The sequence below is a fragment of the Micromonospora sp. NPDC005710 genome (assembly GCF_040630995.1).
Lineage (GTDB): Bacteria > Actinomycetota > Actinomycetes > Mycobacteriales > Micromonosporaceae > Micromonospora.
In genome coordinates this window covers 1-112,253 of the sequence record NZ_JBEXYP010000006.1, presented here as the reverse complement: position 1 = coordinate 112,253, position 112,253 = coordinate 1, and the positions used below count along the sequence as shown (strand labels likewise).

General features: G+C 70.3%; 111 protein-coding genes, 2 tRNA genes and 3 pseudogenes. 69 read left to right on the top strand and 47 right to left on the bottom strand.

From position 1 onward, the window contains the following. The first annotated feature begins 123 nt into the window (after positions 1-123). From ABZ406_RS10465 to ABZ406_RS10455, 3 genes are all read left to right on the top strand, one after another. A complete protein-coding gene (locus ABZ406_RS10465; protein ID WP_357758468.1) occupies positions 124-339 on the top strand; it encodes a hypothetical protein in 216 nt (71 codons plus the stop codon). A gap of 25 nt (positions 340-364) precedes the next feature. Further along, the gene (locus ABZ406_RS10460; RefSeq protein WP_357758465.1) at positions 365-1,498 is read left to right on the top strand and encodes a trypsin-like peptidase domain-containing protein; all 1,134 of its coding nucleotides are present in this window, start codon (positions 365-367) and stop codon (positions 1,496-1,498) included. 76 nt (positions 1,499-1,574) lie between these two features. Next, on the top strand, positions 1,575-1,997 hold the full coding sequence (locus ABZ406_RS10455; RefSeq protein ID WP_357758462.1) for a preprotein translocase subunit TatB: 423 nt from the start codon (positions 1,575-1,577) through the stop codon (positions 1,995-1,997). Positions 1,998-2,385: 388 nt separating this feature from the next. Here ABZ406_RS10455 and ABZ406_RS10450 read toward each other — a convergent pair whose 3' ends face one another. The 3 genes from ABZ406_RS10450 to ABZ406_RS10440 all read right to left on the bottom strand — a co-directional run bounded on the left by ABZ406_RS10450 (position 2,386) and on the right by ABZ406_RS10440 (position 5,540). After that, complete coding sequence (locus ABZ406_RS10450) at positions 2,386-3,534, bottom strand: Mrp/NBP35 family ATP-binding protein (RefSeq protein WP_357758459.1); 1,149 nt, start codon at positions 3,532-3,534, stop codon at positions 2,386-2,388. A 76-nt stretch (positions 3,535-3,610) separates the two neighbouring features. Continuing rightward, entirely contained in the window at positions 3,611-4,261 is a 651-nt protein-coding gene (locus ABZ406_RS10445; RefSeq protein WP_357758456.1) for a DUF1003 domain-containing protein, read from the bottom strand. After that, positions 4,254-5,540 carry a CBS domain-containing protein gene (locus tag ABZ406_RS10440; protein ID WP_357758454.1) on the bottom strand — a complete coding sequence of 429 codons (1,287 nt, stop codon included), beginning with the start codon at positions 5,538-5,540 and terminating at the stop codon, positions 4,254-4,256. Before ABZ406_RS10440 ends, ABZ406_RS10445 begins: the two co-directional genes overlap by 8 nt. A gap of 33 nt (positions 5,541-5,573) precedes the next feature. On the opposite strand from ABZ406_RS10440, the gene ABZ406_RS10435 reads away from it, so the two are divergent. Continuing rightward, entirely contained in the window at positions 5,574-6,443 is an 870-nt protein-coding gene (locus tag ABZ406_RS10435; RefSeq protein WP_357758451.1) for a PhzF family phenazine biosynthesis protein, read from the top strand. Positions 6,444-6,455: 12 nt separating this feature from the next. Beyond that, positions 6,456-6,986 carry a hypothetical protein gene (locus tag ABZ406_RS10430; protein WP_357758448.1) on the top strand — a complete coding sequence of 177 codons (531 nt, stop codon included), beginning with the start codon at positions 6,456-6,458 and terminating at the stop codon, positions 6,984-6,986. A gap of 8 nt (positions 6,987-6,994) precedes the next feature. Here ABZ406_RS10430 and ABZ406_RS10425 read toward each other — a convergent pair whose 3' ends face one another. Continuing rightward, positions 6,995-7,708, bottom strand: a complete 714-nt coding sequence (locus tag ABZ406_RS10425) for an HAD family hydrolase (protein ID WP_357758445.1) — start codon at positions 7,706-7,708, stop codon at positions 6,995-6,997. A gap of 105 nt (positions 7,709-7,813) precedes the next feature. Here ABZ406_RS10425 and ABZ406_RS10420 point away from each other — a divergent pair, with 105 nt between their 5' ends. After that, a complete protein-coding gene (locus ABZ406_RS10420) occupies positions 7,814-8,770 on the top strand; it encodes a DMT family transporter (protein WP_357758443.1) in 957 nt (318 codons plus the stop codon). A 42-nt stretch (positions 8,771-8,812) separates the two neighbouring features. Here ABZ406_RS10420 and ABZ406_RS10415 read toward each other — a convergent pair whose 3' ends face one another. Next, positions 8,813-9,106 carry a hypothetical protein gene (locus tag ABZ406_RS10415; RefSeq protein ID WP_357758441.1) on the bottom strand — a complete coding sequence of 98 codons (294 nt, stop codon included), beginning with the start codon at positions 9,104-9,106 and terminating at the stop codon, positions 8,813-8,815. Next, positions 9,099-9,923 carry an SDR family NAD(P)-dependent oxidoreductase gene (locus ABZ406_RS10410; protein WP_357758995.1) on the bottom strand — a complete coding sequence of 275 codons (825 nt, stop codon included), beginning with the start codon at positions 9,921-9,923 and terminating at the stop codon, positions 9,099-9,101. Before ABZ406_RS10410 ends, ABZ406_RS10415 begins: the two co-directional genes overlap by 8 nt. 128 nt (positions 9,924-10,051) lie before the next feature. Between ABZ406_RS10410 and ABZ406_RS10405 the strand changes: the two genes are divergently transcribed. After that, the gene (locus tag ABZ406_RS10405; RefSeq protein WP_124819986.1) at positions 10,052-11,008 is read left to right on the top strand and encodes a CoA ester lyase; all 957 of its coding nucleotides are present in this window, start codon (positions 10,052-10,054) and stop codon (positions 11,006-11,008) included. A gap of 79 nt (positions 11,009-11,087) precedes the next feature. Here ABZ406_RS10405 and ABZ406_RS10400 read toward each other — a convergent pair whose 3' ends face one another. Then, positions 11,088-11,642, bottom strand: coding sequence for a DUF4190 domain-containing protein (locus tag ABZ406_RS10400; protein ID WP_357758437.1), 555 nt, complete (start codon positions 11,640-11,642; stop codon positions 11,088-11,090). 118 nt (positions 11,643-11,760) lie between these two features. On the opposite strand from ABZ406_RS10400, the gene ABZ406_RS10395 reads away from it, so the two are divergent. Then, entirely contained in the window at positions 11,761-12,666 is a 906-nt protein-coding gene (locus tag ABZ406_RS10395; RefSeq protein ID WP_357758434.1) for an SDR family NAD(P)-dependent oxidoreductase, read from the top strand. Positions 12,667-12,684: 18 nt separating this feature from the next. Here ABZ406_RS10395 and ABZ406_RS10390 read toward each other — a convergent pair whose 3' ends face one another. After that, complete coding sequence (locus tag ABZ406_RS10390) at positions 12,685-13,224, bottom strand: DUF4190 domain-containing protein (protein ID WP_357758431.1); 540 nt, start codon at positions 13,222-13,224, stop codon at positions 12,685-12,687. A gap of 177 nt (positions 13,225-13,401) precedes the next feature. On the opposite strand from ABZ406_RS10390, the gene ABZ406_RS10385 reads away from it, so the two are divergent. Continuing rightward, positions 13,402-14,598 (top strand): acyl-CoA dehydrogenase family protein, encoded by a 1,197-nt coding sequence (locus ABZ406_RS10385; protein WP_357758428.1) that lies wholly within the window; start codon positions 13,402-13,404, stop codon positions 14,596-14,598. A gap of 133 nt (positions 14,599-14,731) precedes the next feature. Here the strand turns inward: ABZ406_RS10385 and ABZ406_RS10380 are convergent, their stop codons facing one another. Both ABZ406_RS10380 and ABZ406_RS10375 read right to left on the bottom strand, forming a co-directional pair. Next, the gene (locus tag ABZ406_RS10380; RefSeq protein ID WP_357758425.1) at positions 14,732-15,139 is read right to left on the bottom strand and encodes a CoA-binding protein; all 408 of its coding nucleotides are present in this window, start codon (positions 15,137-15,139) and stop codon (positions 14,732-14,734) included. A gap of 19 nt (positions 15,140-15,158) precedes the next feature. Continuing rightward, entirely contained in the window at positions 15,159-17,222 is a 2,064-nt protein-coding gene (locus tag ABZ406_RS10375; protein WP_357758422.1) for an intein-containing Rv2578c family radical SAM protein, read from the bottom strand. Between the two features lie 93 nt (positions 17,223-17,315). Here ABZ406_RS10375 and ABZ406_RS10370 point away from each other — a divergent pair, with 93 nt between their 5' ends. After that, entirely contained in the window at positions 17,316-17,735 is a 420-nt protein-coding gene (locus ABZ406_RS10370) for a DUF393 domain-containing protein (protein WP_357758420.1), read from the top strand. Here ABZ406_RS10370 and ABZ406_RS10365 read toward each other — a convergent pair. From ABZ406_RS10365 to trxA, 3 genes are all read right to left on the bottom strand, one after another. After that, complete coding sequence (locus ABZ406_RS10365) at positions 17,699-18,643, bottom strand: HTTM domain-containing protein (protein WP_357758418.1); 945 nt, start codon at positions 18,641-18,643, stop codon at positions 17,699-17,701. The two genes, ABZ406_RS10370 and ABZ406_RS10365, sit on opposite strands and share 37 nt — an antisense overlap. After that, the gene (locus ABZ406_RS10360) at positions 18,640-19,080 is read right to left on the bottom strand and encodes a hypothetical protein (RefSeq protein ID WP_357758415.1); all 441 of its coding nucleotides are present in this window, start codon (positions 19,078-19,080) and stop codon (positions 18,640-18,642) included. The genes ABZ406_RS10365 and ABZ406_RS10360 overlap by 4 nt, the downstream gene beginning before the upstream one ends. A 153-nt stretch (positions 19,081-19,233) precedes the next feature. Next, positions 19,234-19,596 carry a thioredoxin gene (gene trxA, locus ABZ406_RS10355; RefSeq protein WP_357758411.1) on the bottom strand — a complete coding sequence of 121 codons (363 nt, stop codon included), beginning with the start codon at positions 19,594-19,596 and terminating at the stop codon, positions 19,234-19,236. A gap of 548 nt (positions 19,597-20,144) precedes the next feature. Here trxA and ABZ406_RS10350 point away from each other — a divergent pair. From ABZ406_RS10350 to ABZ406_RS10300, 11 genes are all read left to right on the top strand, one after another. After that, on the top strand, positions 20,145-20,660 hold the full coding sequence (locus ABZ406_RS10350; protein ID WP_357758408.1) for a MaoC family dehydratase: 516 nt from the start codon (positions 20,145-20,147) through the stop codon (positions 20,658-20,660). Between the two features lie 92 nt (positions 20,661-20,752). Continuing rightward, positions 20,753-21,289, top strand: coding sequence for a hypothetical protein (locus ABZ406_RS10345; RefSeq protein ID WP_357758405.1), 537 nt, complete (start codon positions 20,753-20,755; stop codon positions 21,287-21,289). 51 nt (positions 21,290-21,340) lie between these two features. Continuing rightward, the gene (locus ABZ406_RS10340; protein WP_357758402.1) at positions 21,341-21,964 is read left to right on the top strand and encodes an RNA methyltransferase; all 624 of its coding nucleotides are present in this window, start codon (positions 21,341-21,343) and stop codon (positions 21,962-21,964) included. A gap of 10 nt (positions 21,965-21,974) precedes the next feature. Continuing rightward, entirely contained in the window at positions 21,975-22,721 is a 747-nt protein-coding gene (locus ABZ406_RS10335; RefSeq protein ID WP_357758400.1) for a DUF6758 family protein, read from the top strand. A gap of 116 nt (positions 22,722-22,837) precedes the next feature. Further along, the gene (locus tag ABZ406_RS10330; RefSeq protein ID WP_007455302.1) at positions 22,838-22,996 is read left to right on the top strand and encodes a hypothetical protein; all 159 of its coding nucleotides are present in this window, start codon (positions 22,838-22,840) and stop codon (positions 22,994-22,996) included. Between the two features lie 6 nt (positions 22,997-23,002). Then, a complete protein-coding gene (locus ABZ406_RS10325) occupies positions 23,003-23,878 on the top strand; it encodes a PH domain-containing protein (RefSeq protein ID WP_357758397.1) in 876 nt (291 codons plus the stop codon). 103 nt (positions 23,879-23,981) lie between these two features. Beyond that, a complete protein-coding gene (locus ABZ406_RS10320; protein WP_357758393.1) occupies positions 23,982-24,755 on the top strand; it encodes a SigE family RNA polymerase sigma factor in 774 nt (257 codons plus the stop codon). After that, entirely contained in the window at positions 24,752-26,002 is a 1,251-nt protein-coding gene (locus tag ABZ406_RS10315) for a hypothetical protein (RefSeq protein ID WP_357758390.1), read from the top strand. The genes ABZ406_RS10320 and ABZ406_RS10315 overlap by 4 nt, the downstream gene beginning before the upstream one ends. Before the next feature lie 53 nt (positions 26,003-26,055). Then, complete coding sequence (locus ABZ406_RS10310) at positions 26,056-26,928, top strand: PHP domain-containing protein (protein ID WP_357758387.1); 873 nt, start codon at positions 26,056-26,058, stop codon at positions 26,926-26,928. A 41-nt stretch (positions 26,929-26,969) separates the two neighbouring features. Continuing rightward, entirely contained in the window at positions 26,970-27,584 is a 615-nt protein-coding gene (locus ABZ406_RS10305; RefSeq protein ID WP_357758384.1) for a MarC family protein, read from the top strand. A 41-nt stretch (positions 27,585-27,625) separates the two neighbouring features. Beyond that, positions 27,626-28,546 (top strand): PD-(D/E)XK nuclease family protein, encoded by a 921-nt coding sequence (locus ABZ406_RS10300; protein WP_357758381.1) that lies wholly within the window; start codon positions 27,626-27,628, stop codon positions 28,544-28,546. A gap of 21 nt (positions 28,547-28,567) precedes the next feature. Here the strand turns inward: ABZ406_RS10300 and ABZ406_RS10295 are convergent, their stop codons facing one another. Beyond that, positions 28,568-29,425, bottom strand: coding sequence for an oxygenase MpaB family protein (locus tag ABZ406_RS10295; RefSeq protein ID WP_357758378.1), 858 nt, complete (start codon positions 29,423-29,425; stop codon positions 28,568-28,570). 79 nt (positions 29,426-29,504) lie between these two features. Further along, positions 29,505-29,933, bottom strand: a complete 429-nt coding sequence (locus ABZ406_RS10290) for a Fur family transcriptional regulator (RefSeq protein ID WP_357758375.1) — start codon at positions 29,931-29,933, stop codon at positions 29,505-29,507. 201 nt (positions 29,934-30,134) lie between these two features. Between ABZ406_RS10290 and ABZ406_RS10285 the strand changes: the two genes are divergently transcribed. Further along, positions 30,135-30,617: a DUF2231 domain-containing protein gene (locus ABZ406_RS10285; RefSeq protein WP_357758992.1), complete on the top strand. Its 483-nt coding sequence runs from the start codon at positions 30,135-30,137 to the stop codon at positions 30,615-30,617. A 37-nt stretch (positions 30,618-30,654) separates the two neighbouring features. Here ABZ406_RS10285 and ABZ406_RS10280 read toward each other — a convergent pair whose 3' ends face one another. Beyond that, positions 30,655-31,257 carry a hypothetical protein gene (locus tag ABZ406_RS10280; protein ID WP_357758372.1) on the bottom strand — a complete coding sequence of 201 codons (603 nt, stop codon included), beginning with the start codon at positions 31,255-31,257 and terminating at the stop codon, positions 30,655-30,657. 281 nt (positions 31,258-31,538) lie between these two features. On the opposite strand from ABZ406_RS10280, the gene ABZ406_RS10275 reads away from it, so the two are divergent. Then, positions 31,539-31,721 carry a hypothetical protein gene (locus tag ABZ406_RS10275; protein WP_112735707.1) on the top strand — a complete coding sequence of 61 codons (183 nt, stop codon included), beginning with the start codon at positions 31,539-31,541 and terminating at the stop codon, positions 31,719-31,721. A 933-nt stretch (positions 31,722-32,654) separates the two neighbouring features. Continuing rightward, complete coding sequence (locus ABZ406_RS10270) at positions 32,655-32,894, top strand: hypothetical protein (protein WP_357759019.1); 240 nt, start codon at positions 32,655-32,657, stop codon at positions 32,892-32,894. A 14-nt stretch (positions 32,895-32,908) separates the two neighbouring features. Here ABZ406_RS10270 and ABZ406_RS10265 read toward each other — a convergent pair. Both ABZ406_RS10265 and ABZ406_RS10260 read right to left on the bottom strand, forming a co-directional pair. Further along, a pseudogene (locus tag ABZ406_RS10265) lies at positions 32,909-33,115 on the bottom strand (FmdB family zinc ribbon protein); the annotation flags it as partial. Next, complete coding sequence (locus ABZ406_RS10260) at positions 33,112-33,789, bottom strand: 5-formyltetrahydrofolate cyclo-ligase (protein ID WP_357758367.1); 678 nt, start codon at positions 33,787-33,789, stop codon at positions 33,112-33,114. The gene ABZ406_RS10260 and the pseudogene ABZ406_RS10265, both read right to left, overlap by 4 nt. A gap of 85 nt (positions 33,790-33,874) precedes the next feature. On the opposite strand from ABZ406_RS10260, the gene ABZ406_RS10255 reads away from it, so the two are divergent. The 6 genes from ABZ406_RS10255 (at position 33,875) to ABZ406_RS10230 (ending at position 40,573) form a co-directional block, all read left to right on the top strand. Beyond that, on the top strand, positions 33,875-36,229 hold the full coding sequence (locus ABZ406_RS10255) for a diguanylate cyclase (protein WP_357758364.1): 2,355 nt from the start codon (positions 33,875-33,877) through the stop codon (positions 36,227-36,229). Between the two features lie 9 nt (positions 36,230-36,238). Next, the gene (locus tag ABZ406_RS10250; RefSeq protein ID WP_357758361.1) at positions 36,239-37,204 is read left to right on the top strand and encodes a UTP--glucose-1-phosphate uridylyltransferase; all 966 of its coding nucleotides are present in this window, start codon (positions 36,239-36,241) and stop codon (positions 37,202-37,204) included. Then, a complete protein-coding gene (gene glp / locus ABZ406_RS10245; RefSeq protein WP_091394702.1) occupies positions 37,201-38,514 on the top strand; it encodes a gephyrin-like molybdotransferase Glp in 1,314 nt (437 codons plus the stop codon). The genes ABZ406_RS10250 and glp overlap by 4 nt, the downstream gene beginning before the upstream one ends. 111 nt (positions 38,515-38,625) lie before the next feature. Beyond that, a complete protein-coding gene (locus ABZ406_RS10240) occupies positions 38,626-39,276 on the top strand; it encodes a GNAT family protein (RefSeq protein WP_357758357.1) in 651 nt (216 codons plus the stop codon). Positions 39,277-39,483: 207 nt separating this feature from the next. Then, the gene (locus ABZ406_RS10235) at positions 39,484-40,260 is read left to right on the top strand and encodes a hypothetical protein (RefSeq protein ID WP_357758354.1); all 777 of its coding nucleotides are present in this window, start codon (positions 39,484-39,486) and stop codon (positions 40,258-40,260) included. Between the two features lie 236 nt (positions 40,261-40,496). Further along, positions 40,497-40,573, top strand: a tRNA-Ala gene (locus ABZ406_RS10230). Between the two features lie 62 nt (positions 40,574-40,635). Here the strand turns inward: ABZ406_RS10230 and ABZ406_RS10225 are convergent. The 13 genes and pseudogenes from ABZ406_RS10225 to ABZ406_RS10165 all read right to left on the bottom strand — a co-directional run bounded on the left by ABZ406_RS10225 (position 40,636) and on the right by ABZ406_RS10165 (position 49,780). After that, positions 40,636-41,892, bottom strand: a complete 1,257-nt coding sequence (locus ABZ406_RS10225) for a site-specific integrase (RefSeq protein ID WP_357758352.1) — start codon at positions 41,890-41,892, stop codon at positions 40,636-40,638. 1 nt (position 41,893) lies between these two features. Next, positions 41,894-42,082 (bottom strand): helix-turn-helix domain-containing protein, encoded by a 189-nt coding sequence (locus ABZ406_RS10220; protein WP_357758349.1) that lies wholly within the window; start codon positions 42,080-42,082, stop codon positions 41,894-41,896. Then, positions 42,079-42,282, bottom strand: a complete 204-nt coding sequence (locus ABZ406_RS10215; protein ID WP_357758347.1) for a hypothetical protein — start codon at positions 42,280-42,282, stop codon at positions 42,079-42,081. The genes ABZ406_RS10220 and ABZ406_RS10215 overlap by 4 nt, the downstream gene beginning before the upstream one ends. A gap of 92 nt (positions 42,283-42,374) precedes the next feature. Further along, positions 42,375-43,964, bottom strand: a complete 1,590-nt coding sequence (locus ABZ406_RS10210) for a replication initiator (RefSeq protein WP_357758344.1) — start codon at positions 43,962-43,964, stop codon at positions 42,375-42,377. Continuing rightward, a complete protein-coding gene (locus tag ABZ406_RS10205; protein ID WP_357758341.1) occupies positions 43,961-44,851 on the bottom strand; it encodes a hypothetical protein in 891 nt (296 codons plus the stop codon). The genes ABZ406_RS10210 and ABZ406_RS10205 overlap by 4 nt, the downstream gene beginning before the upstream one ends. Then, complete coding sequence (locus ABZ406_RS10200) at positions 44,848-45,063, bottom strand: hypothetical protein (protein ID WP_357758338.1); 216 nt, start codon at positions 45,061-45,063, stop codon at positions 44,848-44,850. The genes ABZ406_RS10205 and ABZ406_RS10200 overlap by 4 nt, the downstream gene beginning before the upstream one ends. A gap of 15 nt (positions 45,064-45,078) precedes the next feature. Then, a complete protein-coding gene (locus tag ABZ406_RS10195; RefSeq protein WP_357758989.1) occupies positions 45,079-45,411 on the bottom strand; it encodes an RRQRL motif-containing zinc-binding protein in 333 nt (110 codons plus the stop codon). A 776-nt stretch (positions 45,412-46,187) separates the two neighbouring features. Further along, positions 46,188-46,610 (bottom strand): hypothetical protein, encoded by a 423-nt coding sequence (locus tag ABZ406_RS10190; RefSeq protein WP_357758336.1) that lies wholly within the window; start codon positions 46,608-46,610, stop codon positions 46,188-46,190. Beyond that, a complete protein-coding gene (locus ABZ406_RS10185; protein ID WP_357758333.1) occupies positions 46,607-47,143 on the bottom strand; it encodes a hypothetical protein in 537 nt (178 codons plus the stop codon). The genes ABZ406_RS10190 and ABZ406_RS10185 overlap by 4 nt, the downstream gene beginning before the upstream one ends. A gap of 84 nt (positions 47,144-47,227) precedes the next feature. Continuing rightward, entirely contained in the window at positions 47,228-47,413 is a 186-nt protein-coding gene (locus ABZ406_RS10180) for a hypothetical protein (protein ID WP_357758330.1), read from the bottom strand. After that, positions 47,410-48,288, bottom strand: a pseudogene (locus ABZ406_RS10175) (FtsK/SpoIIIE domain-containing protein). The gene ABZ406_RS10180 and the pseudogene ABZ406_RS10175 overlap by 4 nt, the downstream one beginning before the upstream one ends. Before the next feature lie 110 nt (positions 48,289-48,398). Then, on the bottom strand, positions 48,399-49,331 hold the full coding sequence (locus ABZ406_RS10170) for a hypothetical protein (protein ID WP_357758328.1): 933 nt from the start codon (positions 49,329-49,331) through the stop codon (positions 48,399-48,401). Positions 49,332-49,447: 116 nt separating this feature from the next. Beyond that, the gene (locus tag ABZ406_RS10165) at positions 49,448-49,780 is read right to left on the bottom strand and encodes a hypothetical protein (RefSeq protein WP_130406273.1); all 333 of its coding nucleotides are present in this window, start codon (positions 49,778-49,780) and stop codon (positions 49,448-49,450) included. A gap of 195 nt (positions 49,781-49,975) precedes the next feature. Between ABZ406_RS10165 and ABZ406_RS10160 the strand changes: the two genes are divergently transcribed. Both ABZ406_RS10160 and ABZ406_RS10155 read left to right on the top strand, forming a co-directional pair. Continuing rightward, positions 49,976-50,725: a helix-turn-helix transcriptional regulator gene (locus ABZ406_RS10160; protein ID WP_357758325.1), complete on the top strand. Its 750-nt coding sequence runs from the start codon at positions 49,976-49,978 to the stop codon at positions 50,723-50,725. A gap of 26 nt (positions 50,726-50,751) precedes the next feature. Beyond that, the gene (locus tag ABZ406_RS10155; protein ID WP_357758322.1) at positions 50,752-51,222 is read left to right on the top strand and encodes an NUDIX domain-containing protein; all 471 of its coding nucleotides are present in this window, start codon (positions 50,752-50,754) and stop codon (positions 51,220-51,222) included. Here ABZ406_RS10155 and ABZ406_RS10150 read toward each other — a convergent pair. From ABZ406_RS10150 to ABZ406_RS10140, 3 genes are all read right to left on the bottom strand, one after another. Next, the gene (locus tag ABZ406_RS10150) at positions 51,219-51,764 is read right to left on the bottom strand and encodes an HD domain-containing protein (protein WP_357758319.1); all 546 of its coding nucleotides are present in this window, start codon (positions 51,762-51,764) and stop codon (positions 51,219-51,221) included. The two genes, ABZ406_RS10155 and ABZ406_RS10150, sit on opposite strands and share 4 nt — an antisense overlap. Before the next feature lie 178 nt (positions 51,765-51,942). Further along, positions 51,943-53,562: an LA2681 family HEPN domain-containing protein gene (locus tag ABZ406_RS10145; protein WP_357758317.1), complete on the bottom strand. Its 1,620-nt coding sequence runs from the start codon at positions 53,560-53,562 to the stop codon at positions 51,943-51,945. 633 nt (positions 53,563-54,195) lie between these two features. Then, a complete protein-coding gene (locus ABZ406_RS10140) occupies positions 54,196-55,386 on the bottom strand; it encodes a pentapeptide repeat-containing protein (RefSeq protein ID WP_357758314.1) in 1,191 nt (396 codons plus the stop codon). A 600-nt stretch (positions 55,387-55,986) separates the two neighbouring features. On the opposite strand from ABZ406_RS10140, the gene ABZ406_RS10135 reads away from it, so the two are divergent. Next, entirely contained in the window at positions 55,987-59,244 is a 3,258-nt protein-coding gene (locus ABZ406_RS10135; protein WP_357758311.1) for an RHS repeat-associated core domain-containing protein, read from the top strand. 128 nt (positions 59,245-59,372) lie between these two features. Further along, positions 59,373-60,458 carry a Gfo/Idh/MocA family oxidoreductase gene (locus ABZ406_RS10130; RefSeq protein ID WP_357758308.1) on the top strand — a complete coding sequence of 362 codons (1,086 nt, stop codon included), beginning with the start codon at positions 59,373-59,375 and terminating at the stop codon, positions 60,456-60,458. 9 nt (positions 60,459-60,467) lie between these two features. On the opposite strand, the gene ABZ406_RS10125 is transcribed toward ABZ406_RS10130, so the two are convergent. Together ABZ406_RS10125 and ABZ406_RS10120 are read right to left on the bottom strand one after the other, a co-directional pair. Next, on the bottom strand, positions 60,468-61,229 hold the full coding sequence (locus tag ABZ406_RS10125; RefSeq protein WP_357758305.1) for a hypothetical protein: 762 nt from the start codon (positions 61,227-61,229) through the stop codon (positions 60,468-60,470). Positions 61,230-61,432: 203 nt separating this feature from the next. Next, positions 61,433-62,089: a 4'-phosphopantetheinyl transferase superfamily protein gene (locus ABZ406_RS10120; RefSeq protein ID WP_357758986.1), complete on the bottom strand. Its 657-nt coding sequence runs from the start codon at positions 62,087-62,089 to the stop codon at positions 61,433-61,435. Positions 62,090-62,287: 198 nt separating this feature from the next. On the opposite strand from ABZ406_RS10120, the gene ABZ406_RS10115 reads away from it, so the two are divergent. Next, entirely contained in the window at positions 62,288-62,557 is a 270-nt protein-coding gene (locus tag ABZ406_RS10115; RefSeq protein ID WP_357207537.1) for a hypothetical protein, read from the top strand. A 47-nt stretch (positions 62,558-62,604) separates the two neighbouring features. Here the strand turns inward: ABZ406_RS10115 and ABZ406_RS10110 are convergent, their stop codons facing one another. The 3 genes from ABZ406_RS10110 to ABZ406_RS10100 all read right to left on the bottom strand — a co-directional run bounded on the left by ABZ406_RS10110 (position 62,605) and on the right by ABZ406_RS10100 (position 66,693). After that, positions 62,605-63,387 carry a peptidase gene (locus ABZ406_RS10110; RefSeq protein WP_357758301.1) on the bottom strand — a complete coding sequence of 261 codons (783 nt, stop codon included), beginning with the start codon at positions 63,385-63,387 and terminating at the stop codon, positions 62,605-62,607. Next, the gene (locus tag ABZ406_RS10105) at positions 63,387-64,667 is read right to left on the bottom strand and encodes a VWA domain-containing protein (protein WP_357758299.1); all 1,281 of its coding nucleotides are present in this window, start codon (positions 64,665-64,667) and stop codon (positions 63,387-63,389) included. Before ABZ406_RS10105 ends, ABZ406_RS10110 begins: the two co-directional genes overlap by 1 nt. Before the next feature lie 364 nt (positions 64,668-65,031). Then, on the bottom strand, positions 65,032-66,693 hold the full coding sequence (locus ABZ406_RS10100) for a phospholipid carrier-dependent glycosyltransferase (RefSeq protein WP_357758983.1): 1,662 nt from the start codon (positions 66,691-66,693) through the stop codon (positions 65,032-65,034). A gap of 132 nt (positions 66,694-66,825) precedes the next feature. On the opposite strand from ABZ406_RS10100, the gene rsmI reads away from it, so the two are divergent. Continuing rightward, positions 66,826-67,674, top strand: coding sequence for a 16S rRNA (cytidine(1402)-2'-O)-methyltransferase (gene rsmI, locus ABZ406_RS10095; RefSeq protein ID WP_357758296.1), 849 nt, complete (start codon positions 66,826-66,828; stop codon positions 67,672-67,674). A 31-nt stretch (positions 67,675-67,705) separates the two neighbouring features. Here the strand turns inward: rsmI and ABZ406_RS10090 are convergent, their stop codons facing one another. Next, positions 67,706-68,743, bottom strand: coding sequence for a hypothetical protein (locus ABZ406_RS10090; RefSeq protein ID WP_357758293.1), 1,038 nt, complete (start codon positions 68,741-68,743; stop codon positions 67,706-67,708). Between the two features lie 149 nt (positions 68,744-68,892). Between ABZ406_RS10090 and metG the strand changes: the two genes are divergently transcribed. Further along, positions 68,893-70,695 carry a methionine--tRNA ligase gene (gene metG, locus ABZ406_RS10085; RefSeq protein WP_357758290.1) on the top strand — a complete coding sequence of 601 codons (1,803 nt, stop codon included), beginning with the start codon at positions 68,893-68,895 and terminating at the stop codon, positions 70,693-70,695. Positions 70,696-70,738: 43 nt separating this feature from the next. Here metG and ABZ406_RS10080 read toward each other — a convergent pair whose 3' ends face one another. Further along, a complete protein-coding gene (locus tag ABZ406_RS10080; protein WP_357758287.1) occupies positions 70,739-71,986 on the bottom strand; it encodes a hypothetical protein in 1,248 nt (415 codons plus the stop codon). A gap of 133 nt (positions 71,987-72,119) precedes the next feature. Here ABZ406_RS10080 and ABZ406_RS10075 point away from each other — a divergent pair, with 133 nt between their 5' ends. The 6 genes from ABZ406_RS10075 to ABZ406_RS10050 all read left to right on the top strand — a co-directional run bounded on the left by ABZ406_RS10075 (position 72,120) and on the right by ABZ406_RS10050 (position 78,070). Continuing rightward, complete coding sequence (locus ABZ406_RS10075) at positions 72,120-73,019, top strand: TatD family hydrolase (RefSeq protein WP_357758285.1); 900 nt, start codon at positions 72,120-72,122, stop codon at positions 73,017-73,019. Then, positions 73,013-73,882, top strand: coding sequence for a 16S rRNA (adenine(1518)-N(6)/adenine(1519)-N(6))-dimethyltransferase RsmA (rsmA, locus tag ABZ406_RS10070; RefSeq protein ID WP_357758282.1), 870 nt, complete (start codon positions 73,013-73,015; stop codon positions 73,880-73,882). Before ABZ406_RS10075 ends, rsmA begins: the two co-directional genes overlap by 7 nt. 77 nt (positions 73,883-73,959) lie before the next feature. Continuing rightward, a complete protein-coding gene (locus ABZ406_RS10065; protein WP_357758279.1) occupies positions 73,960-74,907 on the top strand; it encodes a 4-(cytidine 5'-diphospho)-2-C-methyl-D-erythritol kinase in 948 nt (315 codons plus the stop codon). A gap of 120 nt (positions 74,908-75,027) precedes the next feature. Continuing rightward, complete coding sequence (locus tag ABZ406_RS10060) at positions 75,028-76,833, top strand: ABC-F family ATP-binding cassette domain-containing protein (RefSeq protein ID WP_357758276.1); 1,806 nt, start codon at positions 75,028-75,030, stop codon at positions 76,831-76,833. Between the two features lie 100 nt (positions 76,834-76,933). Beyond that, positions 76,934-77,389, top strand: a complete 456-nt coding sequence (locus tag ABZ406_RS10055) for a DUF4383 domain-containing protein (RefSeq protein WP_357758273.1) — start codon at positions 76,934-76,936, stop codon at positions 77,387-77,389. A gap of 204 nt (positions 77,390-77,593) precedes the next feature. Further along, a complete protein-coding gene (locus ABZ406_RS10050; protein ID WP_357758270.1) occupies positions 77,594-78,070 on the top strand; it encodes a DUF4383 domain-containing protein in 477 nt (158 codons plus the stop codon). A gap of 6 nt (positions 78,071-78,076) precedes the next feature. Here the strand turns inward: ABZ406_RS10050 and ABZ406_RS10045 are convergent, their stop codons facing one another. Together ABZ406_RS10045 and ABZ406_RS10040 are read right to left on the bottom strand one after the other, a co-directional pair. After that, entirely contained in the window at positions 78,077-78,775 is a 699-nt protein-coding gene (locus tag ABZ406_RS10045) for a TetR/AcrR family transcriptional regulator (RefSeq protein WP_357758267.1), read from the bottom strand. Positions 78,776-78,998: 223 nt separating this feature from the next. After that, positions 78,999-79,964 (bottom strand): acyl-CoA desaturase, encoded by a 966-nt coding sequence (locus ABZ406_RS10040; protein ID WP_357758264.1) that lies wholly within the window; start codon positions 79,962-79,964, stop codon positions 78,999-79,001. A 307-nt stretch (positions 79,965-80,271) separates the two neighbouring features. On the opposite strand from ABZ406_RS10040, the gene ABZ406_RS10035 reads away from it, so the two are divergent. The 8 genes from ABZ406_RS10035 to ABZ406_RS10000 all read left to right on the top strand — a co-directional run bounded on the left by ABZ406_RS10035 (position 80,272) and on the right by ABZ406_RS10000 (position 88,026). Further along, positions 80,272-80,343 (top strand) — tRNA-Gln (locus ABZ406_RS10035). 110 nt (positions 80,344-80,453) lie between these two features. After that, positions 80,454-82,013 carry a bifunctional UDP-N-acetylglucosamine diphosphorylase/glucosamine-1-phosphate N-acetyltransferase GlmU gene (gene glmU / locus ABZ406_RS10030; RefSeq protein WP_357758261.1) on the top strand — a complete coding sequence of 520 codons (1,560 nt, stop codon included), beginning with the start codon at positions 80,454-80,456 and terminating at the stop codon, positions 82,011-82,013. A 58-nt stretch (positions 82,014-82,071) separates the two neighbouring features. Then, positions 82,072-83,052 carry a ribose-phosphate diphosphokinase gene (locus ABZ406_RS10025; protein ID WP_357758258.1) on the top strand — a complete coding sequence of 327 codons (981 nt, stop codon included), beginning with the start codon at positions 82,072-82,074 and terminating at the stop codon, positions 83,050-83,052. A 334-nt stretch (positions 83,053-83,386) separates the two neighbouring features. Beyond that, on the top strand, positions 83,387-84,061 hold the full coding sequence (locus tag ABZ406_RS10020; protein ID WP_357758255.1) for a 50S ribosomal protein L25/general stress protein Ctc: 675 nt from the start codon (positions 83,387-83,389) through the stop codon (positions 84,059-84,061). 98 nt (positions 84,062-84,159) lie between these two features. Continuing rightward, entirely contained in the window at positions 84,160-84,750 is a 591-nt protein-coding gene (gene pth / locus ABZ406_RS10015; protein ID WP_357758252.1) for an aminoacyl-tRNA hydrolase, read from the top strand. Positions 84,751-84,882: 132 nt separating this feature from the next. Beyond that, complete coding sequence (locus tag ABZ406_RS10010; protein ID WP_357758249.1) at positions 84,883-85,713, top strand: inositol monophosphatase family protein; 831 nt, start codon at positions 84,883-84,885, stop codon at positions 85,711-85,713. A gap of 73 nt (positions 85,714-85,786) precedes the next feature. Next, positions 85,787-86,698 (top strand): sulfate adenylyltransferase subunit CysD, encoded by a 912-nt coding sequence (gene cysD / locus ABZ406_RS10005; RefSeq protein ID WP_357758246.1) that lies wholly within the window; start codon positions 85,787-85,789, stop codon positions 86,696-86,698. 14 nt (positions 86,699-86,712) lie between these two features. Then, positions 86,713-88,026: a GTP-binding protein gene (locus ABZ406_RS10000; protein WP_357758980.1), complete on the top strand. Its 1,314-nt coding sequence runs from the start codon at positions 86,713-86,715 to the stop codon at positions 88,024-88,026. Between the two features lie 166 nt (positions 88,027-88,192). Here ABZ406_RS10000 and galK read toward each other — a convergent pair whose 3' ends face one another. After that, complete coding sequence (galK, locus tag ABZ406_RS09995; protein ID WP_357758242.1) at positions 88,193-89,362, bottom strand: galactokinase; 1,170 nt, start codon at positions 89,360-89,362, stop codon at positions 88,193-88,195. A 114-nt stretch (positions 89,363-89,476) separates the two neighbouring features. Further along, entirely contained in the window at positions 89,477-90,460 is a 984-nt protein-coding gene (galE, locus tag ABZ406_RS09990) for a UDP-glucose 4-epimerase GalE (protein ID WP_357758238.1), read from the bottom strand. 196 nt (positions 90,461-90,656) lie between these two features. Here galE and ABZ406_RS09985 point away from each other — a divergent pair. The 6 genes and pseudogenes from ABZ406_RS09985 to ABZ406_RS09960 form a co-directional block, all read left to right on the top strand. Continuing rightward, positions 90,657-91,610, top strand: a pseudogene (locus tag ABZ406_RS09985) (hemolysin family protein); the annotation flags it as partial. Between the two features lie 249 nt (positions 91,611-91,859). Continuing rightward, the gene (trpS, locus tag ABZ406_RS09980; RefSeq protein ID WP_357758235.1) at positions 91,860-92,885 is read left to right on the top strand and encodes a tryptophan--tRNA ligase; all 1,026 of its coding nucleotides are present in this window, start codon (positions 91,860-91,862) and stop codon (positions 92,883-92,885) included. Positions 92,886-92,910: 25 nt separating this feature from the next. After that, entirely contained in the window at positions 92,911-93,480 is a 570-nt protein-coding gene (locus ABZ406_RS09975; protein WP_357758976.1) for a 2'-5' RNA ligase family protein, read from the top strand. Between the two features lie 109 nt (positions 93,481-93,589). After that, entirely contained in the window at positions 93,590-94,516 is a 927-nt protein-coding gene (locus tag ABZ406_RS09970) for a YhjD/YihY/BrkB family envelope integrity protein (protein WP_357758232.1), read from the top strand. Further along, on the top strand, positions 94,516-94,902 hold the full coding sequence (locus ABZ406_RS09965; RefSeq protein ID WP_124856404.1) for a GntR family transcriptional regulator: 387 nt from the start codon (positions 94,516-94,518) through the stop codon (positions 94,900-94,902). The genes ABZ406_RS09970 and ABZ406_RS09965 overlap by 1 nt, the downstream gene beginning before the upstream one ends. An 81-nt stretch (positions 94,903-94,983) precedes the next feature. Further along, positions 94,984-95,421 carry a hypothetical protein gene (locus ABZ406_RS09960; RefSeq protein WP_357758229.1) on the top strand — a complete coding sequence of 146 codons (438 nt, stop codon included), beginning with the start codon at positions 94,984-94,986 and terminating at the stop codon, positions 95,419-95,421. A 154-nt stretch (positions 95,422-95,575) separates the two neighbouring features. Here ABZ406_RS09960 and ABZ406_RS09955 read toward each other — a convergent pair whose 3' ends face one another. Next, on the bottom strand, positions 95,576-97,210 hold the full coding sequence (locus tag ABZ406_RS09955) for a glycoside hydrolase family 13 protein (RefSeq protein ID WP_357758225.1): 1,635 nt from the start codon (positions 97,208-97,210) through the stop codon (positions 95,576-95,578). Positions 97,211-97,242: 32 nt separating this feature from the next. Next, the gene (locus ABZ406_RS09950) at positions 97,243-98,289 is read right to left on the bottom strand and encodes a LacI family DNA-binding transcriptional regulator (protein WP_357758222.1); all 1,047 of its coding nucleotides are present in this window, start codon (positions 98,287-98,289) and stop codon (positions 97,243-97,245) included. A gap of 199 nt (positions 98,290-98,488) precedes the next feature. Here ABZ406_RS09950 and ABZ406_RS09945 point away from each other — a divergent pair, with 199 nt between their 5' ends. From ABZ406_RS09945 to ABZ406_RS09890, 12 genes are all read left to right on the top strand, one after another. After that, on the top strand, positions 98,489-99,736 hold the full coding sequence (locus tag ABZ406_RS09945) for a maltose ABC transporter substrate-binding protein (protein WP_357758219.1): 1,248 nt from the start codon (positions 98,489-98,491) through the stop codon (positions 99,734-99,736). Continuing rightward, positions 99,736-101,379, top strand: coding sequence for an ABC transporter permease subunit (locus tag ABZ406_RS09940; RefSeq protein ID WP_357758216.1), 1,644 nt, complete (start codon positions 99,736-99,738; stop codon positions 101,377-101,379). The genes ABZ406_RS09945 and ABZ406_RS09940 overlap by 1 nt, the downstream gene beginning before the upstream one ends. A gap of 108 nt (positions 101,380-101,487) precedes the next feature. Then, positions 101,488-102,393, top strand: coding sequence for an ABC transporter permease subunit (locus ABZ406_RS09935; protein WP_357758213.1), 906 nt, complete (start codon positions 101,488-101,490; stop codon positions 102,391-102,393). A 168-nt stretch (positions 102,394-102,561) separates the two neighbouring features. Beyond that, entirely contained in the window at positions 102,562-103,284 is a 723-nt protein-coding gene (locus ABZ406_RS09930) for a glycosyltransferase family 2 protein (protein WP_357758210.1), read from the top strand. After that, positions 103,281-103,691 carry a hypothetical protein gene (locus ABZ406_RS09925; protein WP_357758208.1) on the top strand — a complete coding sequence of 137 codons (411 nt, stop codon included), beginning with the start codon at positions 103,281-103,283 and terminating at the stop codon, positions 103,689-103,691. The genes ABZ406_RS09930 and ABZ406_RS09925 overlap by 4 nt, the downstream gene beginning before the upstream one ends. Positions 103,692-103,695: 4 nt before the next feature. Further along, positions 103,696-105,066 carry a hypothetical protein gene (locus ABZ406_RS09920; RefSeq protein ID WP_357758205.1) on the top strand — a complete coding sequence of 457 codons (1,371 nt, stop codon included), beginning with the start codon at positions 103,696-103,698 and terminating at the stop codon, positions 105,064-105,066. 69 nt (positions 105,067-105,135) lie between these two features. Beyond that, positions 105,136-105,477: a hypothetical protein gene (locus ABZ406_RS09915; protein WP_091397247.1), complete on the top strand. Its 342-nt coding sequence runs from the start codon at positions 105,136-105,138 to the stop codon at positions 105,475-105,477. A gap of 276 nt (positions 105,478-105,753) precedes the next feature. Further along, positions 105,754-106,821 carry a BMP family ABC transporter substrate-binding protein gene (locus ABZ406_RS09910; RefSeq protein ID WP_357758973.1) on the top strand — a complete coding sequence of 356 codons (1,068 nt, stop codon included), beginning with the start codon at positions 105,754-105,756 and terminating at the stop codon, positions 106,819-106,821. A gap of 190 nt (positions 106,822-107,011) precedes the next feature. After that, positions 107,012-108,688, top strand: a complete 1,677-nt coding sequence (locus ABZ406_RS09905; RefSeq protein ID WP_357758970.1) for an ABC transporter ATP-binding protein — start codon at positions 107,012-107,014, stop codon at positions 108,686-108,688. After that, complete coding sequence (locus ABZ406_RS09900) at positions 108,685-110,058, top strand: ABC transporter permease (RefSeq protein ID WP_357758202.1); 1,374 nt, start codon at positions 108,685-108,687, stop codon at positions 110,056-110,058. Before ABZ406_RS09905 ends, ABZ406_RS09900 begins: the two co-directional genes overlap by 4 nt. Before the next feature lie 3 nt (positions 110,059-110,061). Beyond that, positions 110,062-111,342, top strand: coding sequence for an ABC transporter permease (locus ABZ406_RS09895; RefSeq protein WP_357758199.1), 1,281 nt, complete (start codon positions 110,062-110,064; stop codon positions 111,340-111,342). 136 nt (positions 111,343-111,478) lie between these two features. Continuing rightward, positions 111,479-112,183, top strand: coding sequence for a cytidine deaminase (locus ABZ406_RS09890; protein ID WP_357758196.1), 705 nt, complete (start codon positions 111,479-111,481; stop codon positions 112,181-112,183). Positions 112,184-112,253: the final 70 nt, after the last annotated feature.

Sequence of the window (112,253 nt, the reverse complement as noted above, 5' to 3'; positions counted from 1 at the left end):
GGGCGGTGAGACTCCGGCTCCGGCGCAACCGCCCGGGGCAGGAGCCCCGTCGGTGGGGCCGCCGACCATGCCGGGGGCTGACCGGCCGCCCCTCGCCCCGCCAGGCGGCGCACCGGCACCGGGTTGGCCGCCGCCTTCGGGCGGACCGGCACCGGGTTGGCCGCCGCCTTCCGGGGCACCGGCACCGGGTTGGCCGGCACCTTCCGGGGCACCGGCTGGCGGTTGGCCGGCGCCTTCCGGTGGTGCGGCACCGGGCTGGCCGGCACCGGCTGCGGGTGGGTCCAACCCGGCCGAGGCGTCGCCCTGGTGGTCGGACGCGCTCGCCGACCCCTGGCGTGACCCGGCGGCACCCACCGCCGTGGTGGTGCCCGGGGTGGTGGCCCCCGGCACCGAGCCCGAGCCGGTCACCGACCCCGACGCGCCGGGTCGGCCCACACTGCGGCACCTGTTGCTCATCCCCGTGATCACCGCGCTGCTGGCCGGCACCCTCGGCGGTGCGCTGGGCTACGCGTTCGCGGTGCGCGGCGGCGCTGGTGCGGCGGCGGTCCTCGGTGGTGCGCCCGCTGAGGTGCCGGCGCTGGCGCAGCGCAAACCGGAGTCGTTGGCCGGGGTCGCCGAGCGGATCCTGCCCAGCGTCGTCACCGTGCGGGTGAGCAGCCTCGGCGGGACCAGCGAGGGCTCCGGGTTCATCGCCACCGCCGACGGCCACGTCATCACCAACGACCACGTGATGGCCGGCGGCACCGGCAAGGCCTCGGTGGTCTTCAACGACGGCAGCACCGCGCCCGCGACGATCGTCGGGCAGGACGCGGAGTCGGACATCGCGGTGATCAAGGTGAGCCGTCCCGGGCTGCGGCCGGTGGAGTTCGGCGACTCCGACGCGCTTGCGGTCGGCGATCCCGTGCTCGCCGTCGGCTCGCCGTTGTCGCTCGCCAACACGGTCACCGCGGGCATCGTGAGCGCTCTGGACCGGACCATGCAGGCCGGCGAGCCGGGCGGCCCCGTGCGCTACTACGCCGCCATCCAGACCGACGCGGCGGTCAACCACGGCAACTCGGGCGGCCCCCTCGTCGACGGCGCCGGCCGGGTGGTCGGGGTGAACTCGACGATCAAGTCCCTCGTCGCCGAGGGGCAGGAGGCGGGCAACATCGGGCTCGCCTTCGCCATCCCGATCAACCAGGCCAAGCGGGTGACCCAGGACATCATCGGCACCGGCAAGGCCCGGCGTACGGTGATCGGCGCCCGGCCGGACGACCAGACCGGGGTTGCCGGCGGTGGCCTGCGGCTGGCCGAGGTGGAGCCGTCCGGCCCCGCGGACGGCGCCGGCTTGAAGGTCGGCGACGTGATCCTCAAGATCAATGGACGGCCGATGACCGAGCCGACGGACCTCACCGCCTTGGTCCGCAAGTACGCGCCGGGCTCGGTCGTGACCGTGGAGTACCGGCGGGGTTCCGCGCGGCAGAACACGTCGGTAACTCTCGCTGCGGACGCAAAGTGAACAGCGGCGCACCCCTTGCCCGAAAGCCGTCCGGCGTGCGTAGTCTTGCTGCTGACGCCGAGAGGAGGCCCGCGGGATGCTCGACAACCTGAACTGGTGGGAGATCGGTGCGCTGCTGCTCCTGGCGCTGCTGATCTTCGGCGACCGGCTCCCCGCCGTGATCACCGACGGCCTGCGGCTGGTGCGCAACCTGCGCAACATGGCCCGCAACGCCACCGGCGACCTGAGCCGCGAGCTGGGCACCGACATTCAGCTGGAAGACCTGCACCCGAAGGCGTTCATCCGCAAGCACCTCCTCAGCGAGGAGGACGAGGCGGCGATCCGCAAGCCGTTGCAGGGTGTCTACGACAACCTGCGAGCGGACGTCAGCGGCGTGCACAACGACCTGAAGGACGTGGCCAACGCCGCCGACCTGCGGTCGAACGGGACCCGGCCCGGCACTGCCACCAGCACTCCCTCGGCCCCGGCCCCCCGGGCCAGCTACGACGACGCCACCTGACCGACCCGTACCCCCTGACCGGCTGGCCCCCGCGCCGCCCGGACCCGTCCGGATTGTCCCGGTCCGGGGCCCGGCACCTGTCCTGGGCCTCGCACCTGGTCTGCTCAACTCGGGTTCCCGGAAGGCGCGGTATCCCACGCCGGTTGAAGACCCGATTTCCTGAAACCCGAGTTGACCATGCCGGCAGTGCCGGCCGGCACCGGCCGGACCCACGCCCCGTTGGCATAAGCACTGCAAGCCAACGCCGGCCGTCGCCATGCCGCCAGGTCATGCCGGCGTGGCTGGGCCATCCGCGCGACCGACACCGCCGGGTCCGGCGAGGCCCCGCCCGACACGACTCAGCCCGCCGGCCACCAGGGCCGACGGGCTGGAACGGTGTTCGGGTTGGTCAGCGACCTGCAGGCTTGAGGCCGAGGGGCTTGCCGAGCAGTGACTCGCGGCGTAGGGCGAGCCGGTCGGCGATGGTGCCGAGTGCGTGCGCCGCCGGGGAGTCCGGTGCGGCCAGCACGATCGGGTTGCCGGCGTCGCCGGCCTCGCGGACGCGGGTGTCCAGCGGGATCTGACCGAGCAGTGGCACGTGGGCGCCGATGGTCCGGCTCAGCGACTCGGCGACGGCGGTGCCGCCACCGGCGCCGAAGATCTCCATCCGGGAACCGTCGGGCAGCTCCAGCCAGGACATGTTCTCGATGACGCCGACCACCCGCTGGTGGGTCTGGAGGGCGATCGCGCCGGCCCGTTCCGCCACCTCGGCGGCGGCGGTCTGCGGGGTGGTGACGATCAGGATCTCCGAGTTGGGCAGCAGTTGGGCCAGCGAGATGGCCACGTCACCCGTGCCCGGGGGCAGGTCGAGCAGGAGCACGTCGAGGTCGCCCCAGTAGACGTCGGCCAGGAACTGCTGCAGGGCCCGGTGCAGCATCGGGCCACGCCACACGACGGCGGCGTTGCCGGACGTGAACATGCCGATGGAGATGACCTTCACGCCGTGCGACTGCGGCGGCATGATCATGTCTTCGACCCGGGTGGGCCGGGCCTCCGTCCCGAGCATCCGGGGCACCGAGTGGCCGTAGATGTCCGCGTCGACCACCCCGACGGAGAGCCCACGGGCGGCGAGCGCCGCCGCCAGGTTGACAGTGACGCTCGATTTGCCGACGCCGCCCTTGCCGCTGGCCACCGCGTACACGCGGGTGCGCGAGCCGGGCTGGGCGAACGGGATGACCGGCTCCTCGGTGGCGCCGCCGCCGCGCAGCTGTGACTGCAACGACTGCCGCTGATCGGGGGTCATCACCCCGAAGTCGATCTCGACACCGGTGACACCGGGCACGGCGGCGACGGCAGCGGTGATGTCGTTACGCAGCTTGTCCTTCAGCGGGCAGCCGGCGACGGTGAGCAGCAACTCGACGCGGACGACACCGCTGGCACCGATCGTGGCGGAACGGACCATGCCCAGCTCGGTGATGGGCCGGCGGATCTCCGGGTCGTTGACGGTGGCCAGGGCGGCCTGGATCGCGTCCTCGACGGTGCTCACGGGTGCTGACATGCCCGCAATGCTACGTCGCGGGGCATCCGCCGCCGCCGCTGCCCGGGGCGGTGTGAGCCAATCGATGGCAGGTCGGTCAGCCCTCCGAGCGGCGCGGGTCGGCGCCGTCCGGCCGAGCCTTCCGGGTGAAGTCGCCGTCCAGGTCGTCGCGGGGTTCGTCCAGGCCGACAGCGTCGGGCGGCCGCTGACCCCGTCGCTCCTGCCAGTTGTCCTTCTCCTGCTGGCGGCGCTCCAGCCGTTGCCGGCGCTGCCCCACCTCGTCCAGTTCCTCGGCCAGCCGGGTCAGCTCGGAGCGGAGGAAGTCGCGGGTGGCGACCTCACCCAGCGCGATCCGCAGGGCCGCGATCTCCCGGGCCAGGTACTCGGTGTCCGCCTTCTGCGCGGTGGCCCGCCGCCGGTCCTCCTCCAGGGCCACCCGGTCCCGGTCGGCCTGCCGGTTTTGGGCCAGCAGGATCAGCGGGGCCGCGTAGCTGGCCTGCAACGACAACACCAGGGTCAGGAACGTGAAGGTGTACGGGTCGAAGCGCAGGTTCGCCGGGGCCACCGTGTTCCAGACGAACCAGATCGCGATCACCACGGTCATGACCACTATGAAGTTCGCGGTGCCCATGCCCCTGGCGATGCCCTCGGACCACCTGCCGAACGCCTCCGCGTCGAACCGGGGCAGCTTCACACCCCGGGGCTCGCGTGGCTGGTCGAGACGTTCCGTCCGCCGCTGCTCAGCCATCCGAGTCGTCCAACGCGGTGTCGCTGGTGCCCGAGGCGGTCAGGGCGTCGCGGTCCCGCCAGTCCCGGGGCAGCGAGTGGTCCAGCACGTCGTCCACCGTCACGGCGCCCACCAGCCGGTTGTTGCGGTCGATCACCGGCATGGCGACCAGGTCGTAGGTGGCCATCCGGCGGGTGATCTCGGGCAGCGGCGTGGTGGGGCGCAGCGGGTCGATGTCGTTGACCACCACCTTGCCCAGCAGGTCGGCAGGGGGTTCGCGCAGCAGCGCCTGGAAGTGCACCATGCCCAGGTAGCGGCCGGTCGGCGTGTTCTGCGGAGCCCGGGTCACGAAGACCTGCGCGGCGACGGCGGGGGAGAGCTGGGGCTCCCGGATGCGGGCCAGCGCCTCGGCGACGGTGGCGTCCGGCGGCAGGATGACCGGCTCCGAGGTCATCACGCTGCCGGCCGTGCCCGGGGTGTACTTCAGCAGCTGACGTACCGGGTCGGCCTCGTCCGGCTCCATCAGGTCCAGCAGCACGTCCTGCTCAGGTGGGGGTAGCTCGTTGAGCAGGTCCGCCGCGTCGTCCGGGTCCATCTCCTCCAGGACGTCGGCGGCCCGCTCCCGGTCGAGGCCGGCGAGGATCTCCACCTGGTCGTGCTCCGGCAGCTCACTGAGCACGTCGGCAAGCCGCTCGTCGTCGAGCGCGGCCGCCACCTCGTTGCGCCGTGCGTCGGGCAGATCCTGCAACGCGTTGGCCAGGTCGGCGGGGCGCATGTCCTCCAACACGGCGAGCAGGTTCGCCGTACCCCGGTTGTCGGCGATGCCGCTGAGCCCGCGCACCCGGTCCCACTCGACCTGGTGCAGGTGGCCGCGACGGCTGAGCCGACCGGTCTGCTCGCGTACGGCGACACGGGTCAGTGACCACTCGCCGCCCCGGGTGCACTCCATGGCGATGTCCACCACCGCGCCGGGCTGACCACCGGGGTCGAGTTGCACCCGCCGGTCGAGCAGTTCCTGAAGCACCAGCAGCTCGTTGGCGCGCTTCTCGAACCGGCGCAGGTTGAGGGTGCCGGAGCCGAGCACGACGGCGTCTGCGTCGATGGAGGTGATCCGGTTGATGGACAGGAAGATCCGACGACGCATCGGCATCTCGGCGACGAGTCCCACCACCTCGGGCGGACGCTTCGTCGCCCGGAGCCGGGCCACGGCATCACGAACCCGGCCCACCTGATCGCCGTTCGGGTCGAAGACGGCGACTCCGGCGAGCCGGGCGATGTAGATCCGGGTCGGCGTACTCACGGGCACCAGCCTAAGCGCCTAGTGTTTATCAACATGTCGACCTTGGCCTACGAGATCGTGGACGTCTTCACCGATCGCCCCTTTGCCGGTAACCCGCTGGCTGTGGTGTTCGGCGCGGAGGCGCTGGCCACCGAGCAGATGCAGGCACTCGCGCTGGAGTTCAACCTGTCCGAGACGGTGTTCGTGCTGCCGCCGACCCAGGTCGGTGTCACCTATCGGGCCAGGATCTTCACTCCGGTGGAGGAGTTGCCGTTCGCTGGGCACCCCAGTGTCGGCGCGGCGGTCACCGCGTACCGGCGGGGCATGTTCGGTGTGGGGCAGGTCACCCAGGAGTGCCGGGCCGGTGTGCTGCCGATCGAGGTGACCGCCACCGGGGCGACGCTCACCGGCGGCGCTCCGACGCTCGGCCCGGAGCTGGACCCGGAGCCGTTGCTGGAGATCGCCGGGTTGGTCGCCGACGACCACGTCGGGCCCGCCCCCCGCGTCGCCGGCTGTGGGCTGGAGTTCCCGTACCTGCCGGTGCGGCCGGAGTCGGTGGCCCGCGCCCGGGTGGACCCGGCGGCGGCGCAGCGGTACGGGGTGTCGCACGTGAGCGTCTTCTCCTGGGACGCCGCCGCGCAAACCGCGCACGCCCGGGTTTTCGTGCCGGGGATCGGCGTTCCGGAGGACCCGGCGACCGGTTCGGCGGCGCTCGGCCTGGGTGTCTGGCTGGTGGCGAGTGGTCTGTTGCCGGGCGAGGGGCGGTCGGAGTACGCGGTCCGTCAGGGTGTGGAGATGAACCGCCCGTCCGCGTTGGCCTGCACTGTCACCGCGGCGGACGGGGTGGCGGTCGGCGCGACGGTCGCCGGTCAGGTGATGCCGGTGGCCCGGGGCGAGATCGCCGTGCCACCGTTTGTGGGCTGAGCGGAGGTGCCGATGCGGGAGGATGCGGGTGTGACGGACGACGACGCTCCGGAGAGCACACCGCTTGTCGACGAGGCGATGAAGAAGGCCGCCGTGGCCTGGGTCAGTGTTGCCGAAGGGCCGGCGTTCGCACTCTGGTGTGCACCCCTGGAGGGCGCGCTCCTGGTGGTCAGCGGGCCGGGCGAGCAGGCCGCGCCGGGTCTGGCCGAGGCGACCGAGGCCCAGGTCACCCTGCGCGGCGACCACGGCGGTCGGATCGTCACCTGGCCGGCCCGGGTGACCCGGTTGCTTCCGGGCACCGAGGCGTGGGACACCACAGCGCCGCTGGTGGCGGCGAAGCGCCTCAACGCGCCCGGTCCGACCGCCGACCTGGTGGCCCGGTGGGCCGCCGACGGGTGCGCGGTGAACCGGCTCGCCCCGGCGGGTACGCCGCTGACCGGGGCGGAGTTGCCGGCTGACGCGCAGGCCGAGCCGCCCCGGCCGACTCCGGCGGTTCGGGCCACCCGCAAGCCGTTCCGGCTGCACCGGGTCCGCCGCCGCTGACCGGTCGGTCAGCCGAGCCGGCCGCCGACGGCTGCCACCTCGGCGTCGACGAGGGCGAGCACCTCGCCCAGGGTGGCGAGGGTCGGGCCGCGCCAGTCCTGTTCGGCGTTGAACACCAGGTGCGTGGCCAGATCCGGGGCGGCGAGGCGGACGGCGGTCATCCCGGCCCGCTCGGCGCCGGTCAACTCCTGGCTGCCGCCGTCACCGACGTAGAGGCAGTCGCCGGGCGTGAGCCCGAGCCGTTGGCAGGCTGTCAGGTAGAGCGTCGGATCGGGCTTGCACCGTCCGACCTGCACCGAGAAGACCCGTACGTCGAGCAGTGGGGCGATAGCGAGTTGCGGCAGGAAGGCCGGCAGCTCGTGCGTACAGTCGCTGATCAGGCCGGTGCGCAGGCCGCGTCGGCGCAGGGCCGCCAGCACCGGCACCGCGTCGGCCCGCAGCCAGGTGTCCGCGCGGACCGCCCGGTGCCGGGACGCCACCGCCGCCCGCAGTGCCTGGTCGCTCGGGTGTACGCCGGCCTGGGCGCACACCCAGCGCAGGGTTGTCTCGGCGTTGCCGAGAAGGCCGGTGGCCCGTTCGTAGTAGGTGCGGTCCAGCACCTCGTTCAGCGTGCCGGTGTGGCACCCGAGCAGCTCGGCGGTGTCGAGGTGCGCGGCGCCGCGTTGCACCGGACGGGTCAGGGTGCCGAAGAAGTCGAACAGCACCGCCTGGTAGCTGGGCATGGGGAACGCCTCCGGGCGGTCGAGGGTCGCCGGCGCGGAACCGCGTGATCGTAACGGAGTGATGACCCTCCGTGCTGACCGTCATACGTGTGAGGATTACGTCCCGTGCCCCCACCTTCACCTCGTCCGACACTGGATCCGCTGACCACCGGCGCGGTCGGGCTGGCCGTGGTCGCCGTGTCGTCGTCCGCGCCGCTCATCGCGTACGCCGCCGCTCCCGCGTTGGCCATCGCGTTCTGGCGCAACCTGCTCGCGGTGGCGGTGCTGAGCCCCTTCGCGCTGGCCCGACGTGTCGCCGAGTTCCGCAGGCTGACAGTGGGTACGGGCCGGCGGGAGGGACTGTTCTGCGTCCTGTCCGGGGTCGCCCTGGCCGGGCACTTCGCGACCTGGGTACCGAGCGCCCAGCTCACGTCGGTCGCCACGTCGACCGCCCTGGTCGCCACCCAACCGGTCTGGCAGGGGTTGATCGCCCGCGTCCAGGGGCGTCCGCTGCCCCGGGTGGTGTGGGCCGGCATCGCGGTCGCGGTCGGTGGCGCGGTGGTCGCCACCGGTGTGGACGTGGGGGTCTCCGGCCGGGCCGTCCTCGGTGACGTGCTGGCGTTGGTCGGAGCCCTGTTCGCCGCCGTCTACACCGCCTTCGGGGAACGGGCCCGGACCAGCATCAGCACCACCACCTACACCACCATCTGCTACGGGATCTGCGCGCTGATCCTGCTGGCCCTGTGCCTGGTGGGCGGCGTACGACTGACCGGGTTCGACGGGAGTACCTGGCTGGCCATCCTGGCCCTGGTGGCCGGTGCCCAACTGCTCGGGCACTCGATGTTCAACTACGCGCTGAAGAAGATCCCGGCGACCACTGTGAGCGTACTGATCCTGTTGGAGGCGCCCGGCGCGGCAGTGCTCGGGTGGGCCTGGCTGGGTCAGGTTCCGCGCCCGTACGCGCTGCTGGGTATGGCGTTGCTGCTGGTCGGGGTGGCGGTGGTGGTGCTGGGCAGCGGCCGGGCCGCTCGGCGGGCGGCACCCACCGCCCTCCCCACCGACCCGACGCCCCTGCACGACTGACCGCCCGACACGAGCGGATCGATGTTCCACCCGCCCAGCAAGCTAGCTCTCGTGCACCTCGATGACCCGGGTCGTCGGGGCGGCCTCGCCGAGGGCGGTACGCAGGGTCGCCCGGCCCGGGTCGGCGAGGAACGACTCGTAGCCAGCCCGGCCGTCGAACCGGATCACGTGCACCTCGGTCTGGCCGTCGGTCCCGCGCAGTCGCCGCTCCAACCGGCCGCCGTGCCGTTCGAGCAGGGCCAGTACGGCGTCCTCGTAGCGCTGCCCAGCCACCTCGGCCCCGACGGCGAACTCGACGACCGCGACGAGTGTCAGTGCGCCGGCCCGGTCAGTCATCGAGACCGACGGCCCTGGCGCTCGCCGTCCAGAGCCGGGAGGCGAGCTGCGGGTCGGCGGCCTTCCGAAGCGGTCGACGCGGCCGACGGTCGACGTGGTAACCCCCGTTGATCAGCCGGGAACGCTCCTGGTTGGCCAACCACACGAGGGTCTCCGCGCCCTTCTCCGGGCTGCGGAACGGCATGAACCGCATGCCGAACGCGACAATCCGGCTGTCGTTGGCGAACCGGGTCCGCACCACTCCCGGATGGAAGCTGTACGCGGACGTGTCCGGCCACCGCCGGGCGGCCTCGGCGGTGAACAGGATGTTCGCCTGCTTGCTGGTGCCGTAGGCGCCCATCGGCCGGTAGTTCCGCAGCGGCTTGTTCAGGTCGTCCGGGTCGAGGGCACCGAAGCGGTGCGCGCCGGAGGCGGTCACCACGACCCGACCCACCCGGTCGGCGAGCAGGTTGGTCAGCAGGAACGGGGCCAGGTGGTTGGCCTGGATCGACATCTCGAAACCGTCGACGGTGCGCAGTGGTTGCAACGCGATGGCGCCGGCGTTGTTGGCTAGCACGTCGATCCGGTCGTACGCGGCCCGAAGCTGCTCGGCCAGTCGGCGTACGTCGTCGAGGATCGCGAAGTCGGCCCGGAACAGCTCCGGACGTTCACCGGAATTCTCCCGGACCCGCTCGGCGGCGGCCTGGAGGCGGGCCGGGTCCCGCCCGACGAGCACCATTTGGTCGCCACGGCAGGCCAGCTGCACGGCGGCGGCCAGCCCGATGCCGGAGCTGGCCCCGGTCACCACCACCAGTCGACGCCCAGTGAGATCTTCCACAGGTCCATTCACCCCGGTCATGGCGCGAGGTTACCGTGGCGTCACAACGCCCTTTGGGATCGTTAAGGTTCCGGATCTGTCGTCAGGTGGCGTCGGCCTGCCCGCCGGACGCTGGAAGGAGCGCATCAATGGCCGCAGTCGGTCGCCCCCGCAGGTCCTGCCTCGCCGTGCCGGGTTCCAGCGTGAAGATGCTCGGCAAGGCCCAGGGGCTCGCGGCCGACCAGGTCTTCCTCGATCTGGAGGACGCCGTCGCCCCACTGGCCAAGCCGGACGCGCGCAAGAACATCGTGGCCGCCCTCAACGAGGGGGACTGGGCCGGCAAGACCCGGGTGGTCCGGGTCAACGACCTCACCACCCCGTGGACCTACCGGGACGTCATCGAGGTCGTCGAGGGCGCCGGCGCCAACCTGGACTGCATCATGCTGCCGAAGGTGCAGACCGCCGCCCAGGTGCAGTGGCTGGACCTGACGCTCACCCAGATCGAGAAGACGATCGGCCTGGAGGTGGGCCGGATCGGCATCGAGGCGCAGATCGAGAACGCCGCCGGTCTGGTGAACGTGGACGCGATCGCCGCCGCCTCGCCGCGGGTGGAGACCATCATCTTCGGCCCGGCCGACTTCATGGCGTCGATCAACATGAAGTCCATGGTGGTCGGCGGCCTGATCCCGGACTACCCGGGCGACCCGTACCACTACATCCTGATGCGCATCCTGATGGCCGCGCGGATGCACGACAAGCAGGCCATCGACGGCCCGTTCCTGCAGATCCGCGACGTCGACGCGTTCCGCGAGGTGGCCAAGCGTTCGGCAGCGCTGGGCTTCGACGGCAAGTGGGTGCTGCACCCGGGCCAGATCGACGCCGCCAACGAGGTCTACCAGCCCGCGCAGGCCGACTACGACCACGCCGAGCTGATCCTCGACGCGTACGAGCACTACACCTCGGAGGCCGGCGGCCGGCTGGGTGCCGTGATGCTCGGCGACGAGATGATCGACGAAGCGTCCCGCAAGATGGCGCTCGTGGTCGCCGCCAAGGGTCGGGCCGCCGGGATGAGCCGTACCTCGTCGTTCACCCCACCGGAGCAGTGACCGGCCGGGCCGGGACGACCGCCGCCGGCTGTCGATCCGGCCCGACAGTCGCCGGTACGCCCGCCCGCCCGCCCGCCGGTCAGTAGCTGCTGCTGTCGTTGTTGGTCGCGATGGCGTAGACGATCGCGGCAACGTAGAAGAGGATCACCAACACCAGGAACCCGGTGAGGATCCAGCCGACGATGATGGCGGCCTTCGCCATCCCCGCACCGCCCTCGCCGCTGAGCCGGATCTGCTTCTGCGCGACGTGCCCGAGGATCGCGCCGATCGGCGCGGTGATGCAGGACGTGAAACCGATCAGGGCCAGCACGAACGCCGCGATGGCCAGCCCGTTGGTCTTCGGCTGCTGCGGGTAGCCGTAGCCGGGGTACTGCGGCGGGTAGCCGGGCTGCGGGTAAGCGGCCGGGGCGTAGCTGGGCATCGCCTGGGTGGCCGGCGGCTGCGCGCCCGCGTACGGGTCCACCGGCGCGTACGGGTCGACCGGGGCGTACGGGTTGGGCGCGTATGGGTCGACCGGGCCGGGCTGCGGGGGTACCGGCTGCCCGGCCACCACTGTCGGGTCCGGTACGGGGCTCGACGGTTGGGCCGACCACGTCGGGTCGGTCCAGTTGCCGGGCGGCGGGGGATTGGTCATGCGAACTCTCCGTCAGGTCGGGGTGCGGAGACAGGGTAGCCAGCGCCGCCCAAACCCGACGCCCCCGCTTCCGGGTGCCGCGTTGCTCGGGCCGGTCGTAACGGGCAGGATCCCTGGCATGGCATTCGACGCGCGCGCCGCGGACCGTTCCGGCAGTCGACCCCGACGGGACGTCAGCCGTCCGGGCGCGGCCCGGCGCGCCCGGACGGCCGCACCGGCGGGCAGCCCCGGCCCCGACGAGCCGGTCGCGCTCGCCGACCCGGTCACCATGCGCCTCGACGGGCGGGTCGCCCTGGTCACCGGGGCGGGCAGCCCGGACGGCATCGGGTACGCCACCGCCCGTCGACTCGCCGACCTGGGCGCTCGGGTGGCAATCGTCTCCACCACCCGACGCATCCACGAGCGGGCGACCGAGCTGGGGGTGACCGGCTTCGTCGCGGACCTGACCGACGAGTCCGAGGTCGGTGCGCTCGCCGATGCGGTCGCCGAGCAGTTGGGCGACGTCGAGGTGCTCGTCAACAACGCCGGCCTGGCGAGTCGGGCCAGCCAGGGGGTGCTGCGACCGGTGGCGCAGCTGACCTACGACGAGTGGCGCGGTGAGATCGACCGCAACCTCTCCACCGCGTTCCTGTGCAGCAGGGCGTTCATCGGGGGGATGGCCGAGCGGGGTTGGGGACGGATCGTCAACCTGGCGGCCACGGCCGGCCCGGTCAACGCCCTACCCACCGAGGCCGCGTACGCCGCGGCGAAGGCCGGGGTCGTCGGGCTGACCAGGGCCCTCGCCATGGAGATGATCGCCGACGGCGTGACAGTCAACGCCGTCGCACCCGGCACCATCTACACCGCGGCGTCCACCATGGCCGAGATCAAGCAGGGGCTTGGCACACCGGTGGGGCGACCGGGCACACCGGACGAGGTCGCCGCGGCGATCAGCTTCCTCTGCTCGCCGGCCGCCTCGTACATCACCGGGCAGATGCTCGTGGTGGACGGCGGCAACAGCGTCCGCGAGGCCCGCTTCCGCTGACCGGCGTCGGCCCGTCAGTCAGTAACCGCTGCTGTCGCCGTTGCTGCCGAAGGCCACGAGCGCCAACCAGCCACAGCAGGCCAGCACGGTGAGCCCGGTGAAGACGTAGCCCAGGATCAGCCCCCAGGTGGCGAGCTGGTCGCCCTCCTCGCCGCTGGTGCGGATCTGCCGCTTGGCGACGTGGCCGAGGACGGCACCGGCCGGCGGAAAGACGAAGGCGAACACCAGCGACAGGATCGCCAGCACGTTGGTGCCCCGACCCGGCCCGGCCGGCGGTGGGCCGTACTGGCCGTAGGGGCCCTGCGGGGGATACGACGGCTGCTGGTTCCAGTGCGCCGACTGCTGCGGCCCCTGGTGGCCGTACGGCGACGGTTCGCCCGCCGGTGGCCCGTACGGTGACCGTTCCGACGGCAGCTCGTACGCCGGCTGGTCCGCCTGCGGCGGGTACGGCGGCTGGCCGGCCGGCGGTGGCGCGTACGGCGACTGGTCCCGGGGTGGCTCGTAGGGTGACGGCGGTGGTTCGTCCTCGGGCGGTCCCGACGGCGGCGGGTAGCTCACAGCTGTCCTCCTCCTGCCGGTGCCGGAAAAGTCCCTCTTGCCGGACGCTACCCGCAGCGGTGAACCTTTTCACAGCGGTTGTGTGGACTGGTCACCTTGGCCTCGCCAACCCGGGAGGTCGATACTTACCCAGCGTTCAGTTACCCACGAGTAGTGCGCGGATCCCCGGAGGCTGAGATGGCCAGACTCGCCCAGACGCCCGGCCTGACCGATGTGCAACAGTCGATCCTGGAGACCGTTCGGGACTTCGCCGACAAGGAGATCATCCCGCACGCGCAGCGACTGGAACACGCCGACGAGTACCCCACCGACATCCTCGACGGCATGCGCGAGATGGGGCTCTTCGGCCTCACCATCGACGAGGAGTACGGCGGGCTCGGCGAATCACTGCTCACCTACGCGCTGGTGGTGGAGCAGCTGTCCCGAGGCTGGATGTCGATCTCCGGCATCGTCAACACCCACTTCATCGTGGCGTACCTGATCTCCCAGCACGGCTCCGCCGAGCAGAAGACCCGGCTGCTGCCGAAGATGGCCACCGGCGAGGTGCGCGGCGCGTTCTCCATGTCCGAGCCCGAAACCGGCTCCGACGTCTCCGCCATCAAGTCCCGGGCCGTCCGCGACGGCGACCGCTACGTGCTCAACGGGCAGAAGATGTGGCTCACCAACGGGGCGTACTCCTCGGTGGTGGCCACCCTGGTCAAGACCGACACCGGCGCGGACTCCGTCTACGGCAACATGAGCACCTTCCTGCTGGAGAAGGAGCCGGGCTTCGGCGAGACCGCGCCCGGCCTCACCATCCCCGGCAAGATCGAGAAGATGGGTTACAAGGGCGTCGAGACCACCGAGATGGTGCTCGACGGCGTGACGGTGCCCGACTCCGCGATCCTCGGCGGCGCCGACCAGGTGGGCCGCGGCTTCTACCAGATGATGGACGGCATCGAGGTGGGCCGGGTCAACGTGGCCGCCCGTGCCTGCGGCATCTCCATCCGCGCCTTCGAGCTGGCGGTGAGCTACGCCCAGCAGCGCAAGACCTTCGGTCAGCCTCTCGCCAAGCACCAGGCCATCGCCTTCAAGCTCGCCGAGATGGGCACGAAGATCGAGGCCGCCCACGCCCTCATGGTCAACGCCGCCCGGCTCAAGGACGCCGGTCAGCGCAACGACGTGGAGGCCGGGATGGCCAAGCTGCTCGCCTCCGAATACTGCGCCGAGGTCGTCCAGGAGGCGTTCCGCATCCACGGCGGCTACGGCTACTCCAAGGAGTACGAGATCGAGCGGCTGATGCGGGAAGCCCCGTTCCTGCTCATCGGCGAGGGCACCTCGGAGATCCAGAAGACCATCATCTCCCGAGGTCTCCTCAAGGAATACAAGCTCTAACCCCCCGCCCCCCGACCCCGCCGATCTTGCACTTTCTGTTGTCCACTTGACCCTTATGTCGGTCTTGTCGGGACAGTAAGTGCAAGATCGGCGGCGGTGAGGGTGGGGGCGGGCGCGGGGCGGGGATTTTGGGTCAGGGTAGGCGGGACAGGTTGGCGGCGGCGCGTTCGACGATGAGGCAGCGGTCTTCGACGTAGTCGATGCCGGCCTCCTCGGCGATGCGCCGCGCCTCGGCCGAGACGATGCCCAGTTGCAGCCAGACGGCAGGAGCCCCGATCGCCACGGCGTCCCGGACGACCTGCACGGCGTCGGCCGCCGGTCGGAACACGTCCACCAGGTCGACGGGGTGCGGAACGTCGGCAAGGGTCTTGTACGCCCGTTCCCCGAACAGTTCGTCGACAGTCGGGTTGACCGGGATGATGCGCCAGCCGTACCGCTGCATCTGCAACGGCACGCCGTGCGCTGCCTTGAACGGGTCGCGGGACGCGCCCACGACGGCGATCACGGCGGAGTCGGCGAGGATCTGCTGAGCGGTACGCACCAGCCGACTGTAGCTCCGATCAGAGCAGTGTCAGCTGCTCGGCTGACGGTGGCGGCGGCTCGGGCAGGCTGCGGTTGTCGCCCCGCTCTCCGCGGTGCAGCCCGTGTCGCCGGGCGGCGATCCGCACCCGTGCGGTCAACTCCCGCTGGTACGTCTGCGGGGCGTACGCGCCGGCCCGGTACAGCTCGCGGTAGCGGGGCACGAGGTGCGGATGCTCGCGGGCGAGCCACTGCGCGTACCACTCCCGGGCGCCGGGACGCAGGTGCAGCGGCAGCGCGGTCACGCTCGTCGCCCCGGCGGCGGCGATCGCCGAGACGGTGGCCTCGATCGACTCGTCGCTGTCGCTGAGGCCGGGCAGGATCGGGGCCATCAGCACTCCGACGGGGATGCCGGCGTCGGTGAGCGCCCGGACGGCGTCCAGCCGGCGGCGAGGGTGTGGTGTGCCCGGCTCGACGGTGCGCCAGAGGTGTTCGTCGACGAACCCCACCGAGTAGGAGATGCCCACCGTGGTCACCTCGGCGGCCTGACGCAGCAGCGGCAGGTCACGCAGGATCAGCGTGCCCTTGGTGAGGATCGAGAACGGGTTGGCGAAGTCCCGCAGGGCGCCGATGATCTGCGGCATCAGCCGGTAGCGGCCCTCGGCGCGCTGGTAGCAGTCCACGTTGGTGCCCATCGCCACGTGCGCGCCCCGCCAGCGCGGCGCGGCCAGCTCCCGCCGGACCAGCTCGCCGGCGTTGACCTTGACGATCACCTTGCGGTCGAAGTCGGCACCGGCGTCGAGATCGAGATAGGTGTGTGTGTTTCGGGCAAAGCAGTTGTGGCTGACGACTCCGTTGGCGATGAAGTCCCCGGTGCCGGTGGTGATGTCCCAGAGCGGCAACTCCAGCCCGAGTGCCTCGATGCCGACAACCCGGAGGGCGCCCTGATGCTTCAGTGCGCCACCCTCGATCGACCGCTTCCGGGTGATGGCAGGGTCGGTCAGGTGAAAGAACCGGAGCCGGGCGGCGAGGCCCCCGGTCAGCCTGATCTCCCGCACACGGTTGGGTAGGCCGCGGTCCTCTCGCACGCAGGCGAAACCGAGATGGCGCAGTGCTGCCGTCGTCTGGTCGAGGATGGCGTCGTCGCTGTTGCTGATGCGCAGGACGCCTCTGCTGCAACTGCCCTCTGCGTCGAAGATGCCGGCCAGGAAGCCAAGCCGCCAGTCGTCACCGGGCTCGACCGGCCAGCGGATGAGGTCGGCGATCGTCCCGATATCCCGCTGCTTCGAGGTGCGGATGGCGGCCATTGCACGTCGCGTGGGACTGGCCGGGGTGAAATCGAAACGCTGCGTCTTGATCCCTTCGAGGGCGAGGTAGCGCTCACTGCGGCTCAATGCCTCGTCATCGGCCAACGCCAGCCGGAACCGGTGCACAGTCCCGTACGAGTACGAGAACGTGCCCAGGTGCGCGTCCCCGCGGATCATCCCGCAGAGGTATCCCCGGCGGTAGTCGAGTGACTCCTTGGGCCCGACGGCGAAACGACCGGTGCCGATCAGCCGGTTGTTGGTGGTCAGGTAGGGGCGTCGCGCGTTGCCTTGCATGGCACCGGTGACGTACTTCCAGCCACGTTCGGAGAGGAACCGATGGTCCCCGCTGGCGATGAGGGTAGTGCCGTCCTCCAGGGTGACCCGGTAGGCCGGCTTCACCGTGGACCACTTGTCGAGGACGGTGGTGATCACATATCGGCGGTACGCGCCCTGTCGCTCGGTCCCGTAGATGCGGTCGCCCGGCTCCAAATCGCTGATCGGCTTCGTGCGACCGTCCGCCATCAGGATCGGGGTGTCCGCGCCCAGGCAGTAAACACATGCATGAGTGCATCCCCGGTACGGGTTGATCGTCCACTCGAACGGGACGCGGGACTGCCCGGGCACCCGGTTGAGGATGGACTTGGCCTGCACCTCGTAGAAGGTCATTCCGGCGAACTCGGGGGTGTCGAAGGTGCGGGCGACGGCGCCGGGCAGCGCCAGCGGCAGGGGTGGCGTCGCTGGCGCTGCCCGCTCGGGGTCTCCCTCGACCGGGGGAGCGGTGAGGTTGTCCCAGCGCATGGGCACTATTCGAACACGTGTACGAGAAGATCGCAAGTGACCCGCCGTACACCGGTGGGTGTCCGGGTGGTCGGAGAGGGGAGGATGGACAGCATGGAGACGTCGACCTTCGTCTACGACGGGGACTGCGCGTTCTGCACGAGCTGTGCGGAGTTCATCGAGCGCCGCATTCCGACCGCGGCACGGGTGGTGCCCTGGCAGTTCGCCGACCTGGACGCGCTCGGCCTCACGGTGGCCGAGTGCGAGGAGGCCGTGCAGTGGGTCGGCGCGGACGGTTCGCGCGCCGCTGGCCCGGACGCCATCGCGAAACTGCTCACCGCGAGTGGTCCGCTCTGGCGGGTGGCCGGCGCCGGTCTGCGGTTCCCGCCGGCGCGCGCCGCGGCCTGGCCGTTGTACCGCTGGGTGGCACGCAACCGGCACCGGCTTCCCGGTGGCACCGCGGCCTGTTCCCTGCCGCAGGAGGCCCGGGAGCGGCTCTACGGCCCGACCGGTCGCCCGACCACCGGCGCCTGATCGTCGAGCGCCCGCTCCGCGCCGACGTCCACCAAGCCCTGGCCGTGCGGCACGGCGTCGGCGGGAGGAGCGTCGTCGGGAGTGTCGCGGCGGACGAGTCGGCGGGCCCAGACCAGCGGACGCACCCGCTCCAGCGGTAGGAAGCTGGTCATCGCGGCCAGGTGCGGCGCGAACGAGATCGTGATGGTCGCGATGGTGACCGCGTGGAACGAGTAGAAGAAGCCGACCATGGCGAGTCGCCAGCGGGGTGGCAGGAAGAAGACCACAGGGCTCAGCAACTCGAACGCCACGATGCCGAACTGGGCGACGATCAGCAGGTGCGGCACCTGGGCGATCAGGTCGGCCAGGTCGGTGCCGCGTCGGATGATCGCGCGGGCCAGGACGGAGCCGGTCAGCCAGTCCAGCCCGCCGAAGCGCAGCTTGGCGAACGCGGCCAGGAAGTACGTGCAGATCACCGCGATCTGGGTGACGCGGAGGGCCCAGCCGCCGGCCTCGGTGCGAGTGGTGTCGCCGTGTCGGGCGCGACCGGCGGTGGGCAGCACGGCGAGTGCGATGAGCAGCCCGAAGCGGTCGTGGTCGACCTTTCCGTAGCTCATCGCGATGATCATCCACTCCAGGTACAGCGCGCACACCGCCCAGCCGAGCAGCCGGGGCGCCCGTCCGGTGGCGGCGAGGAGGGCGAGCAGGAGCAACGCCCAGAAGATCACTGTCACCAGCGTCTCGGTTGGCGTCGGGAGGGAGAACAGGCGGCCGATCAGGAGCGGTCGGTACAGGTCACCGGGCACGCTGACCCGGGTGCGTACCCAGGGTGTGAAGATCACCAGATCGCCGGCGACGAACAGGTAGATCAGGGTGCGGAAGGCGGCCACCCGGCCCCGGGGCACAGCCTCGGTCAGCCAGCGGGTCATCGCGGGGCCTGCCAGCGGACGACGGTCTGGTCGGTGTGTTGGCCGGTCGGCCGGCCAGCGCGGATGCCGTGCCAGCGGATGACGATGCGGACCTCGACGAGCGCGGGGGCGTCCGGGTGCCGTTCGGCGTACGCGTCGGCGACCTCGGTGAGCAGCGTCGGGTCGGCGGCGTACCGGGCCTGTTGACCCTCGATCTCGGCGCGGCGGATGCCTGTCGCGTTCTGGTCGAGGTCGATCACCGCCCCGGAGCTGTTCACCCCCTCGACGCGGGTGTCGGGTGCTGGTGCGTTCGGCGGGTTGGAGGTGGAGTACATCCGGAACGGGCCGAACGGGAAGTCGTCGTCGCTGCCCCAGAAGGTGCCGCCGACGAGCAGGACGAGACCGAGTGCGGTCGCGCCCAGCCGGGTCACGCGCCCGCGGGTGGTCAGGTTCTCCATCGGGTCGTGACGATACGGGATGTACCGGCTGTGTCGCGTCCCTCCGACGGCCAGTCCGGCCTGGCCGGGAGGGTGATCATGCGAGGGCTGGTGGGGTACGACGAAGGCCGGGCCCGCATCGGGCCCGGCCTTGCCTGTCGTCGAGTGGACGACTCAGTGGTTGTGCTCGGCCAGCTGCTTGCGGACGTCGTCCATGTCCAGCGCCTCGACCTGCTCGATCAGGTTCTCGAGCGCGGACTCGGGGAGGGCGCCCGGCTGGGCGAAGACGATGACGCCGTCACGGATCGCCATGATCGTCGGGATCGAGCGAATGTCGAACTTGGCGCCCAGCTCCTGCTGAGCCTCCGTGTCGACCTTGCCGAAGACGATGTTCTGGTGCTTCTCCGAGGAGCGCTCGTAGACCGGGGCGAACCGCTTGCACGGACCACACCAGTCGGCCCAGAAGTCGACCAGGACGATGCCGTCGTCGCCGGTCACCTCGTCGAAGTTCGTCGAGGTCAGCTCAACGGTTGCCATTGCACTCTCCGATCACCGCGGTTTGTCTACGTCCCGTAGAACCAGGGCTGACCGTATCGAATTCCCGTGCGGTGGGGCACGAAACGTGCTCGGGGCTGCCGGGGGGCCTCCCAAGCCATCGAAACATGTCTGTTAACACCCGACCTGCGGAACGCAAATGCATGACGCACTTGCGTGACCGCCGGTGATGGGAGCGTTTCCAGGGAGATCCACGCGATTGCGCACTACGAATCGGTAACTTGGGCGTTCACAAGGAGCTATCCGGCCTGCGGAGATCGCTGATCAACCCACTGTGCGTCACGCTCAGTAGTGTTACAAAAAGATAAATGTGACCGCGGGCTCTGTTGAACCTGCGCCGTCGTAGGGCAGAATTCCTCACATCAGAGCGTGGGCGGCGGGTGCCGGGGAGGGCCCCGCCGCTCATTGCGTCTCCCCCCGTGCGAGTGACCGGTGTGACATTTCCGCCGCCGTCGCGCCCCGCCGGTCTCCTTAACCACCGGTAAGGCATGCTGTGCCGAACTCCATCGCCGCCCGTCGAAGGGACCAGCATGCAGTTCGGTCGCTACTACGAGGAGTTCGAGGTCGGCGCGGTCTACCGGCACTGGCCGGGCAAGACCGTCACCGAGTACGACGACCACCTCTTCTGCCTGCTCACCATGAACCACCACCCGCTGCACATGGACGCGCACTACGCCGCGACGGCCAGCCAGTTCACGCGCAACGTCGTGGTCGGCAACTACATCTACTCGTTGCTGCTCGGCATGTCGGTGCCCGACGTGAGTGGGAAGGCGATCGCCAACCTGGAGGTCGAGTCGCTGCGGCACGTCGCGCCGACCTTCCACGGCGACACCATCTACGGCGAGACCACCGTGCTGGACAAGCGTGAGTCCGGCTCCAAGCCGGACCGGGGCGTGGTGTCGGTGGAGACCCGCGGCTACAACCAGGACGGCACGATGGTCTGCGTCTTCCGGCGCAAGGTCATGGTCCCCAAGCGGGAGTACGCGGCCGCCGCGGTGCCCGCCGGAGTGGATCCGGAGCGGCCCAGCTTCCCCGAGCCGCGCTGACCGTCGCGGCGGGCCTCGACCCTCGACGAACACCGGGCTCCTTCCCACCGCGGGTCTGCGGGGGAAGGGGCCCCGTTCCGTTCTGGGGGCATATGCTGACGCCGGAGGTTCCGATGAGCCACTCCGTCGCCGGAGAGCCGCCCTCTGCCGGCCGCCGAGCCACACCCTTGACCACGGCTGTCTATTCCGCCGCCGAATGGGATCTGCTCACCAGCCTGCCCGGTCGGGTCCTCGTGGCAGCCGCGGCACCCGGTCCCGACCGGACGGAACGTGGGGTGGCGGCAAGCCTGGCCGGCCTGGATGCCGTGGCCGCGGGTCGAGCCTCCGACAGCGACCTGGTCCGCGCGGTGGTCGCCACGATCTACGCCCGCCACGACGGCGCCCCGCCACCCGCCGAGCGGCTCACCGACATGGTGGGCCTGCTGGCCGCCTGCCGGGCGGCGAGCCGGGTCCTCCGGCAGCGGGCCGACCCCGCCGACTCAGCCGCGTACCGCCAGTGGGTGCAGTCGGTCGCGGCGCGGATCTGTCGCGCGGTGCCCGGCGCCGGTGCACGCCTGGTGGACCCACCGGCCAGCCCGGCGGACCGTCGCTTCCTGGACCGGCTCGGTGTCGCCCTCGACCTGGGCTGAGCGGCAGGTCGTCGCGCCGGGCGCCGACACGGTCCGTACCCTCTGATGACCGTGAGCGACGACCAGCTTGAGGTGGGCGTGGGCCCCTGGCCGGGGGACCCACCGGACGACAGCCGTTACGACAGGGAGTTGCTGGCCGAGGGGGACCGGCGCAACGTCGTCGACAGGTACCGCTACTGGCGGCACGAGGCGATCGTCGCGGATCTGGACCGGCACCGGCACGGCTTCCACGTGGCGATCGAGAACTGGCAGCACGACTTCAACATCGGCACCGTGGTACGCAACGCCAACGCGTTCAACGCCGCCGAGGTGCACATCGTCGGACGGCGGCGGTGGAACCGGCGCGGAGCGATGGTGACTGATCGGTACCAGCACGTACGCCACCACGAGACGATCGAGGAGTTCGTCGCCTGGGCGGCCGGGCGGCACCTGCCGGTGTTCGGCATCGACAACCTGCCCGGGTCGCGTCCGTTGGAGACCGGCACCCTGCCGCGGGAGTGCGTGCTGCTCTTCGGCCAGGAGGGGCCGGGTCTCTCCGCGCCGGCCCGCGCCGCGTGCGACCAGCTCTACTCCATCGCCCAGTACGGCTCCACCAGGTCGATCAACGCGGGTGTGGCCAGCGGAATCGCGATGCACGCCTGGATCCGGGCGCACGCCGGGCCGCCTCCGGACTGACCCACGTACGGTGCCGAATCGGACGTTCCGGCTTGACGTGCCCGCGCTCCGGGGAGACGGTGGGGTTGTGAGTGTCGCGGTGAGTTGTCCGAGATGCGGGGGCCCGGTACGGGCGCCGGATCTGATGAACACCGACTCAAGGTGTACGCGGTGCGGCCCGGTGCCTCCGTTGCACGTGCCTGAGCACATCGGAGCGGAGATCGTGGCGAGCGTGGTGGAGCGGATCACCGCGAGCGGCGATCCGCCGGTGACGCCCCTGTGGTGCCCGTGGCCGTTGCCACCCGGTTGGACACTCACCGGCGTGGCGTACGCCGGCGACGAGCGGACGGGAGTGCGGGCGACAGCGGTGGCCTGCGCGGGTCCGGCGCCGCTCGGCGGTGGTCCGGCCGATCTGGTCTTCGTGGCCGAGGAACCCGGTGTGGGTCTCGGCACCCGACTCGCCGGACTGACCGGCCCGGATCCGGGGCCGGAGTTGGTCGACGCGCTGACCGACCCGGGGCCTGGTCACCCTGACCACGTCGGACAGGCGAAGATCAAGGTGGGTGGGCACCCCACTCCACTGTGGTTGGTGAATTCATCGACAGATCGAAGCGCGTACGCCGGCGAGGCTCGGGGAATGTGGCTCCATGCGATAGCCTGGCCGGCGAGTGCGGGTCACCTGCTCGCGGAAGATGTCGTGCTACACGACCTGACCGAGTGGACTCCGCCCGAGCTCGTGTACGGCGCACGGTCCCCGTATCTACCTGGTAGAGCTTGACAACTCTCCCGGTTTGACGGAGAACGGACGCAGATATTCACTGTACGACACCACACTGATACTCTGGGTGCCGCTGCGGTAATGGGACCCGGCGCCGTGCGAGAGGATGGCCCGCCATGGTCAAGAAGGTCCTCACCTGGGCCGGAATCGCATTCTTGATCTTCTTCGTCGCCTATCGGCCAAACTCGGCGGCGGATGTGTTCAAGTCGCTCGGCGGCGGGATCATGGATATCGCCCAGGGCTTTGGCGATTTCTTCACAAGCCTCGTCGCCTAGCCGCCGATGGGCAGCCCTTCCGGTCCACCCTTCGACCCGGACGACCCCGACCGGGAACGCCGCGAGCGTGACACCGAGCCGATCCCGCGGATCGGGCCTGATGACGGCCCGGGCTACGGGGCCGGTCCCGGCCTGTCCGACGGTCCGTCCCTTTCGGACGACGTCGGCTATGGCGACGGGCCCGGTTACGCCGGCCAGGGTCGCTCCGGTCGGGGGTGGGTCCGTGATCCGGAGGCCAGCTACCAGCCGCCGCAGATCTCCGAGGACGAGCTGGCCGGGTTGCGTGCCGACGCGACCGGCTCGACCCCTCGGCGGGTGCTGCCCCTGGAAGACGAGCCCAGTTCGCTCGTGGCGCGCTACCTCTTCCCCACCGAGCGCTACCGGGGCGAGTGGAAGCGACACTGGATCCACCTCACCAACCCGCTGTTGATCGGCGTCGCGGCGACCTTCGTGCTCGGCTACCTTTCCGGCTTCCTCGCCGGCCAGGACGTCGGCGCGCTCACCACGATCGCCGTGCTGCTCTGGTTCGCGGTGATGGGTTGGGTGGCGTGGAAGGTCGCCGACTGGTGGTATGACCGTTTCATCCTGACCAACAAGCGGGTCATGGTGGTCAACGGCATCGTCACCCGCAAGGTGGCGATGATGCCGCTGGTCCGGGTCACCGACATGAAGTACGAGCAGACCCCCACCGGCCGGGCGCTCAACTACGGCACCTTCGTGCTGGAGTCCGCAGGCCAGGAGCAGGCGCTCCGCGAGGTCAAGAACCTACCCAACCCGAACGAGCTGTACCTGCGCGTCGTCGAGGAGATGTACGAGCCGCAGGCGGTCGAGGCGCGCCTCGGCAAGGAGGCCGACGAGGCCAAGGCCGACGACGGGGCGTGAAGGTTTCTGACCGAACATCGGAGCAAGTGCGCACCTTTCGTCATGGACCAGAGCGCCCCTGACGTGGCACTCTGCCAGGACGGCAGGGGTGTGGAGGTGGGCGGTGGCGAGCAGGGACTCGTTGGAGGAGCAGTTCCGCGAGTTCGTCGCGGCCCGCTCCGCCGCGCTCCTGCGCACCGCCTACCTGCTCACCGGAGACTGGGCCACGGCCGAGGATCTGCTCCAGACGGCGCTGACCAAGACCTACCTCGCGTGGAAGCGGCTCGGCGGGATCGAGGCGGTCGAGCCGTACGCCCGGCGTGTGATGGTCAACACATCGACCAGTTGGTGGCGGCGGCGCTGGCACGGCGAACGCCCGACCGAGGTGCTGCCCGAGCGGGCCGGCGTCGACGAGATCGAGCAACAACTCGACCGTGACCTGCTCTGGCGGCATCTCCGCGAGTTGCCCAACCGGCAGCGGGCGGTGTTGGTGCTGCGCTACTACGAAGACATGTCGGAGGCGCAGACCGCCGCGATGCTGGACATCTCGCCAGGCACCGTGAAGAGCCAGACCTCCCGGGCACTCGCCACCCTGCGTCGGCGACTGGGTGCTGACGCACCGGACCTCGCCGCAGCGGCCGGCCGGTCATCCGCTGCCGCCGGTGGATCGGCCGCGACAGGTGCCGCCGGCCGGACGGCGGGCTCGGGTTCCCGGACCGTACGGGCCCCGGCCACCGGTGCCGCCGCCACACCCGGGACCGGGCGGGTGGCCGGCAGACCCGTACCCCGCCCGGCCGCTCCGCGTCCCGCCGTGCCGCGTTCGATCACCCCGCAGGTCGTGCTGCCCACCGCCCCGGCGGCCGTGCCCGTCGGCACGGGCTCCGGGGAGCCGCAGTGAGTGAGTTCATCGGCCGGCACGACAACCTGACCGATGGCCCACGGCGTTCCTACCAGGTGCGGCCTGACGAGCTAGAAGGTGCGGTGCGGGAGACCCTCTCGCAGCGGGTCGCCATCGCCCGCCCACTGGGCGCCGATCCGGCCGGGCAGGCCATCCGCCGCGCGAACCGGATCCGGCGTCGACGTACCGGGGCGGGCCTCGCCCTCGCAGCGGCCACCACCGTGCTGCTCAGCGCCGGCATGGCCCAACTCGGCTCCGAGACCAGGCGGGACGGGTCATCAGTCGTGGTGATCGGCGACCCGGACCCGAACAGCCGACCGCTACCCACGGCAAGCAGCCCCGGCCTCGCCCCCTCGCCCGCTCTCGTCGTCGGCGAGACGCTTGTCAACGCCGACGGGCGGCGGCTGGTGCTGCCCGACGTCGGGCCGGCCGAACGCGTCCAGCCCCTGCCCAACGGCGGCGGTTGGCTTGTCGTCGGCGCGCGGAGCACCGCGGGGCGCTTCCTGTGGGTGGTGCAGGACGACGGCCTGGTACAGGTGCTGCTGGCCGGGGCGGGCGCCATCGTCCTGGCCCCGGACAGCCTCCAGGTCGCCTGGCGCGACGGCGGTGATCTGCTGGTGGCGGGCGTCGTCGGCACCCAACTCATCGGGGCGGTGCGCACCCCGGTGCCCACGTTGGCGGAGCCCGTCCGGTTCGTCGGCGACAGCGTGCTGGTCCGACTCGACCCGGCCAGCGCCGGTCACACCCTCTGGCGGCCCGGTGCGGGGCCGTTGCCCGAGGCCCTCGACCAGAAGAGTCTCAACGTCTACGGGCGGCTGCCCGACGGGCGGCTCGTCGGGCAGGTGGCCACCACCGAGCCGGGCCGGACCTGCCTCGCCGTCCTCACCCCGACACGCCACCTGGACCCGGTCCGCACCGGCTGCGGTCCCGACCTGAGCCCGGACGGCATCGGCGGGGTCTCGCCGGACGGGCGGTGGCTGCTCGTCAACGGTGGGCCCGGCACTGTCGGCCGATCCCTCCTGGTCGACCTGCAGCGGCTCGGGCCGGGTGCGAGCGCCGTCGCGGCCGGGCCGCCGATCACCGGGGCGGTCGTGTGGAGTGACGAGACCACTGCCGCCTACCTCGACGGCACCGGGCAGCTGGTCCGGGTCGACGTCGTCCAGGCGCGAGCCGGAAAGCCAGCCGGCGCCGCCGCGGTGCCCGGCGTGGCAGCAGACGACCGGCCGATCCTGGTGACTGGCTTCTGACCCGGGGTGGCCCAGGTGAGCCGGGCTCGCGAATTTCTCGGTAACGTCGGGCGGTGACCTCGCGTACCGGCTCCGCCCCCCGGATCGACCTGCACGCCCACTCCACGGCCAGTGACGGCACCCTGACCCCGGCCGAGCTGGTCGGCGCGGCCTCAAACGCCGGGCTGGACGTGCTGGCGATCACCGACCACGACACCACTGCCGGCTGGGCGCCCGCCGTGGACGCGCTGCCACCGGGGCTACGTCTGATCCGGGGTGCCGAATTGTCGTGCCGCTGGTCGGGGGCGCAACCGGCGGTGCCGCTGCACCTGCTCGCGTACCTGTTCGACCCGGACCACCCGGAGCTGGTGGCCGAACTGGCCCGGGTCCGGGCCGCCCGGGAGGAGCGCGGCGAACGGATGGTCGACCTTCTGCGGGCCGACGGCATCGACGTGAGCTGGCCGGACATCCTGGCCGGTGCGGGTGGCGGCACCGTCGGACGCCCGCACCTCGCGCAGGCACTCATCCGCGCCGGCCTGGTCGGCAGCGTCCGGGAGGCGTTCGGCCCGAACTGGCTGGGGGAGCGGTACCGGCTGCCCAAGGAGGACATCGAGGTGTTCCGGGCCGTTCGACTGGTCCGGGCCGCCGGAGGGGTGCCGGTCTTCGCCCACCCTCGGGCCACCCGACGTGGCCGGGTGGTGCCCGACGAGCTGATCGTCGAGCTGGCCGCCGCCGGGCTCGCCGGGCTCGAGGTCGACCACGAGGACCACACCCCGGCCGAACGGGAACACGTACGGGCGCTCGCCGACAGGTTGGGCCTGCTCGTCACGGGCTCCTCGGATTTCCACGGCACCCACAAGACCGTTCAGCTCGGCGCGTTCAGCACGAGCGTCGAGGCGTACGAGCGGATCGTCGCCGACGGGGTGACCGAGGTCGCTTCGGTTTGATCCTGGTATTTCGCCCATCGGGGCGCGGCTAGGTTGATCACGTGGATCTGAAGTTGTTCGGCGAGGTTTTCGTGACCCTGCTGGTGATCACCGACCCGCCGGGCATGATGCCGATCTTCCTGGCGTTGACCGGCCCGCTGCCCGCCCGAGACCGCAACCGGGCGGCCTGGCAGGCCGTCGCGTTGGCGCTCGGCGTCATCGTGATCTTCGCCGTGGCCGGGCAGACCCTGCTCGACTATCTGCACGTGGACCTGCCGGCGTTGCAGGCGGCCGGCGGGCTGCTGCTCGTACTCGTCGCCCTGGAGTTGCTCACCGGCAAGACCGACGGCCCCAGCTCGGAGGCCACCTCGAACATCGCACTGGTGCCGCTGGGCACCCCACTGCTGGCCGGCCCGGGCGCCATCGTGGCCACCATGCTCTTCGTCCAGCAGGCCGACGGGATTGCGGACTTCACCGCCATCGCCCTGGCGATCCTCGCCGTGATGCTCGCCGTCTGGATCGTCCTGCGCTTCTCCGGCGGCATCGTCAAGATCCTTCGTCCCGGCGGCATCGAGGTCCTGACCAGGATCGCCGGTCTGCTACTGGCCGCTATCGCCGTGCAACTCATCGCCGACGCGGTGTTCGCCTTCGTCACGCAGTACGTCAACATGACCTGACGGCACGCGCGATGTCGGGGGTGGATGGCAGGATCGCAGGCGTGCGACGATCCTCATCAGCGGGGCGGCCGGCCGCCGGCGGCCGGGCCCCCAGGCAGCGCGCCGGTGACGCCGAGCAGCTCGGCTTCGAGGGCATGCCGGAGCGCCTGTTCGTCTGCACCCCGAGCAAGCTGGGCGCCTACGCCGACTGCCCGCGTCGTTACCGCTACTCCTACGTCGACCGGCCCGCCCCACCCAAGGGCCCGCCGTGGGCGCACAACTCGCTCGGCGCCAGCGTGCACACCGCCCTGAAGAACTGGTATGCGTTGCCCGCCGACCGGCGCCGCCCCGAGGTGTTGGCCACGCTGCTCAAGGGCACCTGGGTCCGCGAGGGCTACCGCGACGACGAGCAGGAGCGGGCCGCCTACCGGCGGGCGTTGGGCTGGCTGGAGGCGTACGTCGAGACGCTGGAGGCGGATTCCGACCCGCTCGGCGTGGAGCGGGTGGTGGCGGTCAAGACCGCGGTGTTGGCGTTCAACGGCCGCGCCGACCGGATCGACTCGCGGCCCGGGCCGGAGGGCCCGGAGCTGGTCATCGTCGACTACAAGACCGGTCGCACCGGGCTGGACACTGACGACGCCCGGGGCTCGCAGGCGCTGGCTCTCTACGCGTACGCCGCCGAGCGGGTGTTCCGTCGGCCGTGCCGCCGGGTGGAGCTGCACCACCTGCCGACCGGCACGGTCGCCGGCCACGACCACACAGTCGAGTCGCTGGCCCGACAACTGACCCGCGCCGAAGAGACGGCCCGCGACATCATGGCCGCCGAGCGCGCGGTCGCCGACGGCGCCGACGCGGACGAGGCCTTCCCGGTGGCACCCGGCCCGCGTTGCGGCTGGTGCGACTTCCGGCGGCACTGTCCGACGGGCGCACAGGCCCCGGGCAAGGAGCCGTGGGCGGCCATGGACCGGCACGCCGACGGCTGAGCTGCTCTGCCGCGCGTCGGGTCAGCCGGCCAGCGCCGCGTGCCGAGCGGCCCGCTCCTTCGCTGCCTGGATCAACGGCCCCTCCAGGTAGCGGCGGGGCACGGCTGCGAACGCGAGCCGCAACGCGCGCAGGCTCAGGTCCGCCGACAGCGCGGTGGTCGGCAGACCGAGACCCCCGTACATCCGGCGCGCCCACCCTGGCAGCAACGCGAACGCGGTGCCGGCGATCCCCAGGTACGCCCAGCGCGGTGGGCCGAGCGTGAGCCCCAACCGGACCGGCAGGCTGAGCTTCCACGGCAGCGGCGGAGCGGTGAGGAACACCGCCGTCTCGGCAGCCTCCCGGGTCATCCGCAACTGCGGCCGTACGGCCTCGTAGTAGTCGGCGACCTCGGCGGCGGTGCCCGGAACGGTGGCCGGGTCCAGGCCGACCAGGGCGGCGGCCCGGCGCTGCTCCGTGTAGTAGCCGTCCACCTCGTCGTCGCTCAGCGGCAGCCCGGCGCGTCGGGCCGTGGTCAGGAACGACTCGACCTCGGTCACGTGCACCCAGCGCAGCAGATCGGGTTCGTCGATCCGGAACCGCTCACCGGTGAGCGTGTCGGTGGCCCGCATCCGGTCGTGCAGGCGGCGCAGTCGCGCCCCGGCAGCCTCCGCCTCGGCGGTGGTCCCGTACACCGTGGTCGCCACATAGGTGGCGGTGCGGACCAGACGGCCCCAGGCATCGGTGCGGTAGTTGCTGTTCTGCGCGACCCCGGCCATGGCCCGAGGGTGCAACGCCTGGAGGTAGAGCGAGCGCAGGCCGGCGACGATCAGGATCGGCTCCTCGTGCACCTTCCACGTGACCGAACCCGGACCGAAAAGGCCGAGGTCATCGGGATCCACCGCTCAAGAGTGCCACGGTCGGGTCGACCTCGCCGCTCACGTGCCGCCGGTCCCGCGCTGATGCCCTGGTGCCGCCCGGTCAGACGTCTGCGGAGCGACGGGCCCGGCAGCCAGGGCAGAGACCCCAGAAGGTCACCTCGGCCTCGTCCACCTCGAACCCGTGGGCCGTGTTCGGCTCCAGGCAGGGGGCGCTGCCCACCGCGCAGTCGATGTCGGCGATCTCGCCGCAGCCCCGACAGACCACGTGGTGGTGGTTGTCGCCCACCCGCGCCTCATAGCGTGCGGGACTGCCCGCCGGCTCGATCCGACGCGACAGCCCGGCCCGGGACAATGCACCCAGCACGTCGTAGACAGCCTGGGTGGACACCGAGTCGAGGCGTTCGCGAACCCGCCTGGTGATCTCGTCGACCTCCAGGTGGCCGCCGTCGGCGAGCACGTCGAGCACCGCGAGGCGTGGCCGCGTGACCCGCAGGCCCTTCGACCGCAACAGCTCCTCGGCACCGGACATTGGCCAATGACAGCACGCCCGGCCAGCATCGACAACCGTCGCACGCCCCGGGTGGCCACCGACACAACCAGGCAAGATCAGGGGTACGGCCCGAAGGGTGAACCCCAGCGACGCGGCGCGCGTGTGTCCGGTCGAGAGCCTGGGGACGATCGGCGGAGCATAGGCTGACCACCCCTGACCATGATCCACCTGGAGGGTTCGATGTTCGAGGAGATCCTGGGTCTACCGCTGCACCCCCTGGTAATCCACGCGGTCGTCGTGTTCGTGCCGCTGCTGGCGGTGCTGACCATCGCGTACGTGGGACTACCGCGGTGGCGGCACCGGCTGGACTGGGCACTGGGCCTCCTCGCCGTCGCCGCGCCGGTGACCGCCTACGTCGCTGTCGAGTCAGGTGAGGCACTCACCGACGCGCTCGTAGCGCGAGGCTTCCAGGGGCCGATCCTCGATCAGATCTTCGATCACTCCCGCTACGGCGACATTCTGTTCCGCATCGTGGTGCCGCTCGGGATCGTGGCCATCCTGCTGCTCGTCGCGACGAGTGGGCACCCCCGGGTGCCGCAGCTGCCCGCGCTCGTCACCCCGGTGCTGTCGGTAGTGGCCGTGGGCCTCGCCATCGCTGCCCTGATCTACGTCTACCTCACCGGCCACTCCGGTGCCGAGACCGTCTGGGGCACCACCCTCTGACCTGCCCCTCTTCCGGGCTGCCACAGTGGGACGACGATCAGAAGATGACCCGCGAGCAGAGCAGGCAGAGCAGGACCAGCAGCACCACACCGGCCGCCGAGGCGAAACCATAGGTGACCCGCTGTGAACGCTGCTCGGCCGCGTCCAGGTCGGCCACGTCCTGCGGGGGCAGCTGTCGCGGCGGCGCCGGTTGCAGATGTACGGGTGGACGCCAACCCGCCGGCGGCGGCACGGTCGGCGGCGGGCCGGAGTATCCACTGGCGGGACGCCCGGTCAATGCCGGGCCGGCCTGCCCCGTTGGTGCTGGGCTGGCCTGCTCGGTTGGTGTCGGGCCGGCCTGCTCGGTTGGTGTCGGGCCCGCCTGCCCGGCCGGTGTCGGGCGGGTCTGTTCGCTGGAAGGGTGCTGCGTCGATGCCGGGCTGGCCTGCTCGCCCGGCGGTGGATTGGCCAGAGCGGTCGACGGTGGGTCGGTGGGTCCGCTCGGGGGTGAGCTGGTGGGCAGGCCTGGGGATGAGTTGGTGGGCCCGGTCGGAGGTGTTGCCGCGGGCGCGGCGGGAGAATGGTCCGCCCCGGCGTCGTCACCGGTGTCGGGCCGTCGCCAGTAGTCGTCCGGGGTGCTGCCACCGCTGGGGGTCGTCACGCCGTCCGACGCTACCAACGCCACCGGCGGCCCGGTCGCTTCTGGCCGGCGTGCCCACTGTCGGCCGGACGGACGTTGCTGGCGGCGTGCCCACTGTCGGTGGTCCGGCCGCAACCGGCCGGCGTGCCCGCCGTCCTGCCGGCCACCCCCGAGGGCTTCGATCGAAGACCGGCCGGCTGAGCAACTCGTGGTCCGGCCGCAACTGGCCGGCGAGCCGCCGGTCGGCGTGCCACGGTCGACGGCCCGGTCTGCCAGGGTCGGCTGCGCTAGTCTTGCCGCTCGTGAGCACCGAAGACCCCGGCACGCGTGGCGTACGTGGAGACGATGACCGCGCCGTCGACCTGAGCGAAGACTTCGTGGTGCTGCCCGAGCAGACCTCTGACGACACCGACCGTGGTTGGGGTGAGCGGTCCGGCGGCAACGACGACTGGCTGCTCGCCGAGCGCCCCCCGCACTGGGACTGATTCCCGCACCCCGTGCCGCCCGGGTAACTGAGCCGGTGCCGGGCCCGGTCCCGGACGACGGTCCGACCCGCGAGGCCGATCCGACCCGCCGATCTGACCCGCCATGTCGATCCGCGTCGCTGATCCTGCCCGCGTGGCCGACCCGGTTCAAGACGGCGAGCGAGGGCTTACGGAGGGACGGGCCGGGCTGACGGGGCCCGTCCGGGGCCTATGCGGTCAGGTTCTGCGGCCGACTCAAGCGGGTCGTTGCTGGATCTAGGGATGTCGGTGGAGTCTCTGGTGGATTCGGCCGGTCGACTCTCGTGAACCTGCCGGGCCGTGTCAGCGGGCGCCAGCGGCGCGTCGGAGGGCACAGCTGTCGGTGGGCACCCGGCCGGGGTGTGCAGGACTCCGGCGGCGAGGCCGAGCAGCGCGGCGACGAGACCGGCCCGAAGCAGGGTGCCCCCGCCGGGGAGTTTGAGGTGGCGCAGCGGGCGCAACGCCCGCGCGGAGTCCGGATCGAGCATCGCCTCTGCCGCCTCCCGTTTCCGAGCGCCGCAGCGGCACCCATGAACGGCAGGTTAGGCAGTTTCCCCGGCCCCGACCGACCCTCTGGTCGCCACCTGTGGACAACCGGGCGGCCTGTGGATAACGCCCATCAGCCGGTTCGATCTGCTACACGACCCGCCTTGATCGACTCGCGATCAAGGAATCCGGGTGGTCAGAGCAACGGGGACAGGCCGACTTCCGGGAACCCGAGTGGATCAAGAGGGGCCCGGTGTGGTGGGACGTGAGGCGGGCAGCCTGGACCAGTGAGACTGGTGCCGCCGGGGCGCGCAGCCGGTCCCGCCGGGAGGGTAGGTGGGCAGCCGGGGCCGCCGGCAGGGGCGACCTGTAGGAAGCCGAGGTGATCGAGGCCCGACCCGCACGGGTCGGGCCTTCCTCGATCAGGAGGTGGAGCTTGCCGTCGTCGCCTTGCCGCCGCCCGACCCACCCGAGGAGGACGACCCGGCCGACGACCCCGAGGAGGACGACGAGCCCGAGGACGACCCGGACGAGGACGAAGACCCCGACGAGGACGAAGACCCCGAGGACGACGAGCTGTCACCGGAGGACGACTCGGACTTCGCCGGCTTGGTGGCCGTGCCGCCGGCCGTCGTCTCGGAGCCGGACGCCCGGGAGTCGGTGCGATAGAAGCCCGAACCCTTGAAGACGATGCCTACCGAGTTGAAGACCTTGCGCAGCCGCCCCTGACACGCCGGGCACTCGGTCAGCGGCTCGTCAGAGAAGGACTGCACCGCCTCGAGCTGGTGACCGCACGTGGTGCAGGCGTACTGGTACGTGGGCACGTTCTCCTCCGGATCTGGGCTCAGCCAGTTGGCACTCGACGTATTCGAGTGCCAATGGTGCGTCATTCGCCCCGGGTTCGTCCAGCGGACGTGTGGGGCGCGACACCCCGCGCCGCATCCGGGCCGTCGTCAAGCGTACGCACCCCGTCGGTGGGAGTGACGACCGCGCGTACCCGCCTGTCGTGCGGCTCCGCCGGCAGCGCTTCGACCAGCTCACCGTCGTGCAGGGGCACCACAGTCAGTGCCGTGCGGGGCACCCGGGCGAGGGCGCGGTCGTACGAGCCGCCGCCGCGCCCGAGCCGCCGACCGTGCTCGTCGACCGCGAGGGCCGGCACTATCACCAGTTCGGCGTGCGCCACGGCGGTCAGCCCGAGGCGGGCACCGGCTGGTTCTCGCATACCCCGCCCCGCCGCGATCAAGGCATTCGGCCCGGTGTACGCCGCCCAGTCCAGATCCAGGTCCGGGAGGAGCACCGGCAGCAGCAACTCGCCGCCCGTCGGCAGTGCCGCCCGCAGGACCTCGGGCAGGTCCGCGCCGCCCGGTTCGGAGCCGACCGGCACGTACGCGGTCATCCGGTTCGGCCGCAGCCGGCGTACCAGGGCGACCAGCTCGGCCTGCACGCGCGCGGCGGCTGCCGCCCTCGTGGCGGCGGGCAGCGACCGGCGGCGGGCGAGCAGTTCGACGCGGGTGTCCCGCTTCGCCATCCGGGGCACTTCCGCTTCATCAGAAAATTCTGGCACGCAACACTCCTGACGCAACGCCTCTCCCACGGTTGCTCTGTGTCAGCATCGCAAGCAACGGAGGCGGAACTTCCGGGGGGACCGAGTGACGCTACGCGGGCGGTTGACGGCAGCCTTCCTCGTGGTGGTGCTCGGGCCGGTCCTGCTCGGCGCGCTGTTCGTCGCCTCCACCGTGGCGGCTGTCGACCGCAGCCGCTCGACCGAGCGGCTGGCGGTGGCGGCGTCCACGGTGCGTACCTCGGTCGACGCGCTCTGCCAGCAGCTACGCGCCACCGCCGACGCGGTGGCGCTCACAGCCGAGCCGGCCGCGGCCGCCGCGCAACTGGTCGGCCGGGGTCTGGCCGCCGCAGTGCTGATCACCGACGTGGCCGGCCAGGTCAGCTACGTCTCGCCCGGTGCGCCGTCCACCCCGTGGCAGCACTGCGCCGGCTCCACCGAGGGCACGATGGGGGACTCGAACGGCACCCCGACCAGCCCGGTCCGGGCGCTGGCCGCCCAGGTCGACCTGCACGATCGCGCCGGCACCCGGTTGGGCACTGTGACTGCCGCGCAACGTGTCGACCCGGCCTTCGTGGCCCGCCTGGCGGCGGTGACCGGGGTGGCGGTCACCCTGCTCGACAGTGGGGCGAGCGCCGCGCGGGTCACCCACACGACCGAGTCCCGGGACGTCCGCGACGCGGTGCTGGCCGCCGCCGTCGGCGTCCGGGGCGAGCAGGTCACCGAGACCAACGAGGGCCGGTACGTGCGGCGGCTCGGGCCGTCCGACGCGCAGCCGCTGCCGCTTGTGCTCTCCGTGCCGAGTGAACGGCCGCCGGGGCTGCACGCCACGTTGGTCGGCGCGGTCGTGCTGGCCGGACTGCTCGCGGTGCTGGCCGCGTGGCGGCTGGCCCGGGTGACCACCCGTCCGCTGGCGGAGCTGGCCGGCGCTGTCGACCGGGTGGCCCAGGGCGACCTTTCTGCCCGGGTGCCGGTCCGCAGTCGCGACGAGCTGGGGCGGTTGGCCGCCGCGTTCAACCGGATGACCCGGGAGACCGGCTCCTACGTCGCGGCGTTGACAAGTAACCGGGACCAGTTGCGGGGGCACCTGGCGGTGCTCGGCGACACCCTGGCCAGCACGCACGACCTGCAACGCATCCTGCGGGTGATCCTGCGCAGTGCCATCGGGGCCACCGGCGCGCGGGCCGGTGCCGTGCTGCTCGTGGAGACCGGCGGGGTGCTCGTCGCGCAGTGCACCGAGGGGTTGGACGGGCGCTGGCCGGCCGAGGAGGCGGACGGGTCGCCGACGCTCCGGGTGCCGGTCGGCGTCGGTGTGGTCGGTGAGGTCGCCGCCACCGGGGAACCGCAGCGGGGTCGCGCGGAGCCGACCGAGGCGCCGACGGGTGAGCCGCGCTGCCGCACGTACGTGGCGGTGCCGTTCGCCGCCCCGCCCGGCGGTGCCACGGCCGGCCTCGGCGGACCATCCGGGCCGGTCGACGAGGCGGGCGCGGCGGCCGCGCTCGGGGTGCTGGCCCTCTACGACCGGCTGGGCGCCGACGAGTTCGACGACGACGACCTTGCCACCCTGCGCACCTTCGCCGGCCACGCGGCGGTGGCGGTCGACAACGTCCGGGTGCACGAGGAGGCGCAGCGGCTCTCCCTCACCGACCCGCTCACCGGGCTGTGGAACTACCGCTACCTGCGCGAGTCGATCCGGCGGGAGGTGGAACGGGCCAGCCGCTTCGGGCGGATGCTCAGCGTCCTCGCGTTGGACCTGGACCGGTTCAAGGACGTCAACGACACCTATGGGCACGCCGCGGGGGACACCGTGCTGGCCGAGTTCGCCCGGCGGGTACGCGGGGAGATTCGTGAGGTCGACCTGGCCTTCCGCCAGGGTGGTGAGGAGTTCGTGCTGCTGCTGCCGGAGACCGACGCGCGGGGCGCGGCGATAGTGGCCGAACGGCTCGGCGCGGCGGTCCGCGACACGCCCATAGCCGTCGAGGCGTACGCCGGGCCGGTCCAGGTGACAGTCTCGGTGGGCATCGCTGTCTTCCCGGACCACGGCAGCACCGGGCGGGAGGTGCTGGAGGCCGCCGACGACGCTCTCTACGCGGCCAAGGCGGCGGGCCGCGACACGTACCGGATCGCCGAGGCGCGCTCGGATCTGCCGACCCGGGAGATTCCGGTGCTCGCCGGTGCGGTGACCCCACCCGACGGGCTGCCGCGCGCCGGCCAGCCGGTGCAGGCCGTCCGGGAGCCGGGCGGGCCCGCCCGGTCCGACCCGGCGGTGGGCGTACCGGAATCATCGCCGGCGGGTCCGTCGCAGGCCCGACCAGAACCGGACGAGGACCCATCTGACAGCGCGACGGGCGGGGCGCGCGCCGGCCCGGACGTGGCGCGGCCGGGGTCGGGTGGCGGCGCGTCTTCTGGGCCACACCCGCCGCGGCAGAGCCGTGGCCGATAGTCTCGCGGCATGTCGGAGCACTCAGCGAACCCCTCATCGACGGTCGCCGCCGCAACTGGCCGTCCCCTGGCGGTCAAGGCCGTCATCCCGGCCGCCGGACTGGCCACCCGGTTCCTGCCGGCCACGAAGGCGGTCCCCAAGGAACTGCTGCCGGTGGTGGACCGGCCGGTGTTGCAGTACATCGTCGAGGAGGCCACGCAGGCCGGCATCAGTGACGTGTTGCTGATCACCGGTCGGGGTAAGACGTCGATGGTGGACCACTTCGATCGTCGCCCGGACCTGGAGACCAGGTTGGAGGAGAAGGGCGACTCCGAGCGGTTGGCGGCGGTGCGTCGGCCCAGCGAACTGGCCAAGATCTACACAGTGCGGCAGCCCGAGCAGCTCGGGCTCGGCCACGCCGTCGGGTACGCCGAGTCGCACGTCGGCGACCAGCCCTTCGCGGTGCTGCTCGGCGACGAGTTCGTCAAGCCGTCCGAGCCGCTGCTGCCGGCGATGCTCGAGTTGCAGGCCCGCACCGGCGGTGTGGTCCTCGCGTTCTTCGAGGTCGACCCCGCCGAGACCAAGCGGTACGGGATCGCCTCCGTCGAGCCGGCCGAGTCGGAGCTGACCGACATCGGTGAGGTCGTCAAGGTGACCGGGATGGTGGAGAAGCCGCAGCCCGAGGATGCCCCGAGCAACCTCGCGGTGCTCGGCCGCTACGTGTTGCCGGGCCGGATCTTCGACGCCATCCAGCGGACCAAGCCGGGCAGCGGAGGCGAGATCCAGTTGACCGACGCGATGGAGTTGCTGCGCACCGAGGGTGTTCCGGTGCACGCGATCGTCTACCGGGGCACCCGCTACGACACCGGCATGCCGCTGGGTTACCTCCAGACGGTGGTGCAGATCGCCGCCGAGCGCGACGACCTGGGTGCCGAGTTCCGATCCTGGCTGGCCGAGTTCGTCAAGGCCGACGCGGCAGGCGGATCTGGTACATGACAGCGACGGCCGACGCCGAGGCGGCCGCGAACGAGTTGACGCCTCTCGCCGACTACCTGGGCAGCGTGCTGCGCAGGTTGCGCGCGCTGCCGCCACTCGACCTCGACCTCACCCAGGCGCACGGCAACGTCCTCGCCGAGGACGTCGTCGCGCCGCACGCCTTCCCGGCCTTCGACCAGGCGGCCGTGGACGGCTACGCCGCGCGCTGGGAGGACATTTCCGGAGGGGGTCGGGGGCCGAGCTACGTCCCCGCCCCCTCCGGCACGCCCGGTGGCCGCACCATTCGGCTGAACGTGGTCGGCGATCTCGGTGCCGCGAGCTGGCGGCCGGTCCGGCTCACCCCCGGCTCGTGCTTCTCGGTGGCCGCCGGGGCGCCGCTGCCGGTCGCCGCGGACGTCGTGGTCCCGGTCGAGTGGACCGACCAGGGCATGGCCGCGGTGGAGATCTTCCGCACCCCCAAACGGGGGTACGGGGTACGCCGAGCCGGTGAGGAGCTGCCCGCCGGCACACTGCTCGCCCGAGCCGGCACCTACGTGTCCCCGGCCCTGGTCGCGGTGTTCGCGGCGACGGGCATCGGGCACGTGGTGGTCCGGCCCAGTCCACGGGTGGTCATCGTGGCCACCGGGGACGAGCTCGTCGACGTGGGCCGGGGCAGTCAACCCGGCCAGGTGGTCGATGCGAACTCGCACGCGTTGACCGCCGCGGCGGCCGAGGTGGGCGCACTGGCGTACCGGGTGGGGATCTGCGACGACGACCCGGAGGGGCTGCGCGGGCTGCTGGAGGACCAGACACTGCGCGCCGATCTGATCATCACCACCGGTGGCACCGGCACCGGCCCCGGCGACATGGTGCGCCGGATCCTGTCCCGCCGCGAGGGCGGTCGCGCCGGGCCGGTCACCTTCACCGACGTGGCGCTCTATCCCGGGACTGCGCTCGGGTTCGGCACCGTCGGCGCCGAGGAGGTGCCGGTGGTCTGCCTGCCCGGCGACCCGGGTGCCGCGCTCATCGGCTTCGAGGTGCTGGCCCGTCCCGCCATCCAACTGCTCGCCGGTGCCGAGCCGGTGTTCCGACCCAGTGTGCGGGCGCACCTGCTGGAGACCGTGTCGTCGCCGACGGGGCTGCGCGAGTTCCGGCCGGCGCACGTCGCCGAACGACGCGGCGGCGGATACACGGTCCAGCCGCTCAGCGGCGGCCCGTTCACCCTCTCCGGCCTGGCCGAGGCCAACGGGCTGCTGGTGCTCGGCGAACGGGTCACCACGGCCGCCGCCGGCTCCACCGTGGACGTTCTGCTGCTGGACCGCCGCCGGTGACCTGCCCCGGCCGGTGCGCCCACGGCCCGCGCCGGACGGTCGGCGGAGGTCCGCTGTGACAGCGGCGGGGCCACTTGCGCGCGACACGGTCCCGCGCGGGAGACTGTGCCGGTGAGCCTCTTCGGACCCGCGCGGGCACCGGGCTGGCCGGTGGAGCTGGCCGACGGCCCGGTGCTGCTGCGGCCCTACCGCCGTTCCGACGCGGCGGCCTGGTCGGAGGTACGGCGGGCCAACCGTGCCTGGTTGGCGCCGTGGGAGTCGTCGCTGCCCGGCGGTTGGGACGAGATGAACTCGCCAGCCGCATTCCGTTGGGTCCACCGTGACCAGCGGCGCTCGGCCCGTGAGGGTGAGGGCATGCCGTTCGCTGTCTGCCTGCGTGAGGCCGACCGGGACCGGCTGGTCGGGCACATCAACGTCGGCAGCATCGTGCGGCGGGCGCTCTGCTCCGGCTACGTCGGCTACTGGGTGGACGCCCGGGTCGCCGGCCAGGGGGTGATCCCGACGGCCCTGGCGCTCGCCGTGGACCACGCGTTCGGCCCGGGCGGCCTGCACCGGGTGGAGGTCAACATCCGCCCGGAGAACCGGCCGTCCCGTCGGGTGGTGGAAAAGTTGGGCTTCCGCGAGGAGTCGTACCACGTGCGCTACATGCACATCGACGGCGCGTGGCGGGACCACATCGGGTACGCGATGACGAGTGAGGAGATCGTCCCCGAGGGTGGTCTGCTGGCCCGCTGGCATCGGGTACGCGCCACCGCGCGGTAGGAGGATTCAGCGACGTCCTCCCGGCTCGTCCCACGGACGGGATCGGCGCGGCGCGGTGGCATCCCGGTCGGTGCGCCGTAACCTCAAGTAACTGCAAGCTGCGGCAAGCGCTCCTCGGCCGGACGATCCACGCCTCCAGACGTGATCAGTGGAAGATCCTGCGGTCGGATGGCGGTTGCTTCGAATTCGGTGACGGGAGGGGTGAGGGTGCCGACCTCGGTGCTCCTCGCCGTCCTCGCCGCCGCCGGCCTGCTCGCCCTGGCCCCGGCGCTGGTTCGCCGGTACGACGCCACCGAGCGGCTGGTGGCGGAGCGGGCGCAGTCGACGGCGCGGGTGCTCCAGCGCCGTCGGCGGCGCCGTACTGTGCCGGGACGGCAACCCGTCCACCCTCCGCGCTCACTGATCGTCACCCTCAGCGAGGACGCGACTACCGGTGTGTTGAGCCCGCCGGTCTCCGCACCCCCGGCCGTCCGACGCTCCGGTCGGCTGCGCGCCGTGCCCGCCGCACCGAAGCGGTCCCGTCGCCGTCCGCCGCCGCGCCGACAGCACACCCCCGCCGTGTACCGGCGTCGCCGGGTGCTCGCCGCCCTGCTGCTCCTCAACGTCGTCGAGTTGATCGGCGTGCTCTTCGTCAGCCCCGGCTTCTGGGTCGGTTTCGGCGTCACCTTCCTGCTCCTGGCCCTGTACGTCGTCCACCTGCGGGGCCAGGCCCTCGCCGGGCGTCGCCGCCGCCGTGCCCGAGCCCGGGAAGCCGCCTGGCTGGCCGCCCGGCAGGCCGAGGTGCGCCGGGAACAGGCCCGCCGGGCCGCGGCCCGCCGGGAGGCGCAGCGCCGCCTGGCCGCCCAGCGCGAAGGAGTACGCCGAGCCGCGATGGGCCTGGACCGACCCGGAGACCTGCCGGCGGCGGTCAATGGTGGATCGGTCTCGTACCGGCGTGCCGGTGGCCTCCGTGGCCGCCCCTACGAGGCCGGCCGAGGCGCCTGACCCGGGCCGTGCCCTGGTCCGGGCCGTGCCCTGGGTCGCTTGATCGACTCGGGTTCCTGGAAGTTGGGGGGTCGCGGCGTCCGGGATGCCCCGACTTCCAGGAACCCGAGTGGATCTTAGGGCGGGGTGGAGCGCCGCACCGGGGGCGGATTCGCGGTGGGGACGAGCAACCTGTTAGCCTTGCTCCCGGCCCGCCCGGTGTAAGCCGGGTGGGACCGAAGCCGGTTCGCCGGTGGGGGGCTGTGGCGCAGACTGGTAGCGCACCTCGTTCGCATCGAGGGGGTCAGGGGTTCAAATCCCCTCAGCTCCACCAGCAACACGTACGACCTGGGAAAATTCCGCTAGCAAGATCAGCGGGCACAGATCCGGCACAGATCAGCGAGAATCCAGGGCCCTCGGGCCCTGTTTTCGTTTGGCGCTCGCGTCGCGCAGCGCGCCGCTGATGATGTTGCGGCGGCGGTCCTTCTTGGGCCACCAGTGCACGTAGGTTTCCAGCGTGATCCGCAGGCTGGAGTGCCGTAGCGCGTTCTGCACGTCGGTGGGGTCGGCACCCGAGGTGATCAGGCGGGTGGCGAAGTAGTGCCGCAGGGAGTGGAAAGTGCCCTCATCGGGCCAGCCAGCCGCCTCGCGCCAGAGCTGCCACATCTGCGACCACCGTTGGTCATGGATCGGCCGCCCCTGGTCGTCGGTGAACAGCAGCGGGACCATCCGGCGCTTGGGCTCTTTGCCCGGGTCGGGGGTGCCGGCGGTGATGTCGGGCAGCTCGACCAGGGCGGGCGGGTACGCGCGGACGTGCTGGGCGAAGATGGCCGCAACGTAGTCGTCCAGGTCCACATCCCCGACTGAGCCTGCCTTCGGCGGGGCGAGGTAGAAGCCACCGTAGGCGACCTTGTGAAACCGCAGTTGCTGAACCACATGCAGTTCCTGACGGTCCGGATCGATGCACCGGGAGCTGTTCTCCAGGCCGAGGACTTCCCCAAGTCGCATTCCCTCGCCCGCGCCGGCCCAGATCGCCGCCTGATACTCGTCGGGCACCACGTCGACCAGGGCGAGCACGTCGTCATCGGTCGGTACCCACTTCGGCGAGCGGGAGAAGCCTCGCAGGATCGCGAAAAGCCGGATCGACTTACAGGGGTTGTCGGGGATCACCTTGTCGGCGACGGCCGAATTCATGATGTTGTTCAGCAGGTCGAAGTACGTTTTCACCGAGGATTGCGCCACGTTGTTCTGGAGCAGTCGGGCGACCCACTCCAGGACGTCGGTGACGGTGATCGCGCGGATAGCCCGGTCGCCGAAGTGCGGGTAGTGGTGGTGGCGTAGCCGGGATTCGGTGTGGCGCTGGTAGTCGAGGGCCTGACTGATCTGGCGGGACAACCGCCATCGCTCGCCGTAGTCCTGGAACGTCAGCCGGCGCTCTCCCTGGTCGATCCGGGTTTCCTCGGCGATCCCAGCGCGGGCCTTGGCATCCCAGTCTTCCGCGTCAACCTTCCGGTCGAAGAGACGTTCCCGGGTTTCCCCGTTGCGGTCCACATACCGGCAGCGCCACCGTTTACCGCGCCCGTAGCGCTTGGACTTCAAGCGCTCCTTGTTGGGGCCGCGCTTGGTCAGGTACCAAAGGTCATCGATCGCCATATCAGGCCGCCTGGTCTTCCAGCCAGGCCCGGACGTCGGCTGGGTCGTAGCGCAGGTGTCGGCCGACCTTGAAGGCACGCGGGCCGGTCCGGCGGTGCCGCCATTGGTAGAGGGTGCCGACGGGGATGCGCAGGAACGCGGCTGTGTCGCTGATGGACCAGAGGTCCGGGAGTGGGGTGGGTGCGGTCATCGTGGCTCCTTCCGGGTGATGGTGATGTAGGTGCGGCTTTCGCCGCTGTAGCCGGCGGGCCGGGTGCTGGTGCGGCAGGTGACCCGGTCGCGGCCGTAGTAGGCGCTGAGTTGGGCCGCGATGGTGGCGGCGTGGGCGGTGACGGTGGCGGTCGGGCCGATGAGCCGGACCGCGACCAGGGGGCGGGTGCGTGTGGGCATGGCGCTCCTTCCGGATCGGGTGGGTGGGTGGGGGTGTTGCGTGCGCTGTGGAGTTTTCAAGGAACGGCTTCACGGGCGTTGACACGTACGTGTCAAGCGGCCAGGGGTTGGACCGCGCGGGCGGCGGTGAGTTCGTCGGCCAGGGCGTCGATGCCGGCCAGGTGTTGTGCGCGGGCCATAGCGGCGGCGGTGTTGGCGAGCAGGGCGTCTCCGGTGGTGATCCAGCCGGTGGCTTGGTAGCCGAGTTCGTAGATGACGCGTTCGGTTTGCTCGTCGTCCCAGGTGTGCGGGTGGCCTTCGGTGCGTCGCCAGATGGTGCGTTGGAGGCGGAGGAAGCCGAGGGTTACGGAGAAGGCGCGGCTCTTGGTGGCGATGTGTCCGCCGTAGCCGAACTGGTGCGCCCAGCGGCGAAGGCGGGCGTAGTCGGGGTGCTCGCCGATGTCCCAGCAGGCGCGGATGAGCCGGCCGAGGTGGGTGCCGGGGTCGCCGTGGATTTCGACGGAGAGGTCGTCGACGCGGCGCAGGCTCAGGCCGGTTACTTCGGTGCTCTTGGTGACGTACTTGGCGATGTAGCCGGTGATCTGGGCGAGGTTGACCTCGTGGCCGGGTGCGTTGACGTGCTTGAGGTCCAGGCCCTTGTCACCCCACGCGATGTACCAACCCTGCCCGCCGTTGTCGGGGTGGCCAGCGGAGGTGTAGGCGGTCTTCACGAACGCGGCTCGGACAGCAGCCTCGAACATGTCCCGGGTGACCACCGAGGGCGGAGGAACGATCGCCTCCGGGCAGTCGGGGTTGTAGCCGTCGAGACGGATCAAGGCGTGGTAGTGGATGACGCCGCGTACCTGGAATTCGTAGACCTTGATGTAGCGGCGGCGTAGGTCGACGTCGTGGGTGCGGCCGAGTCGGCGTAGTTCCCGGTCGGCTTGCTGGATGGTGCGGCGCCACAACTCGGGTGCTTCGTGGTTCCAGACGACCTGGCCGGTGTGGTCGTAGCAGTCCAGGCACAGCGGCTGCCCGAGGTGGGTGTCGGCGGCCTTGTGCCGCTGGCCGCAGCGCAGCTCCACGCCGTGGGGGCAGGTGCGGCCGAAGGGGTGGCAGACCGAGGCCCGGCAGGTGCAGCCGTCCTTCTTGCGGCAGTCCGCGGCGTGAACCTTGACGACCCGGTGGTGCACCGGTCCGAACGAGGGGGCGGTGGCGGTGAGGAAGATGGCGATGTGTTCGTTGAGCGGGGGTAGTCCCCATCGGTCGCCTTGCAGGCCGGCTTTGATGAGGTGGTAGGTGTCGCGGCGGTACAGCTCGGCGCAGGACGGGCAGACAGCGGCGCGGCGGTTGCCGCAGGGGGTGTAGATCGCCCCGTCGGGCATGTCGTCGGTGTCGACGGTGGCCATGCGGTTGCCGTCGGCGTCGTTGACGTGGATTTGCCCGGCGAGGCGGATCGGGTGCTTGCAGGCGGAGGCGGCGCGGACGTGGCCGAGCCATTCGGGGTAGTCGGGGTCTTGGGCGCGGGCGCGGCCGGAGGCGACGGTGCGGGGGTCGTGGCCGTGTACCCACCCGTCAGCGGCGGGGTTGCGGGTGCCGGTGGTGGGTGCAGCCCAGGGCCAGTAGTCGGCGGACTCAGCGGAGGCTCCCGTGCCCGAAACCGTGGTGGTTTCGGGCGCGAGAGGCAACGTCGAGGACGTCACGCGGTGGCTCCAACAGCGGTGCCGTTGTGGGTCTTGTCGTTGATCGTGGTCGGGTTGGTGAGGGCCGTCAGGATGTCGGCGGCCGTGTGGGTGGGGACGCGCAGTCGCACAGCGAGTTGGCCGGGGGTGATGGGTTCACCGTGGGCTCGCTCGTGAGCTGTGGCGACGATCCGGGCTCCGGAGAGCAGCGCGGGTGCGGGGCCGGCAGCTACCGCAGGCGCGGCGGGTGCCGGAGTCGGGTCCTTCTCGGTGCTGTCCGGGGTGGGCTCGACCGTCGTCGGGGGGTCGGTGTCCTCGCCAGAGGTGGGCGGGTTGATGGGTTCGTGGGCAGGTGGCGCGTTCTCGGGTGTGGGGTTGGTGGCCGGGGTCGCGGCGGCCGGGCGGACCGTCGGCGAGGCGGGGATGTCGGATGACGACGCCTCGGCGAGGGTGGCCGGCGCAGGTGCCGGGACGAGTTCAGTGGGCCGGGTGTTGGTGTGTTTGGTAGCGAGTAGGGCGGCGGTGGCCATGAGCATCAGGCCATCGACGGCGACGGGACCGAACCAGATGACGAGGGTTCCTTCGTCGTAGTGACGCAGGAGTCCGGACAGGTGTTGGTAGGACACGAACGCGGCGACCAGGGCGACGGGCGGCATTCCGACCCAGCGCAGGACGTCCCATCCCCAGCCCGAAGGCCACGGGGTGCGGGCAAGGATTTCGATGGCGATGAACAGGAACAGCGGCCAGACGATCGCGGAGACAACCGCGCCGGGTTCCGGGGTCCAGTTCTGCGGTGCGCCCTTGGGGGCGATGAAGGAGTGGGCGATGTTCGCGGCGACGGAGACGAGTCCGCCGAGGATGAGGCCGAGGTAGGCCCAGCGGGTGGGACGAAGATTGGTTGTGGTCATGACGCCGCCTGTGGGGCGGGCGCGGGGGTGGGGTCGGCGAAGAGGGAGAAGCCGAGGACGACGGCGTTGATGTAGCCCTGGCTGCGCAGGTCGTTCATGATTTTGGAGACGTCGGCCATGGAGCGGAGTTGCCGCTTGCAGGGCAGTTCGAAGGTCATGAAGCCGATGCCGGTGGGGGCTTCGTAGTTGAACGAGATCATGTAGCGGAACATGTCGGGTCCTTTCGGCTAGTCGCAGTCGAGGCAGGTGCCGGTTCGGCGGGGGATGTAGTAGGGCTTGACCTGGCCGCAGTCGGGGCAGGTGCGCCGCGCGGTGAGCGCTTTGTCGATGGCCGCTCGTTGGGCGGGGGTCGCTGTCCGCTTCGGGAGAGCGAGGTCGAGGCGGAACAGGTAGGCGACGCGCTTTCCGCGACGCCACATGATTTGCGCGGCGGGGTCTTGGCCGCCGGGGCGCAGGTCGCGGGTACGTAGTTGCCGGCGGGTCAGTAGCCCGTCGGGGGCGAATTTGAAGGGGTAGGTCGGCAGGCCGTAGCGCTCGCCGGTCGGGTCGTAAAAGACCATCGGGTCCTCCGCGTCGTCGTCGGCGTCGTCCTGGTCCTGGTCGTCGTCGCCGGCAGGAGTGCCGGTGGTGAAGGTGGGGTGTTCGTAGGTGTCGCGGTCGATGTCCTCGGGCAGGAACGCCGCCGAGCACAGGGCGCAGACGATCGGGCCTTCCTCGAAGGCGGCGGTGGAGATGCGCAGCTTGCGGGGGCACTCGCATTCGCACGAGACGCCGTTGTTGTTGTTCGTGCGGGTCTTGCCTTCCCCGGTCGGTTCCGGGTGGCGGTAGAAGCCCAGCGCCACGGCCAGGCCGGCGATAGCGGGCCGGTAGCGGGCGCGGGTGAGGTCGGTCAGGGTGCAGGGCGAGTAGCCGAGCTTGTCGTCCTTGGTGGTGGACAGGCCGAGTTCGGCGGCGAGGGTGGCGAACTTCTTGTTGTGCCAGCGGCCCTGCCGGGAGGTGTCCTGGACGCCGCGTACGTCGGCGAGGGCATGGGTTGCTTCGTGCAGGAGCGTGGTGAACACCGCTTCCGGTTCGCGGGACAGCCCTTCACCGGAGATGAGGATTTCGGGCAGTTGCTGCTCGCCGGCTTGCCAGCGCAGGGCGGCGAAGTGGCCCCACTTCATGCCCTGGCTCGCCTTGGTAGGGGAGCCGGAGCCAACCACCAGAACGGCGGCCGGAACTTCGGAGTGCTGGTCGCGGATCGCGGACCAGGCGGCTTCCAGCGCGCCGACGAGTGCGGCGGTGGAGACGGGGTTTTGACACGTACGTGTCACGTCGGTGATCTGGGCGGCGGTGCTCATGCGGCCCTCCGGATGGTGTGTCGGCGGTAGGCGATGGCGGCGGCACACAGCGCCTCGATGACGTCGGCCGGTTTGCGGCCGGGCAGGGTCTCCCAGTCGAAGACCGGGGCGTGCAGGCCGGCGTGGCCGACGGCGATGAGGTAGGTGTTGAACCACTCGACGGCGGCGCTGTAGGAGCGCTGGTCGGCGTCGGTGATGCCGGTCAGGTACCAGCGGGGGCGACCGAACACGGCGGCCCGAATCGCGCCAAGGATCGACGCCGGGTAGGTGCCGGTGCGGTGACAAGCGCACTTAGCCGGGCAGGCGTCGTGGGCGTCGTAGAGACTCGTGGGGGTCCAGCCGTAGCGGCCCAGATAGAGGGCAGCGCGGTCGAGGACGGCGTGAACGTTGCCGGTCGGCAACGCGGCGATGGTGCTCATCGGGTGGCCCGCCAGACGAGGAACCCGGCGCGGTTCGGCAGCCGCTCTTGGCTGTACTCGTGTTCGGCGTAGGTTTCGAGGTCGTCTTCGGTGGCGTGGGTCCAGTCGTAGTCATCGGCGCAGGCGCGCAGGATGTCCAGGACATCGGGCAGGGTTTGGGAGGCGTCGTCGTTCCAGTCCGACACGACCTCGCTGGTGGAGTACCAGGAGCCGCTGGTGGGGTCGAAGTCGGGCACGCGCCCGTCTTGCGAGAGGAAGTCAGCCAGGCAACGGACCGTGCTGTCCCGCAGGGTCGCGGGAGCGTCGTCGCCGCTTTGCTGGTCTTCGATGCTGGCGAGGTGGCCGTAGACGGCCATGGTGATGGCACCGAGGGTGCAGGCCGGCGGGAACGAGTCGTGCTCGCCCAGCTCGTAGGGGTCGCCCTGGGTCCAGCCTCGGATCTCCAGGTAGCGGGCGGCGCAGCGCAGGATGTCGGCCGGGGTCAGGTCGGCCAGCGCGCCGGGGGTGGTGGGCTGTTTTTGGGTAGGGTTCATGGCGGCCACGTCCTTTCGTGGGCGGTGGTTGGGTCGGCAGACCGGGCAGCTTTCTCAGGGCCTTGGCCGGTCTGTCGGCCGCTTCTATCGGTGGTGCAGGTGGAGCCGGAGAGTCACCCGTTGCCTGCCGTCACTGACAAGAGCGGGTGCGGAGCGGAAGACCAGGACGCCCGCGTGTCGGGCGATGGCGGTGAGTGCGGCGATGTCTTCGCCGTCACCGACGAGCACGAGGTCCAGGACCCGAGTCGGGGTAGCGGTCGTGGTGCTCATGCCGCTGTCCGCAGGTCGACAGCGGCGGCGAGGCCGGAGCGACGGCGGGTCCAGGTGGCGTAGTCGGCGACGCGGATGATGTCGGCGTCGGTCATGTAGGCGGCCTTCACGCGGTTGGGGATGCCGCCTTCGGCGATGAGGTAGCCCTCGCCCTGGTTGTTCGGGTCGATGCTGTTGGAGGAGAAGCCGCGGGCGTACCAGCCGTGCCCCAGCACGATGTCCGAGGACACGTCGTTGGTGCAGCGGCCAGCGAACCGCTACGCGAACAGGTCCCGCAGTGACGGCGGGATGATGTCCGAGGACGGGCGCTGGGTGGCGGCGGCGACGATGATGCCGACGGCGCGGCCCCGGGCGACGATGTCGCGCAGCAGCGCGGCGAACAGGTCCTGGTCTTTCTTGTCGCCGGCGGTGGCGGAGAAGTAGGCGATCTCGTCGCAGGCCACGAGGATCTGACCGAACAGGTCGTTCGGGCCGATCTTCCGGCGACGCCGGGCGAGCAGGAACGAGTACCGGTTGTCCATCACCGTCTGGACGCGGCGCAGGGTGCGGATGGCGTGGTCCATGTCGGGGCCGACGAACACGTCGGCGGCGTCCTTCCACAGACCCAGCTCGACCTGCTTGCCATCGAGCAGGCACAGCCGTACATCCGGGCACAGAGCCGCGTGACCGACGATGGTGTTCAACAGCGACGATTTGCCCGCGCCGGGTTCACCGCCGATGAGGATGTTGCGGTAGATCATCGGCAGGTAGGCGGGGTGGCCGAACTCGTCGATGCCGAGGAAGACCGGGTCGAAGATGGACAGGCCCGCGCCGACCGGCACCGTCTGCGGCACATCCGGGGGCGGGGGCAGTTCGATGGTGTCCGTGAGGTCCACAGCAGGCTCCCGGGGTCGGTTGACACGTACGTGTCAGAAGCGGGTGGGGGATGGGGTGGGGCGCGGACGCTTGACCCGTCAGGGGTGCCTGGTCCGCGCCGTCCCGGTGGTTAGGCGTAGTCGGAGGGGTCGAACCCGGTCGGGTTCGCGGTGGTGGTGGGGTTGCGCGGTTTGCGCTGGCGAGGGGTGTCGGCCGGTGCGATGACCGGCACGTCGGGGATGTCGGGCAGGTCCAGGCCGACAGGCGGCATGCCCGGAGAGGTGGGAGCGTTGGCCGGGATGTCCAGGGGGACGTAGTCCGGCAGCGGCGACACGATGGTGTGCGCCAGCGGTTCGCGGCGGGTGATGTCGATGCGCATCAACGCCGCGTACTTGCGGCCGGCGCGCATGACACGCACCTCGTTGGCCCAGCACGCCACCGCCAGCTTCTGCACCTGGCCGTCCTGCTCCAGATCCCGCAGAGACAGACCGGGTCGCAGCCAAACCCACACCCGCTCACCGGCCGGAGTCGGCTTGGCGAGCAGGATCAGCGGGAGTGAGCCGTGCCGGTTGGTGGCGATGAACGCCGCGAAGCACAACCGCAGCCGGTGCCGCACGATCAGGCACCACACCCAGGCCATCACCCGACGGCGAAGCGGGCTGATGGCGGCGGGGACGCCGACGACCAGGGCGACGACGAGCAGCGAACCCCACAACGGGGTCGACTGCATCAACGCGTTCCAGCCGTAGACGACGGCCAGGCCGAGCACGATCTCCAGCAGCCAGTGCCAGAAGACCCGCAGGACCGGCCACGCCACGATCAGCGCGAACACCACCACGCCGAGCACAGCGCCGACGACGACGCCGAGCAGACCACCCAGGATCGGGTGCATGTACTCAGAAGCCACCATGGCAGCCAGCAGGCCGACCACACCGAGGGTGACCCAGAACCCGATGATGGCCCGACGACGGTACGAGCGGGCAACCGGCGCTTCGATGACAGTGACGTTGTTGCCCCCACGGTTCGACCAGCCGAACGGGGACCTCTGGCTAGACTTGGACACGACAAGTCCTCCCTAGTAGGGACCTTGTTGGACAGGACGCGGGGTCGCAGACGACGCCAATCAACGGCGACCCCGTGTCCACCTCTCCTTGTGGAGCCGAACAGGAACACCGGCCGCTAGACGGCGGCGGTCTCCATCGCGGTCAGCGCCGACGCCCGGAACGCCACACCGGAGCGGACCTTCCCGTCGCGGTCGTTGACCCAGGGCAGCGCCTCCAGGTCCATCGGCACCACCGGCTGACGAACAGCCACCGCCGGCATCACCGGGCTGACCACCGTCACGTTGATGACCTCAGCGCTTCCCTCCGACAGGGCGTAGAGCTGCACCGCCCACATCGGCTGCTTCGTCTCCCGGTCGAACTTCTGCTGACCCGTCTGGTCCAGCTTCGGAACCGGGTTCACCGCGACCTCGTACGACACCCGCGAGGTGTCCAGCAGCAGACGTCCCATGACTGACTCCTTCAACTCGTGAGCTGAGCCCGAATCGCTGGGCTAAATACGTCCTTCTTGGACGGCAGCTCTTCTGGAATCAGAGTGCGTCGATCGGTAGTGACGACTTCACCACGAGGAATGGACGACTAGGGACGTCTTTGCTAAGGTAAGTCGTCCCTAGAGTCGTCCCGTTGTTCAAGAGCAGGAGCCTCCATGCCGAACGACCGTCTACGCAGCAGGATGCTGACGAAAGGGCTGACGCCTGGGGCACTCGCGGAGAGACTTGGTGTCGACCCGAAGACCGTCGAGCGGTGGATCACCCAGGACCGGAACCCATACCCGCGCTATCGCCACACGATCGCTGAGCTGCTGGACGAGAGCGAGTCCTACCTCTGGCCGGACGCTCTGCCGGCGCAGCGAGCGGCGCAGGTCAGCCAGTCCGAGGTGGTCCACATCTACCCTCGCCGCGGAGCCGTCCCGACTGACCTCTGGCAGCAACTCCTAGAGAAGGCCACCCGACAGATCGGCGTCCTGGTCTACGGCGGGCTGTTCCTGCCCGAGTTCAACCACCGATGGGTGCCAACGCTCCGTGAGAAGGCGCTCGCGGGCGCCCAGGTGGAGTTGCTCTTCGGCGATCCGGAGGGTAAGCACATCGCCGAACGGGGGGACGACGAGGGCATCGGCGCTGCCATGTCGAGCAAGATTCTGAACGCGCTTGCCTTCTATAAGGAACTACGAGACCTAGACACGGTCGGGATCTACTACCACGACACCATCCTCTACAACTCCATCTACCGCTTCGATGACGAGATGCTGGTCAACACCCATCTCTACGGCACACCGGCCGCCTACGCCCCGGTGTTGCATCTCCGGCGCATCGGCGGAGCGGAGCTGTTCGACAACTATGTCGCCAGCTTTAAGCAGGTACTCGGGAAGAAGCGGGCCGTCTGGCCGGAGCACTGAGCCGTCGGCGGTGAGAGGCTAGGGCCATGGCCCGTATCGAGCACTTCAACGACCCGGACGCCCCGAAGCCGAACAGCATCGTCGTTGCGGTCACCGTCTTCGTGCAGGACGAACGGGGTCGAGTGCTGCTCATCCAGCGGACCGACAACGGTCTCTGGGCACTGCCCGGGGGTGGCCAGGAGTTCGGCGAGTACATCGCCGATACCGCCGTCCGTGAGACACGCGAGGAAGCCGGGGTGGAGATCGAGGTGACCAGCGTGGTCGGGATCTACAGCAACCCGAATCACGTGGTCGAGTACAGCGACGGCGAGGTGCGGCAGCAATTCTCAATCTGCTTCCGAGGTCGCTACATCAGTGGCCGGCCGACACCGAGCGACGAGTCCTCGGAGGTCCGGTGGATCGAGCGAGAAGAGTTGGACGGCCTCGACATTCATCCGTCGATGCGGCTTCGGATCGACCACGGCTTCGAGAATCGGCAGCAGCCGTACATCGGCTAGGTCGTCAGTCGTTTTTGCGTTCGACGGATAGCCTCTAGCAACGGCGCTTCCGCCTTCACCCAGAAGCGCGTCACTAGGTCATCTGGGCCGTATCGCTCGCGGATCTCCGCCAACCGTTCATCCACGGTGAGGTCCTGGCCGTCAGGCCCGGTAGTCATGTCGGCGAACCAGAGGGCGTCAGACGTCGGTGACTGTTCGAGGGGAAACTCCGCCATGAGAGCGGGCTTCAACCCCCGTTCCTCAGCTTCATACGAAGCGCACGAGTGATGCGCGACTAGGCTTGCCAGACGTGGCTCGAAGCCCTGCCGGAGTAGCCACCTAGCGCCATCCAGAGCATGGAAGCCCGTATCAGCAATGTCCGGGGCGTAGCCGATGTCATGCAGCCATCCAGCAGCAGCAAGCACTTCCGCGTCGTCGCCGACGAGCCGGCCAAGGCTCTCGGCCTTCGCTCCCACTGCCTGTACATGCCTCCACCGACGAGGGAGTGCCGCAGCCAGGCATTGCTCGGAGAGCTGAGCGGCTCGATCAGCTAGAAGGTTCACCGTCTCAGGCTACGGCTCCGACCCTCACAGGTGTAGAGGCTGACCAGACCCTAATGCGAGACGACACGGGCGTCGCTACCCGAGCGCGGACGACGGTCAGGTGACGTCACGTGAGAATGTAATCCGACAACAGGTCGGGACATATGTCTGCCAACTGATGTGCGACAAGTTGAAGGCGCTAATCTGTAGCAGAGGTTCCGCCATCCTTCAGGTCAGGAAACTGCATGTATTCGAAAGATGGAAGCAACCGATAGTCGCCTTGATGGTCGTCCGGGTGGTTCCAGGTCGCAACCAAGTCAATGACGTAGAGAAAGGCCGACCGGGTCACTTGTAGCGCGAGGATAGTGGAATCAACCAAGTCGAAGAGTCCGACTCTGCTGCGGGAGTCGGGAGTGACGCCGGTTGCATTCATGAAGGCCGCATGTACGATCCTGTGTGTTCCTGCGTTGCGCAGATCCTGCGAGGCGGCGTAGAGACCATCTTTGTCCATGTCGAAAGCCAACTCCGATAGAGCGAATGCAGAAAGGGCTCTCGTCGGACGCTTGATCAGACTCTCCCGCACTGACCCGTCCTTGTTAGTCCAGAACTTTCGAAACGACACGCGGTCAGGGCGGTCGCCGACGTTGAGATACTCGTTCACGACCACGGCGGTCTTGTCTAGGACGTCCAGTGCGGATCGCTGGGCTAGCAGGAGTTTGGAATACTGGGTTCCATACAGGGAGTGGTCCAGCGTTTCGATGTAATATCCCGAGTCGTCGTCTTTCTGCTCCGGGCCTTCTGCGACTTGGACGATCCCGTCGAATGCCAGTCTTCGGGAAACAAGAAAGTCGGATTTCAAGACATTCATTTCGGCCAGTATTGGCGGAATCACATCTGGATCCGTGTTGCCATATAGGACCTCGATTACCGCCCCGTCCCAGTGCGGATCGTCCGTCCCGAGTCCCTCGACAGCGGGGGACAGGGCCAAGCGATGTGCGGCAACCCAATGTCGATAGTCGTCATCGCTATCGGCAAGTCCATGAGATAGGTGACCATCGCTTTCGGTCAGGTCGAGCGCGTCCCACCGGTCTGCTGTACCTTCGCCGGCGAAACTCAGCGTACCATCACGCAGCGATTTTGCCATCGTGACGTATTTGTCGTAAACAGCAGCCATGTGGCCTAGCTGGCCTGTTCCATTCTTAATCCGCGAGTGTAGCAACTGAGCTAGGTTGCCGGCTGCGTTGCCATTTTTTGGGTCCTCCTCTAAGGCCCGAAGGTAGAAGTCATAGGCCTCGGCCCAGCGGCCAGAGTGGTCGAGGCTGTTCGCCAGGTTGCAATACGCTGCCGATCGCGTATGCGGATCCGCTGATGGAGATGATGCGGCCTCGAAGTACAGACTCCGAGCTTCGCGGAGGTGGAGGCGATGAGCCAAGCGGTTCTCGATCAGGCTAGGAACCCAGGAATCGTGACCGGCCTGTTTAGGTAGTCCCTCGTCACACTCGGCGACGATTGCATTGGCGACGTTGTAGATGCATTGGAAGCGCAGTGGTTCATCTGGCCCTGTCTCGGTCAGCGCCTGTTCCGCAAGATCCCTTCCCTGCTTAAGCAGTGTAGTGTCGTGCAGATCGAATGCGGAATTCAGCAGGACCGAGGAGCACATGAAGCGGATTGCTGTCGCTTCCTCGGAAGTTAGATTTGCGGACTCGGCTTCCGCTGCAATCGACAGAATGGTGGTCGCTGCTTCGACAGCGGCGACCGAACGGTCGCCTGTCTGGAGGACCAACTTATACAGGCGCAGGTACTCCGCCGAGAATTCCATGCCCTCAGCCTAGAGGGAAGCATCGAAGGTGGCGAGCGCTTTTAGCCTCGTTACGGTAACAGCGGCCGGTTCAAGCGGTGCCCGAAGGTCAGGGTGTCCAGGAAGGAGCGATAGCCGTTCACGACAAACGGGCGCGAAGGCGGTTGAGCCGCGTACTGCATTTAGCTATGTCCCAGCGGCTCCGGGGAAACAGAGTTTGTGAGAACTTTCTGTACGGGATCAAGGCGGCCCGCTTCGCGGACCGCTCGCGCCGCCGAACCTGGGCCGGGCCGAGGGCCCGCCGATCGCGCCTTAGGCCTGCGGCCACGGCGCGATCGGTGATAGCCCGCCGGCGGCGCGACATACGAAGAAGCCCCGGGCCGCCATGATCGATGGCAGTTCCGGGGCTTCGGCTTGGTCGAGACACAGACAGTGCCTCTGGCGGGGCGCTCGGGCGCTCTGGGATGGTTGGTGCCATCCCGACAACCTTCGTCCGGGCGGAGCCGAGCAGGTGGGGCCTGCCCGGTCAAGGTCGTTCAGACGGTGGTGTGCTCCACCTTGACCGGGCAGGCCCCACCCACTCCACGGTGTGCGGACGAAGGCCGACGGGATGGCTAGGAGCCGCAGCCGGCGCTATTGGCCCTGCAATGCAATTCACTCGTGCGGGCATCGATCGTTGTCTGATGATTGGCCTTTTAGCAAATAGAGGGGGATTACGGTTTCCTCGCTGAAGGTTGCCGAAGCAAGCTGCTCTCTCGTCAACCCTGTTGCTTGGGATCTGATTATCTCACCTCCTTCCAGATGTAGATGTCCCCTGAGTGAAGCGCCGTTGAGGATGGCGCCTTTGAAGATTGCTCCATCTAATTCTGCGCCCATTAAATTGGCATTTGAAAGGTCCGCTCTAGCGAGGTTGGCCTCGCTCAGCTCTGCTCTCATAAGCGATGCGGACGCCAAGTTGACGTCGCGGAGTTCGGCCTTGCGTAATTTAGCCATGATTAAGTTTGCCGCCTTCAAATCAGCACTGTTGAGGATCGCACCATCCGCCTCCATGCCGAAGGCATGCACTTTCCGCAGCTTTGCCCTGCTCAGTCTCGCATTCTGTAGCTGTACGAACCCAAGGTTGGCCTCGTTTAATCGAGCGTTCAAGAGGTCGGCGTCCCGCAAACACGAACCGTTGAGCAGTGCCCGATCCAGCCTCGCGTTAGCCAGGTCGGCACCCCGAAGGTCCGTATGTCGGAGGTCTAGGGGGTTCGCTTCGCTAGCCTCGGGTCGGCGGCCCAGTACGTGTAGGGCGGCCTGCACATCGTGCGTGATTCTCGGTGCGGAGCGGCCGTGCCAGGCTTTTCCCTCTGAGTGTTCCAACGTGAGGCGTGGGTTTGATGAGTTGTCCGCGTCCGGGTTGAATGGCGCCGTGATGCGAATGAACGCCGCCAAAACCTCGACTATACTCTCGTGGTCACGTCCTGATTCCCGCATTAGATGCTCTAATGCGTAAATTCCGCCGAGTCGTTCGGTCAACTTCTCCGATGCTAGCTGCCCGATGGCTTTGGTGTAGCGATCAGTTATCTGGCCTCTGCGCGTTAGAGAGAAAGTCCGGGCTGTAAAAAGGAGGCCAGTTAAGGCTGCCAGGCCTGCCGCTGTTCCGAGAAGTGTCTGCCTAGTGCTATTGATGGCGGAAGCCCGATCCTTGTCGACCGGCGTCGCCGCATCTGCTAAAGGCCCTAGTAGCGCTACGAGAAATGCGATGCCGAGAATGGCGGCTACGACGAAGCTTGCCGAGATGGCTATCGCCCGGCGCTTTCTAGGGCTTATTGAGCCACCCAGGCTGAAGCGAAACTGTTTCACGATAATGCTCCCTCGTGGTAGCACCGAGCAACGAGCGTGTCATGGAGTGTCAAGACCGCTGCAAGGTGCGAGGGCGGGAGCGTCGGGAAGATCATCGGGCACAGATCCGGCACATCCGGGACCGACAAGCCGTGTCAAACGTCGAGAGGTGTTGGCGACGGTTGCACAGGTCAGCCCAGCGATCCGTCTGATGAAAGATGATCTATCAGAGCCGAAGGTGTAAGGGGTTCAAATCCCCTCAGCTCCACCAAAGAACACGTACGACCTGGGGAAACCCCGCTAGCAAGATCAGCGGGCACAGCTCAGCGAGAATTCGAGGTCCTCGGCTCGACGGACCAGGCAGGCTGTAGGACCGAGCGGGTCGGTAGAGGTGGGCGTCAGGAGCCGTCACGAGCCCTGGCTGCGATTCGTCCAGATGTCCGACGTCAGGACGAGTGTGTCACCGCCGTGTCGAACGCCTCCGAACTGGTCCGAACAGTCCCGAACAGCCTTTCTGCCGGAATTGGCGATCATCACTGCTCTACTCGATCTCGCGGCGGGTCGTCGCAGTCCTGACCGGATGGTCGGGGAGTGATTCGCGGATCGTCAAAGGGGAGTTGAATGCTCAGGTTCTTATCGAAGGCTGGTGGCCGAAGGCGGGCCACGGGAGTCGCGCTGGGTGTCCTGTTGGTGTCGACGTCCGGTGTGGTGGTCGTGCCGGCACACGCCGCGCCACAGCAGGCGGCGGCGAAGCCCGCCTCGGCTCCGCCGTCCCAGCCCGCGTCACCCGGCTCACCGGCGAAGCGAGCGCTCGGACCGTCGAACGCCCCGGTCAGCCAGCTCGCCGGACCGATCTCGGTCCCGATCGGCACCGGGCCGGTCCGCAACGGCCTGTTCAGCACCTTCCAGTTGACCGACCGGTTGACCGCACAGGTGAACACCGGCTCGGGGAACCTGCTCATCCGCAGCACTGATCTGGTCCTGCCGGGCATCGCGGACGACCTGGTGCTGGGTGCCTCGTACAACAGCCTTCTCACCGGGAGCGAGGTGCCGGCCGGCGCGTTGGGTCACAGCTGGCGTACCCGGGCCGGGGTGGACGTCAGGCTGATCAGGGCGGACGACAACTCCGTCACGTACGTCGCGGCCGACGGTGTCATCGGACGGTTCACCCCGAGCGGGTCGGGCTACACCGCCGCGAAGGAGTTCAAGGCGACGCTCACCACCGACGGCTCCGGATGGAAGCTCGTCGAGCATGACAGCGGCCGGAAGCTCTTCTTCACCTCCGCCGGGCTACTGGACCACAGCCAGGACCGCAACGACAGCGTCACCGACTACAGCTACGACGCCAACGGCCGGTTGACCACTGTCACCTCCAGCCGTGGTGCCACTGCCGTGCGCACTGCCACTGTGCTCTACGGCTCGAACGGCTACGTGTCGGCTGTCGAGCAGACCGTGGCGGGCGGTAGGTACCGCAGTGTCCGGTACAGCTACGACGGCACCGGCAACCTGATCCAGATCCGCTCCGCCACCGGGACCGACACCCGGTTCGAATACGACTCGTCCCGCCGTGTCACCAAGATCTCGGGCGGCATCCAGGGGTCGGCGCTCGGGAACGCCACCACGATCACCTACGACACGGCGCACCGGGTGACCTCGTTGACCCGGGCCTTCCAGCCGCAGAACCCGTCGGTGGGCGCCACCACCCGGTGGGCGTACCCGTCGGCCACGCAGACGCTCGTCGCCGACGCCAACACCAACCAGTCGCAGCCGGTCACCTCGGTGCCGCGCAGCACGTACACGGTCGACGCGGACAAGCGGGTTACCGGCCTGGTCGACCCCGACGGCAAGGCCCGCAGCATCTCCTACACGGCCAACCTCGACGTGGCCTCGACGCAGAGCGGCACCGGCGGCATCACCAGCATCTCGTACGACGCGAACGGTGGGCAGTCGCCGACTGCTGTCATCACGCCGACCGGTGCCCGGTCCTCCCTCGCCTACGCGAACGTGGCGACGCCGACCAACCCGACGGCGAACTTCCAGCCGTCGTCCGGCTCGGACACCCAGGGGAACGCGAACTCGTTCACGTACAACGGGGCGGGTAACCGGCTGTCCACGACGGACGCCCTGGCCGCCGAGGCGAAGGTGGAGTACAACACCGACGGCACTGTCGCCTCGTCGACCGACCCGGGCAACGGCGCGAACAGGACCACCTACCAGTACGACGCCGACAAGCAGCTGACCTCGATCACCCCGCCGACGGGGACGACGCTCGGGAATCGTCAGTTCAGCTACGACGAGTTCGGCCGGGTACGGACGACGACCGACGGCACCGGGCGGACCGTGCAGTACGAGTACGACCTCGGCGACCGCATCACCCGGATCAACTACCCGGACATTCCGGATGTCGTCTACGAGTACGACGGCGGCGGCAACGTCTACGCCCGCATCGACGGCAACGCCTACCAGAACTTCTTCTACGACCGGCTCAACCGGTTGACCGGGCGGCGCACCGGCAGCGTGGGCGGGCTGTGGTACGTCTACGACCCGGTCGGCAACCTCATCGAGCAGCAGGACGAGCGCGGCAGCTCGTACTACACCTACAACGCCCGCAACCTGCTCACCAAGCTGGTCGCCGCCAACGGCACCTACACCTTCGGCTACGACGACGAGGGCCGACGTACCTCGACGAGGCTGGCGGTCTCGTCGGTGACGGTGGCCGAGACCGTCAACACGCTCGACCAGTCCGGCCGGATCAGCCGCACCACCAGCAAGCGCTGGCAGGGCGGCACGGCCAGCACCGTCTTCGACGTGTCCTACTGCTACGCCAAGCGGGTCGGCACCGCCGCCTGCTCGACGACCAAGGCCGACGACACCGGCCTGCGGCAGTGGCAGACCGACCACCACCGCGGCGGAGCGGTCAGCCTCTACACCTACGACCAGGGCAACCGGCTCACCAAGGCCACCGACATCGACGGCAAGACCTACGACTACACGTACGACAGCAACGGCAACCGCACCTCGGAGAAGGTGGACGGAGTCACCAGGCAGACGCTGACGTACAACGCCGGGAACCAGATCACCAGCTCCGGCTACACACACGACGGGGCCGGCAACCAGCTCGGCGGTTCGGCGCTGCGCGACTTCGAGTACAACTCCGCAGGTCAGTTGATGCGCGGCTTCACCGCCGGGGGCGCGGAGCTGGGTTGGGCGTACAACGGGCCCGACCAGATCGAGCTGGGTTGGAAGGGCACGCCCCGGTTCGAGTACGAGTACTTCTTCGGGCGCAACGACCAGAACGGTCAGAGCGTGGTGCAGAGCTACACGGTGCCGGGCACCTACGGCCGGCACTACGTCGAGCGCGACCAGCTCGGCACGCCACTCGGCTTCCGGGGCAAGACCGGAAGCACCTTCCACCACTACTTCTACGTGTTCGACGGGCTGGGCTCGGTGGTCGCCCTGATCAAGTACGACGGCTCGCTGTCCGGCTCCTACACCTACGACCCGTACGGCAAGGTGGTCAAGACGGTCGGCAGCAACAACGAGATCATCGACAACGCCATCGGGTTCGCCAGCGGCATCCGCCACGACGACCTGACCAAGTTCGGTCGCCGCTGGTACGACCCGAACACCGGCCGCTTCACCCAGCAGGACAGCCTGAGCTTCCTGGCGGACCCGGCCATCGGTAACCGGTACGCGTACGCCGCCGACAACCCGGTGAACTACGTCGACCCCACCGGCCTCGCACCCAATTACACGAAGGGGTGTCTGAAGGGCGCTGCCACCGGGGCCATCTCCGGTGTGGTCGGCGGGGTGGCCGGGGTCGCTGTCGGGGCGGGGATCGGGTGTCTCACCGGTCTCGTCGACGAGGCGATCGGTTAGTCCCTCCGATTCAACCGAAGGCGGAGGGGCCGGCGAATGTTCACCGCCCCCTCCGCCTCACCCCGTCGGGGTGGGCGGGGTTGTTCCCGTAACGGGTTAGCATCCGGACCTCTACGTGAGGAGCCCAGATGGCATCGGTGGCGCAGACCCGGTTCGGCATCGTCGGCAGTGGCTGGCGAGGTGAGTTCTTCCTTCGCCTGGCCCGGCTGCTCCCCGAGCGGTTCCGGGTGACCGGGGTGGTGACGTGTACCGAATCGCGGGGGGCTGTCGTGGCGGCCGACTGGGGCGTGCCGACCTTCCGCACGACGGCGGAGTTGCTCGCCCACGAGCGGCCGGACTTCGTCATCGTGTCGGTGCCGTGGCCGGTGACACCGGAGGCGACCCGAGAGTTGGTCGCGGCTCGCGTACCGGTGCTCGCCGAGACGCCGCCCGCCCCCGACGTGGCGGGTCTGCGTTCGCTCTGGGCCGACGTCGGAGGCAGTGGTCTGGTGCAGGTCGCCGAGCAGTACCTGCTGATGCCCGGGCATGCGGCGCGCCTGGCGGTGGTCCGCGCCGGGGTGCTCGGCGAGGCGACATCGGTGCAGATCTCCTCGACCCACCTCTACCACGCGGTGTCGCTGATCCGGGGTCTGCTCGGCGTCGGTCACGAGAGCGCCGAGGTGAGAGCGAACGCTTTCGTCGCGCCGCTGGCGAATCCGCTCTCACCTGCTGGTTGGAGCGGCGACGACACTCCGCAGCAGCTTTCCACGACCCTCGCGACGATCGACTTCGGCGGGCGGATGGGTCTGTACGACTTCACCGACAACCAGTGGTGGAACCCGCTGCGTGGTCGCCGGTTGGTGGTGCGTGGCTCGCGCGGTGAGCTGGTGGACGACCGGGTCGTCCGCCTGGTCGACCCGACCACGCCGGTGGAGTCGCTCCTGACCCGGCGGCAGACCGGTCTCGACCTGAACCTCGAAGGGCTCGACCTGAAGCACATCAGCTTCGACGGCGACGTCGTCTACCGCAATCCGTTCGTCGGCAGTGGAATGTCCGACGACGACATCGCGGTGGCCGACATCGTCGCCCGCGCCGGGGCGTGGGCGCGGGAGGAGGGTCCGGCGCCGTATCCGCTCGCCGAGGCCTGCCAGGACCATCTGATCAGCCTCGCCATCGAAGAGTCGGTACGCACCGGCCGGCCGGTCGTCACCGACACCGAGGCCTGGGGCCGGTAACCCGGACGGTCACGGCTTCCAGGAACCGGCGGTCTGGAACTGGTCCTGGTATTCCAACGCGCCCGAGGTGTCGTGCACGTCGAACACCACGCTGCCGGTGCGTCTGGTGCCGGCGGTCAGGTCGTCGACGGCCGGCATCGGTTTGCCGCAGCCGGAGAAGGCCCCACCGATGGCGGTGGTCTTGGTGCCGTCGGCGGCGACCCACTGGAAGTACAGCGGGTTCGTCGACGCGGTGCCCCTGGTGACGGCGACCGTCACGTCGGCGATCACGTACACGCCCTCGCCGGGCTTCAACCCGTGGGACTTGCAGGGTTTGGTGGCGCTGCTGAACTTCGTCACGGTGATCTCGACGGTGCCCGCGTCGCCGTCGACGACAAGGGTCTCGCCGGGCGACAGGTCGCGGGTGCCGTCGTCCACCGACTGCGGCATCGACGGGGACGCGTGTGCCCGCGCCTCGCTCACCGTGGTCGAGGAGCCCTTGGTGCTGATGACGACCGCCACGATGCCACCGGCGCAGAGGAGCAGGGTGAGCACTGCCGCGCTGACCGCGACGACCACTACCGACCTCTTGGCGCGATCCGTCTGCACCGATGGTGGTGCGATGATCGGGTAGCCCGCGCCACCGGGTGCCCGGTGTCCGCCGTCAGCTTCCGCGTACCCGCCGGTTGCCGGGTACGCGGCCCCGGAGAACGGGGGCTGCGGTGTCGCCGCGAACTGACGGTTCGGCTGTCGGGGGTCGTGCGGCCTTACGGGGGGCTGGGGGTGGGTCACCGTACTCCTTGACGCTTCGGTACGTGCGGCGCGCGAACGCCCCGACGTTACCGTGGGTGGCGGAGTGCCCGATCGTCACGCCGGAAGGCGTCCCACTGTGGGTGCCGCCACAGCACACTGGCCAGCGTGGACGGTGGTCGTTCGATTACCGAGCGCCGATATGGATCGGTGTTTTATTGATTGCTGTGAGTAACCAGGCGAGGTCAGCGGAGCGGTAGTACGGCGGCGGTGCGGACCAGCCCGTCGGCGATCACGAAACGACCGGTGATCGAGGCCGGCGGGTCGTCGACCCCGGCCGCGTCCACCCGGGCCGGCGCGATCCGGGCGGTGAACGTGCCGGCGTCCGGATCAAGGTCGAGGTGGGCGTCGTGGAAGTCCAACCAACCGCGAACCACCGGGTACCACACCTTGTAGACGGTCTCCTTCGCACTGAACAGCACGACCGGCCAGTGGGTGCCTCCGGGGAGCCGTGCGCAGGCGGCCTCCTCCTCGGGCAGCAGCACGAGTCGGCGTACCCCCGGATTGATCTCCCGGTGTTGCTCGGCATCCATTCCGACGGACCTGATGTCGGTGGTGTGCGCCGCCGCGGCGGCGCAGTAGCCGGCGGTGTGGGTGATGCTGCCGACCACCCCGGGCGGCCAGGCGGGCGCCCGGTCGGCGGCGGCCGGCACGGCGGTGATCGGCAGGCCGAGGTCGCGCAGTGCCCTGCGGGCGCAATTCCTTCCCGCGGCAAAGTCCCGCCGGCGGGTCTGCACCGCCTGCACGCCGAGACATGCCTGCTCAGCGGGGAGCAACTCGCCGGTCCAGTCCTCGGGCCCGGCGACGGCAACGGCGACCGTCGATGGCAGCAGGTCACGCATTCCGGTCACCTACTCGTCGGTAGGAATGACGCATCGAGTTAACGGTCAAATTTCCGACTCCCACGACCGTCGAAGGTACCGCAAAGATGTAACACCGGAGGGACGCGCGGCGCCCTCCCTGATGGCTCCGGGGGGACCACCATCAATGCTGGCCGGCACGGCAGCCGCCAGTCCCGTGGACATCTGGAAGGACGTGCGATGACCGATGGCTTGGAACGGCCGGGGGTGCGGGCTGACGAACACGCTCCGAAGACCCCCTGCTGGAGCTGCGGCTCCTGCGGTGACGAGTGGCCGTGCGCGACGAAGCGCACCCGGCTGCTGGCGGAGTACGGGGGTGATCGCGCCATGCTCAGCGTCTATCTGGGCTCCTGCCTCGCCGCCGCCACCGAAGACCTGCGCGCTGCCCCGGTGATGTCGCTCCAGGACCGGTTCATCGGCTGGTTGCCGCGCGGCTCCCGACGTCGCTGAGCCTCCGGTGGCCCCGCCGCCGGGCGGGGCCACCGGAGGAGGCGTTTTCAGGGACGTCGCGGCCTCCGGGTCACCGCGAAACCGAACACGCCGGCCACCGCGGCGAGCACGCCGCCGATGCTGGTCCAGACCCAGCGCGAGCCGAGATCCGGCAACCAGTCCGTCAGCGGGTCGCTCTCGTCGTCGGCGTCCGCGTCCGCCGGGGGTACGGCGTTGAGCACAGTGCCGGCCCTGGTGTTCGGCACCAGCGGGGCGGCCAACTCGCCGTCGTCGGCCGAGGCGCCCCGGTCGGCGATGGTGCCGACCAGCAGGTCGACGTCGACCGGCGCACCCAGATCCGCCTCCGGCAGGTCGATCACGGAGAGCCGGACGACGTACGTGCCGGGCAGCGGATCGGCCGACCAGGGCTCCGCCCACTGCCGCACCTGGCGCAGCGTGCAGCCCAGCACCACGTTCGACGCCTTCGCATCCACCGCCGGGGTCTGTGCTCCCGCCGTGCACGCCTGGCGTCGGCGCAGCCCGTCGAAGACGTCCACGGTCCAGGTGGAGGCGCCGCTGCGTCCCTTCGGGAAGGTGACGGTGGCGGTGATCTCGTGTACCTGGCCGGCCGCCGCCGGGAACGACCAGTAGAGGTGGTCGCCGATCGAGGCGTCCACCCGGACCGGCTGCCCGGCGGTGATCGGGGTGGCGGTGAGGAACGACGTGCCGGCCCGGTTCACCGGCGTGGCACCGGGGGAGGGGGTCGGTGCGGCGACGGCCACGGCGGGGAGCAGCGCGGCCCCACCGGCGGCGAGCAGCGTCGCCATCGACCGGAACAGAGCGGTACGCATCAGTTCTCCCTCCAGGTGGCGACCCACCAGCGGGTGAGCAGGCCGGCGAGCAGACCGGTGATCAGCCCGGCGACGGTGAGCAGGGCGAGCAGCACCCAGCCCCGCCCGAGGTCCGGTCCGTCGGGTGCGGGTGCGGCGGCGACCACGTCGATGGTCAACTCCACGGGCATGCCGGGGGTCGCCGCGGTGCCGGGGCGCGGGGCGAACGAGTTGCTCACCACCAGGCAGACGGTGGTGGGCTCGACGACAGGTGCCGCGCTCTCCTCGGTCTCGGCGGCGTCCTCGTCGTCGTCGGCGGCGGCCGACCAGCGCAGCCCGGCGGAGAGCACGTCGGCCCGCCCGCTGCCGGCGTCCGCACCCCTGACGAGTTCCCGGCCGTCGGCCGCGGTGGCCCGCAGCAGCACCCCGTAGTCCCGGTTGACGGCACGGTCCAGCGCCATGCTCACCGAGGCCCGCAACTCCTGCCCGGGGCGGATCGGCACCCGGTAGTAGCGATGCTCGGAGAACGCCTCCCGGTCGGCGTAGACGCCGGGGGCGAGCAGTGGCGCCGAGTCGCACGCGTTCGTGCCGCCGACCACCGTCGGGGCCCGGGTGTGCGTGTCACCGGCCCGCTCGACGAGTTGCTTGATCCGGTCGGTCAGCTCCTCGGCGCTCTGCGCGGCGGTGTAGGTCCCGCCGGTGGCGCCGGCGATGCAGAGCAACTGCCGGCGGACCTTCTCGTCGGGGGCCAGGCCGAGGGTGTCGACGACCAGGCTGGTGCCCTGGGCGGCCAGTTCCCGGGCCACCTCGCACGGGTCCGGCGGTGCGCAGGTGTCCTCGCCGTCGGTGATCAGCACGATTCGCCGGGTGGTGGCCCCGGTGCCCAGGTCCTGCGCGGCGGAGCGCAGCGCCAGCCCGACCGGGGTGAACCCGGTCGGTCGAAGTGTCGCCACCGCCGCCTTGGCGGCGGACCGGTCCACCGGGCCGACCGGAACGATCTGCTGGGTGTCCTGGCAACCGACCTTCTTGTCCTTGCCGCGGTACGTCGCGCCGAGCACTCGGATGCCGAGCTGTGTCTCCTCGGGCAGCGCGTCCACCACCTCGTTGAAGGCCTGCTGGGCGACCGCGATCCGGGCGCGTCCGTCGATGTCGGCGGCGCGCATCGACCCGCTGACGTCGAGCACCAGCTCGACCCGGGGCGGCTCGGGCGCCGGCTCCTCGTCGGCCTGTGTCGGCCCGGCCAGCGCGGTGGTCGCCAGCAGCCCGAGGAGGACCGCCGTCGATCGTCTGAAGTTGATCACGACCCGCAGTGTAGTGAGATCCACTTTGGATGATCGTTTGGGTGGCAGGCCCGGAACTCACGCCACCGGCCGGGTCACCGGGCACCTCGGACCGACCCCGCCCGCGCTCTGGGTCCACGGCGGGTCACCCTCGGTCAACTGTGCGAGGGAAGGTGTCGACCCGGCCGGCAATCGTCGGAAATCTGACCCAAGTCGACCCGTTGTGCCACTGGTGCGCGGTGGTTAAGCTCTTCATGCGCGCCCCAATCGCCCGCTTCCCCCGTGGCAGGCGATCGGGGCGCGCGTCTTTGTCAAGAAGGGCCCGCACGCTTCGGCGTGCGGGCCCTTCTTCCGTCGCGCTGTGCGGCGCGTCGCCTGTCGATGCTTATATCCACCGACCGTCGAGCCACATTCGGGACAGCCAGTCCGAGTACGGAATCACCCGGCCGACGAAGATCGGATAGAAGTACGCGAAGCAGAGCGCCACCAGCAGCACGTACGCCCCCGCCGCGATGCTGCCCACCAGTCGGCGCTCGTAACTCGGGTCACCCGGCACCAGCGGGGCCACCACACCCACGTCACCCCCGGCGGGCGCGATCATCGCGCCCAACACGTACACCACGGCCAGCACCAGGAACGGCACCGCCGGCGCGGCGTAGAACGAGAACATCGTCCTACCGTCGAGGGCGAACCAGAACCACGGCAAGAACCCGGCGGCCACGGTGAGCAGGATCGCGCCGGCCCGCCAGTCCCGACGGGCCACACCCAGCCAGACCAGGGCCACCAGGGCGGGAAGGAACGACCACCAGAGCAGCGGGGTCCCGAGGAGCAGGATCTCCGAGGAGCAGGTCGCCGCGCCGCAGACCCCGGTGTTGGCGTAGTGGAACGCCACCGGCCGGCCCAGCAGCAACCACTGCCACGGCCACGACTGGTACTTGTGCGCGTCGTCCAACTGGGCGTGGAAGCCGTACGCCGCGCGATGGTATTCGAAGAGGTTGATCAGCGGACCGATCACCGGGCGGTCGCTGAGCGGGGCACTCGGGTAGGCCGACGCGAGCCGGTAGTAACCGTCGTCGGTGATCAGCCAGCCCGACCAGGTGGCGAGGTAGGTGCCCACCATGAGCACACCCGCAAGCACCAGCCAGGGAAGTTCGTCGACGAGCGTGTCCCGCCAGGGTCGACGGACCCCCGCCGAGCGGCGGACGCCGACCTCCCAGAAAAGCACCAGCAGCGCGAAGGCCGGCACGAAGTACAGGGCGCTCCACTTCACCGCGCAGGCGCAGCCGATCAGCACCCCGGCGGCCAGCCGCCACCACGGCCAGGTGCGCCAACCGGTCGGCGGGCGGCCGGCCCGGCCCGGCTGGCTCGGATCGAGCCCGTCGTCCAGAGCACGGGCCCAGCGCCGACGCCGTGCGTCACGATCGAGCACCAGCGCGCCGAACGCCGCCAGCACGAAGAAGAGAAGGAAGATGTCGAGCAGGGCGGCGCGCGACAGCACCAGGTGGAAGCCGTCCAGGGCGAGCAGCAGGCCGGCCGCGCAGCCGAGCACCGTCGAGCGGAACATCCGCCGACCGATGCGGATCAGCAGCAGCACCGACAGCGTGCCGATCACGGCCGCCGAGAACCGCCAGCCGAACTCCGGCGCGGTGGTCATCAGGTGCCCGGGGACGGAGACCTTGGAGTCGGCGTCCTGATAGCCGAAGGCCCACTCGCCGATGCCGATCAACCACTTGCCCAGCGGCGGGTGCACCACGTACGACGGGACGTTGTCCTTGTAGTTCCACTCGACACCACGGGAGATCAGCCCGTAGGCGTCCTTGGCGTAGTACGTCTCGTCGAAGATCTTGCCCTTCGGGCTGGACAGCCCGACGAAGCGCAGGATCGCCGCGATGGCCACCACCACCGCCGTGGCCAGCCAGGAGAACCGGTCCGCCTGGGTGTCGACGGTGGCGAACCGTCGCCGCAGCGTGGCGGCCACCCCGCCGCCCTCGGCGCTGGGTGCCGTCGGCTCCTGGGTGGCACCGGGCTCACCCGTCGCCTGGATCATCTTGTCCGGATCGGCGCTCGGGCTCTGCGCTGTCGACGCACTCGTCACCCGGCGATCGTAGGCTGCCAAGGTGACCGGTGGCGTCCGTCGTCCCTGATACCGGTATTCCCAGTCAATGAAGGAGACGAATCCGTGGGTGAAATGTCCGAAGTCGGGCGCCTGATTCTGCTCGGTGCTCCACTCGGCAACCCCGCCGACGCCTCGGCCCGACTGCGAGAGGTGCTGATCAGCGCCGACGTGGTCGCCGCCGAGGACACCCGCCGGCTCACCCGGCTGGCCCGCGACCTCGACCTCACCGTCGGCGGTCGAATCGTCTCCTACTTCGAGGGCAACGAGGAGCGGCGCACCCCCGAACTGGTCGAGGCCATCCTCGGCGGGTACGTGGTGGCGCTCGTCACCGACGGTGGGATGCCGAGCGTCTCCGACCCCGGATACCGGCTGGTCCGCGCCACGCTGGAGGTCGGGGCGCCGATCACCGTGGCCCCCGGCCCGAGCGCGGTCACCACGGCCCTCGCCGTCTCCGGGCTGCCCTGCGACCGGTTCTGCTTCGAAGGCTTCCTGCCCCGTACCCCCGGTGGCCGCCGATCCCGGCTGCGCGCGCTCGCCGCCGAGGAGCGCACCCTGGTCTTCTTCGAGGCCCCGCACCGGATCGGGGCGGCCCTCACCGACCTGGCCGACGCGTTCGGAGCGGACCGGCCGGCCGCGCTCTGCCGCGAACTCACCAAGACCTACGAGGAGGTGCTCCGCCGTCCCCTCGGCGAGCTGGCCCGGTGGGCCAGCGAGGGAGACCCGCGTGGCGAGATCACCCTGGTGGTGGCCGGAGCGCCGGTGACCGCCGCCGAACGGCCCGACGATGACACCCTGCGCGCCGCCGTCGCCGAGCGGGAGGCCGCCGGCCGGTCCCGCCGGGACGCCATCACCGACGTCGCCACCGAGTACACACTGCGCCGCAGGGACGTCTACACGATCGTGCACAGCTGACCGGTGTGGTCGGGCCCCTCCGACGACCAGCTCACCACGCGGTGGCGAGGAATCCGACGGTGATCAGGGTGGGGCCGGCGATGGCGGCGGCGATCGCCCAGCGGCGGTGCCGTCGGCCGGGGAGCCGGGACGAACCGGTCCACCTGACGATGCCGGCCGTGCAGCCGATCACCACCAGCAGACCGGGCAGCCAGCGCAGGTGGCGGCCCACGCCGACGTCCGCGTACGCGGTGCCGCTGTCCGGGCCGGTCATCCGTGCCGGCAGCGGGGTGCCGGGAACGCTTCCCTCGGCGGGCACGCCGCTGACCCGGACGCCATGGGCGACGAACCGCCCGTCGTCGGCCGTGAAGATGCCCCGGCACCGTTGGGTGAGCCCGCCGCCGGAGCAGTGGTCGATCACCACGGTGCCCGTCCGGCCATGCCCGACCGCGAGCCAGAACGGGCCGGCGCTGACCCAGGCGAAGAAGGCCACGACCAGGCTCAGCCCGACGAGCGCGGCGAGCCCGGGCAGCGGGTCAGGCGGTGGCGGCGTACGGCTGGGTGCCCGACGCCACGCCGGTCGGAGCCCGCGCGACCGCGCCGGGTCCTTGCGGACCGGGGTGCCGTCCCAGTGCACCTGCTCGATCGGTGCCCAGAAAGCGCCGTCGTCGTCCGGCGGGTCGCCGTCCGGGCGGTGGTCGCGCTGCTGGCGTCCCTGCTGCCGGACCGGCACCCGACGCGGCACCGCGTCCACCGGCGCGCCGGTGGTCGGCTCCACCTCGACGGACTCCGCGTCGGCCGGCCGACCCGACGAGCCGGGCCGGACCGGGCTGGGTACGGGTGCCGCCGGGGTCGGACGGGTCGGGGTCGGCGACGGCCCCGCCGGCGTGGGGCGGGCCGCTGCGGCGGATCTCCCCGCCGGGGTGGGCCGCTGCGCACCCGGGTCGGCGCCGGGCACCGGCCGGGGCTGCGGCGCGACTCCGGCGACCCGGGGCGCGGCGGGTTCGGGCGCGAGGTCGTCGCCGACCGCCGACCCGGTGGGACGGTCCTCGTGGTCCCGCGCCGCTCCTCTGCCCGTCACGACGTTCATTGCACACCGCCTCAGGAGGTGAAACGGGCAGTTGAGCCGCGTGTCGGCGACAAATCGGACCAACGGTCGGGGTGGTCGGCCCGGTCCGCCGGGCGGGCACCCCCTATTGGTTCGCGAACGCCCCGGACGGGTCACTAGGCTCACTGCTCATGAGTCACGTTCTCGCGGCAGTGGCCTGGCCCTACGCCAACGGCCCCCGCCACATCGGCCACGTCTCCGGTTTCGGCGTTCCCTCCGACGTCTTCGCCCGGTACATGCGGATGGCCGGCCACGACGTGCTCATGGTCTCCGGCACCGACGAGCACGGCACGCCGATCCAGGTGCAGGCCGATGCCGACGGGGTGACCCCGCGCGAACTGGCCGACCGGTACAACAGGGTGATCGTCGAGGACCTGCACGGCCTCGGCCTCTCCTACGACCTGTTCACCCGCACCACCACCCGCAACCACTACGCGGTGGTGCAGGAGTTGTTCGAGGGGATGTACCGCAACGGCTACATCGTGCCGAAGACCACCATGGGCGCGATCTCCCCGTCCACCGGGCGCACCCTGCCCGACCGCTACATCGAGGGCACCTGCCCGATCTGCGGGTACGACAGCGCGCGCGGTGACCAGTGCGACAACTGCGGCAACCAGCTCGACCCGATCGACCTGATCGACCCGAAGTCGCGGATCAACGGGGAGGCTCCGAAGTTCGTCGAGACCGAGCACTTCTTCCTGGACCTGCCGGCCCTGGCCGAGGTGCTGCGGCAGTGGCTGGACACCCGCGAGGGGTGGCGGCCCAACGTGCTGCGGTTCTCCCGCAACCTGCTCGACGACCTCCAGCCCCGGGCGATCACCAGGGACCTGGAATGGGGCGTACCGATCCCGCTCGACGGGTGGCGGGACCGGTCGGACAAGCGGATCTACGTGTGGTTCGACGCGGTGATCGGCTACCTGTCCGCCTCGATCGAGTGGGCCCGCCGCTCCGGCGACCCCGACGCGTGGCGCAGGTGGTGGTCCACCGACGGTGCCGGCAAGGACAGCCAGTCCTACTACTTCATGGGCAAGGACAACATCGTCTTCCACTCGGTGATCTGGCCGGCGCTGCTCTCCGGCTACTCGGGCGAGGGCTCCCGCGACGGTGAGCCGGGCGAGCTGGGCCGGCTCAACCTGCCCACCGAGGTGGTCTCCAGCGAGTACCTGACCATGGAGGGGCGCAAGTTCTCCTCGTCCCGCAAGGTGGTCATCTACGTTCGCGACTTCCTGGAGCGCTACGACGCCGACGCGCTGCGCTACTTCATCGCCGCCGCCGGCCCGGAGAGCAACGACACCGACTTCACCTGGGCCGAGTTCCTGCGCCGCAACAACGACGAGCTGGTCGCCGGCTGGGGCAACCTGGTCAACCGGTGCGTCTCGATGGCCGCGAAGAACTTCGGGGCGATCCCTCCGGTCGACCCGGCCGGGCTCACCGAGGCCGACGAGGCGCTGCTCGCCGTCGCCCGGGCCGGCTTCACCGGAGTCGGCGACCTGATCGGCCGGCACCGGCAGAAGCAGGCGATCGGGGAGGCCATGAAGGTGGTCGCCGAGGCCAACCGGTACCTCTCCGAGCAGGCACCCTGGAAGCTCAAGGACGAGGCGGACAGGCCCCGGATGGGCACCATCCTGCACGTCGCCCTCCAGGTGATCAGCGACGCCAACACGCTGCTCACCCCGTTCCTGCCGCACTCGGCGCAGCAGGTGCACGAGCTGCTCGGCGGCATCGGCGTACACGCGCCGATGCCCGTCATCGAGCAGGTCGACGATCTGGACGGTGGCCCGGCGTACCCGGTGCTCACCGGCGACTACACGGTCGGCGCGCGCTGGGAGTCGGTGTCGATCGAGGCGGGCCGTCCGCTGTCCACGCCGAAGCCGGTGTTCCGCAAGCTCGACCCGTCGATCGTCGACGAGGAGTTGGCCCGGCTGGCCGAGTGAACGCGCGCCGCGCGGCGGCCGGATGACCGACCGCCGCGCGCCGTCACATCGCGTACCTGGTGTCCATCACCTGGTCGTCGGTCACCTCGGCGCCCGGCGCCCACGCCTCGTAGACGCCCCGTTCCTGACACTGCGCACCGGTGGTGATCACGGTGTCCGGGTTCGGGTAGCGCAACCGTACCCGCAGCCAGCCGGCCTCCTCCCGCAGCACCAGGCACGGCACTCCCCGCCAGTGGGCGAACCGGACCCGGCGGGCCACCGCGTCCACCGGGTAACGGGCCGCCCGGGTCATCGCCAGCACGCGGAACCCGCCGGGCAGGTCCGCCACCGCCTCGTACTCGGTGTCGCCGTACATGCCGACGAGTTGGGTGGAGCGGGGCGCCTCCGCGTTCGGCACGTACTCCTGATCCGGGGAGATGCCGGGCACCGCCGCCAGCAGGTGTCGCCACTGCGGGCCCACCATCCGTAGCCAGCCGCGCTGCTCGGCCTGGTAGGTGTACAGCACCACCTCCACCCCCTCCGGCGGGTAGGCGACGAGGGTGGCGTTCGCCGGCATCGGCAGGTCGGCGAAGTCCCGGGTGATGAACTCCGGGATGAGCTGACCGTTGCTGGGCACGAAGCCCGTGCCGAGCACCGGGGCGCCGAGCCGGTCCCGCGAGGGCAGCGCGGTCAGGCCACGGTGAGCGGGGCCCACCGGCACGTCGTAGTCGCCCGGGTCGGACGCGCGCCAGCGCAGCGCGTACGCCACGTCCGGGCCCTCCCGGCCGGCGTCGCCGTCGGTCCGCAGCACAGTGGTCGTCGCCGGCGTCCGCAGGTGCGCCACGTCGTGCTCCCGGTAGCAGAAGCCGTGCGGCAACCAACCCCGGACGTAGCCGGCGACCTGCTGGGCGGAGAGCACCTTCATCATCCGGGTGCCCCGCCGGACCACCGCCGACGCGCGTGCCATCGTCAGCATCGGGTCGCCCGCCGCCGCCGGCTGCTGGCTGAGCTGGTGCAGGTCGGCCCAACCCCGCTCGCGGTGGGCGGGCATCAGGAGCGGTGTCTCCGGCTCGTCGGCCGGTTCGGTGGCCCCGTGCACAGCAGTCACCTCGGTGACGTGCACGAACCTTCGCCACGGCAGGGCGCTGCCGGGGCGGGGCGCCCACTCGAAGCCGGCCACCTCGTCGGCGCTGAACAACTCGTACGCGGCACCCCGGGCGATCTCCTCGGCCGGGTACACGCCGCCGCCGAACGCCACGTGCAGGCCGGTGCGTTCGCCAGCGGTGCCGTCGGTCCGGGGGGTGACGCTCATGCCGTCACCTCCCTCTGTCCGGTGAGACGGGTGCCGTCGCGCCGCCCGCGTCGGCCCGTTGGCGACGGTAGAGTCGCGCGGCGTAGTCGGGGTGAACGTCGGGTGGCGGGCAGATGGACAGGCCCGGTGTGTGATGCTGTCGCTGATGAGCGAGCCCACTGAATCCCGCCGCGAGCGTGCCGCCCGGCGGGCCGGAGAGTTTCCGCCAGCCCCGGAGCCGCTGCCCCGGGCGGTACTGGACAGCCACACCCACCTGGACATCACGGTCAGCGAGGCCGGTGTGCCCGGCGGCGGGCCGGCCGACGACCCGGTGGCCGTTGCCATCGCGCTGGCCACGAAGGTCGGCGTGGACCGGCTGGTCCAGGTGGGCGTGGACGTGGCCTCCTCGCGGTGGGGCGCGGACACCGCCGACAGGTACCCGGCCGTGCTGGCCACCGTGGCGCTGCACCCCAACGAGGCGCCCCGGCTCAGCGACCTCGACGAGGCGTTGCGGGAGATCGAGTCACTCGCCGCCCGCGACCGGGTCCGGGGGATCGGCGAGACCGGGATGGACTTCTTCCGGACCGGTGACGAGGGGCGTGCCGCGCAGGAGCAGAGCTTCCGGGCGCACATCGCCATCGCCAAGCGGTACGGCAAGACGCTTGTCATCCACGACCGCGACGCGCACGCCGACGTGTTGCGGATCCTCGACGACGAGGGTGCCCCCGACCGGGTGGTGCTGCACTGCTTCTCCGGCGACGCCGACTTCGCCAGCGAGTGCGTCCGCCGCGGTTTCCTGCTGAGCTTCGCCGGCACCGTCACCTTCGGCAGCGCGACGGCGCTGCGCGAGGCCGCCGCGCTCACCCCGGTGGATCAGCTGCTCGTGGAGACCGACGCCCCCTACCTCACCCCGATGCCGTACCGCGGCCGGCCGAACGCGTCGTACCTGATCCCGCTCACCGTCCGTGCGCTCGCCGCGACCACCGGCCGCGACCTGGACGAGTTGTGCGCGGCCATCTCCGCCACCGGCGACCGGGCCTTCGGCCCGTGGTGAGCCTGCTCGGCCCGGCGGAGATCCGGGAACTCGCCGCCCGGCTGGGCGTCGCGCCCACCAAGAAGCTGGGCCAGAACTTCGTGCACGACCCGAACACGGTGCGTCGGATCGTCACCGCCGCCGGCCTGACCCCCGACGACGTGGCCCTGGAGGTGGGGCCCGGGCTCGGCTCGCTGACCCTGGGGCTGCTGCCGGTGGCCGGGCACGTGCACGCCGTGGAGATCGACCCGGTGCTCGCCGGGGCGCTGCCGGAGACCGTCGCGCGGCACGCCGGAGCCGACGCCGCCCGGCTCACCGTGCACCGCGCGGACGCGCTGCGCATCGCCGCCGCCGAACTGGCCGACCCGCCACCGACGGCGCTGGTGGCGAACCTGCCCTACAACGTCGCCGTGCCGGTGGTGCTCCAACTGCTCGCCGTGCTGCCCACTCTGCGCCACGGCCTGGTGATGGTGCAGAAGGAGGTCGCCGATCGGCTCGTCGCCGGTCCCGGCTCCAAGGTGTACGGCATCCCGTCGGTGAAGCTCGCCTGGTACGCCGAGGCCCGGGGCGCCGGCAAGGTGCCGCCGAACGTGTTCTGGCCGGTGCCCAACGTCGACTCCGGCCTGGTCGCCTTCACCTGCCGCCAGCCGCCCCGCACCGACGTACCCCGCGAACGGGTCTTCGCCGTGGTGGACGCGGCGTTCGCGCAGCGCCGCAAGACCCTCCGCGCCGCGCTGGCCGGCTGGGCCGGCGGCGCGGACCGGGCGGCCGCGGCGCTCACCGCCGCCGGCGTCGACCCCGGTGCCCGTGGGGAGTCACTGACCGTCGAGCAGTTCGCCGCCATCGCCGCGTCGGCTCCGGCCGGTACGCCGGCCGGGAAGTAGGCTGACGCCGTGCCTGCCGAGGAGCTGATCGTGGCCAAGCCGTTCGACATCCGTCTGCACCTGCGGGACACCACCCCGTGACCGAGGCCTGGCGACCGGACGACGACGAGCGACGCGGGGCCATCGGCCCGGTGCGGGTGCGGGTGCCCGCGAAGGTCAACCTGCACCTCGGGGTGGGCCCCCTGCGCCGGGACGGCTACCACGAGCTGAACACGATCTACCACGCCATCTCGATCTACGACGAGCTGACCGCCCGCCGGGGCGACACCCTCGCCCTGACCATGGAGGGCGAGGGCACCGGCGAGTTGGCGCTGGACGACACCAATCTGGTGATCCGCGCTGCGCACGCCCTCGCCGGGTACGCGGGGGTGCTGCCGCACGCCCGACTGCACCTGCGCAAGCAGATCCCGCTCGCCGGTGGGCTGGCCGGTGGCAGTGCCGACGCTGCCGCCGCGCTGGTGGCGTGCGACGCGCTGTGGGGCACCGGGCTGTCCCGCGACGAGTTGGCGGGCATCGCCGCCGACCTCGGGTCCGACGTGCCGTTCCTGATCTACGGCGGCACCGCGCTGGGCACCGGCCGGGGCGAGGCGATCAGCCCCGTGCTGGCCCGCCCCACCTCCTGGCACTGGGTGGTGGCGATCGCCGACGACGGCCTGTCCACGCCTGCCGCGTACCGGGAGTTGGACCGGCTCCGCGACTCCGGCGCCGCCGGCACCCCGCTGGGCAGCACCGACGCCCTGCTGGGCGCTTTGCGCCAGCGTGACCCCCGGGTGCTCGCCAGTACGCTCGGCAACGACCTCCAGGCCGCCGCGCTGGCCATGCGCCCGGCGCTCGCCGACACGTTGAAGGCCGGCGAGGCGGCCGGTGCGCTCACCGGAATCGTCTCCGGCTCCGGGCCGACCTGCGTGTTCCTCGCCGCCGACGCGGCCGACGCGGAGCGGATCGCCGCCGAGCTGACCGCCGCCGGCGTCTGCCGGGAGGCGCGGGTCGCGCGCGGTCCGGTAGCCGGCGCCCGCGTCGGCTGAGAACGCCTCCGACCGGGCCGGCCGGCACGCGGCGCGGGCGTTCGGGGCGTCCGCGTACCCTTGGGACAGGCGTCCAGGTGCCCGCCGGCACCCGGACGCCTTGATCATGAAGGGTGGAACGTGGCGAACATCGTCAATCTGGACCGGGTGTCCAAGGGGTACGGCGCCGCCGGGCGGCTGCTCACGGACGTCTCGCTCGGCCTGGACGACGCCGACCGGATCGGTGTGGTCGGCCTCAACGGCGCCGGCAAGTCCACCCTGCTGCGGCTGCTCACCAAGCAGGAGGACCCCGACGACGGCCGGGTGACCCACCGCCGTGACCTGCGCGTGCTCTGGCTGCCGCAGCAGCTCGCGTTGGCCCCCGAGGCGACCGTCCGGGACGTGGTGCTCGGCACCGCCTGGCTCGCCGAGGGCATGGGCGCCGAGCACGAGTGGGCCGGCGACTCCGGGGTGCGGGCCATCCTCGACGGCCTCGGCATGCCGCACCTCGGCCTCGACCAGCCGGTCGGCCCGATGTCCGGTGGCGAACGCCGCCGGGTGGCCCTCGCCGCGCTGCTCGTCCGCGACGCCGACCTGCTCATCCTCGACGAGCCCACCAACCACCTGGACGTCGGCGGTGTCGACTGGCTGGCCCGGCACCTGGTTGGGCGCAAGGGCGCCCTGGTCGTGGTCACCCACGACCGGTGGTTCCTGGACGCGGTCTGCACCACCACCTGGGAGGTCGCCGACCAGGCCGTCCGCGCCTACGAGGGCGGCTTCGCCGCCTGGATCCTCGCCCGCGCCGAGCGCGAGCGGATCGCGGCCGCCACCGAGGCCCGCCGGCAGAACCTGCTCCGCAAGGAGATCGCCTGGCTGCGCCGTGGCCCGCCCGCCCGGACCTCCAAGCCGCAGTTCCGCATCGACGCCGCGAACGCGTTGATCGCCGACGTGCCGCCGGCTCGCGACACCATGTCGTTGCAGCGGATGGCCACCTCCCGGCTCGGCAAGCAGGTGTACGACCTGGAGAACGTCGAGCTGCACGCCGGCCCGAAGGAGATCCTGCGGGACGTCACCTGGCAGGTCGGCCCCGGCGACCGGATCGCCATCCTCGGCGCCAACGGTGCCGGCAAGACCACCCTGCTGCGAATGCTCGCCGGCATCACCCGCCCCGACGGTGGTCGCCTCGGCACCGGCTCCACCGTGCGGCCCGCGTTCCTCTCCCAGGAGCTCACCGAGCTGCCCGGGCACCTGCGGGTGCTGGAGGCGGTGGAGGACGTCGCCCGCCGGGTGCAGCTCGGGGACCGGGAGGTCTCCGCCTCGCAGCTCGCCGAGGTGTTCGGGTTCGACGACCGCCGGCTCTGGACCCCGGTCAGTGACCTGTCCGGTGGGGAACGCCGCCGGTTGCAGATGCTGCGGTTGCTGGCCGGCGAGCCAAACGTGCTGCTCTTCGACGAGCCCACTAACGACCTGGACACGGACACCCTCGCCTCGCTGGAGGACCTGCTCGACTCGTGGCCCGGCACGATCATCGTGGCCAGCCACGACCGCTACCTGATCGAGCGGGTCACCGACACGGCGTACGGGATGTTCGGCGACGGTCGGCTGGTGCACCTTCCGGGCGGCGTGGACGAATACCTCGCGCGGACCGCCGAGCGGGCCGGCTCTCCTCGGCCGGGCGTCACGTCGACCTCCGCGCCCGCCGCCCCCTCGGGAGGTGGCAGATCGGCCGCCGAGGTGCGGCAGGCCCGTAAGGAGCTGACCCGGCTGGAGCGGCAGCTCGGCAAGCTGGACCAGCGCGAGACAGTGCTGCTCGACCAGCTCGCGACGGACGCCACCGACTACGCCCGGGTCGCCGAGTTGGACACCCAACTCAAGGATCTGCGCGCCGAACGGGAGCGGATCGAGGAGACCTGGATGACCCTCGCCGAGGACCTGCCCGAGACCTGACCGGCCGGGCGCGCCGGCCCGGGCCCCGTGTGCGGCGTCACACCACCACATGCGAGACAATCGTCGGCGACACCTACCCCACGGCGTTGGAGACACAGACATGGCACACACCCCCGTCAACCACCCCGCGCGGCCGATCTACCGGGCGATCGGCGGGCTGACCGGTCTGTACCTGGTCGTCTTCGGTGTGCTCGGCATCATCACGAGCACCGGCAACGAGATCCTCGCCCAGGACGACACCCGGGTGCTCGGTCAGGGCACCAACCTGGGCTTCTCGCTGCTCTGCGTGCTGCTCGGGATCGTCGTGCTGGTCGGCACCGGGCTCGGCCGCAACATCGACGTGGTGATCAACCAGTGGCTGGCGTACAGCCTCATGGTGGTCAGCCTGGCGGGTCTCGCGTTCATCCGGACCGACGCCAACATCTTCAACTTCAGCATCGCCACCGTGATCGTCGTGATGACTGCCGCGCTGGTGCTGCTCATGGTCGGCATGTACGGCAAGGTCGGCTCGGAGGACGAGGCGGAGGCGTTCCACAAGGCTCGCCTGGTTCTCTGATCTTTTGCGGTTGCGGCAGTGGGTTTTCGCCGGAGCCCGAGCTGCTCCCGGCGGTCAGGCTTGATCCCTGCGCAGCTCGGGCTCCGGCGAAAACCTGACCTGGTCCTGCCTGTCGGCGGACCTCGTCGGCTTTGTGGTTCTTCGGACACTTGGCGCGAACCTGGGCGACAATTCCCCTGAAACGGTCATATCAGGGGGTCTGGCATGCCGCACTTTCCGGTCAACCATCCGGCACGGCCGCTCTACCGGATCCTCTCCGGGCTCGTCGGGCTCTACATTCTGGTCTTCGGCGTCTGGGGCGTGGCCGAGACGATCGGTGACCCGCTCTTCGCCCGCAACAGCACCTGGGCCCTCGGGCTCCGGACCAACCTGGCCTTCTCGCTGGCCTCGGTGATCTTCGGGGTCGTCCTGATCATCGGGGCCTCGCGGCGCACCAACCTCGGCCACTACATGAACCTCACAGCGGGCGTGGTGTTCCTGGTGACGAGCATCCTGACGATGTCGGTGCTGCAGACCGGAGCGAACGTCCTCAACTTCTCGATGTCGACAGTCATCGTGTCGATGCTGTTCGGCCTGATCCTGCTCGGCACCGGCCTCTACGACAAGGTCGGCCCGCCGGAATCCGCCGAGGCGGAACTCGAGCACCGCAAGCACCCGGTGGCCGACGTGCACCGCCGCTGACCGAGGTCAGGTACGCCGTGCGGTGATCAGGGTCGGCTTCGCCTCCAGGTGCGACAACCCGTTCCAGGCGAGGTTCACCAGGTGCGCCGCCACCGTCTCCTTGCGCGGCTTGCGCACCTCCAGCCACCAGCGGCCGGTCAGCGCCACCATGCCGACGAGCGCCTGCGAGTACAGCTCGGCGAGCTTCGGGTCGTACCCCCGGCTCTTGTACTCGGCGCCCAGGATGTGCTCGACCTGGTGGGCCACGTCGTTCATGACACTGCTGAAGTTGGCCGTGCCGGACATCAGCGGCGACTCGCGGACCAGCACCCGGAAACCGCTCGTCTCCTCCTCGATGTAGGTCAGCAGGGCCAACGCCGCCTGCTCCAGCAACTCCCGCGGATGCCCGGCGGTCAACGCCGTGGTGATCCGGTCCAGCAGGGCTCGGACCTCCCGGTCCACCACCACCGCGTAGAGCCCTTCCTTGCCACCGAAGTGCTCGTAGACGACCGGCTTGGAGACCTTGGCGCGGGCCGCCACCTCCTCGATGGAGGTGGCGTCGAAACCACGCTCGGCGAAGAGTTGCCGGCCCGTCGCGATCAGCTGCTCCCGCCGCTGGGCCGCCGACATGCGGACCCGGGAGGGCGCCTTGGCTTTGGGTGCTGCCGTCGGCAACACCCGTCGGCCACCGACAGCTGCTCCCGCCTCGTCACTGGCCTCGGGCATGTCGCCGCCTTGCTGGCGCTCGGTGACGCCCTGCCGTGGAATGGTGCCTCCGCTGTGCCCGTTCACGTCGTCGCCTCACTGTCGGGCGGTTCGACCACCGGGCCGCGCCGTTCGACCGTACCCGGATTGGGCCCGGCGCCCCGTCCGCCGAGCCGCCTGGTTGCCCGCATGGCTCGGTCCTCCAGCCATCCTGCCAGGCGGCATCCCCGTGCACCGCCCGGTTTCAGCGGGGGGCGACGGGCTTCACGAGCTTGGCGGCGAGGCGCTCCGGCTTTGGCCAGCGCACCTGCGTTGCCGCGCCGACCTTCTCGAACAACCAGATCACCCGGGCGGAGATGTCCACCTGACCGCGCAGCACGCCGTGCCGGGCGCTGGTCGGGTCGGCGTGGTGCAGGTTGTGCCAACTCTCGCCGAACGACAGGATCGCCAGCGGCCAGAAGTTCGACGCGCGGTCGCCCTGACGCATCGCGAACGGACGTTCGCCGTAGACGTGGCACACCGAGTTGATCGCCCAGGTGACGTGGTGCAGAAGGCCGATCCGGACCAGCCCGGCCCAGAAGAACGCGGTGAGCGCACCCTGCCAGGACCAGGTGACCAGGCCGCCGATCAGCGCCGGGCCGAGCAGCGAGACGACCACCAGCACGGGGAAGAGCCGATCGACCCGGCTGATGTCCCGGTCGGCGATGAGATCCGGCGCGAAACGCTCGCGGTTGGACAGCTCCCGGCGGAACAGCCAGCCCACGTGTGCGTGGAACAGGCCCCGGGTCAACGCCCAGAAGCTGGTGCCGAAGCGCCACGGCGAGTGCGGGTCACCCTCCAGATCGGAGAAGGCGTGGTGGCGTCGGTGGTCGGCGACCCACTGGATGATCTCGCCCTGCACCGCCAGCGAACCCGCTACCGCCAGGGTCACCCGCAGCCACCGCTTGGCCTTGAACGAGCCGTGCGTGAAGTAGCGGTGGAAACCGACCGTGATGCCGAGCCCGGAGACGACGTACCAGACCAGGCCGATGATCACGTCGGTCCAGCCCAGCCAGCCGCCCCACGCCACCGGTACGGCGACCAGCAGGGCGACGAAGGGGATCACCACGAAAGCCCAGAGGGCGGCCAGGATGCCGGGCGACTGGCTGCCATCGGTGAGGGGTTTCGGGCCGGGGCCGGCGGTGTTGGGATCGAGCACAGCAGTCGACATGGGACCTCGCAGGGGGATGGTTTTGGATCACGAAGCTACGCCTACGTTACCGTAACTTACGGCACCGTAGATCGCACGGCGAAGTTTAGAACGGTCTTCGCGTAACCGCTCGAAATGGCTGGTCAGTAGGCCCGATGGCGGGAATCTGACGGCTCTGGTCGGGGCATTGGCCGCTGCCCATCGCGGGTCGACTCCGTCGATCGCTCCCGATGCGGCGGGATGAGCGATGGCGCCCGGCGGTCGGGGCGCTAAGGTGTAGCGGCGGGATGTCGCCACATCCCTCTTGCGACATGTGCGGTGTCGCTGATCGGCCGTGGTGTAATTGGCAACACCCGGGTCTTTGGTACCCGTATTTCAGGTTCGAACCCTGGCGGCCGAGCTGCCCACCTACGTCCGATTTGGGCTCCGGTGGGGGTAAGAGGGGAACGTGCCGGGCCCCGCGGCTAGCATGGCCGCGAGAGTGTCCGCCGTCCCGACGGGAGCCACGTCGTGCCCCAGCCCCACCTTCGTACCGTCGTCGTACTCGCCGCCGGTGAGGGCAAGCGGATGAAGTCGACACTGCCCAAGGTGCTGCACCCCCTGCTCGGTCGGACGCTCCTCGGCCACGTGCTGAGCGCCGCCACCCCGCTGGGCGCGGACCGCACAGTCGTCGTGGTGGGGCACGGTGCCGACCAGGTCCGGGCACACCTGTCCGAGATCGCCCCGGACGCCACACCGGTCCTCCAGGCCGAGCAGCTCGGCACCGGGCACGCCGTGCGGATCGCGCTCGACGCCGTACCGGACGGCGCCGGCACCGTCGTGGTGATCAACGGAGACGTGCCCCTGCTGCGACCCGAGACGGTCGGCGCGCTGGTGACCGCCCACGAGGAAGCCGCCGCGGCGGCCACCGTTCTGGCCGCCGAGGTGCCCGATCCGGCCGGCCTCGGCCGGATCGTCCGGGACGCCGACGGCCGCCTGGAGCAGATCGTCGAGGAACGCGACGCCGACGCCACGCAGCGCGCGATTCGGGAGATCAACGCCGGTATCTACGCGTTCGACGCGGTACGGCTGCGCGAGGCGCTGGGCAAGCTCTCCACCGACAACGACCAGGGCGAGGAGTACCTGACCGACGTCTTCGGTTTGCTCCGCTCGGCAGGTGAGCCGGTTGCGGTGCACGTCGCCGTCGACCACGTCGAGACGCTCGGCTGCAACGACCGGGTGGAGCTGGCGACGCTGCGCGGTCTGCTGCGCGACCGGGTCAACGAAGCCTGGATGCGCACCGGGGTCAGCCTGCTCGACCCCGCCACCACCTGGATCGACGTGACCGTGGCCCTGGACCGGGACGCCGTGGTCGACCAGAACACCCAGCTGCGGGGCGGCACCGTCATCGGCGCGGGCGCGCTGATCGGGCCGGACGTCACCCTGATCGACACCGTCGTCGGCCCCGCCGCGTCGGTGATCCGCAGCCACGCCGTCGGCGCCGAGGTGGGCGCCGGCGCCACCGTCGGGCCGTACGCGTACCTGCGGCCCGCCGCCCAGTTGGCCGAGAAGGCAAAGGTCGGCACGTTCGTCGAGGTGAAGAACTCGCAGATCGGCGCCGGCGCGAAGGTGCCGCACCTGACGTACGTCGGCGACGCGACGATCGGCGAGCAGACGAACATCGGTGCCGCGTCGGTCTTCGTGAACTACGACGGGGTCAACAAGCACCGGACGGTGATCGGCAGCCACGCGCGGACCGGTGCGGACAACATGTTCGTGGCACCCGTCGAGGTGGGTGACGGGGCGTACACGGCGGCCGGTTCGGTGATCATCGACGACGTACCGGCCGGGGCGATGGGTGTCGCCCGGGCGCGCCAGCGCAACATCGAGGGCTGGGTGGTCAAGCGGCGGGCCGGCACCGCCGCCGCGGAGGCGGCGCAGCGGGCCCACGACGCCACTGATGCGCGGCCGGCCAGCGACGCGAACGGTGCGTCCGGTCCGACTGGTGCCGCAAGCCACAGTGAGGCAATCCACGGGGGGACCGAGACGGTGGGCGGCGCATCCGGCGCGGGAGATACTGCAACCGAATAGTCCCCGACCCACCACCACCGGGTCGGGTACCGCCGACAAAACGGGAGCAGACGGGCCCATGGGCAGCATCGTCGCCGAAAACCGCAAAAGCCTGATGCTCTTTTCCGGACGTGGCTTTCCGGAGTTGGCCAAGGAGATCGGCGAGGTGCTCGGCGTCGCGCCGACCCCGACCGACGCGTACGAGTTCGCCAACGGCGAGATCTTCGTACGGTTCAAGGACTCGGTACGTGGTTCGGACGCCTTCGTGGTGCAGTCCGTGACGCACGGGGTGAACACCTGGGTCATGGAGACCCTGATCATGGTGGACGCGCTGAAGCGGGGGTCGGCCAAGCGGATCACCGTGGTGCTGCCGTTCTACCCGTACGCGCGCCAGGACAAGAAGCACCGCGGTCGGGAGCCGATCTCGGCCCGCCTGGTGGCGGATCTGCTGAAGACCGCCGGTGCGAACCGCATCCTCACCGTCGACCTGCACACCGCGCAGATCCAGGGGTTCTTCGACGGCCCGGTGGACCACCTCTTCGCGATGGACATCCTGGCCGAGTACGTGGAGCACAAGTACGCTGGCCGGCCGATGACGGTGGTGGCACCGGACTCGGGTCGGGTACGGGTTGCCGAGCGGTGGACCGACCGGCTGGGCGGCTGCCCGCTGGCGTTCATCCACAAGACCCGTGACCCGATGAAGCCCAACCAGGTCGTGGCGAACCGGGTGGTCGGTGAGGTGGAGGGTCGGGTCTGCCTGATCGTCGACGACATGATCGACACGGGTGGGACGATCGCCAAGGCCGCCGACATCCTCAAGGAGTCCGGTGCGGCGGAGATCGTGGTCGCGTCCACCCACGCCCTGCTCTCCGACCCGGCCACCGAGCGGCTGAAGAACAGCTCGATCAGCGAGATCGTGGTGACGAACACGCTGCCGCTCCCGCCCGAGAAGCAGCTGGACAAGCTCACCGTGTTGTCGATCGCGCCGCTGCTGGCGCGGGCGATCCGGGAGGTCTTCGACGACGGCTCGGTGACCACCCTCTTCGGTGGCCTGAGCTGAGCACGTAGCCCCGATTCCGCCGCTCGACACGCTGGCGGACGCGGGGTCGGCAAATTGACCGAAACGGGGCCGGCGCGCCGGTGGGAGCACCACCGGCGGGTCGGCCCCGAGCAGTGTTCGGGGACTGCCGGAAACCCTGGAAACAGCTCGGGTAGACTGGTGCGGTTGCCACGGCGAGGGTGCCCGGCGGGCCGCTGAAAAGCGCCGCACGGAGGTGCCGTCATCGACGCGGTGCTCCGGGCAGTCGTTCATGACGCATGAGCCCCAGCGAGCCCCTCGCCCCAGCACCGTTAGACGACAAGCCGCCGCAGCGAAAAGCATCAGGAGTTTCCCCGTGTCCGAGGTAAAGATCAGCGCCGAGCCCCGTACCGAGTTCGGCAAGGGTGGTGCCCGCCGTACCCGCCGGGCCGGCAAGGTGCCAGCCGTGCTGTACGGCCACGGCGAGAAGCCCAAGCACATCGCGCTGCCGTCGCGGGAGTTCGCCGCCGCGATCCGCAAGGGCGGTGCCAACCAGCTCTTCGCGATCGACATCACCGACGGCACCCAGGTGCTGGCGCTGCCGAAGGCGATCCAGCGTGACCCGATCCGCGACACCTTCGAGCACGTCGACCTCATCCTGGTCCGCCGGGGCGAGAAGGTCACCGTCGAGGTCCCGGTCCAGCTGACCGGCGAGGCCGCCCGGGACACCCTGATCGTGCACGACCACGACACCCTCTCGGTGACCGCTGACGCCACCAAGGTCCCGGACCACCTCGAGGCGTCGATCGAGGGCATGGAGGCGGGCACCCAGGTGACCGCCGGCGACGTCGAGCTGCCGACCGGTGTCGAGCTGGCCGCCGACTCGGAGCTGACCGTCGCGTCGGTGACCGCCGCCCCGACCGCCGAGCAGCTCGAGGCGACGCTGCCCGAGGTCGAGGTTGCCACCGACGAGGACGAGGCCGAGGTCGGCGAGACCACCGAGGGCTCCGAGGGTGCCGACGAGACGACCGAGGCGCGCACCGAGGCCTGATCGGTTCGTTCGTACTGTGCGACAGGCGTCCCCGGATGTTCGGGGGCGCCTGTCGGCATATCGGGAGTCGGTGGCATGGGCGTCGGAAGGGACGGGTCGTGACGGACGAGGCGGGGCCGTGGCTGGTGGTCGGCCTGGGCAACCCGGGCCGGGAGTACGCCGGAAACCGGCACAACGTCGGGTTCATGGTGGCTGAGTTGCTGGCCGGGCGGGTGAGTGCGCGTTTCGGCAGGCACAAGCGGGCGGTGGCCGAGGTGGCCGAGGCGCGGCTCGGGTTCGGTGGGCCGAAGCTGGTGCTGGTGAAGCCTCTGACGTACATGAACCTTTCCGGCGGGCCGGTCGCGGCGCTGGCGCAGTTCTACAAGGTGCCGACGACGCAGGTGATCGCGGTTCACGACGAGTTGGACATCGGGTTCGGCCAGGTGCGGGTCAAGTTCGGCGGTGGCGAGGGCGGGCACAACGGCCTGCGCTCGATGTCGAAGTCGTTGGGCACCAAGGACTACACCCGGGTGCGGTTCGGGGTCGGCCGGCCGCCGGGGCGGCAGGATCCGGCGGACTACGTGCTGTCGGATTTTGGCGCGGCCGAGCGCAAGGAGCTGGATTTCCTCGTGGACCGGGCCGCTGACGTGGTGGAGTCGGTGATCACCAAGGGCGTGGAGCCGACCCAGAACCTCTACCACGGCGGCTGAGCCGGGCGGGGCGTACCCGAATCGGAAACTCCGGGCCGGTAGTCTGCGCCTTTCGGCGTGCCGCGACCGGCGACGCGAGTCGCGGCGGATCGGCCCGTTCGGGCAGCGCGGCGAGGCGACGGGAGCGGGCAGATGAGCAGTCCTCCGATGATCGATGGCGCGTTCGCCCGATGGTTGGCGTCCCGGGCCGGTCAGGCGCTGCTCGACCTGCGCACGGAGATGGGTTTCGCCGACGGCGGCGCACTCAAGTCGGCCGGGGACAAGGTGTCGCACGACCTGATCCGCACGGAGCTGGCGAAGTGGCGTCCGGGCGACGCGGTGCTCTCCGAGGAGGACGAGGGGTCGCGGTTGGCCTGGGCCGCGGAGGTGAACACCGGAGCGGTGTCGCGGTTGAACGCGGACCGGGTGTGGATCATCGACCCGTTGGACGGCACCCGGGAGTTCTCCGAGGAGGGCCGCTCGGACTGGGCGGTGCACGTGGCGCTCTGGGCACGCAACGCGCCGAGTCCGCACGGGCTCGTCGCCGGGGCGGTGGGGCTGCCGGCCCAGGACCGGGTGCTGGGCACCGACTACCCGCCGGCGTACCCGCCGATGACCGTCGAGGCGGCGACGGCCGGTGAGCGGAAGATCCGCCTGGCCGCGAGCCGGAGCCGGCCGCCGGTCTTCCTGACCGACCTCGCCGAGGACGTCGGGGCGCACCTGGTGCCGATGGGGTCGGCCGGAGCGAAGATCGCGGCAGTGGTCACCGGCGAGGTGGACGCGTACATCCACGCGGGTGGGCAGTACGAGTGGGACTCGGCGGCCCCGGTCGCTGTGGCGACGGCCACCGGACTGCACGCTTCCCGGATCGACGGTTCTGCGCTGAGATACAACGAGGCGGATCCGCGCCTGCCGGACCTTCTGGTCTGCCGCGAGGATCTCGCCACCCGGTTGCTTGCAGCGCTGCACAGACATTCCGGGTAGCCTGAGCGTCTTCTTGACATGCCCGACCGGAAAGGTCTGGAATTCGGATGAGCGAGCCAATCGAGCTGGTGTCATGACCACCCCGGCGGCGTACCAGGTCTCCCACCTGGACGCCCTGGAGGCCGAGAGCATCTTCGTGATGCGCGAGGTGGTCGCCGAGATGGAACGCCCGGTGATGCTCTTCTCCGGCGGCAAGGACTCGATCGTCATGCTGCGGCTCGCGCAGAAGGCGTTCGCCCCCGCCAACATCCCCTTCCCGGTCATGCACGTCGACACCGGGCACAACTTCCCCGAGGTCCTCGAATACCGCGACCAACGGGTCGCCGAGCTGGGGTTGCACCTCGTGGTGGCGAGCGTGCCGGAGGCCCTGGCCAGCGGCATGGTCCGCGAGTCCGGCGACGGCATGCGCAACCGGATCCAGACACCGGTGCTGCTGGACGCGGTGGAGAAGCACCGCTTCGACGCGCTGTTCGGTGGCGCCCGCCGGGACGAGGAGAAGGCCCGGGCCAAGGAGCGGGTGTTCAGCTTCCGCGACGAGTTCGGCCAGTGGGACCCGAAGAACCAGCGGCCGGAGCTGTGGTCGCTGTACAACGGCCGGCACCACCCGGGCGAGTCGATCCGGGTTTTCCCGCTGTCCAACTGGACCGAACTGGACGTCTGGCACTACATCGCCCGGGAACGCATACCGCTGCCGTCGATCTACTACGCGCACCAGCGCGAGGTGATCGAACGCGACGGCATGTTCTACGCCGTCAACGAGTTCTTCCGCCCCCGCGCGGGTGAGGAACGGTTCAAGGCGCAGGTGCGCTACCGCACCGTCGGCGACGCCTCCTGCACCGCAGCGGTCCGATCCGACGCGGACACCGTGGAGAAGGTCATCGAGGAGGTGGCGGCCACCCGGATCACCGAGCGCGGCGCCACCCGTGGTGACGACCGGGTCAGTGAGGCCGCCATGGAGGACCGCAAGCGGGAGGGCTACTTCTGATGAGCACCGAGATCATGGCGTCCGAGAACGCGGAGGCCCGGGCTGTCACCTCGGCAAGTCCGGAGGCCCGGCCGATGGACCTGCTGCGGTTCGCCACCGCCGGCAGCGTGGACGACGGGAAGTCGACCCTGATCGGGCGGCTGCTCTACGACACCAAGTCGCTCTTCACCGACCAGTTGGCCGCTGTGGAAGCGGTGAGCGCGGCCCGCGGCGACGAGTACACGAACCTGGCCCTGCTCACCGACGGCCTGCGGGCCGAGCGGGAACAGGGCATCACCATCGACGTGGCGTACCGGTACTTCGCCACCCCCCGGCGCAAGTTCATCATCGCCGACACCCCCGGCCACATCCAGTACACCCGCAACATGGTCACCGGGGCATCGACAGCGGACCTCGCGTTGATCCTGGTGGACGCCCGCAAGGGCCTCGTCGAGCAGTCCCGTCGACACGCGTTCCTCTGCTCCCTGCTGCGGGTGCCGCACCTGGTCCTCTGTGTCAACAAGATGGACCTGGTCGACTGGTCGCAGGAGGTCTACGAGCGGATCGCCGACGAGTTCACCGCGTTCGCGGCGAAGCTCGACGTACCGGACCTGACAGTGGTGCCGGTGTCCGCGTTGCGCGGCGACAACATCGTCACCCGGTCGGACAACATGCAGTGGTACGAGGGCCCGTCGCTGCTGCACCACCTGGAGCGGGTGCACATCGCCAGCGACCGCAACCTGGTCGACGTCCGGTTCCCGGTGCAGTACGTGATCCGTCCGCAGTCCACCACTGTCACCGACTACCGCGGCTATGCCGGCCAGGTCGCCTCCGGCGTGCTGAAGCCGGGCGATGAGGTGATGGTGCTGCCCTCCGGCTTCACCAGCCGGATCGCCGCCGTGGAGACCGCCGACGGGCCGGTCCCGGAGGCGTTCCCGCCGATGTCGGTGACGGTACGACTGGCCGACGAGATCGACATCTCCCGCGGTGACCTGATCTGCCGGCCGAACAACGCGCCAGCGGTCGCCCAGGACATCGAGGCGATGGTCTGCTGGATGGACGAGACGGCGCCGCTGCGGGTCGGCGGCAAGTACGCCATCAAGCACACCACCCGCTCCGCCCGGGCGATCGTGCGAGGGCTGCACTACCGGCTGGACATCAACTCGCTGCACCGCGACGAGTCGGCAGACGAACTGCGGCTCAACGAGATCGGCCGGGTACGCCTCCGCACCACGGTGCCGCTGCTGGCCGACGAGTACCGCCGCAACCGCACCACCGGCGGCTTCGTCATCATCGACGAGGCCACCAACCGCACGGTAGGCGCCGCCATGATCGTCGAAGCCAGCTAACCCACCCGCCCCCCAGCCCCGCACCCCCGCCCTCGCCCCTCCCCGCCCTCCCCGGTGATCAAGGGGTTTGCGTCAGGATTCGGGCTCGAATTGACGCAAACCTCTTGATCAACCGGGGGGTGGCGGGGGTGGGCGGGGGTGGGGGTCCGGGCAGCGGGTGGCGGGGTTAGGGGAGGCGGGTGGCGCCGGGGGAGGGGAGGACCGTCACGGTGCCGGGGGCGGTGAAGCCGTGTTCGGCGTACGCGTCGGTCACTGCGGCGGCTGTCGCATCGGCCCGGTCGGCCTCGATCAGCGCGAGCACGCACCCGCCGAAGCCGCCGCCGGTCATCCGGGCGCCCAGCGCACCGGCTGCCAACGCCGCCTCGACCGCGGTGTCGACCTCGGGCACGGTGATCTCGAAGTCGTCCCGCATCGAGACGTGGGAGGCGGTCAGCAGCGGGCCGATGTCGCGGACCCGGGCGGCGCGGAGCAGCGCCACAGTGTCCAGTACGCGCTGGTCCTCGGTCACCACGTGCCTGACCCGTCGCCGGGTCTCCTCGTCGTCGAGCTTCGCCAACGCGGCGTCGAGCTCGTCGACGCCCACGTCGCGTAGGGCGGCAACACCGAGGGCCCTGGCCCCGACCTCGCAGGAGCGCCGGCGGGCCGCGTACTCCCCGTCGGCGTGGCGGTGCGGCGCCCGGCTGTCGATGACCAACACCGCCAGCCCGGCGGCGTCCAGGTCGAAGGGGATGTGCTCGACGGACTCGTCGCGGCAGTCGAGGAAGAGGGCGTGCCCGGCACGGCACCGGATCGCGGCGGACTGGTCCATGATGCCGGTCGGCGCGCCCACGTAGACGTTTTCCGCCCGCTGCGCCAGCCGGGGTTGCAGATCCGGGGCGAGTGCCAGCTCGCCGAGGTCGAGCAGGGCCGCGAGCACTGCCGACTCCAGCGCGGCCGAGGAGGAGAGCCCGGCACCGAGCGGCACGTCGGAGGCGATCGCCATCCGGGCGCCCGGCACCTGGTGACCTGCGTCGCGCAGCGCCCAGACCACCCCGGCGACGTACGCGCCCCAGCCGGTGACCCGACCCGGCTCGGCGACGTCGTCCGCGCCGAAGGTGATCGCCTCGCCGGACAGCTCGGACCAGACCGTCCAGTGCTCCCCGTCCTGCCGGTCGGCCGCGACGACGGTACGCATCGGCAGCGCGAACGGCAGCACGAAGCCGTCGTTGTAGTCGGTGTGTTCACCGATCAGGTTGACCCGGCCGGGGGCGGCCCAGCGGCCGGCAGCCTGGCCGCCGAACTGCGCGGCGAAGCCAGCGGCGGCCCGCTCGGCGACATAATCGGTCGGGTGGGTCACCGTGCCATCTCCGTTCGCGACTGCGGGGCTCGCAAACCCGGCTCACTCCTCGCGCTCACCGTGCCATCTCCGTTCGCGACTGCGGGGCTCGCAAACCCGGCTCACTCCTCGCGCTCACCGTTGCCCCAGGATGTGCGCGCGGTAGAAGGCCCAGGCGTCCCCGACCATGTCGTGCAGGGTCGGCTTCTGCGGCACCCAGCCCAACTCCTCGCGGGCCAGCGCGGACGACGCGACCAGTTCCGCCGGGTCACCCTCGCGGCGTGGGGCGACCTCGACGGGCAGTTGGTGCCCGGTGACCTCGCGGACCACGTCGACGACCTGGCGGTTGGTGAAGCCGTTGCCGTTGCCCAGGTTGTAGATCCGGTGCTGGCCGCCGGTTGCGGCGTCCAGCGCCAGCAGGTGCGCGCGGGCCAGGTCGGCGACGTGGATGTAGTCGCGGACGCAGGTGCCATCCACTGTGGGGTAGTCGTCCCCGAAGAGCTGGAGCTTCTCCCGCCGGCCGGCGGCGACGTCCAGCGCGATCGGGATCAGGTGCGTCTCCGGGTCGTGTCGCTCGCCGAGCGTGATGTCGCCGTCGAGGTGGGCGCCGGCCACGTTGAAGTAGCGCAGCGACACGGCGGCCAGCCCGTGCGCGATCGCCTCGGAGGTGAGTGCCATGTCGACGGCGAGTTTGGTGGCGCCGTACGTGTTGGTGGGTGCCTTCACCGCGTTCTCGGTGATGGGCAGTTCGGTGGGGTTGCCGTAGACGGCGGCGGTGGATGAGAAGACCATCCGGGGCACCCCGGCGGCCCGGACCGCGTCGATCAGGGCGAGCGTGCCGATGGTGTTGTTCTGCCAGTACAGCTCCGGCTTGACCATCGACTCTCCGGCGGCGATCAGGGCGGCGAAGTGCAGCACCCCGTCGAACCTGGCGTCCGCGGTGATGACCCGGGCGGCGTCGTGGATGGACGCCTCCACGTGGGTGGCGTCCGGGGCGAGAGCCGCACGGTGGCCGGTGCGCAGGTCGTCGAGGATGACCACCTGGTGACCCGCGTCGAGCAGCATCCGGGTCACCACGCTTCCGATGAAGCCGGCGCCCCCGGTGACGAGCAGTTTCACGTCGTTGCCTCCTGCCTGGCCCGCCCCGGAACGTGGCCCTTCGGTGATCACACTAGGGCGGTGGTCGGCGCCCTCGCCGACACCACCGTCAACCCCATTCCATCATAATCTCTCACGTTTAAACAGAGCCGAACATTCAGGCAGTGCTCCGCGTGATCCCCGGTGCGGCGGGCACCCGGTGTCTACCATCTCTGTCATGCGGGAAGTGGCCCGTGCCGGGCTCCGGCGACGCGTGCGGGTGAACCCCCGCCGCGACCCTGGTCCGTTCGCCCGGGCCGTCGCCCGGGTGCTGGTCCGTGCCGCGGACGGCACCACCCGGATCGTCACCGATCTGCTCGGGACCGGTCCGACGGCCGGCCGGGAGCGCATCTCCGAGGCCGACCTTCGGGACCTCGTCGCGGCGAACACGGTGCTCGACCCGGACGAGCGGCGGATCATCGACGAGGTCCTGGTGGCCGGTGCCAGTCTGATCCGCGAGGTGATGATGCCGCGTACCGAGGTGGTCTTCCTCCCGGCGCGGCTGACCATCGTCGAGGCCGCGCGACTGGTCCGCGCCGAAACGCACACCCGCTACCCGGTCACCGACGGCACCCATGACGACGTGGTGGGCTTCGTGCACCTCCGTGACGTCCTGTTGCGCCCGGACGTCGACCCGTGTGTCACAGTCGGCGAACTGGCCCGCGAGGTGACGCGGTTCCCGGGCAGCAAACGGGTGCTCGCCGCCCTGACCGAGATGCGCCGGGAGGGCCAGCACCTCGCGGTGGTGGTCGACGAGTACGGCGGCACGGCCGGGATCGTCACCCTGGAGGATCTCATCGAGGAGTTGGTCGGTGAGATGCACGACGAGTACGACACCGCCCCGGACCCGGTGCACGACGGCCTGCCCGCCGTGGTGGACGGTCGCCTCAACCTCGCCGACTTCGCCGAGCGGACCGGGGTGACACTTCCCTCCGGACCGTACGAGACGGTGGGCGGATTCGTCATGGCCGCGCTGGGTCGGCTTCCGGTCAGCGGTGACGAGGTGCCGGTGCCCGGTGAGCCCACCGAGGTCGGCGGGCCCGATCCGGCCGAGATTCCGGCCGGCTGGCTGCTGCGGGTGCTCACGTTGGACGGCCGACGGGTGGCCCGACTCGCCGTCTCCGCCAACCGTGCCACCGAGCAGCACCGCGAGCAGAGCAAAGAGCAGCACCGCGAGGACGACGCCGGGCCGGCCTCGGCGGGCAGTCCCGAGCGGGCCCGGGAGACGGTGGCGGGGCAGCACCGCCGGGTCGCGGTCGGGCCGACGCGCCGGGTCGGCGCTGGCGAACCACGCGAGGTCAGCACCCCGGCACCGGCGGGCCGGAGCCGACCCGCCGGCCCGTCATGACGGACCGGGTTGCTTGCTGACAGAATTATCGCCATGTCCGACGTTCCCGCCCGGCCCCGCGTCTTCTCCGGCATCCAGCCGACAGCCGACTCGTTCCACCTCGGCAACTATCTGGGTGCGGTCCGGCACTGGGTGGCGCTACAGGACACTCACGACGCGTTCTACTGCGTGGTCGACCTGCACGCCATCACCGCGGGGCACGACCCGGCGGTGCTGCGCCAGCGGACGAGGGTGGCCGCGGCCCAGCTCTTCGCGGTCGGGCTGGACCCGGAACGCAGCACTCTGTTCGTCCAGTCGCAGGTGCCCGAGCACCCCCAGTTGGCCTGGGTGCTCGGCTGCATCACCGGCTTCGGCGAGGCGAGCCGGATGACCCAGTTCAAGGACAAGTCGCAGAAGCAGGGCAACGAGCGGGCCAGCGTCGGGCTGTTCACCTATCCGGTCCTCCAGGCCGCCGACATCCTGCTCTACCAGGCGAACGCGGTGCCCGTCGGCGAGGACCAGCGCCAGCACCTGGAGCTCTCCCGGGATCTGGCCCAGCGGTTCAACTCGCTGTTCGGTGCGACGTTCACGGTGCCCGCCCCGCACATCGTGAAGGACACTGCCAAGATCACCGACTTGCAGGACCCGACGGCGAAGATGTCGAAGTCGTCGTCCTCGCCGGCCGGGATCATCGATCTGCTCGAAGATCCGGCCCGCTCCGCGAAGAAGATCCGTTCGGCGGTGACGGACACCGGCCGGGAGATCGTCTTCGACGCCGAGACCAAGCCGGGTGTGTCCAACCTGTTGACCATCTATTCGGCGCTCAGTGGTCGCAGCATCGACGAACTGGTGGCCGCGTACGCGGGCCGCGGTTACGGCGATCTGAAGAAGGAGCTGGCCGAGGTGGTGACGGACTTCGTCCGCCCGATCCAGGAGCGCACCCGCGCCTATCTCGACGATCCGGCGCAGCTGGACAAGCTGCTCGCGGCCGGCGCGGAGAAGGCCCGTGCGGTGGCCGCGACGACCCTGCGATCCGCGTACGAGCGGGTCGGGTTCTTCCCGCCCGTACGTGGCGAGTAGCGCCGCGATACCTGTGGACGGGTCGGTGCTCGGAGGGGCGGCGCGCAGCGTGGATCGCAGTGGCGGGGTGCCGCCGACCGGCGACACCATCCAGATCGGCATCGCGGTGGACATCCCCGAGCCGTGGGGTGTCCAGCTCACCCGGCGGCGGATCGAGGCCGGCGACCCGCTGGCGGTGCCCGCGCACGTGACGTTGCTCGGCCCCACCGAGATCCAGACGGCGAACCTGCCCGCTGTCGAGCGGCACCTGGCCGCCGTGGCCGCCGCGCACCTGCCGTTCACGCTGCACCTGAGGGGCACCGGCACGTTCCGTCCGGTCACCCAGGTGGTGTTCGTCGCGGTGGCCGCCGGGATCAGCGAGTGTGAATTGCTGGCCGCGGCCATCGCCGCGGCGCCGGGCCTGCACCGTGAGCTGCGCTTCCCGTACCATCCGCACGTCACGGTGGCTCAGGACGTGGCACCGGATGCCCTGGACCGGGTGTACGAGGATCTGGCCGACTTCTCCGCGATGTTCGAGGTGGACGCGTTCACCCTCTTCTCGCACAGCGGTGAGGCCAGATGGCAGCCTCGTCGCGACTTCTGCCTCGGCGACTGAGGCGCCGGCAGTCGGGCCGCCGGCAACCGATCCGTCGGCGACGCGCCGGCTGGCGAGCATCGCAAGCCTGTTGCCCCTACAGCGGTGGGAGATCGGCGAGGATGATCGCGTGAACGTGATCGGCCAGATCGAGGCGGGCATCGACCGCTGGGTGAGCGCCGCGCGCCAGCGGTCGGGGCTCTTCGATCATGTGTGGCGGGCCGGCGTGCTGTACGGCGAGGTGCTGGCCGGCCGCCTGGCCGCCGCCATCGCCTACTACGGGTTCTTCGCGGTGTTCGCCCTCGCCCTCGTGGCGTTCTCCATCTTCGGCGCGATCCTCGAGGACAACGACGAGGTCAGCGCGGCGGCAGCCGGTTTCCTCAAGGAGAATCTGCCGTTCCTGGACGCCCAGCAGATCGCCAATTCCAGCGGCACTGTCGGTGTGGTCGGCCTGGTCATCCTGGTCTTCACCGGGATCGGATGGGTGGAGGCCATCCGGTCCTCCCAGCGGCTGATGTACCAGCTCAACCAGCAGCCGGGCAATCTGGTGGTGCGGCGGCTCGTCGACCTGGGCGTGATGATCGGTGTCTTCGTGCTGCTCGGCGTCTCGGTCGCGGCGGTGGACGCGTTGGAGTCGCTGCTGCGTTTCCTGCTGCGCAGCACCGGGTCGGTCGGTCTGACCACGATCAGCGCGGTGCTCAGCGTGCTCGTCAACACGGTGCTCGCCACCGCGTTGCTGCTCGCCGTGCCCCGGCTGCGGATGAGCCGGTCCCGGCTCCGCCCGGTGGTGCTGGTGGTGGCGGTCGGAATCACGCTGCTGAACACCGTGGGGCGGTACTACGTGGTGCGGACCGAGCGGAACCCTGCGTACACCGTGGTGGCCGGCGCGGTCGGTCTGCTGCTCTACCTGTATCTGCTCAACCAGCTGGTGCTGTTCGGCGCGGCACTTCTGGCGACGAGCACCAGTGGGCGGGTGGTGGACCTGGCGGAGGCCCCCGCCCCACCGGACGATGTCGACGAGGGCATCGATCCCGGTACGCCGGGCGGTGCGGGCTGATGACGGAAGGCGTACAGGTGCTGATCTCGGTCGATCCGGATTCGTCGGTGCCCCCGTACGAGCAGGTGCGTGTGCAGCTCGCCGAGCTGATCGGCGACGGCCGGTTGCCGGTGGGCAGCCGACTGCCCACGGTCCGGCAGCTCGCCGCCGACCTGCGGTTGGCCGCGAACACTGTCGCCCGCGCCTACCGCGAGTTGGAGGCGGCCGGGCTGCTGGAGACCCGGGGGCGCAACGGCACCTTCGTCGCCCCCGGGCGGGACGACGCCGTCGACCGGCTGCAGCGGGCGGCGGCCGGCTACGCGGCGGAGGCGGCCCGGCTCGGCGTGCCGCCGGCCACCGCGCTCGCCCTGGTGCGCGCCGCCCTGGACGCTGTCCGCCCTGGCTGACCGGGTGCCGATCGACAGTCGGACGGGCGAAAACTGAGAAGAACGGCGTCGGCGCTCGCGTTCGCGGACCATGATGAGCCGGTGGGCGCACTCATGACACTGGACCTGCCGGCGGACTCACCGCTCCTCGGCCTGCCGTGGATCATCACTTTCGGTCCGCTCGGTGACATCGACGAGTGGGAGCCGGTGGTCTGCGGGCCGTACGAGCGACCGCACGCGTTGGCCCTGGCCGAGGCGGTGGTGGCCGAGGAACAGTTGATGGCAGTGGTGGAGCCGTTGCTGCCGGCGCTGTCCGCCGACGAGATCCGCAGCGAGATCGCCGCCGCCCAGGTCGCCGCCGAGGACGAGGCCCGCCAGGTGGAGGGGGCCGACCTGTACGGGGACTTCGAGGACGTGATCGACGAGGAGTTGGACGCGGCAGCCGACGAGGCCGGCCACGGTGAGCCCGTCGTGCCGCCGGACGAGGCCGAGGTACGGGACGGATTCACCCGGATCGCGGCGTTGCTCACCGCGAAGTGACGACCTGGGTGGGTGGGAACGGACACCGGCGCCACACGGAGCGGACTCCGCGTGGCGCCGGTGGCACCTCACCCCCCACCACAAGGGGCCGGTAGCCCAGTCGCCCGTCGGCGCGGGGCACAACGAACGACCAGGTCGTGAACGAGTTACCCGTTCAGCGCTGTTCCAACCAGACTGCGGCGTCAATTGGCAGCAGCTGGCCGGAGCCCTGTTCGGTGAGCTGGTCGCTGGCGACGAGTGGCCGGCCGTACCCGTCGATCAGGACCGGCGCGCCGCTGAGGTTGACCACGCAGGTGAGCACTGCCGAGCCGGAGGTGCGGGAGAAGGCCAGCACGCCCGGCTCGCTGTCCCGCCAGGTGACCCCGTCGGCGTCGAGGGCGAGTGCGGGGTGGTCGTGTCGGATCCGCAGCGCGGCCCGGTACAGCTCCAGGGTGGAAGTGGGCACTCCGGTCTGCGCCGTGACTGACAGCGCCTGCCAGACCGCCGGGGCGGGGAGCCAGCTCAGCTCGCTGCTGGCCGGCCCGAAGCCGTACGGGGCCAACTGGCCGCTCCACGGGATGGGCACCCGGCAGCCGTCGCGGCTCTCCCCGGTGCGCAGGAACGCCGGGTCCTGGCGCAGTTCGTCGGGGAGGTCGAGGACCTCCGGTAGGCCCAGCTCCTCGCCCTGGTAGAGGTAGGCGCAGCCCGGCAGGGCGAGCATCAGCAGGCTGGCGGCCCGGGCCCGGCGCAGCCCTTCGGCACCGTCGCCGTACCGGGTGACGTGCCGTTGCTTGTCGTGGTTGGAGAGCACCCAGGTGGTCGGTGCCCCGACCACCGTCGCCTCGGCCAACGCGGTGTCGATCACCTTGCGGAACGAGTCGGCCGACCAGGTGGCGTCGAGGAAGTCGAAGCTGAATGCCTGGTGCAACTCGTCCGGGCCGATGTAGCGGGCCAGGCGCTGCGGCGTCTCGGCCCACGCCTCGGCGACAGCCATCCGGCCGCCCGGGTAGCTGTCCAGGATGGGCCGCCATGCCCGGTAGATGTCGTGCACCTCGTCCTGGTCGAAGTAGGGCAGCCGGCCCTTGCCGAGCAGTTCGACCTGGCGCTGGCCGGTGGTCATCGAACTGAAGCCGACGTCCGGCAGCCCTTCGGCCTTGATCATGCCGTGGGCCACGTCGACGCGGAATCCGTCGACGCCCCGGTCCAGCCAGAACCGCAGCACGTCCTCGAACTCGGCGCGGACCTCCGGGTGGCGCCAGTTCAGGTCGGGCTGCGAGCTGTCGAACAGGTGCAGATACCACTGGCCGTCCGCGATCCGGGTCCAGGCGGGGCCGCCGAAGATGCTCTCCCAGTCGTTCGGGGGTAACTCGCCGTGGGCGCCCTGGCCGTCGGCGAAGAGGTAGCGGGCCCGCTGCGGTGAGCCGGGGCCGGCGGCGAGCGCCGCAGTGAACCAGTGGTGCGCGTTCGAGGTGTGGTTGGGGACCAGGTCGACGATGACGCGCAGACCGTGAGCGTGCGCGTCGGTGATCATCGCGTCGAAGTCGTCGAGGGTGCCGAACATCGGGTCGACGTCCCGGTAGTCGGCCACGTCGTACCCGCCGTCGATCATCGGCGAGGTGTAGAAGGGGGTGAGCCAGAGCGCGTCCACCCCGAGGTCGCGCAGGTAGGGCAGGCGCTGCCGGATGCCCTGGAGGTCGCCGGTGCCGTCGCCGTCGCTGTCGGCGAAGCTGCGGACGTACACCTGGTAGACGACCGCGGAGCGCCACCAGTCGTCGTCGGTGGCGTGGTGCGGGGTGGCGGTGCTGATCATCCGAGCAATATGCCGGCCGGTTGTTGCAAGAGTCAAGCAGTTCTTGCGTAAGAAAGGCGCGCGGAAGTCGGCGCGACAGCTGTGGAACCGCGCACCACCAGCTCCGGGCGGAACAGGTACTCCGAGTGCGGGGCGCCGTGCCCGTTGATCTCGTCCACCAGGGCGCGGACGGCGGCCACCGCCATCGCGGTGACCGGCTGCCGCATCGTGGTCAGTGGCGGGTCGGTGAAGGCCATCAGCGGGGAGTCGTCGTAGCCGACCACCGAGAGGTCGTCGGGCACTGTGAGGCCGCGTTGACGGGCGGCCCGGACCGCGCCGAGCGCCATCAGGTCGGAGCCGCAGACCACGCCTGTGACGCCACGGTCCAGTAGGCGGCCGGCTGCCGCCTCGCCACCCTCCACTCCGAACAGTGACAGCTCGGCCAGTGGGCCCAGGTCGGCTTCGGCGACGCCGGCCAGCCGGGTCATCGCGGAGCGCCAGCCGGCTGCCTTGCGCCGCACCGGGACGAACCGGTCCGGGCCGGTGATCAGGCCGATCCGCCGGTGCCCGAGCGCGACCAGGTGGGCGACTGCCAGCTCGGCCGCCTCCCGGTCGTCGCAGGAGACGAAGGGCGCGCCGATGCTCGGCACGTACCCGTTGATCATCACGACCGGCAACGGCCGGGCGAGCAGCGCCCGGTAGCGATCGTGATTGGCCGCGGTGTCGGCGTGCAGGCCGGAGACGAAGACGATCCCGGAGACCTGCCGGTCCAGCAGCATCTCCACATACTCGTCCTCGGTCACGCCGCCGGCGGTCTGGGTGCAGAGCACCGGGGTGAACCCGCTCTGCGCCAGGGTCGACTCGATGACCTGGGCGAAGGCGGGAAAGATCGGGTTGTCCAGCTCCGGCACCACCAGGCCGACCAGCCCGGCGCTGCGCTTACGCAGCCGGGCCGGGCGCTCGTACCCGAGCACGTCGAGGGCGGTGAGGACGGCCTGCCGGGTCTCCGGGGCCACGCCGGGGCGGTCGTTGAGCACCCGCGACACCGTGGCCTCGCTGACTTCGGCCTGCTGGGCGATGTCGGACAGTCGAGCGCGCATGGCGGCACTTTAGCCCACCGGCAACTTCTTGCGGGGTGCTCTGCAAGCCCTTCCATTACTTGCAACGTCTTGCTAACGTCCCCGCAACATGCGACAGCAGCGGCGCGGCATCGATGCGCCGGTTGGCACGAACTTCCAGAGGTTTCCCCTGACGGGCCGCCCTTCCCCCGGCGGACCCGCCATGACGACAGGAGTACCGATGCGCATCCGTACCGCGGGTGTGGTCGCCCTCTTCGCCCTGGCGCTCGCCGCCTCAGGCTGCGGTGGCGACAGCGACGAGCCGGCCGCGAAGGACACCCCCAAGGCAGCCGGCGGCAAACTGGTGATCTGGGCGGACGACAAGCGGACCGCCGCCCTCAAGCCGTTCGCCGAGAAGTTCGGCCAGGAGAACGGCGTCAGCGTCGAGGTCCAGGCCGTCAGCAAGGACCTGCAGACCAACTTCGTCACCGCGTCCCAGCAGGGCAGCGGCCCGGACGTGGTGGTCGGCGCGCACGACTGGATCGGCAACCTGGTGCAGAACGGCGCCATCGACCCGGTGCAGCTCGCGGCCGAGCAGAAGAGCGCGTTCAACGCGACGGCCATCAAGGCGGTCACCTTCAACGGTCAGCTCTACGGCGTGCCGTACGCGCAGGAGAACCTGGCGCTGATCCGCAACACCGCGCTGGCCCCGGAAGCGCCGAAGACCATTGAGGACCTCGTCGCCACCGGTCGGACGCTCAAGGCGTCGAAGAAGGCCACCGAGACGCTCTGCCTCCAGGTCGGCCAGAACGGCGACGCGTACCACATCTACCCGCTGTACACCTCGGCCGGCGGATACCTCTTCGGGACCGGCGCCAACGGGGACTACGACCCGAAGGACCTGGGCGTCGGCAAGCCCGAGTCCATCGAAGCCTTCAAGAAGATCGGCGCGCTCGGCGAGAAGGGCGCGGGGGTGCTCAAGCGCTCCATCGCGGACACCAACTCGATCGCCACCTTCACCGCCAAGAAGTGCGCGTACCTGGTCTCCGGACCGTGGGCCGTGGCCGACGTCAAGAAGGCCGGCATCACGTACGACATCTCGGCGATCCCCGGCTTCGCCGGCGGTAAGGAGGCCCAGCCGTTCGTGGGCGTGCAGGCGTTCTACGTCGCCGCCAAGGGCAAGAACAAGGCGTTGGCCCAGGAGTTCGTGGCCAACTACACCACCACACCCGAGCTGGCCGTCGCGCTGTACAACGCCGAGCCCCGGCCGCCGGCGCTGACCGCCGCCCTCGACCAGGTCAAGGGCACCGACCCGGACCTGGCCAAGTTCCAGGAGGCGGGCCGGAACGGGCAGGTGCTCCCGGCCATCCCGGCGATGGCCGCGATCTGGGACCCGTTCGGCAAGGCCGAGGCCGCCGTCATCGGTGGGGCCGACCCGACCAGCACCATCACCGCGGCCGGCAAGACCATCTCCGGCCAGATCAAGTAATGAGTACGCCGCTGTCCGGCCCGGGGTCTGCCACGCAGACGCCGGGCCGGGAGCCCACCGGCTCCCGCCCCGCGCGCCGGCGTCCGTCGCACACCCGCGACGACGCCGCGATCACAGTGACCGGGCTCGCCGGCAAGGTGCTCCTGCTCGGCCTGACCGCCGGTGTCGCGGTCTGGGCGGCGTTCCCGCTCATCGCCGCCGGGATGTGGGCCGGCCTGGCCCTGCTGGCGGCGTCCACCGCCGGGCTCTTCTACCTGTACCTCACCCGTCGCCACGTCCCGGCCAAGTACCTGGTCCCGGGCACCCTGTTCCTGATCGCCTTCCAGGTCTTCCCGGTGCTGTACACCGCCAGCACCGCCTTCACCAACTTCGGGGACGGGCACCGGGGCAGCAAGGACGACGCGGTCGTCGCCATCCAGTCCTCATCGGTCACCCAGGTGCCCGGGTCCGCCGAGTACGCCCTGTCGATCGCCACGACCGGCGACCCGGCAACGGGCGCGCTGGTCTTCCTGGTCACCGACCCGGGCACCGGCACGGTCTCCGTCGGCGACACCGACGGGCTGCGTCGACTCGACCCCGCCGACGTCACTGTCGCCACCGGTGGCCGGGTCACCGCCGCCGACGGGTACACGGTGCTGACCGTCGGCCAGGCCAGCTCCCGCAGCAAGGAGATCACCGACCTGGTGGTGCCCACGCCCGGGGGCGCGCTGCGCTCCAGCGGTCTGTCCCGCGCGTACGAGGGCAAGGCGGTGCGGGCCTACGACGCTGGCTGCGACTGTGTCCGGGACACCGCTACCGGGCGGACCTGGACCGCCGACGACGAGGCGGGCGCCTTCGCCGCCGACGACGGTGAGCGGTTGGCCCAGGGTTGGAAGGTGAACGTCGGCCTGACCAACTTCACCCGGGTGCTCACCGACGAGAACATCTCCGGCCCGTTCCTGAGCAGTCTCATCTGGAACTTCGCCTTCGCCATCGGCTCCACCGGCGGAACGTTCCTGCTCGGCATGCTGATCGCCCTGGCCCTGCACTCGCCCCGGATGCGCGGCACCAACCTGTACCGGGTGGTGCTCGTCCTCCCGTACGCCATGCCCTCGTTCGCGATGCTGCTGGCCTGGCGGGACATGTTCAACACCGACTTCGGGCTGATCAACAACCTGTTGGGGACCAATGTGGACTGGTTCGGGCAGGCGTGGACCGCCCGTTTCGCAGTCATCCTGGTGCAGCTCTGGCTCGGCTACCCGTACATGTTCCTGGTCGCCACCGGCGCCCTGCAGGCCATTCCGCGCGAGCTGACCGAGGCGACCTCCGTCGACGGGGCCTCGCCCTGGCAGTCCTTCCGGGCCGTCACCCTGCCGCTGCTGCTGGTCGCGCTGTCCCCGTTGCTGATCTCGTCGTTCGCCTTCAACTTCAACAACTTCAACGCGATCTACCTGACCACCGAGGGTGCGCCCTTCCCCGCCGACAACCCGGCCAACGGCGCCACCGACCTGCTCATCACGTACACCTATCGGCTGGCCTTCGGCGGGCAGGGCGCCCAGTTCGGTTTCGCCGCCGCGATCTCACTGTTCATCTTCGCCATCGTCGCGGTGGTGTCCGCCGTCAGCTTCCGGCGGACCCGCAAACAGGAAGAGGTGTACGCGTGAGCGCGAGGAGTGAGCTTGCGAGCCCCGCAGTCGCGAACGAAAGGTGGCTGGTGTGAGCGCGAGGAGTGAGCTTGCGAGCCCCGCAGTCGCGAACGAAAGGTGGCTGGTGTGAGCGCGAGGAGTGAGCTTGCGAGCCCCGCCGGTGCCCGCGACCGCCGGCGGCGTAACCGCTGGTTCGCCCAGGTCGGCTGGCGGCACCTGGTGGCCCTGCTCGGCGTGCTGTTCAGCCTGTTCCCGATCGTGTTCGTGCTCTCCGCCGCGCTGAACCCGCTCGGTACGTTGAACACCACCGAGTTGGTGCCGACCGGCGGGGTGTCGGTCGGCAACTTCGGTGGGCTGTTCGAGCGGACCGACTTCGGGCGATGGTTCCTCAACTCGCTGCTGATCGCCGGGGTGGCGTCGTTCGCGTCGGTGTTCCTCTCGGCGCTCGCCGCGTACGCCTTCTCCCGGATGCGGTTCCGCGGCCGCCGGGTGGGGCTGCTCTCGCTGCTCCTGATCCAGATGTTCCCGCAGTTCCTGGCGATCGTGGCGATCTACCTGATCTTCGGCACGATCACCGACCTGTGGCCGTCGATCGGCTTCAACACGCCCTGGGGTCTGCTGCTGCTCTACCTGGGTGGTGCGCTCGGGGTGAACACCTGGTTGATGAAGGGTTTCTTCGACACACTGCCCCGGGAGTTGGACGAGTCGGCGACCATGGACGGCGCCTCGCACGCCCAGGTGTTCTTCCGGATCATGCTGCCGCTGGTGGCGCCGATCCTGGCCGTCGCCGGGCTTCTGGCCTTCATCGGGACCATCAACGAGTTCCTGATGGCGAACGTCTTCCTCACCAGCACCGACTCCAAGACCCTGGCGGTGGGGATGTACGGCCTGTTGGAGGGCAACGAGCGCAACAACAACTTCGGCATCTTCGCGGCCGGCACGTTGTTGACGGCGATCCCGACGGTGCTGGTCTTCCAGTTCCTCCAGCGGTACATCGTGTCCGGGTTGACCTCGGGCGCCGTGAAGGGTTGAGACCCGGGGGCGGTCGATGTTCGACGGTGCGCGGTAGGGTGCTTCGGCGTCGCGTCGACGCTGTTCCGCGAGAGCGGGTCAGCGAACGCGCGGCACGCCTGCTTCACTAGCCGCTGGCGGTCGGCCGCCCTTCATCCGCCGTCCGGTGCTGTTCCCGGGGAGACTTTCGTGCAACTGTCGATCTTGATGCCGGTCTACAACGAAGCGGAACGCGTCGCGGAGGCCCTCAAGCAGGCCCTCGCGGTGCCGTACCCGTGTGAGATCGAGATCGTGGTGGTGAACGACGGCAGTACGGACGGGACCGCCGCGATCCTCGCCGGGATGGACGACAGTCGGTTGCGGGTCGTGACGCACGAGCGCAACGCCGGCAAGGGCGCGGCGATCAGGACGGCGGTGGACAGCGCCCGGGGCGAGTACATGGTGATCCTGGACGCCGACCTGGAGTACGACCCGCAGGACATTCCGAAGCTGCTGGCACCGGTCCTGGAGGGGCACGCGACTGTCGTCTACGGCAACCGCACCTTCGGCAGCCACAGCGCCTACAGCTTCTGGTACGTGGTCGGAAACCGGGGGGTCACCACCGCGGCGAACGTGTTGTTCAACTCCTACATCGGCGACCTGGAGACGTGCTTCAAACTGATGCCCGTGGAGTTGTACCGATCGCTGGGCATCAGGTCCCGTGGGTTCGGCATGGAGGCCGAGGTGACAGGCAAGCTGCTGCGGAGGCGGATCCGCCCCTACGACGTGCCGATCGCCTACCGGGCGCGGGGCCGGGCCGAGGGCAAGAAGATCACCTGGCGGGACGGGGTGGAGGCGTTGTGGATCCTGGGCCGGGAACGAGCCCGGCGTCGTCCCGCCGTCGCCCCCGCCAAGACGCTCGCTGACCGATGACCATGACGAAGCGCCGGGACCCGACCCTTGTCGCCCGGGTCGTCGTCGCGCTGGTCGGGGTGGGCTGCCTGCTCCTGGCCGTTCAGGGCGCCGTGCAGGCCACCGGCCAGGGCGTTGCCCTGATGAGCAATCGGGATCACGACCTGCACGCACTCCAACGCCATGTGGACGTGGAGACGCTGTGGCGCCAGTTCGCCGAGCAGGTGCCGACCGGCAGCCGGGTCTCGCTCATCCCGACCCGGACCAACAAGGACCTGTGGCAGCAGCGGCTGAGTGAGTTCGCCGCGCTGCACGGCTGTGTGGTCGTCCAGGGACCGTCGCAGGACTACTCCGTGGGCGTCGCCTCGGTGCAGCGGAAACGGCCCGACGGTGTCGGCATGCGGCTTGTCGTACGAAAGGTCGCCTGACGACATGGATGTCTCCGCGATCCTCGCCGTACTCGCCCTCGTCGTCGCCGGTTTCCCGCTGTCCTTCGCGATACTGCGGAGTCCCTTCCTCGCCCTGCTCCTCGCGCCCCTCATGGCGGCGCTGCTGAGCACTGTCGCGGTGGTCCTGATGCTTGTCGTCGGCGGCCCGCTGCTGCTCTGGATCGTCCTGGTGCTGGCCGCCGGGGCAGCCTGCGCCTGGTGGCTGTTGCGCCGCCCCGGCGAGCCGGTGCCGTACGGCGGCTGGTCGCACGCGCTGCTGATCGCGCTACCGCTGCTCCCGCCGTCCCTCATGATCTTCGAGCCCGCCTCCCGGTGGGACGCGCACTCCATCTGGTGGCTGCACGCCGGTTACTTCGCCAACGGGGGCGAGTACGCGCGGGCGGCGATCGGCAGCCCCGCCTTCGTCTTCTCGCACACTGACTACCCACCACTGGCGTCGGCGCCCGTCGCCGCCGTGTGGAGCGTCGTCGAGCCGGACTTCCGGACCGCCCAACTCGTCAGCACGCTCGTCACCGTCTCCGCTGTCGCGATACTCGTCTACCTGGTCCGGCGGGCCCTGAGTCGGGTGTCCGCGCGGGTGGCCTGGGCGCTGGCCATCGCGCTGGGCCTGGCGACCTGGTCGGGCGTCACGTACGGGGTGACCGGTGGGCTCGCCGACGCGCTCTGGTCTGCCGCCTTCGTCGGCGCGGCGGTGGCCCTGCTGCTCGGTCCGGATCCGCTGCGCCGGCCCCTGTTGCCGCTGTTGCTGCTGACGGTTGCGACGCTCAGCAAGAACGAGGGGCTGATCGCCGCCGTAGGCCTCGCGTTACTTGTCACGGTGCGGGCCCGCGCCGACCTGCGGCGAGCCGCACTGGTCTGGCTGCCGGTGCTGATCGGCGGTGCCTGGGCGGTGCTGGCCCGCCTGCTGCACGCCCAGTCGGACATCACGAACGGCAGCTCGGTCGACCCGGGTGTGCCGGCGGTGGATCGGTTCGACTTCACCGTCGCGGCGTTGTGGGACGTGGTGGGGCCCCTGGTGGTGGGTGCCGCGGTGGTGGCGCTGCTCGGCGCCCTGTTCCTACGTGGGCACCGGCAGGCCACCGGGTTGGCGGCGGACGGCTGGGTGTGGGCGGCCAACGGCTACTACCTGGCTGTTCTGATCGGGACCTACGTCTCCGGCCCGAACGACATCGAGTGGTGGTTGGAGACCTCGGTGCAACGGGTGACGTTGCCGGTGACGCTCCTGTCCGCGGTGAGCCTCGCCGGCTGGGTGGCCGTCGCGTTCGGCGGTGACGGTCGGGCGGAGTCGGGGCAGATGCTCGACCAGCCCCGCGAGCCGGCCCTGTCGGGTGCCACCCCGACCACGAACGGTTGAGCGACTGATCCGCGCCCGTCGGCGGTTCCCACTACTACGATCCGTCGTTCATAGGGAAGTATGGCGACCGTGGAAGCTCTCAGACTCATCCTTCTCTACGTCCATCTGATCGGGTTCGCCCTGCTGCTCGGTGGCTCGATCGCCCAGTACGCCAGCGGCCGGCTGCGGATCAACCCGGCCATGCTGTGGGGCGCGGTGATCCAACTGCTGACCGGGCTGGGCCTGTCCGCGCCGCTGCGCGACGGCGACGAGCCGGCGCCGGCGAAACTTGTGACGAAGCTGGTGATCGCGCTGCTGATCTTCGTCATGGTCTTCTTCTCCCGTAAGCGGGACGTGGTCAACCGCGGTCATTTCCTCGCGATTGTCGGTCTGACCCTGGTCAACGCGGCGGTGGCGGTCTTTTGGCGGTAACGTCCGAGGAGGAAAACGCCTCCAGAAAACGGACGTTGCGGACACTGCGACGCTCGCTTACCAGCACGAAGAGTGACGTGCCCCACGCAAGGGTTACACCCGGGTAACAGGCGCTCAACAGTCGTGCACGATTGTCGGCCGGTGGGTGGGCGCGGGCGTACGCTCCCGTCCGTAACGTGGGACAGCCGGCGGCATACCGCAGGTCGGCTGATGGGCTGCCACCGCATTAGGCGCGGTGTGCAATGGGAAGGAGACGTCTTGCGTTCGGTGCGTGGGATGCGGATCGCCTCGATCTTCGCGGTGGGTGGGCTCGCGCTCACCGCCGCCGCTTGTGGCGAGGCCCCCAAGGATGACAACAACGCCGGCAGTGGCGCCAAGAAGTTCAGCGCCTGCATGGTGACCGACGTCGGCGGCATCGACGACAAGTCGTTCAACACCTCGGCCTGGCAGGGTCTGAAGGACGCCAAGGCTGCCAACGACAACATCGACATCAAGTTCGTCGCGTCGAAGGCCGAGGCCGACTACGAGCCGAACCTGACGCAGTACGTCAACCAGAAGTGCGACTTCATCCTGGCGGTCGGCGGCCTGATGGCCAACGCCACCTCGAAGATCGCCAAGGCGAACCCGAACCAGGAGTTCGGCATCGTCGACGCGAACCCTGGTGACGCGAACGTCTACCCGATGCAGTTCGACACCGCCCAGGCGGCGTTCCAGGCCGGTTACCTGGCCGCGGGGATGAGCAAGACCGGCAAGGTGGGCACCTACGGTGGTCTGCCGATCCCGCCGGTCACCATCTTCATGGACGGCTTCGTCGACGGTGTGAAGTACTTCAACACCACCAAGAAGAAGAACGTCCAGGCGCTGGGTTGGAACAAGGAGACCCAGAAGGGTTCCTTCACCAACGACTTCGCCAAGCAGGACGAGGGCAAGAAGGTCTCCGACGCGCTGGTCGCCCAGGGTGCGGACGTCATCATGCCGGTCGCCGGCGGCTCCGGCCTCGGCACCACCGCCGCGGCCAAGGCCTCGGGTGGCAAGTACAGCACCATCTGGGTGGACGTCGACGGCTGCCAGAGCACCCCGGACTGCTCGGCGATCATCACCACGGTCGTCAAGAACATCCCGGAAGCCGTCAAGGAGGCGGTGGTCAAGGCCGCCGCCGGTGACAAGCTGCCGGCCAACCCGGGCTTCGTCGGCACCCTGGCCAACAACGGTGTCTCGATCGCCCCGTACCACGACTTCGACAGCAAGGTTCCGGCCGAGCTGAAGGCCGAGGTCGACAAGATCAAGGCGGACATCGCCGCTGGCACCATCACCGTCACCTCGAAGGCCCAGCCGACCAAGTGACAACCGGCCGGCCCCTCCGGTGAGATCATCGGGAGGATCGGCGGGGGACAGGTTCGACCGATCGGCCGCTCCGGCTCCGCGGGTCACCCGCGGGGTTGGAGCGGCCGATCGCGCACCACGGCGGCCGGCCCGGTCCGGCCGGTTCCACGGCAGCTAGGCTGCACCATCGCTCGCACTCCAGGAGGTTGCGCTGAGACTCGAACTGCGCGGCATCACCAAGCGGTTCGGTGATCTGGTCGCCAACGATCACATCGACCTGACGGTGGAGCCTGGAGAGATTCACGCCCTCCTCGGCGAGAACGGCGCCGGCAAGTCGACCCTGATGAACGTGCTCTACGGGCTCTACCAGCCCGACGAGGGCGAGATTCTCGTCGACGGCAAGCCGCTGAAGCTGAAGGGCCCTTCCGACGCGATCGGGGCCGGGATCGGCATGGTGCACCAGCACTTCATGCTGGTGCCGGTCTTCACCGTCGCCGAAAACATCATGCTCGGCGCCGAGCAGGTCCGGGGCGGCATCGCTGGCTTCCTGGACCGGCGGCGGGCCCGGCGCGAGGTCACCGAGGTGTCCGAGCGCTACAACCTGCGGGTCGACCCGGACGCGGTGATCGAGGACCTGCCGGTCGGCATCCAGCAACGCGTCGAAATCGTCAAGGCGCTCACCCGCGACGTCGACCTGCTCATCCTGGACGAGCCGACCGCCGTGCTCACGCCCCAGGAGACCGAGGAACTGCTGACCGTCATGCGGTCGCTCAAGGCGGCCGGCAAGTCGATCGTCTTCATCACCCACAAGCTCGGCGAGGTCAAAGCCATCGCCGACCGGATCACCGTGATCCGACGCGGAAAAACCGTCGGCACCGCCTCCCCGGAGGCCAGCCGGGACGAGCTGGCCGCGTTGATGGTCGGGCGCAACGTCCGGCTCACAGTGGACAAGTCCCCGGCCACACCGGGCGAACCGGTGTTGGAGGTGGCTGGGCTCGTCGTCGACGACGACCGGCAGATCCGCGCTGTCGACGGCGTGGACCTGACCGTCCGCGCGGGCGAGGTGCTCGGCGTGGCGGGCGTACAGGGCAACGGTCAGACCGAGCTGATCGAGGCGGTCATGGGCCTGCGCCCGGTGCTGGCCGGCACGATCAGCCTGGCCGGCGACCGAATCGACGGCTGGAAGCCCAAGAAGGTCCTCCGGGCGGGCGTCGGCTACGTGCCCGAGGACCGCAGCGTGGACGGCCTGGTCAAGGAGTTCAGCGTCGCGGAGAACCTCGTGCTGGACATCTACGACCGGCCGCCGTTCGGTGCCGGGCTCGCGCTGAAGCCGGACGCCATCGCCGCCTCGGCGAAGGAGCGGATCGAGCAGTTCGACGTCCGTACCTCATCGGCCGACGCGGCGGTGGGCACTCTCTCCGGCGGCAACCAGCAGAAGGTGATCGTGGCCCGGGAGCTGTCCCGGCCGCTGAAGCTCCTCATCGCCGCCCAGCCGACCCGTGGTGTCGACGTCGGGTCGATCGAGTTCATCCACAGTCAGATCATTCGCGAACGGGACATCGGCACCGCCGTCATGGTGGTCTCCAGCGAACTCGACGAGGTGATCGGGCTGGCCGACCGGATCGCTGTCATGTACCGCGGTCGGATCATCGGCATCGTCGGCCCGGACACCCCGCGTGAGGAGATAGGTCTGCTGATGGCCGGCATCAGCCCGGACGAGGCCCACGACGCCGTCGCCGAGAAGCCCGACGCGGCACCCGCCGCCGAGAAGCCCGACGCGGCCACCACCGCCGAGAAGCCCGGCGCGGCACCCGCCACCGACAAGCCCGGCGCGGCAGACGGGAGCCCGGCGCGCGACGCGGGCTCCGCGAGCGAGGACAAGGCATGACCAACACCAGTCCGCAGTCCGGCTCCCCGGACAAGGAGCCGGCGAGCGAGGCGCAGGCCGCGCAGAACGCGCTCGGCAACACCGAACGGGCCGAGGTGGCGACGGAGCCGGACCGTTCGGTCCCGAAGCCGGACCCGGACCCGGAGCCGAAGCCGAGCCTGGGCCGGTTGTTCCTGGACAACCTCTGGGCGGCGAACACCTTCACGGTGACCCTGCTGTCGCTGGTGCTGGCGATCGTTGTCGGCGCGGTGCTGATGATCATTTCTGATCCGCAGGTGCTCTCCACCTACTCGTACATCACCTCCCGCCCGTCTGACGCGATCAACTCCAGTTGGACGCTCGTCAGTGAGGCGTACGCGAACCTGTTCAAGGGTTCGGTCTTCGACCCGGAGGCGTTCACCGGCTGGTTGGACGGCGCCAACGGCTGGCAGGCAGTGCTCGCGCCGATCTCGGAGACGCTGACCTACGCGGCGCCGCTCGTCTTCACCGGTCTGTCGGTGGCGCTCGCCTTCCGGGGCGGCCTGTTCAACATCGGCGCCCAGGGCCAGGCCACCATCGGTGTGATCATGGCGGCGCTGGCCGGCTTCCTGCTGCCGCTGCCACCCGGTCTGCACCTGCTGGTCGCGGTGCTGGCCGGCGCCCTGGGCGGAGCGATCTGGGGCTTCATCCCCGGCATCCTCAAGGCCCGTGCCGGCGCGCACGAGGTGATCAACACGATCATGCTCAACTACGTCGCCACGTACTTCCTGACCTGGCTGATCGTGCAGAACGGCGTGCAGGACCCGACCCGTACGGACGCGATCAGCAGGTCGGTGGACAGCTCCGCCCAACTGCCCCGCCTGCTCGGTGACAACCTGCGGGTGCACGCCGGCATCCTGCTCGCCGTGGTGGCCACCTGGGCGGTCGCCTGGCTGCTCAACCGCTCGACGCTCGGCTTCGAGCTGCGCGCGGTCGGCGCCAACCCGGACGCCGCCCGGACCGCCGGCATCAGCGTCACCCGGACGTACATCCTGATCATGGTCTTCGCCGGCATCCTGGCCGGCCTCGGCGGCTCGAACATGGTGCTCGGCTCCACCGCCAGCGCGTTGACCCCGCTGGTGGTCGCGCAGATCGGCTTCGACGGCATCCTGGTCGCGCTGCTGGGGCGGGTGAAGCCCTGGGGGGTGCTGCTCGCCGCGCTGCTGTTCGGGGCGCTGCAGGCCGGTGGTAACCGGATGCAGTCGTACTCCGGGATCTCGCTGGAGCTGGTGACAGTGCTCCAGGCGTTGATCGTCATCTTCATCGCCGCACCGGCCCTGGTGAAGGCGATCTTCCAGCTCCGGGCCGCACGTGCCGCCCGGTTGCAGACAAGCCTGGCGAAGGGCTGGTAACCGATGTCCACCATGGCTGTCCCCGACATCGCCGTCGCCCCTGTCGACGAGGGCTTCTGGACCCGCAGCCGCAAGGTCGGCCTCACGTTGCTGGGGCTCGGCCTGCTGTCCGCTGTGCTCTTCGGCGCGCTCGCCACCGACCAGCAGGCCCGGTTCACGCTCAGCGACGACGCGGCCGGTGCCGCGCTGGAGATCAACGGCACGATCGGGGCGATCCTGTTCGGGATCATCACGATCGCCGCCGGCGCGGCCCTGCTTGCCGGGGTGCCGAAGCGGTGGTTCCTTCCCGTGCTCGGCGTCGGGCTCGTCGGCTTCGTGCTGTCGTTCCTCTGCTGGCAGGTCTCCGCCGCGCCGGCCGGGCAGAACTTCATGCCGCTGGTCAACATCATCCGGGGCACGTTCATCCTGGCCCTGCCGCTTATCTTCGGCGCGCTCGCCGGTGTGCTCTGCGAACGCTCCGGCGTGGTCAACGTGGCCATCGAGGGCCAGTTGCTGATGGGCGCGTTCAGCGGTGCGCTGTTCGGCAGCATCTCCGGCAGCGTCTGGGTGGGCCTGGTCGCCGCCGCGATCGGCGGCGCGTTCATCTCGCTGCTGCTCGCCGTCTTCGCGATCCGGTACCTGGTCGACCAGGTCGTCATGGGGATCGTGCTGAACCTGCTGGCGGTCGGCGTCACCGGCTTCCTCTACGAGCGGCTGATGCAGACCGACGCGGCGAAGTACAACAGCGCGCCCCGCTTCAGCAACTGGGAGATCCCGCTGCTGAAGGACATCCCGGTGCTCGGGCCGGCGTTGTTCCGGGGCAACATCTTCCTCTACCTCGGGCTGCTCCTGGTGCTCGTGATCCACATCGGGTTGTTCCGTACCCGGTGGGGGCTGCGGACCCGCTCGGTAGGTGAGCACCCGATCGCCGCCGACACGCTCGGCGTCAAGGTGCTGCGGGTCCGCTACCGCAACGTGCTGCTGGCCGGAGTGGTCGCCGGCATCGGCGGGGCGTCCTACACGCTGGCGCTCTACTCGTTCACCAAGAACATGATCGGCGGCAAGGGCTTCATCGCCCTGGCCGCACTGATCTTCGGCCGGTGGAACCCGACCGGTGCGCTGCTCGCCGCGCTCTTCTTCGGTTTCGCCGACCAGCTCGCCACCTACCTGGGCGCGATCAGCAGCTCGATCCCGAGCCAGTTCCTGGCCATGCTGCCCTACCTGGCGACCATCCTGGCGGTGGCCGGGCTGGTCGGCCGGGTCCGGGCACCGGCCGCCGACGGCAAGCCGTACATCAAGGGCTGACCCCCACCACTCCGTTGATCAAGAGGTTTCGGTCAGGATGGGCGTTGTTCGTGACGCAAACCTCTTGATCGACAGGGCGGGCGTGGTTCACCGCCCTGCCCGCTTCTGACCTGGGCTACTTCGGCAGAATGATGGCATGAGCGACATTGACTGGGCGCAGTTGCGCGCCGCCGCCACCGAGGCGATGCGGCACGCGTACGCGCCGTACTCGACGTTCCCGGTCGGCGCTGCCGCGCTTGTCGACGACGGCCGCGTGGTGGTCGGCTGCAACGTGGAGAACGCCGCGTACGGGGTGACGCTCTGCGCCGAGTGCGGGGTGGTGTCCAGCCTGCACGCCACCGGTGGCGGTCGGCTGGTCGCGCTCTCCTGCGTCGACGCCACCGGTGAGCCGTTGATGCCGTGCGGTCGCTGCCGGCAGCTGCTCTGGGAGCACGGCGGGCCGGAGTGCCTGATCGAGAGCAAGACCGGGCCTCTGCGGATGGCCGAGCTGCTGCCGCACGCCTTCGGCGTGGAGGATCTGGAGGCGGTCACCGGGGAGACGCCGGTGCCGGTGGTCCCGGAGCGGCTCGCGGCCTGGCGGGGGCGCGGCACCGTCTTCGTGCACCCGGACATGTCCGCTGGTCAGCAGGTCTGGACGGCGTACTGGGAGCGGTCGGCCGGCGACGACGCCGGCGCCGAGACCGGGGTGCTGGAGGAGGCGCCGAGCTGGGACGACCCGGCCGAGGCGATCACCTGGGGCCTGGCCCGATCGCCCCGGGTGGTGGTGGTCGACGCCACCGGCACCATCTTCTGGGCCGGTGAGGGTGAGCCGCCTTTGGAGATCCCGGTTCGCTGGAGTTGAGCTTTTGGGGATTGGGCCGACCGTGCCCGGCTCCGGGCGGTCAGGCTTGATCCCTCCGCCGGGCACGGTC

Excerpts from the sequence above, each read along its gene's own strand:
- ABZ406_RS10455 (WP_357758462.1), top strand. The coding sequence starts at position 1,575 with ATGCTCGACAACCTGAACTGGTGGGAGATCGGTGCGCTGCTGCTCCTG.
- ABZ406_RS10450 (WP_357758459.1), bottom strand. The coding sequence starts at position 3,534 with ATGTCAGCACCCGTGAGCACCGTCGAGGACGCGATCCAGGCCGCCCTG.
- ABZ406_RS10445 (WP_357758456.1), bottom strand. The coding sequence starts at position 4,261 with ATGGCTGAGCAGCGGCGGACGGAACGTCTCGACCAGCCACGCGAGCCC.
- ABZ406_RS10435 (WP_357758451.1), top strand. The coding sequence starts at position 5,574 with ATGTCGACCTTGGCCTACGAGATCGTGGACGTCTTCACCGATCGCCCC.
- ABZ406_RS10430 (WP_357758448.1), top strand. The coding sequence starts at position 6,456 with ATGCGGGAGGATGCGGGTGTGACGGACGACGACGCTCCGGAGAGCACA.
- ABZ406_RS10425 (WP_357758445.1), bottom strand. The coding sequence starts at position 7,708 with ATGCCCAGCTACCAGGCGGTGCTGTTCGACTTCTTCGGCACCCTGACC.
- ABZ406_RS10415 (WP_357758441.1), bottom strand. The coding sequence starts at position 9,106 with ATGACTGACCGGGCCGGCGCACTGACACTCGTCGCGGTCGTCGAGTTC.
- ABZ406_RS10405 (WP_124819986.1), top strand. The coding sequence starts at position 10,052 with ATGGCCGCAGTCGGTCGCCCCCGCAGGTCCTGCCTCGCCGTGCCGGGT.
- ABZ406_RS10400 (WP_357758437.1), bottom strand. The coding sequence starts at position 11,642 with ATGACCAATCCCCCGCCGCCCGGCAACTGGACCGACCCGACGTGGTCG.
- ABZ406_RS10395 (WP_357758434.1), top strand. The coding sequence starts at position 11,761 with ATGGCATTCGACGCGCGCGCCGCGGACCGTTCCGGCAGTCGACCCCGA.
- ABZ406_RS10385 (WP_357758428.1), top strand. The coding sequence starts at position 13,402 with ATGGCCAGACTCGCCCAGACGCCCGGCCTGACCGATGTGCAACAGTCG.
- ABZ406_RS10375 (WP_357758422.1), bottom strand. The coding sequence starts at position 17,222 with ATGCGCTGGGACAACCTCACCGCTCCCCCGGTCGAGGGAGACCCCGAG.
- ABZ406_RS10370 (WP_357758420.1), top strand. The coding sequence starts at position 17,316 with ATGGAGACGTCGACCTTCGTCTACGACGGGGACTGCGCGTTCTGCACG.
- ABZ406_RS10365 (WP_357758418.1), bottom strand. The coding sequence starts at position 18,643 with ATGACCCGCTGGCTGACCGAGGCTGTGCCCCGGGGCCGGGTGGCCGCC.
- ABZ406_RS10360 (WP_357758415.1), bottom strand. The coding sequence starts at position 19,080 with ATGGAGAACCTGACCACCCGCGGGCGCGTGACCCGGCTGGGCGCGACC.
- trxA (WP_357758411.1), bottom strand. The coding sequence starts at position 19,596 with ATGGCAACCGTTGAGCTGACCTCGACGAACTTCGACGAGGTGACCGGC.
- ABZ406_RS10350 (WP_357758408.1), top strand. The coding sequence starts at position 20,145 with ATGCAGTTCGGTCGCTACTACGAGGAGTTCGAGGTCGGCGCGGTCTAC.
- ABZ406_RS10345 (WP_357758405.1), top strand. The coding sequence starts at position 20,753 with ATGCTGACGCCGGAGGTTCCGATGAGCCACTCCGTCGCCGGAGAGCCG.
- ABZ406_RS10330 (WP_007455302.1), top strand. The coding sequence starts at position 22,838 with ATGGTCAAGAAGGTCCTCACCTGGGCCGGAATCGCATTCTTGATCTTC.
- ABZ406_RS10325 (WP_357758397.1), top strand. The coding sequence starts at position 23,003 with ATGGGCAGCCCTTCCGGTCCACCCTTCGACCCGGACGACCCCGACCGG.
- ABZ406_RS10290 (WP_357758375.1), bottom strand. The coding sequence starts at position 29,933 with ATGTCCGGTGCCGAGGAGCTGTTGCGGTCGAAGGGCCTGCGGGTCACG.
- ABZ406_RS10285 (WP_357758992.1), top strand. The coding sequence starts at position 30,135 with ATGTTCGAGGAGATCCTGGGTCTACCGCTGCACCCCCTGGTAATCCAC.
- ABZ406_RS10250 (WP_357758361.1), top strand. The coding sequence starts at position 36,239 with ATGTCGGAGCACTCAGCGAACCCCTCATCGACGGTCGCCGCCGCAACT.
- glp (WP_091394702.1), top strand. The coding sequence starts at position 37,201 with ATGACAGCGACGGCCGACGCCGAGGCGGCCGCGAACGAGTTGACGCCT.
- ABZ406_RS10225 (WP_357758352.1), bottom strand. The coding sequence starts at position 41,892 with ATGGCGATCGATGACCTTTGGTACCTGACCAAGCGCGGCCCCAACAAG.
- ABZ406_RS10220 (WP_357758349.1), bottom strand. The coding sequence starts at position 42,082 with ATGACCGCACCCACCCCACTCCCGGACCTCTGGTCCATCAGCGACACA.
- ABZ406_RS10215 (WP_357758347.1), bottom strand. The coding sequence starts at position 42,282 with ATGCCCACACGCACCCGCCCCCTGGTCGCGGTCCGGCTCATCGGCCCG.
- ABZ406_RS10205 (WP_357758341.1), bottom strand. The coding sequence starts at position 44,851 with ATGACCACAACCAATCTTCGTCCCACCCGCTGGGCCTACCTCGGCCTC.
- ABZ406_RS10200 (WP_357758338.1), bottom strand. The coding sequence starts at position 45,063 with ATGTTCCGCTACATGATCTCGTTCAACTACGAAGCCCCCACCGGCATC.
- ABZ406_RS10195 (WP_357758989.1), bottom strand. The coding sequence starts at position 45,411 with ATGGTCTTTTACGACCCGACCGGCGAGCGCTACGGCCTGCCGACCTAC.
- ABZ406_RS10190 (WP_357758336.1), bottom strand. The coding sequence starts at position 46,610 with ATGAGCACCATCGCCGCGTTGCCGACCGGCAACGTTCACGCCGTCCTC.
- ABZ406_RS10185 (WP_357758333.1), bottom strand. The coding sequence starts at position 47,143 with ATGAACCCTACCCAAAAACAGCCCACCACCCCCGGCGCGCTGGCCGAC.
- ABZ406_RS10180 (WP_357758330.1), bottom strand. The coding sequence starts at position 47,413 with ATGAGCACCACGACCGCTACCCCGACTCGGGTCCTGGACCTCGTGCTC.
- ABZ406_RS10165 (WP_130406273.1), bottom strand. The coding sequence starts at position 49,780 with ATGGGACGTCTGCTGCTGGACACCTCGCGGGTGTCGTACGAGGTCGCG.
- ABZ406_RS10160 (WP_357758325.1), top strand. The coding sequence starts at position 49,976 with ATGCCGAACGACCGTCTACGCAGCAGGATGCTGACGAAAGGGCTGACG.
- ABZ406_RS10155 (WP_357758322.1), top strand. The coding sequence starts at position 50,752 with ATGGCCCGTATCGAGCACTTCAACGACCCGGACGCCCCGAAGCCGAAC.
- ABZ406_RS10145 (WP_357758317.1), bottom strand. The coding sequence starts at position 53,562 with ATGGAATTCTCGGCGGAGTACCTGCGCCTGTATAAGTTGGTCCTCCAG.
- ABZ406_RS10135 (WP_357758311.1), top strand. The coding sequence starts at position 55,987 with ATGCTCAGGTTCTTATCGAAGGCTGGTGGCCGAAGGCGGGCCACGGGA.
- ABZ406_RS10130 (WP_357758308.1), top strand. The coding sequence starts at position 59,373 with ATGGCATCGGTGGCGCAGACCCGGTTCGGCATCGTCGGCAGTGGCTGG.
- ABZ406_RS10120 (WP_357758986.1), bottom strand. The coding sequence starts at position 62,089 with ATGCGTGACCTGCTGCCATCGACGGTCGCCGTTGCCGTCGCCGGGCCC.
- ABZ406_RS10115 (WP_357207537.1), top strand. The coding sequence starts at position 62,288 with ATGACCGATGGCTTGGAACGGCCGGGGGTGCGGGCTGACGAACACGCT.
- ABZ406_RS10110 (WP_357758301.1), bottom strand. The coding sequence starts at position 63,387 with ATGCGTACCGCTCTGTTCCGGTCGATGGCGACGCTGCTCGCCGCCGGT.
- ABZ406_RS10100 (WP_357758983.1), bottom strand. The coding sequence starts at position 66,693 with ATGATCCAGGCGACGGGTGAGCCCGGTGCCACCCAGGAGCCGACGGCA.
- ABZ406_RS10090 (WP_357758293.1), bottom strand. The coding sequence starts at position 68,743 with ATGAACGTCGTGACGGGCAGAGGAGCGGCGCGGGACCACGAGGACCGT.
- metG (WP_357758290.1), top strand. The coding sequence starts at position 68,893 with ATGAGTCACGTTCTCGCGGCAGTGGCCTGGCCCTACGCCAACGGCCCC.
- ABZ406_RS10080 (WP_357758287.1), bottom strand. The coding sequence starts at position 71,986 with ATGAGCGTCACCCCCCGGACCGACGGCACCGCTGGCGAACGCACCGGC.
- ABZ406_RS10075 (WP_357758285.1), top strand. The coding sequence starts at position 72,120 with ATGCTGTCGCTGATGAGCGAGCCCACTGAATCCCGCCGCGAGCGTGCC.
- ABZ406_RS10055 (WP_357758273.1), top strand. The coding sequence starts at position 76,934 with ATGGCACACACCCCCGTCAACCACCCCGCGCGGCCGATCTACCGGGCG.
- ABZ406_RS10050 (WP_357758270.1), top strand. The coding sequence starts at position 77,594 with ATGCCGCACTTTCCGGTCAACCATCCGGCACGGCCGCTCTACCGGATC.
- ABZ406_RS10045 (WP_357758267.1), bottom strand. The coding sequence starts at position 78,775 with ATGCCCGAGGCCAGTGACGAGGCGGGAGCAGCTGTCGGTGGCCGACGG.
- ABZ406_RS10040 (WP_357758264.1), bottom strand. The coding sequence starts at position 79,964 with ATGTCGACTGCTGTGCTCGATCCCAACACCGCCGGCCCCGGCCCGAAA.
- ABZ406_RS10025 (WP_357758258.1), top strand. The coding sequence starts at position 82,072 with ATGGGCAGCATCGTCGCCGAAAACCGCAAAAGCCTGATGCTCTTTTCC.
- ABZ406_RS10010 (WP_357758249.1), top strand. The coding sequence starts at position 84,883 with ATGAGCAGTCCTCCGATGATCGATGGCGCGTTCGCCCGATGGTTGGCG.
- cysD (WP_357758246.1), top strand. The coding sequence starts at position 85,787 with ATGACCACCCCGGCGGCGTACCAGGTCTCCCACCTGGACGCCCTGGAG.
- ABZ406_RS10000 (WP_357758980.1), top strand. The coding sequence starts at position 86,713 with ATGGCGTCCGAGAACGCGGAGGCCCGGGCTGTCACCTCGGCAAGTCCG.
- trpS (WP_357758235.1), top strand. The coding sequence starts at position 91,860 with ATGTCCGACGTTCCCGCCCGGCCCCGCGTCTTCTCCGGCATCCAGCCG.
- ABZ406_RS09965 (WP_124856404.1), top strand. The coding sequence starts at position 94,516 with ATGACGGAAGGCGTACAGGTGCTGATCTCGGTCGATCCGGATTCGTCG.
- ABZ406_RS09955 (WP_357758225.1), bottom strand. The coding sequence starts at position 97,210 with ATGATCAGCACCGCCACCCCGCACCACGCCACCGACGACGACTGGTGG.
- ABZ406_RS09950 (WP_357758222.1), bottom strand. The coding sequence starts at position 98,289 with ATGCGCGCTCGACTGTCCGACATCGCCCAGCAGGCCGAAGTCAGCGAG.
- ABZ406_RS09945 (WP_357758219.1), top strand. The coding sequence starts at position 98,489 with ATGCGCATCCGTACCGCGGGTGTGGTCGCCCTCTTCGCCCTGGCGCTC.
- ABZ406_RS09940 (WP_357758216.1), top strand. The coding sequence starts at position 99,736 with ATGAGTACGCCGCTGTCCGGCCCGGGGTCTGCCACGCAGACGCCGGGC.
- ABZ406_RS09925 (WP_357758208.1), top strand. The coding sequence starts at position 103,281 with ATGACCATGACGAAGCGCCGGGACCCGACCCTTGTCGCCCGGGTCGTC.
- ABZ406_RS09920 (WP_357758205.1), top strand. The coding sequence starts at position 103,696 with ATGGATGTCTCCGCGATCCTCGCCGTACTCGCCCTCGTCGTCGCCGGT.
- ABZ406_RS09910 (WP_357758973.1), top strand. The coding sequence starts at position 105,754 with ATGCGGATCGCCTCGATCTTCGCGGTGGGTGGGCTCGCGCTCACCGCC.
- ABZ406_RS09900 (WP_357758202.1), top strand. The coding sequence starts at position 108,685 with ATGACCAACACCAGTCCGCAGTCCGGCTCCCCGGACAAGGAGCCGGCG.
- ABZ406_RS09895 (WP_357758199.1), top strand. The coding sequence starts at position 110,062 with ATGTCCACCATGGCTGTCCCCGACATCGCCGTCGCCCCTGTCGACGAG.
- ABZ406_RS09890 (WP_357758196.1), top strand. The coding sequence starts at position 111,479 with ATGAGCGACATTGACTGGGCGCAGTTGCGCGCCGCCGCCACCGAGGCG.